General features: G+C 72.9%; 93 protein-coding genes and 1 pseudogene (2 of these 94 running past the window's edge). 56 read left to right on the top strand and 38 right to left on the bottom strand.

The genetic code is table 11. From position 1 onward, the window contains the following. Nucleotides 1-1396, top strand: partial view of an MGH1-like glycoside hydrolase domain-containing protein gene (locus tag IO40_RS0122085; RefSeq protein WP_031175977.1) — the 3' portion only. It extends 68 nt beyond the left edge of the window; 1396 of the gene's 1464 nt are visible here — the last part of the coding sequence; the start codon falls outside the window, past its left edge; it ends in the stop codon at nucleotides 1394-1396. 302 nt (nucleotides 1397-1698) lie between these two features. Here IO40_RS0122085 and IO40_RS0122080 read toward each other — a convergent pair whose 3' ends face one another. Next, a complete protein-coding gene (locus tag IO40_RS0122080; RefSeq protein WP_234315484.1) occupies nucleotides 1699-2256 on the bottom strand; it encodes a CGNR zinc finger domain-containing protein in 558 nt (185 codons plus the stop codon). Nucleotides 2257-2334: 78 nt separating this feature from the next. Between IO40_RS0122080 and IO40_RS0122075 the strand changes: the two genes are divergently transcribed. The 3 genes from IO40_RS0122075 to IO40_RS0122065 all read left to right on the top strand — a co-directional run bounded on the left by IO40_RS0122075 (nucleotide 2335) and on the right by IO40_RS0122065 (nucleotide 6090). After that, nucleotides 2335-3780 carry an MFS transporter gene (locus IO40_RS0122075; protein ID WP_031026404.1) on the top strand — a complete coding sequence of 482 codons (1446 nt, stop codon included), beginning with the start codon at nucleotides 2335-2337 and terminating at the stop codon, nucleotides 3778-3780. 51 nt (nucleotides 3781-3831) lie between these two features. Then, on the top strand, nucleotides 3832-4953 hold the full coding sequence (locus tag IO40_RS0122070; RefSeq protein ID WP_016470884.1) for an epoxide hydrolase family protein: 1122 nt from the start codon (nucleotides 3832-3834) through the stop codon (nucleotides 4951-4953). Nucleotides 4954-5157: 204 nt separating this feature from the next. Next, nucleotides 5158-6090 (top strand): FAD-dependent oxidoreductase, encoded by a 933-nt coding sequence (locus IO40_RS0122065; RefSeq protein WP_031026401.1) that lies wholly within the window; start codon nucleotides 5158-5160, stop codon nucleotides 6088-6090. Nucleotides 6091-6118: 28 nt separating this feature from the next. Here IO40_RS0122065 and IO40_RS0122060 read toward each other — a convergent pair whose 3' ends face one another. Then, on the bottom strand, nucleotides 6119-7489 hold the full coding sequence (locus tag IO40_RS0122060; RefSeq protein ID WP_016470882.1) for a M14 family metallopeptidase: 1371 nt from the start codon (nucleotides 7487-7489) through the stop codon (nucleotides 6119-6121). Between the two features lie 191 nt (nucleotides 7490-7680). Between IO40_RS0122060 and IO40_RS0122055 the strand changes: the two genes are divergently transcribed. Beyond that, entirely contained in the window at nucleotides 7681-9171 is a 1491-nt protein-coding gene (locus IO40_RS0122055; RefSeq protein WP_016470881.1) for a M1 family metallopeptidase, read from the top strand. A 160-nt stretch (nucleotides 9172-9331) separates the two neighbouring features. Here the strand turns inward: IO40_RS0122055 and IO40_RS0122050 are convergent, their stop codons facing one another. Continuing rightward, nucleotides 9332-10186: an oxygenase MpaB family protein gene (locus IO40_RS0122050; RefSeq protein ID WP_016470880.1), complete on the bottom strand. Its 855-nt coding sequence runs from the start codon at nucleotides 10184-10186 to the stop codon at nucleotides 9332-9334. A 233-nt stretch (nucleotides 10187-10419) separates the two neighbouring features. On the opposite strand from IO40_RS0122050, the gene IO40_RS0122045 reads away from it, so the two are divergent. From IO40_RS0122045 to IO40_RS0122020, 6 genes are all read left to right on the top strand, one after another. Beyond that, complete coding sequence (locus IO40_RS0122045) at nucleotides 10420-12126, top strand: sensor histidine kinase (protein WP_031175975.1); 1707 nt, start codon at nucleotides 10420-10422, stop codon at nucleotides 12124-12126. Then, nucleotides 12123-12551 (top strand): roadblock/LC7 domain-containing protein, encoded by a 429-nt coding sequence (locus IO40_RS0122040; RefSeq protein WP_016470878.1) that lies wholly within the window; start codon nucleotides 12123-12125, stop codon nucleotides 12549-12551. The genes IO40_RS0122045 and IO40_RS0122040 overlap by 4 nt, the downstream gene beginning before the upstream one ends. Beyond that, nucleotides 12548-12910 carry a DUF742 domain-containing protein gene (locus IO40_RS0122035; protein WP_016470877.1) on the top strand — a complete coding sequence of 121 codons (363 nt, stop codon included), beginning with the start codon at nucleotides 12548-12550 and terminating at the stop codon, nucleotides 12908-12910. Before IO40_RS0122040 ends, IO40_RS0122035 begins: the two co-directional genes overlap by 4 nt. Next, nucleotides 12891-13526, top strand: a complete 636-nt coding sequence (locus tag IO40_RS0122030; protein ID WP_016470876.1) for a GTP-binding protein — start codon at nucleotides 12891-12893, stop codon at nucleotides 13524-13526. Before IO40_RS0122035 ends, IO40_RS0122030 begins: the two co-directional genes overlap by 20 nt. A 71-nt stretch (nucleotides 13527-13597) precedes the next feature. Further along, nucleotides 13598-14815: a cytochrome P450 gene (locus IO40_RS0122025; RefSeq protein ID WP_234335553.1), complete on the top strand. Its 1218-nt coding sequence runs from the start codon at nucleotides 13598-13600 to the stop codon at nucleotides 14813-14815. Continuing rightward, the gene (locus tag IO40_RS0122020; protein ID WP_016470874.1) at nucleotides 14812-16083 is read left to right on the top strand and encodes a cytochrome P450 family protein; all 1272 of its coding nucleotides are present in this window, start codon (nucleotides 14812-14814) and stop codon (nucleotides 16081-16083) included. The genes IO40_RS0122025 and IO40_RS0122020 overlap by 4 nt, the downstream gene beginning before the upstream one ends. A gap of 89 nt (nucleotides 16084-16172) precedes the next feature. Here IO40_RS0122020 and IO40_RS0122015 read toward each other — a convergent pair whose 3' ends face one another. Further along, nucleotides 16173-17675, bottom strand: coding sequence for an amino acid permease (locus tag IO40_RS0122015; protein ID WP_016470873.1), 1503 nt, complete (start codon nucleotides 17673-17675; stop codon nucleotides 16173-16175). Between the two features lie 133 nt (nucleotides 17676-17808). Continuing rightward, entirely contained in the window at nucleotides 17809-19647 is a 1839-nt protein-coding gene (locus IO40_RS0122010; RefSeq protein WP_030406017.1) for an AMP-dependent synthetase/ligase, read from the bottom strand. Between the two features lie 129 nt (nucleotides 19648-19776). Between IO40_RS0122010 and IO40_RS0122005 the strand changes: the two genes are divergently transcribed. Next, nucleotides 19777-20547, top strand: coding sequence for a MerR family transcriptional regulator (locus tag IO40_RS0122005; RefSeq protein WP_016470871.1), 771 nt, complete (start codon nucleotides 19777-19779; stop codon nucleotides 20545-20547). A gap of 33 nt (nucleotides 20548-20580) precedes the next feature. Here IO40_RS0122005 and IO40_RS0122000 read toward each other — a convergent pair whose 3' ends face one another. From IO40_RS0122000 to IO40_RS0121985, 4 genes are all read right to left on the bottom strand, one after another. Then, nucleotides 20581-22764, bottom strand: a complete 2184-nt coding sequence (locus IO40_RS0122000) for a 3-hydroxyacyl-CoA dehydrogenase NAD-binding domain-containing protein (protein WP_031175973.1) — start codon at nucleotides 22762-22764, stop codon at nucleotides 20581-20583. Between the two features lie 117 nt (nucleotides 22765-22881). Further along, complete coding sequence (locus tag IO40_RS0121995; RefSeq protein ID WP_016470869.1) at nucleotides 22882-24096, bottom strand: acetyl-CoA C-acetyltransferase; 1215 nt, start codon at nucleotides 24094-24096, stop codon at nucleotides 22882-22884. A 58-nt stretch (nucleotides 24097-24154) separates the two neighbouring features. Beyond that, on the bottom strand, nucleotides 24155-25297 hold the full coding sequence (locus IO40_RS0121990) for an acyl-CoA dehydrogenase family protein (RefSeq protein ID WP_016470868.1): 1143 nt from the start codon (nucleotides 25295-25297) through the stop codon (nucleotides 24155-24157). After that, nucleotides 25294-26466, bottom strand: coding sequence for a CaiB/BaiF CoA transferase family protein (locus tag IO40_RS0121985; protein ID WP_031175972.1), 1173 nt, complete (start codon nucleotides 26464-26466; stop codon nucleotides 25294-25296). The genes IO40_RS0121990 and IO40_RS0121985 overlap by 4 nt, the downstream gene beginning before the upstream one ends. A 208-nt stretch (nucleotides 26467-26674) precedes the next feature. Between IO40_RS0121985 and IO40_RS0121980 the strand changes: the two genes are divergently transcribed. The 6 genes from IO40_RS0121980 to IO40_RS0121955 all read left to right on the top strand — a co-directional run bounded on the left by IO40_RS0121980 (nucleotide 26675) and on the right by IO40_RS0121955 (nucleotide 33940). Then, on the top strand, nucleotides 26675-27211 hold the full coding sequence (locus IO40_RS0121980; protein ID WP_016470866.1) for a DUF1203 domain-containing protein: 537 nt from the start codon (nucleotides 26675-26677) through the stop codon (nucleotides 27209-27211). Between the two features lie 507 nt (nucleotides 27212-27718). Continuing rightward, nucleotides 27719-28612 (top strand): SIS domain-containing protein, encoded by an 894-nt coding sequence (locus IO40_RS0121975; protein WP_030406012.1) that lies wholly within the window; start codon nucleotides 27719-27721, stop codon nucleotides 28610-28612. Nucleotides 28613-28831: 219 nt separating this feature from the next. Beyond that, a complete protein-coding gene (locus IO40_RS0121970; RefSeq protein ID WP_016470864.1) occupies nucleotides 28832-29704 on the top strand; it encodes a class II fructose-bisphosphate aldolase in 873 nt (290 codons plus the stop codon). Beyond that, nucleotides 29691-30506, top strand: a complete 816-nt coding sequence (locus IO40_RS0121965; protein WP_016470863.1) for a DeoR/GlpR family DNA-binding transcription regulator — start codon at nucleotides 29691-29693, stop codon at nucleotides 30504-30506. The genes IO40_RS0121970 and IO40_RS0121965 overlap by 14 nt, the downstream gene beginning before the upstream one ends. Nucleotides 30507-31180: 674 nt before the next feature. Then, entirely contained in the window at nucleotides 31181-32053 is an 873-nt protein-coding gene (locus IO40_RS0121960) for an endo alpha-1,4 polygalactosaminidase (RefSeq protein ID WP_016470861.1), read from the top strand. Between the two features lie 201 nt (nucleotides 32054-32254). Continuing rightward, entirely contained in the window at nucleotides 32255-33940 is a 1686-nt protein-coding gene (locus IO40_RS0121955; RefSeq protein ID WP_031175970.1) for a CoA transferase, read from the top strand. A 40-nt stretch (nucleotides 33941-33980) separates the two neighbouring features. On the opposite strand, the gene IO40_RS38935 is transcribed toward IO40_RS0121955, so the two are convergent. Next, a complete protein-coding gene (locus tag IO40_RS38935) occupies nucleotides 33981-34553 on the bottom strand; it encodes an LptF/LptG permease family protein (protein WP_016470859.1) in 573 nt (190 codons plus the stop codon). 76 nt (nucleotides 34554-34629) lie between these two features. Further along, nucleotides 34630-35199 (bottom strand): glycoside hydrolase family 25 protein, encoded by a 570-nt coding sequence (locus IO40_RS0121945; protein ID WP_016470858.1) that lies wholly within the window; start codon nucleotides 35197-35199, stop codon nucleotides 34630-34632. Between the two features lie 233 nt (nucleotides 35200-35432). On the opposite strand from IO40_RS0121945, the gene IO40_RS0121940 reads away from it, so the two are divergent. Then, nucleotides 35433-35858: an OsmC family peroxiredoxin gene (locus tag IO40_RS0121940; RefSeq protein ID WP_016470857.1), complete on the top strand. Its 426-nt coding sequence runs from the start codon at nucleotides 35433-35435 to the stop codon at nucleotides 35856-35858. A gap of 37 nt (nucleotides 35859-35895) precedes the next feature. After that, nucleotides 35896-36801: an Fpg/Nei family DNA glycosylase gene (locus tag IO40_RS0121935; protein ID WP_016470856.1), complete on the top strand. Its 906-nt coding sequence runs from the start codon at nucleotides 35896-35898 to the stop codon at nucleotides 36799-36801. Between the two features lie 159 nt (nucleotides 36802-36960). Here the strand turns inward: IO40_RS0121935 and fabF are convergent, their stop codons facing one another. From fabF to IO40_RS0121905, 6 genes are all read right to left on the bottom strand, one after another. Then, nucleotides 36961-38220 (bottom strand): beta-ketoacyl-ACP synthase II, encoded by a 1260-nt coding sequence (fabF, locus tag IO40_RS0121930; protein WP_016470855.1) that lies wholly within the window; start codon nucleotides 38218-38220, stop codon nucleotides 36961-36963. A 143-nt stretch (nucleotides 38221-38363) separates the two neighbouring features. Continuing rightward, the gene (locus IO40_RS0121925) at nucleotides 38364-40400 is read right to left on the bottom strand and encodes an oxidoreductase (RefSeq protein WP_016470854.1); all 2037 of its coding nucleotides are present in this window, start codon (nucleotides 40398-40400) and stop codon (nucleotides 38364-38366) included. A gap of 103 nt (nucleotides 40401-40503) precedes the next feature. Then, nucleotides 40504-41346: a 1-cyclohexenylcarbonyl-CoA reductase gene (gene chcA, locus IO40_RS0121920; protein WP_016470853.1), complete on the bottom strand. Its 843-nt coding sequence runs from the start codon at nucleotides 41344-41346 to the stop codon at nucleotides 40504-40506. Continuing rightward, nucleotides 41343-42515, bottom strand: coding sequence for an acyl-CoA dehydrogenase family protein (locus IO40_RS0121915; RefSeq protein ID WP_016470852.1), 1173 nt, complete (start codon nucleotides 42513-42515; stop codon nucleotides 41343-41345). The genes chcA and IO40_RS0121915 overlap by 4 nt, the downstream gene beginning before the upstream one ends. Beyond that, entirely contained in the window at nucleotides 42512-45538 is a 3027-nt protein-coding gene (gene aroA, locus IO40_RS0121910) for a 3-phosphoshikimate 1-carboxyvinyltransferase (protein ID WP_016470851.1), read from the bottom strand. Before aroA ends, IO40_RS0121915 begins: the two co-directional genes overlap by 4 nt. Before the next feature lie 560 nt (nucleotides 45539-46098). Beyond that, nucleotides 46099-46542, bottom strand: coding sequence for a YchJ family protein (locus IO40_RS0121905; protein WP_031026372.1), 444 nt, complete (start codon nucleotides 46540-46542; stop codon nucleotides 46099-46101). A 130-nt stretch (nucleotides 46543-46672) separates the two neighbouring features. Between IO40_RS0121905 and IO40_RS0121900 the strand changes: the two genes are divergently transcribed. Then, nucleotides 46673-48358: an L-lactate permease gene (locus IO40_RS0121900; RefSeq protein WP_031175969.1), complete on the top strand. Its 1686-nt coding sequence runs from the start codon at nucleotides 46673-46675 to the stop codon at nucleotides 48356-48358. Here the strand turns inward: IO40_RS0121900 and IO40_RS0121895 are convergent. Beyond that, entirely contained in the window at nucleotides 48355-48723 is a 369-nt protein-coding gene (locus tag IO40_RS0121895) for an antibiotic biosynthesis monooxygenase family protein (protein ID WP_033229351.1), read from the bottom strand. The two genes, IO40_RS0121900 and IO40_RS0121895, sit on opposite strands and share 4 nt — an antisense overlap. 277 nt (nucleotides 48724-49000) lie before the next feature. Here IO40_RS0121895 and IO40_RS0121890 point away from each other — a divergent pair, with 277 nt between their 5' ends. Together IO40_RS0121890 and IO40_RS0121885 are read left to right on the top strand one after the other, a co-directional pair. Then, the gene (locus IO40_RS0121890) at nucleotides 49001-49462 is read left to right on the top strand and encodes a MarR family winged helix-turn-helix transcriptional regulator (RefSeq protein ID WP_033229349.1); all 462 of its coding nucleotides are present in this window, start codon (nucleotides 49001-49003) and stop codon (nucleotides 49460-49462) included. A 45-nt stretch (nucleotides 49463-49507) separates the two neighbouring features. Continuing rightward, entirely contained in the window at nucleotides 49508-51238 is a 1731-nt protein-coding gene (locus IO40_RS0121885; protein WP_016470846.1) for an MFS transporter, read from the top strand. A 154-nt stretch (nucleotides 51239-51392) separates the two neighbouring features. On the opposite strand, the gene IO40_RS0121880 is transcribed toward IO40_RS0121885, so the two are convergent. Beyond that, nucleotides 51393-51596 carry a cold-shock protein gene (locus tag IO40_RS0121880; RefSeq protein WP_030405997.1) on the bottom strand — a complete coding sequence of 68 codons (204 nt, stop codon included), beginning with the start codon at nucleotides 51594-51596 and terminating at the stop codon, nucleotides 51393-51395. Between the two features lie 238 nt (nucleotides 51597-51834). Beyond that, nucleotides 51835-52827: a multicopper oxidase domain-containing protein gene (locus IO40_RS0121875; RefSeq protein ID WP_016470844.1), complete on the bottom strand. Its 993-nt coding sequence runs from the start codon at nucleotides 52825-52827 to the stop codon at nucleotides 51835-51837. Between the two features lie 207 nt (nucleotides 52828-53034). On the opposite strand from IO40_RS0121875, the gene IO40_RS0121870 reads away from it, so the two are divergent. Then, the gene (locus IO40_RS0121870; protein ID WP_031175968.1) at nucleotides 53035-55527 is read left to right on the top strand and encodes a ThuA domain-containing protein; all 2493 of its coding nucleotides are present in this window, start codon (nucleotides 53035-53037) and stop codon (nucleotides 55525-55527) included. Then, nucleotides 55524-57476, top strand: a complete 1953-nt coding sequence (locus IO40_RS0121865; RefSeq protein ID WP_016470842.1) for an OmpL47-type beta-barrel domain-containing protein — start codon at nucleotides 55524-55526, stop codon at nucleotides 57474-57476. The genes IO40_RS0121870 and IO40_RS0121865 overlap by 4 nt, the downstream gene beginning before the upstream one ends. Nucleotides 57477-57558: 82 nt before the next feature. Here the strand turns inward: IO40_RS0121865 and IO40_RS0121860 are convergent, their stop codons facing one another. After that, nucleotides 57559-58095 carry a TerD family protein gene (locus IO40_RS0121860; RefSeq protein ID WP_016470841.1) on the bottom strand — a complete coding sequence of 179 codons (537 nt, stop codon included), beginning with the start codon at nucleotides 58093-58095 and terminating at the stop codon, nucleotides 57559-57561. A gap of 442 nt (nucleotides 58096-58537) precedes the next feature. Between IO40_RS0121860 and IO40_RS0121855 the strand changes: the two genes are divergently transcribed. From IO40_RS0121855 to IO40_RS0121835, 5 genes are all read left to right on the top strand, one after another. Beyond that, on the top strand, nucleotides 58538-58942 hold the full coding sequence (locus tag IO40_RS0121855; protein WP_016470840.1) for a hypothetical protein: 405 nt from the start codon (nucleotides 58538-58540) through the stop codon (nucleotides 58940-58942). Further along, on the top strand, nucleotides 58942-59748 hold the full coding sequence (locus IO40_RS0121850) for a hypothetical protein (protein WP_016470839.1): 807 nt from the start codon (nucleotides 58942-58944) through the stop codon (nucleotides 59746-59748). Before IO40_RS0121855 ends, IO40_RS0121850 begins: the two co-directional genes overlap by 1 nt. 38 nt (nucleotides 59749-59786) lie before the next feature. Further along, complete coding sequence (locus tag IO40_RS33900; protein ID WP_063830985.1) at nucleotides 59787-60287, top strand: roadblock/LC7 domain-containing protein; 501 nt, start codon at nucleotides 59787-59789, stop codon at nucleotides 60285-60287. Nucleotides 60288-60425: 138 nt separating this feature from the next. Beyond that, complete coding sequence (locus IO40_RS0121840) at nucleotides 60426-60800, top strand: hypothetical protein (RefSeq protein ID WP_016470837.1); 375 nt, start codon at nucleotides 60426-60428, stop codon at nucleotides 60798-60800. A gap of 150 nt (nucleotides 60801-60950) precedes the next feature. After that, entirely contained in the window at nucleotides 60951-62207 is a 1257-nt protein-coding gene (locus tag IO40_RS0121835) for a DUF1266 domain-containing protein (RefSeq protein WP_016470836.1), read from the top strand. A gap of 16 nt (nucleotides 62208-62223) precedes the next feature. Here IO40_RS0121835 and IO40_RS0121830 read toward each other — a convergent pair whose 3' ends face one another. Next, on the bottom strand, nucleotides 62224-62631 hold the full coding sequence (locus IO40_RS0121830) for a RidA family protein (RefSeq protein WP_016470835.1): 408 nt from the start codon (nucleotides 62629-62631) through the stop codon (nucleotides 62224-62226). Between the two features lie 137 nt (nucleotides 62632-62768). Further along, nucleotides 62769-63740 carry a TIGR03557 family F420-dependent LLM class oxidoreductase gene (locus IO40_RS0121825; protein ID WP_031175967.1) on the bottom strand — a complete coding sequence of 324 codons (972 nt, stop codon included), beginning with the start codon at nucleotides 63738-63740 and terminating at the stop codon, nucleotides 62769-62771. 144 nt (nucleotides 63741-63884) lie between these two features. Between IO40_RS0121825 and IO40_RS0121820 the strand changes: the two genes are divergently transcribed. Together IO40_RS0121820 and IO40_RS0121815 are read left to right on the top strand one after the other, a co-directional pair. Then, nucleotides 63885-64820 (top strand): SDR family NAD(P)-dependent oxidoreductase, encoded by a 936-nt coding sequence (locus IO40_RS0121820; RefSeq protein ID WP_016470833.1) that lies wholly within the window; start codon nucleotides 63885-63887, stop codon nucleotides 64818-64820. Between the two features lie 59 nt (nucleotides 64821-64879). After that, entirely contained in the window at nucleotides 64880-66070 is a 1191-nt protein-coding gene (locus IO40_RS0121815; protein WP_016470832.1) for an alcohol dehydrogenase catalytic domain-containing protein, read from the top strand. 29 nt (nucleotides 66071-66099) lie between these two features. Here IO40_RS0121815 and IO40_RS0121810 read toward each other — a convergent pair whose 3' ends face one another. From IO40_RS0121810 to paaI, 3 genes are all read right to left on the bottom strand, one after another. Beyond that, a complete protein-coding gene (locus IO40_RS0121810; RefSeq protein WP_016470831.1) occupies nucleotides 66100-67677 on the bottom strand; it encodes a hypothetical protein in 1578 nt (525 codons plus the stop codon). A gap of 97 nt (nucleotides 67678-67774) precedes the next feature. After that, nucleotides 67775-69088, bottom strand: a complete 1314-nt coding sequence (paaK, locus tag IO40_RS0121805) for a phenylacetate--CoA ligase PaaK (protein WP_016470830.1) — start codon at nucleotides 69086-69088, stop codon at nucleotides 67775-67777. Then, nucleotides 69085-69477 carry a hydroxyphenylacetyl-CoA thioesterase PaaI gene (gene paaI, locus IO40_RS0121800; RefSeq protein ID WP_031175966.1) on the bottom strand — a complete coding sequence of 131 codons (393 nt, stop codon included), beginning with the start codon at nucleotides 69475-69477 and terminating at the stop codon, nucleotides 69085-69087. The genes paaK and paaI overlap by 4 nt, the downstream gene beginning before the upstream one ends. Nucleotides 69478-69716: 239 nt before the next feature. Here paaI and IO40_RS0121795 point away from each other — a divergent pair, with 239 nt between their 5' ends. From IO40_RS0121795 to IO40_RS0121785, 3 genes are all read left to right on the top strand, one after another. Then, entirely contained in the window at nucleotides 69717-70943 is a 1227-nt protein-coding gene (locus tag IO40_RS0121795) for an MFS transporter (protein ID WP_016470828.1), read from the top strand. A 55-nt stretch (nucleotides 70944-70998) separates the two neighbouring features. Continuing rightward, nucleotides 70999-71238 (top strand): hypothetical protein, encoded by a 240-nt coding sequence (locus tag IO40_RS0121790; RefSeq protein ID WP_016470827.1) that lies wholly within the window; start codon nucleotides 70999-71001, stop codon nucleotides 71236-71238. Nucleotides 71239-71618: 380 nt separating this feature from the next. Then, nucleotides 71619-72077, top strand: a complete 459-nt coding sequence (locus tag IO40_RS0121785; protein ID WP_016470826.1) for a MarR family winged helix-turn-helix transcriptional regulator — start codon at nucleotides 71619-71621, stop codon at nucleotides 72075-72077. Nucleotides 72078-72166: 89 nt separating this feature from the next. On the opposite strand, the gene IO40_RS0121780 is transcribed toward IO40_RS0121785, so the two are convergent. The 4 genes from IO40_RS0121780 to IO40_RS0121765 all read right to left on the bottom strand — a co-directional run bounded on the left by IO40_RS0121780 (nucleotide 72167) and on the right by IO40_RS0121765 (nucleotide 76601). Continuing rightward, nucleotides 72167-73573: a nucleotidyl transferase AbiEii/AbiGii toxin family protein gene (locus tag IO40_RS0121780; protein WP_016470825.1), complete on the bottom strand. Its 1407-nt coding sequence runs from the start codon at nucleotides 73571-73573 to the stop codon at nucleotides 72167-72169. Next, on the bottom strand, nucleotides 73570-74271 hold the full coding sequence (locus IO40_RS38930; RefSeq protein ID WP_041968806.1) for a hypothetical protein: 702 nt from the start codon (nucleotides 74269-74271) through the stop codon (nucleotides 73570-73572). Before IO40_RS38930 ends, IO40_RS0121780 begins: the two co-directional genes overlap by 4 nt. Nucleotides 74272-74314: 43 nt before the next feature. After that, nucleotides 74315-75073: a MerR family transcriptional regulator gene (locus tag IO40_RS0121770; RefSeq protein ID WP_016470823.1), complete on the bottom strand. Its 759-nt coding sequence runs from the start codon at nucleotides 75071-75073 to the stop codon at nucleotides 74315-74317. A gap of 184 nt (nucleotides 75074-75257) precedes the next feature. Beyond that, nucleotides 75258-76601, bottom strand: coding sequence for an MFS transporter (locus IO40_RS0121765; RefSeq protein ID WP_031175964.1), 1344 nt, complete (start codon nucleotides 76599-76601; stop codon nucleotides 75258-75260). A 467-nt stretch (nucleotides 76602-77068) separates the two neighbouring features. Between IO40_RS0121765 and IO40_RS0121760 the strand changes: the two genes are divergently transcribed. From IO40_RS0121760 to IO40_RS0121730, 7 genes are all read left to right on the top strand, one after another. Next, a complete protein-coding gene (locus IO40_RS0121760; protein ID WP_016470821.1) occupies nucleotides 77069-77572 on the top strand; it encodes a hypothetical protein in 504 nt (167 codons plus the stop codon). 21 nt (nucleotides 77573-77593) lie between these two features. Continuing rightward, nucleotides 77594-78325 carry an endonuclease V gene (locus IO40_RS0121755; protein ID WP_016470820.1) on the top strand — a complete coding sequence of 244 codons (732 nt, stop codon included), beginning with the start codon at nucleotides 77594-77596 and terminating at the stop codon, nucleotides 78323-78325. Between the two features lie 150 nt (nucleotides 78326-78475). Beyond that, nucleotides 78476-80365: a methylmalonyl-CoA mutase family protein gene (locus IO40_RS0121750; RefSeq protein WP_016470818.1), complete on the top strand. Its 1890-nt coding sequence runs from the start codon at nucleotides 78476-78478 to the stop codon at nucleotides 80363-80365. Continuing rightward, nucleotides 80362-82686, top strand: a complete 2325-nt coding sequence (scpA, locus tag IO40_RS0121745) for a methylmalonyl-CoA mutase (protein WP_031175963.1) — start codon at nucleotides 80362-80364, stop codon at nucleotides 82684-82686. Before IO40_RS0121750 ends, scpA begins: the two co-directional genes overlap by 4 nt. A gap of 4 nt (nucleotides 82687-82690) precedes the next feature. Beyond that, nucleotides 82691-83677, top strand: a complete 987-nt coding sequence (gene meaB / locus IO40_RS0121740) for a methylmalonyl Co-A mutase-associated GTPase MeaB (RefSeq protein WP_031026342.1) — start codon at nucleotides 82691-82693, stop codon at nucleotides 83675-83677. A gap of 306 nt (nucleotides 83678-83983) precedes the next feature. Beyond that, nucleotides 83984-85390, top strand: coding sequence for a GntP family permease (locus IO40_RS0121735; protein ID WP_030405980.1), 1407 nt, complete (start codon nucleotides 83984-83986; stop codon nucleotides 85388-85390). Nucleotides 85391-85668: 278 nt separating this feature from the next. Beyond that, a complete protein-coding gene (locus IO40_RS0121730) occupies nucleotides 85669-87159 on the top strand; it encodes an APC family permease (protein ID WP_030405979.1) in 1491 nt (496 codons plus the stop codon). Between the two features lie 47 nt (nucleotides 87160-87206). On the opposite strand, the gene IO40_RS0121725 is transcribed toward IO40_RS0121730, so the two are convergent. From IO40_RS0121725 to IO40_RS0121710, 4 genes are all read right to left on the bottom strand, one after another. Next, nucleotides 87207-88874, bottom strand: a complete 1668-nt coding sequence (locus tag IO40_RS0121725; protein WP_016470813.1) for an alpha/beta hydrolase — start codon at nucleotides 88872-88874, stop codon at nucleotides 87207-87209. Continuing rightward, a complete protein-coding gene (locus tag IO40_RS0121720) occupies nucleotides 88871-90193 on the bottom strand; it encodes a serine hydrolase domain-containing protein (RefSeq protein ID WP_016470812.1) in 1323 nt (440 codons plus the stop codon). Before IO40_RS0121720 ends, IO40_RS0121725 begins: the two co-directional genes overlap by 4 nt. A gap of 335 nt (nucleotides 90194-90528) precedes the next feature. Further along, entirely contained in the window at nucleotides 90529-91872 is a 1344-nt protein-coding gene (locus IO40_RS0121715) for a CapA family protein (RefSeq protein ID WP_033229345.1), read from the bottom strand. Between the two features lie 280 nt (nucleotides 91873-92152). Continuing rightward, nucleotides 92153-93346: a polyprenyl synthetase family protein gene (locus IO40_RS0121710; protein ID WP_016470810.1), complete on the bottom strand. Its 1194-nt coding sequence runs from the start codon at nucleotides 93344-93346 to the stop codon at nucleotides 92153-92155. A 370-nt stretch (nucleotides 93347-93716) separates the two neighbouring features. On the opposite strand from IO40_RS0121710, the gene ku reads away from it, so the two are divergent. The 4 genes from ku (at nucleotide 93717) to nrfD (ending at nucleotide 100325) form a co-directional block, all read left to right on the top strand. Continuing rightward, on the top strand, nucleotides 93717-94823 hold the full coding sequence (gene ku / locus IO40_RS0121705; RefSeq protein WP_016470809.1) for a non-homologous end joining protein Ku: 1107 nt from the start codon (nucleotides 93717-93719) through the stop codon (nucleotides 94821-94823). Between the two features lie 110 nt (nucleotides 94824-94933). Continuing rightward, nucleotides 94934-98200 carry a formate dehydrogenase gene (gene fdh / locus IO40_RS0121700; protein WP_016470808.1) on the top strand — a complete coding sequence of 1089 codons (3267 nt, stop codon included), beginning with the start codon at nucleotides 94934-94936 and terminating at the stop codon, nucleotides 98198-98200. Further along, nucleotides 98197-99147, top strand: coding sequence for a 4Fe-4S dicluster domain-containing protein (locus tag IO40_RS0121695; protein ID WP_031175960.1), 951 nt, complete (start codon nucleotides 98197-98199; stop codon nucleotides 99145-99147). The genes fdh and IO40_RS0121695 overlap by 4 nt, the downstream gene beginning before the upstream one ends. Next, entirely contained in the window at nucleotides 99144-100325 is a 1182-nt protein-coding gene (gene nrfD, locus IO40_RS0121690) for an NrfD/PsrC family molybdoenzyme membrane anchor subunit (protein WP_031175959.1), read from the top strand. Before IO40_RS0121695 ends, nrfD begins: the two co-directional genes overlap by 4 nt. Here nrfD and IO40_RS0121685 read toward each other — a convergent pair. From IO40_RS0121685 to IO40_RS0121675, 3 genes are all read right to left on the bottom strand, one after another. Continuing rightward, nucleotides 100286-100801, bottom strand: coding sequence for a VOC family protein (locus tag IO40_RS0121685; protein ID WP_016470805.1), 516 nt, complete (start codon nucleotides 100799-100801; stop codon nucleotides 100286-100288). The genes nrfD and IO40_RS0121685 overlap by 40 nt on opposite strands. Nucleotides 100802-101289: 488 nt before the next feature. Beyond that, a complete protein-coding gene (locus IO40_RS0121680) occupies nucleotides 101290-101715 on the bottom strand; it encodes an ATP-binding protein (protein WP_016470804.1) in 426 nt (141 codons plus the stop codon). 580 nt (nucleotides 101716-102295) lie between these two features. Further along, complete coding sequence (locus tag IO40_RS0121675) at nucleotides 102296-102571, bottom strand: Asp23/Gls24 family envelope stress response protein (protein ID WP_030405968.1); 276 nt, start codon at nucleotides 102569-102571, stop codon at nucleotides 102296-102298. Between the two features lie 1068 nt (nucleotides 102572-103639). Here IO40_RS0121675 and IO40_RS39690 point away from each other — a divergent pair. Beyond that, nucleotides 103640-103966, top strand: coding sequence for a hypothetical protein (locus IO40_RS39690; protein WP_055575291.1), 327 nt, complete (start codon nucleotides 103640-103642; stop codon nucleotides 103964-103966). 110 nt (nucleotides 103967-104076) lie between these two features. Here the strand turns inward: IO40_RS39690 and IO40_RS0121665 are convergent, their stop codons facing one another. Further along, nucleotides 104077-104613 carry an RNA polymerase sigma factor gene (locus IO40_RS0121665; protein ID WP_031026319.1) on the bottom strand — a complete coding sequence of 179 codons (537 nt, stop codon included), beginning with the start codon at nucleotides 104611-104613 and terminating at the stop codon, nucleotides 104077-104079. Nucleotides 104614-104865: 252 nt separating this feature from the next. On the opposite strand from IO40_RS0121665, the gene IO40_RS0121660 reads away from it, so the two are divergent. The 9 genes and pseudogenes from IO40_RS0121660 to narH form a co-directional block, all read left to right on the top strand. Next, entirely contained in the window at nucleotides 104866-105372 is a 507-nt protein-coding gene (locus IO40_RS0121660; RefSeq protein ID WP_016470800.1) for an Asp23/Gls24 family envelope stress response protein, read from the top strand. 66 nt (nucleotides 105373-105438) lie between these two features. Next, nucleotides 105439-105624 (top strand): hypothetical protein, encoded by a 186-nt coding sequence (locus IO40_RS0121655; protein ID WP_016470799.1) that lies wholly within the window; start codon nucleotides 105439-105441, stop codon nucleotides 105622-105624. 752 nt (nucleotides 105625-106376) lie between these two features. Next, nucleotides 106377-107087, top strand: a complete 711-nt coding sequence (locus IO40_RS0121645) for a DUF6286 domain-containing protein (RefSeq protein ID WP_051173536.1) — start codon at nucleotides 106377-106379, stop codon at nucleotides 107085-107087. Beyond that, nucleotides 107084-107671 (top strand): Asp23/Gls24 family envelope stress response protein, encoded by a 588-nt coding sequence (locus tag IO40_RS0121640; protein ID WP_016470797.1) that lies wholly within the window; start codon nucleotides 107084-107086, stop codon nucleotides 107669-107671. The genes IO40_RS0121645 and IO40_RS0121640 overlap by 4 nt, the downstream gene beginning before the upstream one ends. An 85-nt stretch (nucleotides 107672-107756) precedes the next feature. After that, nucleotides 107757-108794, top strand: a complete 1038-nt coding sequence (locus IO40_RS0121635) for a YihY/virulence factor BrkB family protein (RefSeq protein WP_016470796.1) — start codon at nucleotides 107757-107759, stop codon at nucleotides 108792-108794. A 248-nt stretch (nucleotides 108795-109042) separates the two neighbouring features. After that, nucleotides 109043-109648: an STAS domain-containing protein gene (locus IO40_RS0121630; RefSeq protein WP_016470795.1), complete on the top strand. Its 606-nt coding sequence runs from the start codon at nucleotides 109043-109045 to the stop codon at nucleotides 109646-109648. A 114-nt stretch (nucleotides 109649-109762) separates the two neighbouring features. Then, complete coding sequence (locus IO40_RS0121625) at nucleotides 109763-111067, top strand: PP2C family protein-serine/threonine phosphatase (RefSeq protein WP_016470794.1); 1305 nt, start codon at nucleotides 109763-109765, stop codon at nucleotides 111065-111067. A 193-nt stretch (nucleotides 111068-111260) separates the two neighbouring features. After that, nucleotides 111261-115005 (top strand): annotated as a pseudogene (locus IO40_RS33895) (nitrate reductase subunit alpha). Between the two features lie 41 nt (nucleotides 115006-115046). Further along, nucleotides 115047-115343: the beginning of a nitrate reductase subunit beta gene (gene narH / locus IO40_RS0121615; RefSeq protein ID WP_199789935.1), read on the top strand. It continues 1371 nt past the right edge of the window; 297 of the gene's 1668 nt are visible here — the first part of the coding sequence; it begins with the start codon at nucleotides 115047-115049; the stop codon falls past the right edge of the window.

Here is a 115343-nt window from a genome sequence, read left to right as displayed (position 1 = left end):
GCGCCGCCCCGACACCCACCGCGCCCTGCGCCGCGCCGCCGCCCGGGTGCTCGACGGCAACTGGACCGGCACCTCGACCGTCCCGTCCCGCAGCCTGTACCCGCACCAGTGGAGCTGGGATTCCGCGTTCATCGCCATCGGGCTGCGCCATCTCTCCCCCGTACGGGCACAGCGGGAACTGGAGACACTGCTGTCCGCGCAGTGGGCCGACGGGCGGGTGCCGCACATCGTCTTCAACGCGGAGGTGCCGCCGGACGCCTACTTCCCCTCCCCCTCCTTCTGGCGCTCCTCCACGGCCGGTGCGCCCTGTGGGGCGCCGGGGGCGGTGGAGACCTCCGGCATCGTGCAGCCGCCCGTCCACGCACTGGCCGCGTGGCTCGTCCACGGCGCCGACCCGGACGCCTCCGCACGGCGCGGCTTCCTGGCCCGCGTCCATCCGCGGCTGGTGGCCTGGCACCGGTATCTGGCCCGCCACCGTGACCTGGACGGCGGCGGCCTCGCCGCGGTCGTGCACCCGTGGGAACCCGGGATGGACAACAGCCCGTGCTGGGACGGGCCGCTGTCCCGGATCGCCCCCGCCGACCCCGCGACGTACCGCCGCGCGGACCTGACGCACGGGGACGCCGCCGACCGGCCCACCGACCTGGACTACGGGCGGTACGTACGGCTCGCCGCCGCGTACCGCGACCACGGCTACCGGGACGCCGCCGCGGAACACGCCTTCGCCGTCGAGGACCCCGGCTTCAACGCGCTGTACGCCGCCGCCGAGCACGCCCTCGCCCGGATCGCCGAGGCGCTGGGCCACGATCCCGGCCCCCACCGGGCGCGGGCCGCCGAACTGACCGACGCGCTGGTGCGGCGGCTGTGGTCCGAGCAGGCCGGTCAGTTCCTCGCCCGCGATCTGCGGGCCGGACCCCGGCAGTCCGGTGCGGGGCCCGCCGGCCGGCTGGTGGCCGAACGCAGCGCCGCGGGACTGCTGCCGCTCGTCGTGCCCGGTCTGCCCCGGCCGGTCGCCGACGCCCTGCTGCGCACTGTCGCCGGTGAGCATTTCGGGCTGGGCTCGGCCGTACGGCTGCTGCCCAGTTACGACCTGCGGGGCGCCGCCTTCGACCGGCGCCGCTACTGGCGCGGCCCCGCCTGGTTCAACGTCAACTGGCTGCTGGTGCGGGGCCTGTCGCGGTACGGGGAGCGGGCCCGTGCGGACGCGCTGGCCGGCGAGGTGCTGCGGGCGGCGGGCGCGACGCGGTTCGCGGAGTACCTCGACCCGTACACCGGCGAGGGGCGCGGTGCCCGTGAGTTCGGCTGGACCGCCGCCCTGACGCTCGACCTGCTCGCCGACCCGGTCGTCGGCGCGGACCCGCAGCGCGCGTCCCGCACCGGCGCGCCCGTCCCCTGACCCGCCCTCGGAGAACAGCGGAACAGCCGTCGGCGCTGGGCGCTCGACCTGGGCGCTCAGCACGGTGGTCCACTCCGCTGCCGGGGTTCGGCGCACTTCGTGTGAGCGGTGTGGCGTGGGGCCACCGTCCGCCTGGTGCCGGTGGATTCTCCGGCTGATGAGCAGGCTGCGGCGTACAGGCGGTTCGTGGAGTAGCCGACGCGCTTCTTCCATCTCGACGGCGTGGGCCGGAACTTGCCGCGGCCTCGGGGTCGTCGGTCACATTCGGACAGGCCCGGCCCGGCAGGGCCGGGTGCCGGTGCTCAACGCGGGCTGTGTCGGCTGCGGTAGGCCGCGACGCTGGCCCGGTGTGCGCAGGTCCGGGTGCAGTACTGCTTCGAGCCGTTGCGCGAGAGGTCCACGAAAGTGGCCCGGCAGGTCGGCCCGGCACATACGCCGAGACGCGCGGGACCGAGCGTGGCGATCACGGAGGCCAATGCGCTGAGCGTGATCGCGGCGAGGTGCGCCGCGCAGCGGTCGGTGTCGGCGGTCACCTCGGTCCACCAGCGGTCGTCCTCGTGGCGCAGTACCGGGGTGGCGCGGCTGCGACGCAGGCCCTCGTTGATCAGAGCCGCAGCCGCGTCGGCGTCCGCGTTCGCCCGTTCGAGCACCTCACGCACCGTCTCGCGCAACGCGCGGACTTCCGCCAGGTCGGCGCGGGTGAGACGCCGCGGACCGGTCCCTTGGTCCGCCGCCGGACGCGGAGGCCCGGCCGCGGGATGGTCGTCGAGGAAGTCCCGGAGCTGCTCCACGGTCTCCAGCGCGTCCTCTCCCTTGACCGGCTTCAGGGTGTTGGCCAGATCGACGGCCGTCTGGACCACCAATGGACTGTAATACGCGTCCCGCATTTGACGTGTCTCCTCACTGCTCCGTAGCGTTACACCCAAAGGAGCTTTCACATGTCACAAAATACCTCGCAGGGGCCGACGTCGCGGACGACCCCGCCGGGAGGTGGTCCGGCACCGGAGCGAACGGATGCCCCGGGCGGGCGCCGGCTGGGGCTGACCCTGGGAATGCTGGTGCTGCCGATGTACGTGGCACTGGGAGCGCCGTCTGTGGCCCTGCCGGCCATCGGCCGCGCACTCGCGGTGCCGTTCGGGGCCACCGCATGGATTCTCGCCGCATGGTCGCTGACCTCCGCGCTGGCGATGCCGGTCGCGGGCCGGCTGCTGGTCCGCTGGAGCCCCTTCCAGGTCCTGGTCGCCGGGGTCGTGACGCTCGCCGCGGGCTCCGCGCTCGCCGGAGCCGGGCCGGTGCTGTCCGTCGTGATCGTCGGCCGGCTGATCGGCGGCGCCGGGGCGGGCGCGACGGTGATCGCCGTCTTCGCCGCGGCCACCGCCCTTCCCGGGCGGCAACGGATCCGCGTCCTGGGACTCATCGCGGCGGCCAGCGCGACGGCGTCGGGGTGCGGGACGCTGATAGGCGGAGCGGTGACCGCATGGCTCGGGTGGCGTGCCGTGCTCGCGATCCCGGTCCTCGCGCTGCCCCTGCTGCTGGCCGCATTGCCGAGCAGGCGCGCGCCGGGGCGGAGCGGAGCCGGCGAGCGAAACGGCCCGGCCGGGCGACTCGATGTCGTCGGCGCGGCCGTGCTGTCGGTACTCGCCGGCTCCTTGATCACGTTGCTGCAGGCACACTCGGTCGGCCTGCCCGCTCCGGTCACGCTCGTCGTGGCCGCCGCCGGTGCGCTCGCCGCCGCAGGGCTGTGGTGGCGGGTGCGCAGCACACCCGACGGGTTCGTGCCCCGGCGGGTGATCGCATCCCGCGGCTTCCCGGCGGCCGGGCTCATCGGCGGGGCCGTCTTCGCCGGCTACTACGGGGTGCTGTTCCGCGCCCCGTCCCTGATCGAGCAGGCCACCGGCGGTGGCCCCCTGGAAGCCGGCGTGCTCCTGCTCCCGGCCGCCGCCTGCTCGGTGCTGGCCGGGCGGCTGGTCGGCACGTTGACCGACCGGTTCACCGGCTGGCAGATGTCGGCCGGGCTTGCGGCACTCACCGTCATCGGCGTGCTCGTGGTCGCGGTCTCCACCGGGCCGGTCCCGGTCGTCCTCGGCACGGCCTTGACCGTATGCGGGTTCGCCGGTGCCCAAGCCGTACTGGTGAACCTCGCACCGGACCTGGTCGCCGCGGACGACCGCAACACCGCGCAAGGCCTGCTCAACTTCATGAACGTCCTGGGCGGCGGGATCGGTCCGGCCGCTGTCGCGGGTCTGTCCGGCATCGTGCCGGCGCCGGTGGCCCTCGCCGTGCTCGCGGCACTCCCCCTGGCCGGACTCGTCATCAGCCTGACCCGGCGCCCTGCCGCCGGCCGCCGCCCCGCACCCGGTGCCACGCGTGGGAGCCCGCACTGACGGCCCGCCCGCACCTGATCCGACAACGCCTCCACAGTAAGGAGCCCTGCCATGTCCGCCGAGCCATTCGAGGTCAGCATCACCGAAGCCGAGATCGCGGACCTGCGTGAACGACTGCGCCGGACACGGTGGCCCGAACGCGAGCCGGTGGACGACTGGTCACAGGGGCTGCCGCTGGCGTACGCGCGGGAGCTGTGCCGCAGCTGGGCCGAGGACTACGACTTCGGGTTCGCCGAGCGGCTGAACGTGTTCCCGCAGTACCGCGACACCATCGACGGGCTGGGCATCCACTTCCTGCACGTCCGCTCGCCGGAGCCGGACGCGTTCCCGCTCGTGCTCACACACGGGTGGCCGGGCTCGGTACTCGAATTCCTGGAGGTCCTCGGCCCGCTGACCGACCCCCGCGCGCACGGCGGTGACCCGGCGGACGCGTTCCACGTGGTCGCGCCGTCGTTGCCCGGGTACGGCTGGAGCGACAAGCCGTCGACGACCGGGTGGGGCGTCACTCGCATCGCGCGCGCCTGGGACACCTTGATGGTCTCGCTGGGTTACGAACGGTACGGCGCGCAGGGCGGTGACTGGGGTTCGGCGGTGTCCGGGGCGCTGGGCGAAGTGGCGCCCGAGCGGGTCGCCGGCGTCCACCTGAACCTGGGATCCGTGGCGGCGGGCACGTTCGACGACCCGACACCCGCGGAGCTGGCGAATCTTGAGGCCGAGAAGGAGATGCGGCGCACCGGCCGGGGATACTCGGCGATCCAGGCGACCCGGCCGCAGACACTCGGCTACGCCCTCACCGACTCCCCGGCCGGGCAGGCCGCCTGGATCGCCGAGAAGTTCTGGGCGTGGACGGACAACGACGGCCACCCCGAGGACGCGTTGTCGCGGCAGACGATCCTCGACGAGATCTCGGTCTACTGGTTCACCGCGTCGGCCACGTCGTCGGCACGCCTGTACTGGGAGAGCTTCGCCGACTTCCGGGACACGGTGACCGCGCCGTCCGGGCTGTCGGTCTACCCGCGCGACATAACCCGCCCGTCGAGGCGGGAGGCCGAGCTGCGGTTCACCGACCTGCGCTGGTTCGAGGAGCTGCCGCGCGGCGGCCACTTCGCCGCGCTGGAGCAGCCGGAGTCGCTGGTCGAGCAGGTGCGTGGATTCTTCCGCCTCTTCCGCTGACTGTCCATGCCGACCCTGGGAGGCGCGCGCCCGGTTCCTGCGGCTATGTCGTTCCGACGGACTTGTTGACTGGTCGGTTGCCCGAAGCCGCACCCCGACCCTTCGTCCGGCCCCGCCGTCCGGCCGGAGGGCGGGAGCCGGCGGTGGACGGCGGCGGCCCCTGGGGGGCGGCGCGTCCGGCCGGTGGGAACGTAGTGTCGGCACATGGGTGATACACGGGACGACGAAGCCGTCGTCATAGGAGGCGGGGTCATCGGGCTGACGACCGCGGTGGTGCTGGCCGAACGGGGCACACGGGTGCGGCTGTGGAGTCCGCAGGCCCCTCACGAGACGACGTCGGCCGTCGCGGGCGGCCTCGTGTGGCCGTACCGCATCGAACCGCAGGAGCAGGCGCTCGACTGGTCGGTGCGCTCCTTCCGGCACTTCTCCTGGCTCGCGGAACAGCCGGGGACGACGGGTGTGCGGCTGGTGCGCGGCAGCATGCCGGGCGGCTCGCCGCCGCCGGAGTGGACGGCGCTCACCGGTACCCCGCCGCGCACCCCGCTTGTCGACATGCAGACGTATCTCCCCTACCTGGTGGCCCGCTTCGAAGCCGCCGGGGGACGCTGGGAGCAGCGCGCGGCCCGTTCCCTGGCGGAGGCCGCCGCCGAGGCGCCCGTCGTCGTCAACTGCGCGGGGCTCGGCGCCCGCGAACTGGTGCCGGACCCGAGCGTGCGCCCGGTGCGGGGCCAGGTCCTGGTGGTGGAGGACCCGGGCGTCGAGGAGTGGTACGTCGTCGCGACGGGCGGGGCCAGCGAGACGACGTACATCCTGCCGCAGCCCTACGGCGTGGTGCTGGGCGGCACCGCACACGACGGCGCCGAGGACCGGAGGCCGGACCCGGCGACGGCGGAGGCGATCGTGCGGCGGTGTGCCGCCGTCGATCCCCGGCTGGCGGACGCGAAGGTGCTCGAACACCGGGTCGGCCTGCGCCCGTTCCGGCCCCGCGTGCGGCTGGAGGCGGGGCGGCTGCCCGACGGCCGGGGCGGCACCGCCCTGTGCGTGCACAACTACGGCCACGGCGGTGCCGGGGTCACGGTCTCCTGGGGCTGCGCGGTGGACGCCGTCCGGCTGGTGGGCCCGGCCACCGGGGAGTGAGCCGGGCCCCCGCGGCGTCGGCCGGCGGTCAGCCGCACCGCTGAACGGGTGTGCCCGCGGTCAGGGGGAAGCGGGCACGCTCGTCGAGCAGCAGCGGCACCAGGGCGCGCTGCGACTGGCGCAGCGGCACGAAGGCGCCGTCGCCGCGCCGCTGGGCGCGGATTCCGTGCAGGTCCAGTTCGTCCCGGACGTCCGCGTACTGGGCGCCGGTCAGCCGGTAGCCGCAGGGCGGGTCCGTCAGTACCCGGTCGTCGGCGGGCGGCTCGTTGTCGGCGCCGTCCAGGTAGACGGGCCCGCGGTCGGCCAGTCCGGCCGTCCGGGCCGCGTCGGTGGCCTTCTCTATCCGGGCGCGGCGCGTGCCGGCGAAGTCGAACGCGCCCTTGAGGGCGGTGAGGTGGGAGTGGACGCGGCGCCGGTTGTTGAGCGCCTCGTCGGCCTTCTCCTCGTCGGTGAGGGGGTCGACGCGGGTCTCGGCGAGCAGGCCCACGGCGCCCTTGATACCGACGGTGTTGCGGAGTATTCGTTCCTGCCCGTCGCCGGCGACCTGCCGGACGGGCTCGCCCGTCCGCGGATCGGTCCATATGCCGTAGATGCCGGTGCTGTGGCCGCCGGACTCGGCAGCGGGCCGCGCGTACTTCTCCGACAGCGCCGTGGACTCGCGGTGCAGCCCCTCGGCCGCGTTGAGGTTGCGGGGCCACAGGGTGAGCAGGTCCTTGACGTAGTACGGCTCGTGGGCACCGTACTCGTGGAGGTCGTAGACGGTGTCGGGCCGCCAGTCGCGGGTGACGGCGGCCATCGTGCGGGCCTCCGCGGTGGTGAGGGCGAGGTGGTCGCGGTTGATGTCGACGCCGTCGGAGTTGCCCCGGGTGCCGGCCGCGCGGCCGTCGGGGTTGGCGGTGGGGACGACGAGCACGGTGGTGCGGGCGAGGAACCGCGTCGTGGCCCGGTCCCGGGCGAAGGCCAGGTCGCGGATGGTGCTCAGGCACGCTTCGCGTCCGGCGGGCTCGTCACCGTGCTGGGAGCAGATCAGCAGTACGGAGTTGCCGTGCCGTACCGCGCCGGGGCCGGCGGGGGCCGGGGCGCCGATCCTCACGAGCTGGAGGGGGCGCCCCTGTTTCGTCCGGCCGACGGTGTCGAGTGCCACACGGTGGCTGGAGCGGTCCACGGTCCGCAGGAAGTCCTGTTCCTCGGGCTGGGACGTCCAGCGTGCCCCGTGACTGCGTTCGAATCCGGTGCGCGGTTCCTGTGCCGGTGCGGGGGCCGGGGACTCGGAGCGGATGGGTGCCGGGGAGGAGGCCTGGGCGACGGGTGGGGTGGCGAGGAGGGGGACGAGGAGTGCCGCCGGGGCCAGGGCGGCGGTCTTCCACGGGAAGCGGCCGTGCCGCGCGCTTGTCACCATGTGGGGGACGGTAACGACGGGGACGGGCGGGGAGAAGGGGGCGTATGTCGTCCGTATGGCAATCGGATGACGTTAGTTGCTGTGGACATGCGGTGTGCCGCATGAGTACATACCTTCGGACGGAACGACATCCCACGCGGCACCCGAACCCGCCGGTGCCGCAGCAGGGTTGACGGAGAGTTGGAGGACTCGTGCGTCACAGACTGATCGTCCCGGGTGCGATGGTGGCGGCCTCGCTGCTGCTCGCGGTGCCGGCCTCGGCCGCCGAACCGTCCCCGGGCGCACCGGGCGTGGGCGACCCCTACTACCCGGACTACGGGAACGGCGGATACGACGTCTCCCACTACGACCTTCGGCTCACCTACCAGCCGAAGACGGACGAACTGAGCGGAACGGCGACCCTGCTGGCCACCGCGACCCAGGACCTGTCCCGCTTCAACCTCGACTTCGCACTGGACGTCAGCGAGGTGCGGGTCGACGGCAAGAAGGCCCGCTTCGCCACCTCGGGCGCACACGAGCTGAGCATCACCCCGGCCAAGCCGCTGGCCGAGGGCGAGAAGGCCACCGTCGTGGTCCGGTACAAGGGTGTGCCCTCGAAGGTGAAGGTGAACGGTTTCACCTCCTGGCTGCGCACCGAGGACGGCGGGGTCGCCGCCAACGAGCCCGAGGCCGCCTGGTGGTGGTTCCCCAGCAACGACCACCCCTCCGACAAGGCGAGCTACGACGTCAGCGTCGCCGTCCCCGACGGCACCCAGGCCATCAGCAACGGCACGCTCCAGTCGCAGCGTTCCAAGGCGGGCTGGACCCGCTACAACTGGCGGTCCCGGGCCCCGCAGGCCACCTATCTGGCCACCCTGGCCGTCGGCAGGTTCGACATCACCACCGCGAAGACCGACTCGGGACTGCCCGTCATCAACGCCTACAGCAAGGACCTGGGCGAGCACGCGGGCGCCGCGCGGGCCAGTGTGGAGCGTACGGCGGAGATCACCGAATGGCTGGAGGGCCACTTCGGCACGTACCCGTTCGACGCGGTGGGCGGCTACGTCCCCAACACGGACACCACCTACGCACTGGAGACGCAGACCCGGCCCTTCTACAGCCCGGACGACTTCGCCGACGGCTCCAACACCTCCGTCGTCGTCCACGAGATGGCCCACCAGTGGTACGGGGACAGCGTCTCGCTGAAGCGGTGGAAGGACATCTGGATCAACGAGGGCTTCGCCCGCTACAGCCAGTGGCTGTGGTCGGAGGACCAGGGCGAGGGCACCGCGCAGGAACTGGCCGACTACACCTACGCCTCGCGCCCGGCCGGCGATGCCTTCTGGAAGGTCGCACCCGGTGACCCCGGCCCGGACAACCAGTTCCACTCTGCCGTCTACGACCGCGGCGCTCTCGCTCTCCAGGCGCTGCGCAACGAGATCGGCGACAAGGACTTCTTCGCGATCCTCAAGGGCTGGCCCGCCCTGCACAAGGACGGCAACGCGACCGTGCGCGACTTCATCGGCTACGCGGAGAAGGTGTCGGGCAAGCCGCTGGCCGGCCTCTTCGACACCTGGCTGTACCAGCCCTCGAAGCCGGCGGCCGGTCCGGCGGGGAAGGGCTTCGCCGCCGAGGCCGCCCCGAAGAAGCCCGCGTCCTGGGACGAGATCCACACGGTGGACCACCCGCACCGGCACGGCTGAGCGGCCACCGCGGCGGCCCGCCCGCAGGCGGAGCGGCCCCGAAGGTCCGTGGCAGGCGGCCCGCACCCTCCGGCCCGAGGGTGCGGGCCGCCGCGCTGCCGGACCGGCGCCCCGGACGGGGCTAGCTGCGGACGGGCTGGCGCACCGCCCGGGAGGGGGTTCAGTGCCGCGCCGGGGTGCGCTGTGCGCGGGCCCGGCGCGCATACGGCAGATAGCGCAGCCGTTCGGGCAGCAGCGGGACGATGTTGGCCACCACCCGCCCCACCAGCCGCAGCCGCCTCTCCTGACGGGGTGTCCACGGCAGCCGCAGCGCCCGGCGGGCCTCCGGCGGCATCAGTCCGATCGTCATGAACCGCCGGAACCGGGCGAGTCCGGGCACCAGCAGCGGCCACAGCACCCGCAGCACCAGCCGGACCGGCCGCGGCCCGTAGGGCGGCGGCGGGATGCCGGGGTTGTAGGCGGCCAGTTCCCGGGCGACGGCCGTCGGCTCTATCGTCTCGGCCAGCATCCGGTGCCAGTAGGGCCAGAACTCCTCCGGCGTCTGCGGCATGTCGCGGTCGTGGATGCCCAGCACCCGGCCCACCTGGAGCCACTCGGCGTACAGCCGGCGCTCCTGTGCGGGCGTGTAGGGGTGGCGGTCCAGATAGCGGCGGGCGTAGCGCAGGGAGGGGAAGCCGGTGGCGTGCACCCACGCGTAGTAGGCGGGGGTGAGCGCGTGGTAGCGCTGCCCGTAGGCGTCGACGCCCTGGATCGTCTTGTGCAGCCTGCGCAGCCTGCGCCCCTCCGCGACCGCGTCCGCGCCGCCGTACACCCACAGCAGCACGCTGCGCACGGACCGTTCGCCCCGCCCCCAGGGGTCGGTGCGGAAGACGGAGTGCTGGTCGACGCCGGCGCCGACGGCGGGGTGTGCGACCTGCATGGTCAGCGCGGAGGGCAGGCTGAGCAGTACGCGGACGTCCCCGGCGACGTCCCACAGGATGCCGCCCGGCGGCGGGGGCTCCGGGTCCTTGCGCACAGTCCTCTCACCTGCCTTCACCCCTTCATGATGCCCCCCTTCGCGGGGTGCCGCTCGCCCCGGGGGGAGCAGGTCGCGGGCCAAGTGGAGGGAAAGATTCCGGGCACTTCCGAAGCGGAACACCCCATGGTTATTCCGTGATCACTAACTGACTTATATTGGTGCGACGTTGATCAGAGGGCTGCGGCTCAGCTCTCGCCTCTGCCCGGTTCCGTCCCCCTAGGACCTGATTGATGACCTCCCCCGAGATACCACCGCAGCCTGCCGCGGGCGCGCCTCGGCCGGTTGCGGGAGGCGGGACCGCCACCGGTACCGCCCTCGCCCTGCTGGTCTGCGCCGCGGTCGTCGCCGTCGCGTGGCTGGGCGCCGTCCACGCCGCCGGCGCCTCGGCCCGTACCGCCGTCGCCTGGGGCAGTGGCGCGGCGGGTGTGGTGCTGTGCGCGGCGGTCACCGTGGCCGCCCGCGCCGTGCTGACCGGCCGCCGGCTGCGCGCCGCGCTGACGGACTGCCGGGCACGGCACGCGGAACGGGACACGGCCGACGCCTACTTCGCCGACGTGGTCGTACCCGACGTCGTCGACCGGCTGCGCAACGGCGGCTCCGCGGAGACCGCGCTGGCCGAGGCCCCCTCGGTGACGAACGAGATGCAGCGCCGGGTCCTGGTCACCCTGGCGCGCGAGGTGCACAAGGGCGAGAGCATGCGGGCCGCGGCACTCTCCGCCTGCGCCAACGCGGCCGGCCGCGTGCAGGCCCTGGCCACCAGCATGGCCGCCGACCTGCGGGAGATGGAGCACCGGCACGCCGACGAGGACGTGCTGGCCGACCTGCTGCACCTGGACCACAGGACGGCGCAGACAGGCCGCATCGCCGACTCCATCGCCGTGCTCACCGGTGCCCGTTCGGGCCGCCGCTGGGCCAAGCCGATCGTCATGGAGTCGATCCTGCGCGGCGCCATGGGCCGTATCAGCGGCTACCAGCGGGTCCGGCTGCACTCGACGAGCGAGGCCGCCATCGCCGGGCACGCCGCCGAGGGCGTCATGCACGCACTGGCCGAACTGATGGACAACGCGGCGAACTTCTCGCCGCCCACCTCCGAGGTGCACGTCTACGTCGAGGAGGTCGCGGCCGGCATCGTCATCACCGTCGAGGACGGCGGTCTGGTGATGGGCGAGCTGGCGCTGCGCCGCGCCCAGCAGGCCGTCACCGGCGAACAGAGCGACCTGACCGCCCTCTCCGGCACCCGGCTCGGGCTCGCCGTGGTCGGCCGCCTGGCCCGCAAGCACGGACTGTCCGTCTCCTTCCGGCCCTCCGCGCACGGCGGCACCGGCGTGCTCATGCGCATCCCCCGCGAACTGGTCACCGAGCCGCGCGACAGGGAGCGCGTCACCGCGCCCACACCCGCCCCGCGGCCGGCCGCCGCCTCCGCGCGCGGCCGGCTGACCAGCGCCCCCGGCCTGCCGCACGACACCGCGCACACGGCCGAGCACACCCGGCAGCCCGAGGCCGAGCCGGCCGCGCGGCCGGGGAGCGGGAGCCACGAGGGGCCCGCCCGCGAGTCCGACGGCCCCAGGACCGGCGAGCGGCCCGCGGTGGCGCCGCCGCCCCAGGAGTACATCGCCAGCGGACTGCCCAAGCGGCGGCGCGGCCAGACGCTGGCGGCAGTGGCCCGGGCGACCGCCTCGCGCACCGGCACCTCCTCCGCCTCCCCCGCCTCCTCCACCGCCGCTGCATCCGGCCGCGGGGACGGTACCGCCGAGGGCCCGGCGCAGGACGACGAGACCCCCGCCCCCCGCCGCAAGCGTCCCTCCGGCGCCCGGTTCGGCGACTTCCGGAGGGCCGTACGGGGCACGGCCTCGTCCGGAGACACGGGCACCCACCCCGCTGCCCCCGCCTCCTCCCCCGACCGCTCCTCTTCCCTCTCGGAGGACGACACCGAATGATCACTGACAGCAAGCTCGACTGGCTGCTGGAGAACCTGCTGGAGCGCACTCCCGGCGCCCGGCACGCCCTCGTGCTCTCCCGGGACGGCCTCAAGCTGTGCCGCACCCCGGAGCTCTCCGTCGACCAGGCCGACCAGCTCGCCGCCATCTCGGCGGGCATCCAGAGCCTCTCGCACGGCGCCTCCGTGGAGTTCGGCGACGGCGACGGCGGCGTACGCCAGGCCATGGCGGAGTTCTACGGCGGCATCCTCTTCGTCGTGGAGGCCGGTGACGGCGCGCACCTGGCGGTCATCGCCGACGAGGACTCCGACGTGGGGCTGATCGGCCACAACATGAACGAACTGGTCGAGCAGCTCAGCGAACACCTCAGCGCCCCGCCCCGCCGGCCGGCCGCGGACGACGGGCGCGGAGACGGATCGGCATGACGCGGCCGGGCCGGGACGAGAACCCGGACCGGCTGTACACCGTGACCGGTGGACGCAGCCGTTCCGTGGCCGGGGCGGAGACGTTCGACCTGGTGACACTCGTGGTCAGTGAGAGCGCTCCGGTGCCCGGCATGCAGTCGGAGCACGCCGCGATCCTGCGGATCTGCCGTTTTCCCACGGCGGTCGTGGAACTGGCTTCCGACCTGGGACTGCCGGTGAGCGTCGTCCGCATCCTGCTGGGCGACCTGCTCGTCCAGGGGAAGATCACCGCCCGCCATCCGCGGCGGGCACAGACCGCTGACGCACTGCCCGACCCCGACATCCTGAAGCAGGTGCTCGTTGGACTCCGCAACATCTGAAGCGAACCCGGTGGCGACCGCCGACGCCTCGGCCCGTCCTCCGTTGCTCAGCACGGCCGCGCAGGGACTGAAGATCGTCATCGTCGGCGGTTTCGGTGTCGGCAAGACCACCATGGTCCGGGCGGTCAGCGACATCCGTCCGCTGAACACCGAGGAGACGATGACCCGCGCCGGCGAGGGCGTCGACGACCTGTGGGGCGTCCAGGGCAAGACGACCACGACCATCGCCTTCGACTTCGGCCGGATCAGCCTCAACGACGAGACGGTGCTGTACCTGTTCGGGGCGCCGGGGCAGGAGAGGTTCTGGTTCCTGTGGGACCGGCTCTTCGCCGGCACCCTGGGCGCCGTCGTCCTGGTGGACACCCGGCGGCTGGAGGACTGCTGGTACGCGATCGACCGGCTGGAGGCGCACGGCACCCCGTTCATCGTCGCGCGCAACGATTTCGGCGGCCCCCGGCACACCGCCGAGCAGGTGCGGGAAGCCCTCGACCTGCCCGACGACGTGCCGCTGGTCGAGTGCGACGCCCGCTCCCGCGAGTCGAGCAAGGAAGTCCTCCTCGCGCTCGTCCACCACCTGTACGACATCTCCACCGCGCGCCTGGAGAGCACCCCGTGACATCGGCTCAGCACCACACCTCGCCCTCCGCTCCGCCGCCCGGCTGCCCCGCGCACCCGTCCGACGAGGCCATGCCCCTGCTCGGGCCGCGCTTCCAGAACGACGACCGCGCCCGCCTGTACCGCGAGATGTACGAGCAGCACGGCCCGCTCGCCCCGGTCGTCCTGCCCGGCGACGTGCCCTGCTGGCTGGTGCTCGGCTACCGGGAACTGCACCAGATCAGCTCCGATCCGGTGCTCTTCAGCCGCGACTCGGGGCTGTGGAACCAGTGGCCCAACATCCCCGACGACTGGCCGCTGCTGCCGATGGTCGGCAAACAGCCGTCCATCCTCTACACCGTGGGCGAGCGGCACCAACGGCGCTCGGCGCTGGTGAGCGAGGCCCTGGCCGCCGTGGACCAGTTCGAACTGCGCGCCCACGCCGAACAGTTCGCGGACCGGCTGATCGACGAGCTGTGCGGACGCGGCTCGGCCGATCTGATCGCGGAGTACGCCAAGGTGCTGCCCGCGCTGGTGCTGGCCCGGCTCTACGGCTTCTCCGACAAGGAGGGCCACGACCTGGTGCCGAGCATCAACGATCTGGTGGACGGCGGCGAGGGCGCGCTGGCGGGCCGCGACACGGTCAAGGCGGCCATGAGCACGCTGCTGGCCTCACGGCGTACGAACCCGGCCGCCGGGGTGGCCTCCCGCATGCTGCACCACGACTTCGCCGACGGGTTCTCCTTCGAGGAGATCGTCGAGGACATGATGGTCAACATCATCGCGGGCCACCAGCCGACCGCCGACTGGATCGGCAACTCGCTGCGGCTGATGCTCACCGACGACCGGTTCGCCGCCTCCCTGTCCGGCGGGCGGCACAGCGTGGCCGAGGCCATGAACGAGGTGCTGTGGGAGGACACCCCCTGCCAGAACATCGCCGGCCGGTGGGCGACCCGCGACACCCAGATCGCCGGCCGTCACATCGCCGCCGGTGATCTGCTGATGCTCAGCTTCGCCGCGGCCAACGGCGACCCCCAGGTGCGGCCCGACCGCACGGTGTTCACCAGCGGCAACAACGCCTTCCTCTCCTTCGGGCACGGCGACCACCGCTGCCCCTACCCGGCGCAGGACATCGCCGAGGGCATCGCCCGCACCGGCATCGAGGTCCTGGTGGACCGGCTGCCCGACGTGGATCTCGCCGTCAGCCCGCAGGCCCTGGTGTGGCGGCCCTCGCCTTTCCTGCGCGGCCTGGAGTCGCTGCCGGTCCGCTTCACCCCCACACCGACGCGCACCGCCGGGGGCCTGCGGTGACCCCGTGCCCCGTCACGGGCTCGGGCGATGACCCCGGTCCCCGGCCCGGCACCGCCTCCGAGCCGATCGCCCTCGATCCGCTGGTCCGTGACCTGGCGGGCGAGGGCGCCCGGTTGCGGGCCGCCGGTCCGGTGGCCGCCGTCGAACTGCCGGGCGGAGTCCCGGTGTGGGCGGTCACCCGGCACGCGGAGGCCCGCCGGCTGCTGACCGACACCCGGCTGGTGAAGGACATCGCGCACTGGGCCGCCTGGCGGCGGGGGGAGATCCCCTCGACGTGGCCGCTGATCGGGCTGGCCGACCCCGGCCCCAGCATGCTCACCTTCGACGGGACCGAGCACCGCCGGCTGCGCTCGCTCACCGCGCAGGCCCTCACTCCCCGCCGGGTGGCCGCGATGCGTCCGCGCATCGAGGAGATCACCCGCCGGCTCCTCGACGGCCTGGCCGGGCAGGCGGACGCCGAGGGGCGTGTCGATCTCAAGGCCGCCTACGCCCATCCGCTGCCCATGGCCGTGATCGGCGAGCTGGTGGGCGTCGACACCGCGCAGATCCCGCGGCTGCGCACCCTGTACGACGGCTTCTTCAGCAGCGTCACACCCGGTGCCGAGGTGCAGGCGGTCATCGCGGAGCTGGCGGAGCTGTTCACCGCGATCGTCGCGGAGAAGCGGCGGAACCCGGGCGACGATCTGACCAGCGCATTGCTGGCCGCCGCCGAGGAGGGCGACTCGCTCAGCGACGAGGAGATCGTCGCCACCGTGCAGGTGCTGATCACGGCGGGGCACGAGACCACCATCAGCCTCATCGTCAGCGCCGTGCGGGCCCTGCTCACCCACCCGGGGCAGCTCGCCCTCGTCCGCTCCGGCGAGGTGAGCTGGGAGGCGGCGATCGAGGAGACGCTGCGCTGGGACCCGCCCGTCACGCACGTGCTCATCCGGTTCGCCACCGAGGACGTCGAGGTGGACGGCACGGTGATCCGCGAGGGCGACGCCGTGATCATCGCCTACGGTGCCATCGGCCGGGACGAGCGGCAGCACGGGCCGGACGCCGGGCACTTCGATGTGACCCGCACGCCGACGCGGCACCTCTCCTTCGGGCACGGCCCCCATGTGTGCCCGGGGGCCCCGCTGTCCCGGCTGGAGGCCCTGGTGGCGCTGCCCGCGCTCTTCGAGCGGTACCCCGCCCTGTCGCCGGCCGTCGCGCCGGAAGAGCTGCGCAACAAGCCGGCGGTCACCCAGAACGAGCTGTACGAACTGCCGGTCTTCCTGCACTGACCGACGACGTGGGGCCCCGCCCTCTCCCCGTGCGAGAGCCGGGAGGAGGGACGGGGCCCCACGTCGTCATCCGGGTGCCGTCCGCTTCGTCACTCGCGTGCCGGCTCGCCCGCGGCGGCGGCTTCCCGTTCGGCCGCCGCGGCGTTGACCCGGCCGCGCACTGCGAACCATCCGGCGACCAGCGCGACGGCGATCAGCGGAATGAGCATCACGGTGCGCCGTCCCACCTCGGGGTCGTTCCACATCAGGGCGACGACGCCGAGCAGGAAGGCGATGGTCACCCACTCGGTGACGGGCGAGAACGGCAGCCGGAACGCGGGCCGCTCGACCAGCCCGGCCTTGGCCCGGCGCACGAACACCCAGTGACAGAGCATGATCGTGCACCAGGTGCTGATGATGCCGAGCGCGGCGATGTTCAGCACGATCTCGAACGCCTTGCCGGGCACCACGTAGTTGAGGCCGACGCCGACGACGCAGACCGCGGAGGTCAGCAGGATGCCGCCGTAGGGCACCTGGCTGGAATTCATCCGGGCGGTGAACTTCGGCGCGGACCCGGCCACGGCCATGGAGCGCAGGATGCGCCCCGTGGAGTACAGCCCGGAGTTGAGGCTGGACATGGCGGCGGTCAGCACGACGAGGTTCATGATGTCGCCCGCGCCGTCCACGCCGAGCTTCGACAGGACGGTCACGAAGGGGCTCTGGCCGTCCTTGTACTGGTTCCACGGCAGCAGCAGCGCCAGCAGCACCACGGAGCCGACGTAGAAGAAGCCGACGCGCCACATGATGGCGTTGACGGCCTTGGGGACCACCTTGTGCGGCTCGGCGGTCTCGCCCGCGGTCACACCGACCAGCTCGACGCAGGAGTAGGCGAAGACGACGCCCTGCATGACGATGACGACGGGCATCAGACCCTCGGGGAAGATGCCGCCGTGGTCGGTGAGGTTGGCCAGGCCCGGGGCGGCGCCGTCCACCGGGTGCTGGGTGGCCAGCAGCACGATGCCGATGATCATGAAGATCACCAGTGCGGCCACCTTGATCACCGCGAACCAGAACTCCAGCTCGCCGAAGATCTTCACCGAGATCATGTTGATGGCCAGCACCACGGCCAGCGCGATCAGCGCGAGCACCCACTGCGGGATGTCGGTGAAGAAGCTCCAGTAGTGGGTGTAGAGGGCGATGGCGGTGATGTCCGCGATACCGGTGGTGGACCAGTTGAGGAAGTACATCCAGCCGGCGACGTAGGCGCCCTTCTCGCCGAGGAACTCCCGCGAGTAGGAGACGAAGGAGCCGGAGGAGGGCCGGTGCAGCACCAGTTCGCCCAGCGCCTTGACGACGAAGAAGGCGAAGAGGCCGCAGACGGCGTAGGCGAGGGCGAGCGCGGGGCCCGCCGAGGCGAGGCGCCCGCCGGCGCCGAGGAAGAGACCGGTTCCGATCGCCCCGCCGATGGCGATCATGTTGATGTGGCGGGCTTTGAGGTCCTTGCTGTAGCCGGTGTCACCGGCGTCCTTGGCCGTTCCGTGCGGGGAAGGCGCTGCGACCCGGTCGCCACCGCCGGGCTGGGGGGTGGCGTCCTGGACGACGTCGTTGCTCACGATTGATCCAACTCACTCTGGATAACGGGCTCTGCCGGGCCGACGGCCGCCGTGATCACGGCTGCGGACCAAGGCGTCACCTAACCCTTCAAGGGCCATCCATGCGGTGACGGAGATCACACCAGGGAACTTCTCACACCTGATCTTCGTAGAGTCCGTCGATTTCCCGCCGGTAACGAGCCGCGATCACCCGGCGGCGCAGCTTGAGCGAGGGCGTCAGCTCACCGGTCGCCGGGCTCCATTCCTGCTCCAACAGCCGGTGGCGTTTGACCTGTTCGGTGCGGTTGAGGCGGGCGTTGGCGGCGGCGACCGCGCGGTCGATCTCGGCGCGCAGTCCGGGGTGCGCGGCCAGGGTGCCGGTGTCCGCGTCCACGCCGTGACCGGCCGCCCAGGACGCAGCGGCCTCGCCGTCGAGCACCAGGAGGGCGACGAGGTAGGAGCGGCCGTCGCCGTACACCATGGCCTGCCCGATCAGCGGGTGCTCCTTGAGGATGTTCTCCACCAGCGCGGGCGAGACGTTCTTGCCGGTGGAGGTGACGATCATCTCCTTCTTGCGGTCCGTCACCCACAGGTAGCCGTCCTCGTCGACGCGGCCCAGATCGCCGGTGGCGAACCAGCCGTCGGCGTCGGTACCGGGCTCGACGGAGCCGTCGGGGCGCAGATAGCCCTCGAAGAGGGTGACGCCGCGGACCTCTATCTCGCCGTCGGGCGCCGTGCGGACCTCGGTGCCCTCCAGCGGCCGGCCCACGGAGCCCAGCCGGAAGGCGCGGGGGCCGTTGAGGGTGAGGGCCCCGCTGGTCTCGGTCAGCCCCCAGGCGTCCATGACCGGCAGGCCGAGGCCCGCGAAGAAGTCGAGCACGCCGGGCGGCAGGGGCGCGGACGCGCTGGCTGCCCACACCAGCCGGTCGAACCCCGCCCGGGCCAGTACGGGTGCGAGCACGTCGCGCCGGGCCTGTTCCCATGCGGCTTCCAGTGCGGGCGGCGGCGTGCGGCCCTCCTCCCGGCAGCGGAGGTGGGCGCGCGCGGTCCGTCCGGCCTCCTCCAGGGCTGCGCGCTGCCCGGCCGGGAGGGCGTCGAGGGCGGTGCGCAGGGCGGCGGCGCACTTCTCCCAGATGCGGGGCACGCCGAAGAACTGCGCGGGACGCAGTGCGCGGACCAGCGTGGTGACCTCGGCGGGGTCGGCGCACAGGTGCACGTGGGAGGCCCGCAGCAGGGGCAGGTAGATGCCCAGCATGCGCTCGGCTATGTGGGCGAACGGCAGGTAGCAGATGTGCGCGGCGTGGTCGGGCAGCTCGGTGACCTTGTCGAGCGCGATCCCGTTGAGGATGACGTTCCGGTGGCTGATGACCACCCCTTTGGGGTCGCCGGTGGTGCCCGAGGTGTAGACGACGGTCACCGGCTGCCCGGCCCGCACCCGGCGCCGGCTCTCCTCGACGGCGGACGTGTCCTCGGGGCGGGGCAGCCGGCTGAAGGCGGTGTGGGGGCCCACGGCGTCCTCGTCGGCCACCACGAGACGCCGCAGCCCGGTGGGCGGCGTCCCGTCCGGCCCGCCCCCCGACGGCGCCAGCAGGGGCTCCCAGCGGGCCCGCTCCTCGGCGTCGCCGACGACGGCGAGCGCGGCGCGGCTGTGCCGGGCGATGTGGGCGATCTGTTCGGGTGCCGCCGTCCGGTAGACGGAGACGGGGACGGCACCCAGATGGACGAGGGCGAGGTCGGTGAGCCAGTGCTCGGGACGGTTGCCCATCATGAGCAGCACGTGGTCGCCGGGTGCGACGCCCAGTGCCGCGAGTCCGGCGGCGACCTCGACGACACGGTGCCTGGCCTCGGACCAGGTGAGGGTGGTGGCCGTGCCGTCGGCGGCGTACCAGGTGAGGGCCGGCAGTGCGCCGTGGTCCTGTGCGTTGCGCAGCAGGAGGTCCGGAACGGTCAGCTCGGCGGGGTGCGTACCGGGGAGTCGCAGCAGTGTGGTCATCACGCCTCCGGGGTCTGGTGTCCGCCCGCCGTCCGACGGTTTCACAGGAGTGGTGAGACAGCAATACTGTTGAACGGGATCGGACGGTGCCGGCACCCCGGCGGTGCGGCGGTGAGAGGGGTGCGGCAGATGGCGCGGCAGGACGGAACGGCCCAGGAGCTCACCGACCAGCTCACCGTCGACCAGCTCGCGGCCCGCGCGGGCGTGACGGTCCGCACGATCCGCTTCTACAGCACCCGGGGCCTGCTGCCCCCGCCCACGATCGGACCCCGCCGCGTGGGCCGCTACGGTCCCGAGCACCTCTCCCGGCTGGCCCTCATAGAAGAGCTCCAGAACCAGGGCATGACGCTGGCGGCGATCGAACGCTATCTCCAGCGGCTCCCCGACGACATCAGCGCCCACGATCTGGCCATCCACCGGGCGGTGGTCGCCTCCTGGATGCCGGACACGGTGGACGAGTCGACGCGTGAGCAGCTGGAGCGACGGGTCGGGCGCCGGCTGACCGATGACGACCTCGAGCGGCTGGAGGCGATGAGCGTGCTCGGCCGTACGGACGACCCCGACGTCTTCCGGGTCGATCCGGCACTGGTGCAGCTGGGGGTGCGGCTGCTGGACGTGCCGATCTCGCAGGAGGCGATCCTGGCGGCCCGCGAGGTGATGCTGGACCACGCCCGGGCCGCGGCACGGGAGCTGAGCCGGCTGTTCAAGCAGGAGGTGTGGGAGCCCTACCGGGAGCGGGAGCCGGACGGGGAGCGGCGGGAGCGGATGAAGGCGCTGTCCGCGCATATGCAGCCCATGGTGGTGCAGGCCCTGGTGACGGCGTTCCAGCGGTCGATGAAGGAGGAGCTGCGCGAGGTCTTCCCCGGCGAGACCGCGCCGCGGCCGGGCCCCGCCGGGTGACGGCGGGGCCGGCCAGGCGGTGCGTGCGGCCGGTCAGTCGGTGAAGGTCTCGCCCGCTGCGGCCTTGCGGGCCAGCAGTCCGGGGACCGCGAACCTTTCGCCGTAGCGCTCACGCAGCTCGCCCGCGCGGGCGACGAATCCGGGCAGGCCGCCCTCGTAGCCGTTGATGTACTGGATGACGCCGCCGGTCCAGGCGGGGAAACCGATGCCCATGATGGAGCCGATGTTGGCGTCGGCGACCGTGGTGAGCACGCCTTCCTCGAACAGCCGCACGGTGTCCAGCGCCTCGGCGAAGAGCATCCGCTCCTGCATGTCCGCGAACGGGATGCGGGCCTCGCCCTGTGCGGTGAAGTGCTCGCGCAGTCCGGGCCACAGGCCGAGGCGCTTGCCGTTCTCGTCGTAGTCGTAGAAGCCCGCGCCACCGCTGCGGCCGGTGCGGCCGAACTCGTCGACCATGCGGTCCAGGACGGCGTCCGCGGGGTGCGCGGGCAGGTCCTTGCCCTCGGCGCGGAGTGCCTGCCGTGTCTCGTCCCGGATTCTGCGCGGCAGGGTGAGGGTGAGGTCGTCCATCAGGGAGAGCACCTTGGCCGGGTAGCCGGCCTGCGCGGCGGCCTGTTCGACGGTGGCCGGATCCACGCCCTCGGCCAGCAGCGCGACGCCCTCGTTGATGAAGTGGCCGATGACGCGCGAGGTGAAGAAGCCCCGCGAGTCGTTGACGACGATGGGGGTCTTGCGGATCTGGCGCACCAGGTCGAAGGCGCGGGCCAGGGCCGCCTCCCCGGTGCGCCGGCCCTTGATGATCTCCACGAGGGGCATCTTGTCGACGGGTGAGAAGAAGTGCAGCCCGATGAAGTCCTGCTGCCGCTCGACCCCTTCGGCCAGGCCGGTGATCGGCAGGGTGGAGGTGTTGGAGCACAGCAGGGCGTCCGGGGCGACGAGGTGCTGGATCTCCTGGAACACCTTGTGCTTGAGCGCCGGGTCCTCGAAGACGGCCTCGATCACCGTGTCGCAGCCGGCCACGTCCTGCGGGTCGGTGGTGGGGGTGATGCGGGCCAGCAGCGCGTCCCGCTCGGCCTCGGTGGTCCTGCCCCGCTTCAGCGCCTTGTCCAGCAGCCGGGCCGAGTACGCCTTGCCCTTGTCGGCCGCTTCCCGGGTGACGTCCTTGAGGACCACCTCGATGCCCGCCTTGGCGCACACGTACGCGATCCCGGCGCCCATCATGCCGGCGCCGAGCACGGCGACCTTGCGGGCCTTTCGCTCCTCGACACCGTCCGGCCTGCTGCGGCCGGCGTTGACGGCCTGGAGGTCGAAGAAGAACGCCTGGATCATGTTGGTGGAGATCTGGCCGCAGGCCAGCTCCACGAAGTAGCGCGACTCGATCACCTGGGCGGTCTCGAAGTCCACCTGGGAGCCTTCGACGGCCGCCGCGAGGATGTTGCGCTGCGCGGGGTAGGGGGCGCCGGCCGTCTGCTTCCGGAGGTTGGCGGGGAAGGCCGGCAGGTTCTCGGCGAACTTCGCGTCGGCCGGGGTCCCGCCGGGAATGCGGTGGCCCTTGACGTCCCAGGGCTGCTGGGAGGTGGGGTTGGCCTCGATGAAGGCGCGCGCCGCCGCGAACATCTCCTCGCGGCTGCCGACGACCTCGTGGACGAGCCCGACCTCCTTGGCCCTGGCCGGGCGGTACTGCTGTCCCTGGAGCAGCACGTTGAGCAGCGCGTCGGCGATGCCCAGCAGCCGTACCGTACGGGTGACGCCGCCGCCCGCCGGCAGCAGGCCCAGTGTGGCCTCCGGGCAGCCGATTTTGGAGCCCGGCGCATCGAGGGCGACCCGGTGGTGGCAGGCCAGCGCGATCTCCAGCCCGCCGCCGAGGGCCGCGCCGTTGAGGGCCGCGACGACGGGGACGCCGAGGGTCTCGATACGGCGCAGGTCGCGCTTGATGCGCATGCTGTTGTCGAAGACTTCCTGGGCGTTCTCGGGGCGCGCCCGGATCAGCAGCCGCAGGTCGCCGCCGGCGAAGAACGTCTTCTTGGCGGAGGTCATGATGACGCCGCGTACGTCGTCCCGTTCGGCCTCCAGCCGGTCGGCGACGGCGGTCAGCGATGCCTGGAACGCGGCGTTCATGGTGTTCGCCGACTGGTCCGGGTCGTCGAAGGTCAGCGTGACGATGCCGGCGCCGTCCTTCTCCCAGCGGATGGTCGCAGGTGCGGTGGTCTCGGGCATGGGTGGTCTCCAAGCTCGTGTCCGCCGCGGCGGCGCGCGGCCACCGCGACGAGGGGTCGGGGCGCCCCGGGGCGGGGCGGCGGGGGCGGGGTGACGGGCCGGCGCGGGCCCGCCGGGCTACAGCCGCTCCACGACGGTGGCGATCCCCATGCCGCCCCCCACGCACAGCGTGACCAGGCCGTACCGCTGGCCGGTCCGCTCCAGTTCGTCGATGCAGGTGCCCAGCAGCATCGCCCCGGTGGCGCCCAGCGGGTGGCCCATGGCGATGGCTCCCCCGTTGACGTTCACCTTCTCCAGGGGGATCTCCATGTCCTTCACGAAGCGCAGTACGACGGCGGCGAACGCCTCGTTCATCTCCGCGACGGCGATGTCGTCCACGGTCAGTCCGGCCTTGGCGAGCGCCTTGCGGCAGGCGGGCGCGGGCCCGGTCAGCATGATGGTCGGCTCGGCGCCGGAGACGGCCGCCGAGACGATCCTGGCGCGGGGGGTGAGGCCGTAGCGCTTGCCGGCCTCCTCGCTGCCGACGGCCACGAGCGCGGAACCGTCCACGATCCCGGAGGAGTTGCCCGCGTGGTGCACGTGGTCGATCTTCTCGACCCAGTGGTACTTCTGGAGCGCGACGGCGTCGAAGCCGCCCAGCTCGCCGACGGCGGCGAACGACGGCTTGAGCCCGGCCAGGGTCTCGGCGGTGGTGCCGGGCCGGATGTGCTCGTCGTGGTCGAGCACGGTCAGTCCGTTGCGGTCGCGTACGGGCACGACGGAGCGCGCGAAGCGGCCCTCCTTCCAGGCCGCGGCGGCCAGCTCCTGGGAGCGGGCCGCGTACTCGTCCACGTCGCGCCGGCTGAAGCCCTCCAGGGTGGCGATGAGGTCGGCGCCGATGCCCTGCGGCACGAAACCGGTCTCGAAGCTGGTCATGGGGTCGTTGAACCAGGCTCCCCCGTCGCTGCCCATCGGCACCCGGGACATGGACTCCACGCCGCCCGCCAGCACCAGGTCCTCCCAGCCGGAGCGGACCTTGGCCGCGGCCATGTTGACGGCCTCCAGACCGGAGGCGCAGAATCGGTTCTCCTGCACGCCCGCGACGGTGTCGGGCAAACCAGCGGCGAGGGCGGCGATCTTGGCGATGTCGGATCCCTGGTCACCGACGGGCCCCACGACACCGAGCACGATGTCGTCGATCGCCCGCGGGTCCAGGTCCGGCATGCGGCGGCGCATCTCGTCGATGAGGCCCACGACCAGATCGACGGGCTTGGTGCCGTGCAGGGCGCCGCCTGCCTTGCCGCGCCCGCGCGGGGTGCGGATCGCCTCGTACACGAACGCTTCTGAGCTCACGAGGGTGCCTTTCGTATCGGTGGAGGGGCTGTGCGGGCGGACGGGACGATGACGCGGGTCAGCCCAGCAGCGACCGGCCGACGATCTCCTTCATGATCTCGGTGGTCCCGCCGTAGATGGTCTGGATGCGGCCGTCGGTGAACGCCTTGGCCACCGGGTACTCGTTCATGTAGCCGTAGCCGCCGTGCAGTTGCAGACAGCGGTCCGCGGTGCGCTTCTGCAACTCGGTGGCCCACCACTTGGCCATCGACGCGTGCACGGCGTCCAGTTCGCCCCGCGCGTGGTCCTCGATGCAGCGGTCCAGGAAGGCCCGGGTGACGGCGCACTCGGTGGCCATCTCGGCGATCTCGAACCGGATGTGCTGGAGCCTGGCCAGCGGCCGGCCGAACGCGGTGCGCTCCTTCACGTACGCGGTGGTGGTCTCCACCAGGTGCTCGGCGGCGGCGATCCCGGCCACCGCGATGGCCATCCGCTCCTGCGCGAGGTTGGTCATCAGATGGACGAAGGCGCCGTTGCGTTCCCCCAGGAGGTTCTCCTTGGGCACCCGTACGTCGGTGAAGAACAGTTCGGCGGTGTCCTGCGCCTTCTGGCCGATCTTGTCGAGGTTCCGCCCGCGTTCGAAGCCGGCCATGCCCCGTTCGACGACCAGCAGACTGAGGCCGTGGGCGCCTCCCTCGGGCGTCGTCCTGGCCACCACGACGACGAGGTCGGCGAGGATGCCGTTGGAGATGAACGTCTTGGAGCCGTTGAGCAGCCAGTGGTCGCCCTTGTCCTCGGCGGTGGTGCGTATCCCCTGGAGGTCGGACCCGGCGCCGGGCTCGGTCATCGCGATGGCGGTGATCGTCTCGCCGGTGCAGAAGCCGGGCAGCCAGCGCCGCTTCTGCTCCTCGGTGGCCAGCGCGGTCAGATAGGGCCCGACGATGTCGTTGTGCAGCCCCAGAGCCAGCCCCGGCGCGCCCGCGCGGGTGAACTCCTCGGCCAGTACGGCGGCGTAGCGGAAATCCGGCTCGCCCCCGCCGCCGTACTCCTCGGGCACGGCGAGCCCCAGCAGCCCCTGCCGGCCGGCGGCCAGCCACGCCTCACGGGAGACGATGCCGTCCCGCTCCCACTGGGCGTAGTACGGCGCCACCTCCTTGGCGAGGAAAGTGCGCACGGTCCGCCGGAACGCCTCGTGGTCCTCGGTGAAGATCTGACGCTTCATGGTGCGGAGTGTTCTCCTTCGGGCGTGCCGCCCGCGGCCTGCGGGGCCAGGGCGGCGACGCCCCAGTCACGGGCGACCTCGGCGGTGTGGGCCCCGGGCCGGGCCGGGCCGGAGGCGACACGGGTGGGTGTCGCCGAGAACCGGGGCGCGGGGGCGGGCTGGATCAGACCGTCGTGCTCCAGATAGGTGCCGCGGGCGGCCAGATGCGGATGCGCTGGTGCCTCGGTGAGGGAGAGCACCGGCGCGACACACGCGTCGGTGTCCTGGAAGACCTCGGTCCACTCGGCGCGGGGGCGGGAGGCGAAGCGGTCGGCGATCAGCCGGCGCAGTTCCGTCCAAGCCGCCACATCGTCCCGGGGCGGGGCCTGCGCCTCGATGCCCAGCAGCCGGACGAACTCCGCGTAGAACTTGGGCTCCAGGGCGCCGACGGCCATGAACCCGCCATCCGAGGTGGCATAGGTGCCGTAGAAGGGGCAGCCGCCGTCCAGCAGGTTGGCGGCGCGCCGGTCCTGCCAGCCGCCCGCCGCGAGCAGGCCCCGGATCATCGCGGTCAGATGGCTGGTGCCGTCCACGATGGCCGCGTCCACGACCTGGCCGGCGCCCTGCGGCGTACGGGCGTGGTGCAGCGCGGCGAGGACGCCGACGACGAGGTAGAGGGAGCCGCCCGCGTAGTCGCCCAGCAGGTTGGCGGGCGCGACCGGCGGCCCCTCGGCCGGGCCGGTCATGCCGAGGGCGCCGGTGACGGCGATGTAGCCGATGTCGTGGCCCGCGCGCGGCGCGAGCGGTCCGTCCTGGCCCCAGCCGGTCATCCGGCCGTACACCAGGCGGGGGTTGCGCTCCAGGCAGACCTCCGGGCCGACGCCGAGCCGTTCGGCCACCCCGGGGCGGAAGCCCTCGATGAGCACGTCGGCACGCTCGACCAGCGCGAGGGCCGCCGCCACACCGTCCGGCGCCTTGAGGTCCAGCAGAACGGAACGCTTGTTGCGGTTGGTGATGTCGTGCTCGGGCGAAACGGTGAGACCGCCGCCGCCGGGCCGCTCGACGCGGACCACGTCGGCACCGAGGTCGGCCAGTGTCATGGCGGCGAACGGGCCCGGACCGATACCGGCCAGCTCCACGACGCGCACCCCGGCCAGTGGGCCCCGGGCCTGTTCTCGCGCTGCTCCCATCGAGCCCCCAGCACTGTGACACAACTGATGTAACACCGGTGATGCTATGGAGCGTGCGGACGTTCCACAAGACCCCGCGTCCGGCGCGCGGGCACCCCGTTCCCGAGGGACGCACCCCTGGAATCCGCCGCCACGCGGATGCCGGGCACGGACGCCACGTCCGTATCCCGCCAGCACACGGACCCACGCCCGGCGGAAGCTCGGCGACATGACGACAAAAGCCGAGACGACCTACGAGATCCGCGCCCTGTCCCCCGCCACCCTCGCCGGACTCCGCGTCCGCGACGACTCGGGAGCAGCTCCCAGGGAGCGGGTGGACACCGAGGGCGGCAGCCCGCTGCGCTGCTGTCTGGAGCGGAGCAGGCCGGGCGAGAGGATGCTGCTGGTCTCCTACGCACCGCTGCGCCGCTGGGCGCGGGAGACCGGCGCCGACCCGGGCGCCTACGACGAGGTGGGACCTGTCTTCATCCACCCCGAGGAGTGCGCAGGACCCACCGCCGGCCCGGACACCTTCCCCGAGGCCCTGCGGGGCGACCGCCGGGTGCTGCGCGCCTACTCCGCCGAGGGCCACATCCTGGGCGGCCTGCTGATCGACCGGACCCGCGAGAACGCGCCCACCATCGAGGAGGGACTGGCGCAGCTGTACGCCGACCCGCGGGTGGCGGCGGTACACGTGCGGGCCGTCGAGTTCGGCTGCTTCCACCTGGAGACCCGCCGCGCTGCGGGGCCACGGGCCGCGCACTGACCCGGGCGCCGTGGGGCCCCGCGCGGCCCTCGACCGCGTGGGAGCTCCACGGGTACGGGCGCGGCGGGCTCACTCGCCGGTCACGCCGGGTGGACGGGCGGACGGCCGGGGAGCCGTACCGATGAGGCTGGCGGGGCGGTACCGGCGGGCGGGCGGGCGGGTCGGTACGACCCAGAGCGATACGGCCCGGATCACCCCGGCCCCGGATCCCGGCCTCGGATCCCGGCCTGAAGCGGCCGGCGGGCCCGGAGCAGCAGGCGGCGGGCGGGCAGCCGGCGGGCCCGGGGCAGCCGTCAGTGGCGGAGCGCCGGCTCCCGGGCCGACCTGCCTGCCGGGACAGGAGTCGGGGGGACCTTGACCTCGGGCTACGGGGCGGGCGGGGCGGCCACCCGGGAGCGGGATGGACAGCGGCGGCCTGCTTGCGTAAAGTTGCGTGAAAGTCGAATGTTCCACGCAACTTCACGCATCGGCCGGTCGTCGGCCGAATCCCAGGAGGGGGTGCCCGACGTGGGCGAGACGTCACACATGGAGCAGGAGCTGCGCAGCCAGCCGGAGACCTGGCGGGCGGCGGCCGAGATCGGCTCCGCGGACACCCCGCTCCCGGCTGCGGGCGCCCGCGTGGCCGTGGTCGGCTGCGGAACCTCGTGGTTCATGGCGCAGTCGTACGCCGCGCTGCGCGAGCGGGCCGGACAGGGCGTGACGGACGCGTTCGCCGCCTCCGAAGCGTTCCTCGGCGAGGCCCGCGGATACGACGCGGTCGTCGCGATCACCCGTTCGGGCACCACCACGGAGGTCCTGCGGGTCCTGGAGGCCGTCAAGGGCCGCATCCCCACCGTCACCGTGCTCGGCGACCCGGACACCCCGGCGACCTCCCTCTCCGACGAGACGGTCGCACTGCCGTTCGCCGACGAGAAGTCCGTGGTGCAGACCCGTTTCGCCACCTCCGCCCTCGCCCTGTTCCGGGCGCACCTGGGCGAGGACATGGCGGCTGCCGCCGAGGACGCCCGGAAGGCGCTCGACTGCCCGCTGGAGCAGGAGTGGGTGTCCGCCGAGCAGTTCACCTTCCTGGGCACCGGCTGGACGTTCGGCCTCGCCAACGAGGCCGCGCTAAAGATGCGCGAGGCGTCCCAGAGCTGGACGGAGTCCTACCCCGCCATGGAGTACCGGCACGGCCCCATAGCGATCGCCGCGCCCGGCCGGGTCACCTGGCTGTTCGGCCAGGCGCCGGAGGGCCTGGCCGACGATGTCGCCGCGACCGGCGCCCGCTTCGTGCGGCACGACCGCGACCCGCTGGCCGATCTCGTCCTGGTGCACCGGGTCGCCCTGGAGCGGGCACGCAGCCGCGGTCTGGACCCGGACAGCCCGCGCAGCCTCACCCGTTCGGTGATGCTGGACGGCTGACCACGCGGTCCGGCGCCACGCCGCCCTTCGCCGTCCCGCCGTACCCCGTCCGGCCCCGCCACCGCCCCGCCCCACCCCGCGCTGTCGCGTCCGGCCCGGGTCGCAGCGGGGCGGGCCGGGCGGCGCTCCGGGCCCGGCTTCCGGCCCCCGCCTCCCTCTGCGGAGCCGCACCGCTCCCACCCGCCGGCTGTCGCCGGTCGTTCCCTCTGGAGTCCCCGTATGCCTCTTGTCCCCACCGGTTCGATCGTCGCCGGCGCCCACGCGGCCGGCACCGGTGCCGCCGCCTTCAACGTCATTCATCTGGAGACCGCCGAGGCGCTGGTGGCCGCCGCCGACGCCACCGGGATCCCGCTGATCCTCCAGATCAGCGAGAACTGTGTGCGCTACCACGGGAGCCTGCTGCCGCTGACGCGGGCGACGCTCGCCCTGGCGGAGGCCGCACGCGCCGATGTGTCGGTGCACCTGGACCACATCACCGACCCGGACCTGATCCGGCAGGGCGTCGCGGCCGGGGTGGGCTCCGTGATGATCGACGCCTCGACGCTGCCGTACGCGCAGAACGTGGAGACGACCGCGCGGCTGACCGCCTGGTGCCATGAGCGCGAGGTGTTCGTCGAGGCGGAGCTGGGCGAGGTCGGCGGCAAGGACGGGGTGCACGCGCCGGGTGTGCGCACCGACCCGGACGAGGCGCTCGCTTTCGTGGCGGCGACGGGCGTGGACGCGCTCGCCGTCGCCGTCGGCTCCTCGCACGCCATGCGGGAGCGCACGGCGAAGCTGGATCTGGAGCTGATTCGCACACTGCGCGACAAGCTGCCGGTGCCACTGGTGCTGCACGGTTCCTCCGGGGTGCCCGACGACGAGCTGCGGGCGGCCATCGAGGCGGGCATGACCAAGATCAACATTTCGACGCATCTCGTGTCGGTCTTCACCGGCGGCGTGCGTAAGGTACTGGAGGCCGATCCCGCGCTCATCGACTCGCGCAAGTACGTAGCCCCGGCGCGGGAGGCGGTCCGGAGCGAGGCCGCACGCCTGCTGGACCTGCTGGGGGGCGCGGGGCGGGAGAAGGAGAAGACGTCAGGTGAAGCGCCATGAGCGGATGAACGCTCTGCTGGAGCTGCTCGGCGAGCGGGGCAGTCTGGAGGTGGAGGAGGCCGCCACCGCACTGGAGGTCTCCGCCGCCACGATGCGGCGCGACATGGACGCGCTCGCCGAGCAGCAGCTCCTCACCCGTACCCGGGGCGGCGCGGTGCTCAGCGCGGTGACCTACGATCTGCCGATCCGCTACAAGCGCGGTCACCATGGGGACGCCAAGCAGTCGCTGGCCCGGTCCGCCGCCGCGATGGTGGAGCGCGGCAGTGTGGTGGGGCTGAGCGGCGGCACGACCACCACGGAGATCGCCCGCGCGCTGGCCACCCGCCCCGATCTGGCCGAGCCGGGCCCGCAGCCGCATCTGACCATCGTCACCAACGCCTTGAACATCGCGTACGAGCTGGCGGTGCGCCCGCAGATCAAGACGATGCTGACCGGCGGCGTGGCCCACTCGCGAACGTTCGAACTGACCGGGCCCTACAGCGAGTTGCTGCTGGGCGAGGTGACGGTGGACATCGCCTTCATCGGGGCGAACGGTATGGACCCCGAGACGGGGGCGACCGTCCATGACGAGGCGGAGGGCCGGATCAACCGGCTGATGGCGCAGCGGGCCGGGCGGGCCGTGGTGGTGACGGACTCCTCGAAGGTGGGGGTGCGGTGCTTCGCCCGTATCGGCGGCCCCGAGACGTTCGACACCTTCCTCACGGACAGCGGTATCGCGGACTCCGCGCGACGGGAGTTCGAGGAGCGGGGCCTGCCGACGGTGCTGGCCGAACCGGAAGCGGACGAGGAGGACGGCAGGTAGCCACCACCCCGCCCCGTTCCCGCCAGGTCTCCCCCTCCCCCGCCGACGCGTCCACGCACCCGCCGACGCGTCCACGCACCCGCCGGCGCTCCGGTCACCGCACGGCAACGGTCCGTCCGCCCCGCGCGGCCACCCCGCGCCCGGCGCCCCGGCCGCTTCGCGCCCGCCCCGGCTGGTGCGGGTGTTGACGACACGTTCGCCGGGGTCGCGGGCGAAGGTCCGTCGCACTCCCCCGGGTTCGCCTCGCGGTTCCGCGATGCGTGGACGGCCTCGCCGTTTCGGGTTCCCGGACGGCCTCGCCGCTCGACGGCTCGTGGGCCGCCTCGCCACTCCGGGTCTCGTGGACGGCTTCGGTGCGCGGCCCGCCGACACCAGGACGACCGGGGCAACCGGGGCTGTCCAGAGCGGTCCGGGGCTCCTGGCCGCCGGCTAAGACAGCTGGGACCGGAGTGACGCCCCAGCCGTCGCGCATGACCTCCTCCGGAGGCCGGCTGCTAGCGGAACTCCCTTGCGCGGCCGAGCACTTGGGCGGCGATGTCCGGAACGACGCATCGAATCGCCATTTACCCTCCCCTTGTTCGATAATGTGCTTGTTTCCCTGCGGGGCCCAGCGCCCCACGGGCAGCGCCGCCCGGCGTCCGCCCGCACCACCTGTCGCACCAGGAGCCACCCTCATGCACGCCCCCGCCTCCCCCGCATCCCGTGAGCGCCGGTCCGTCCCGGCCCGTGCCGCCGCCCTCGCACTGGCCGCCGTTCTCCTGGGGGGCTGCGCCGCGGGTGAGGACTCCGGGGACGCGGGCGAACGGGACCGCGGGAAGGCGGCCGGCGAGGTGCGGCTCCCGCCTGTGCACGCCGGGTTCGACTACCAGATCGGCGGCCCGTACTCACCGCCCGAGGGAGTGCGGGTCGTCTCCCGCGACCGCAAGGCCGAACCGGCGGCCGGCCACTACAGCGTCTGCTACGTCAACGCCTTCCAGGCCCAGCCGAACGCCCTCGAGTGGTGGGACGAGCACCACCCGCGGCTGCTGCTGCGCGACGACGAGGGCGAGCCGGTGATGGACACCGACTGGGACGAGGCGATCTTCGACACCTCCAGCGCCGGGAACCGCGCGGAACTGGCCCGTATCGTCGGCCGCTGGATCGACGGGTGCGCCGACAAGGGCTTCCAGGCCGTCGAACTCGACAACCTCGACTCCTACGAGCGCTCCGACGACCGCCTGGACCACGCCGACAACGTCGCGTTCGCCAAGCTGCTGACCCGCCGTGCGCACGACAGCGGCATGGCCGCGGGCCAGAAGAACGCGGCGGACATGGTCGGGCGGCGGAAGGCGATGGGGTTCGACTTCGCGGTGACGGAGCAGTGCGGGCAGTACAAGGAGTGCGAGCAGTACGCGAAGGCCTACGACGACCGGGTGCTGGACGTCGAGTACGACGCCAAGGGGATGGCCAACGCCTGCCGCACCTGGGGGGACCGGCTGTCGGTCGTCCGCCGCGATCTGGATGTGAAGCCCCGCGGCGAGAAGGGATACGTCTTCGCGCACTGCTGAGCGGCGCGGGAGATCCCGCCCGCACGACCGCCCGGACACCCCGGCCCGGACCCGGCGGGCCCCAGCCGCGGCTCCGTTCCCGACCCCGGCCCCGGACAACTGATCCCTTGATCACATGTTCGTCTGCCCGGCGGCCCGGCGCCGTAACCTGGGCCCGGTACCGCCCCGCCGAGCCGGGCTCCAGCACCGAAAGGTGCGAAAATGTCCGGTATGGATAAGTTTTCAGAGGCCGGGAAGCCCCCGTCGGCGCGGGGCTTCGCCGCGGGAGACACCGCGCGCGCCGGGAAGTTCGAGGTCGAGTTCGAGCCGGGCCCGGAGGCCGTCGGCGGCTCCGGAACAGCCGGCAGCGCCGGCGCCGTCACCGGGCGGACCGGCCGGCGACCGTCCGCGACCGCCCAGGCATGGGCGGCACTCGGCGGCGACCCCGCACTGCTGGGCCGCGTCACGCGGGAGCAGCGCGGCGGGCTGCTCCCCTCCGCGCTGCCCGTCCGTGAGCTGGCCTCCGCGACGGTCGCCGCCTGCTCCCTGGCGGCGGCCGAGTTCTCCTGCGTCAGGGCCCGCAGCGCCCTGCTGCCGCCCGTCCGCGTGGACGACGGCGCCGTCGCCACCGCGTTCCACAGCGACCGGCTGGTGCGCATCGACGGGCGCGCGCCGGTCACCTTCGCGCCGCTGTCCCGGTTCTGGCGTACCGCCGACGGCTGGGTGCGCACCCACGCCAACTACCCCCACCACCGGGCCCGGCTGCTGTCGGCGCTGGGCATGCCCGACCACGGACCCGCCGAGGACGAGGCGGCGGCGGGCCGGGTGGCGACCGAGCTGGCGGGCCGTCAGGCGCGCGACGTGGAGGAGGCGGTGCACGCGGAGGGCGGTCTGGCCGTGGCCGTCCGGACCGTCGAGGAGTGGACGCGGCACCCCCAGCGCGCGGCCGTCGCGCAGCTGCCGCTGGTCGAGCTGAGCCGGCTGGACGCGGCCCCCACCCCCGCCCTGGACGGACCGACGGGACCGGGCGGGCTGCGGGGCGTGCGGATCCTGGACCTGACCCGGGTGCTGGCGGGGCCGGTGGCGACGCGCACGCTCGCCCTGCTGGGCGCCGACGTGCTGCGCATCGACGCTCCGGAGCGGCCCGAGCTCCTGGACACGCACGCCGATACGGACCTGGGCAAGCGCTCCACACTGCTGGACCTGTCGAGCCGCCCGGGACAGGCCGCTTTCGAGGAACTGCTGTCCATGGCGCACGTGGTGGTGACGGGCTACCGCCCCGGGGCGCTGGACCGGTTCGGGCTGGCGCCCGAGTCGCTGATGGACCGCCGTCCGGGTCTGGTGGTGGGCCAGCTCAGCGCCTGGGGGGCGGCCGGGCCGTGGCAGCGCCGGCGCGGTTTCGACAGCCTGGTGCAGGCGGCGACCGGTATCGCCTGCCTGGAGGCGGCCGACGGCGCGGGCGGGGCGTCCAGCTCGCCCGATCTGGTGCCCGGTGCGCTGCCCGCGCAGGCACTCGACCACGGCACCGGCTATCTGCTGGCCGCCGGGCTGCTGCGCGCGCTGACCGAGCAGCGCACGGGGACGGCGGGTTCCCGGCTGGTGCGGCTGTCCCTGGCGCGGACCGCGGACTGGCTGCTGCACGAGGTGCCCGGCCGGGACGGGGAGGCGGCGGGTGACGAACCGGACGGCGAGGCGGCCGAGCAGCCGCCGTTGGACCCGGCACCGTGGCTGACGGAGGCCGAGAGTCCGCTGGGCCGCCTGCGGTACGTGCTGCCGCCGGTCGGTTTCGGCACGGCCGGCCCGGCCGCTGCCGGGCCCGGCGGCGGGACACCGGACGCCGCGTGCAGCCCCCGCGACTGGGCACGTCTGCCGGGTACGGCCGGCGGTGACAGCGCCGAGTGGATCTGACGGCCCGTACGGGCGCCCGGTCCCTCGGCGCGGCAGGGCGTCAGGGCCCGCCGGAGAAGCCGAGCAGCCACTCGCCGAACAGGACGAGGACGAAGCCGAGCCCCAGTACGGCCGTCGCCACCCGGGTTCGGCCCAGGCGGCTGAGGACGATGGCGGTGCCGGAGAGGATGAGCGCGAGACCGTAGAAGCCGACGGTCAGCACCGAGGGTGCGGAACGCAGCCGGATTGCAAGGGCTGCGGCGACGACGAGCATGACGACGGTGGAGACGGCTATGCGTATGCGCCGTGCCTGACGGGGCGTCAGCGGTGGGCGCCCGTGCTCGTCCGCATCGTTACTCGGCTGCGGGCCGGCTGTGGAGCCGGAGGGCGCGGGGTGCGGCTCCGGCCGGTCCCCGGGCCCGGACGGCTGCCGCGGCGGCGCTTGGTGCGCCGTCTTCCCGGTGTGCGCGGCATCCTGCCGCCCGCTGTCGGGCGCGGGCCCCGTCGCGGGGCGGGGGGTGGTCGTCGTCGGGACGGGCTCGCCGGTGCCGGTGGCGCGGGCGGCGTGTGCGCTGCCGCCTTCGGCCGGGCCGGCGTGGGGGGACGACGAGGAGGGCGAGTTGGCTTCCGGCATGCACGGGAGCGTATCCGGCCCCGGCACCGGGCGGGACCCTCGGCCACCCGCGGGGATCGCCGGGGCCGTGCGGGGCTCACTCCCCCTCGGCGCTCTTCTTGCGTCCGCCCGCCCAACTGCGCAGCGCCTCACGGCTGTCGAACTCGCCGAGGTTGGTGTCGATCGGGTCGCTGGTGTACTGGTGGAAACGCCAGCGGTGCTTGATGCCGGGCTCGCCGGGCTTCCCGTTGTAGTGCGCGATCCACAGACCGTCGCCCGCGAACGAGGTCTTGTCGCGGTTGAGCCAGAAGTCGCGGTTGCAGTACAGCAGGACCTTGTGCTTGGGGGCCTTGTCCTGGACGTACTTGATCCAGTCGTCCTTCTCGTCGTTGCTGACCTTGGGATCCTCCCAGTCGAGGACGAGCATGTCGCCGGGGGCCAGCTTGATCTTCGACAGGAAGTAGTCGGCCTGCTTCTTCATGCTGCCGGGCCGCACGAAGTGGTAGAAGCCGGTGACGAGGCCGGCGTCCCGCGCGGTCTTGCGCTGCGCGACCCATTTCGGGTTGGTGTACGACTTCCCCTCGGTGAGCTTGATGAAGACGAACTCGATTCCCCTGGTGCTGTAGTCCGAAGGCTGGTACGAGGAGACATCGATGCCCTTGATCATGGTTGCGTGCCACCCACTCTCTTTCTCACGCTCCGGATCTGGCTGATTACTCCTTGATACCCGCCGGGCCTCACACCGTACCGCCGCGGCGAGCGCGAAACGTAAGGGAACTGTCGCACTGGGTGAAGGTGCTGTGGCCGCCCGGCGCGTCGCCGGGCGCGCGGCGCGTGGCGAGGGCGCAGGATCGGGTACTGCGACAGACGCGAAGCACCACACGAGCCGAAAGGGGCACCATGGCCACCACACGCACCGCCCACACCGTCTGGACCGGCAATCTGGCGGCCGGCGAGGGCACCGTCACCTTCGACTCGTCCGGCATCGGCGCCTACCCGGTCTCCTGGGCGGCCCGCGCCGAGGAGCCGGGGGGCCGCACCAGCCCGGAGGAGCTGATCGCCGCGGCCCATTCGAGCTGCTTCTCCATGGCGCTCTCCAACGGTCTGGGCAACGCGGGGACCCCGCCGGCCAGGCTGTCGACGAAGGCCGCCGTCGACTTCCAGCCGGGCACCGGCATCACCGGCATCCATCTGACCGTGGAGGGCGAGGTGCCCGGCATCGACCAGGCGACGTTCGCCGCGGCAGCCGCCGAGGCCGCGCGGAACTGCCCGGTGAGCCAGGCGCTGAAGGCCACCCCGATCACCCACGAGGCCAAGCTGGTCTGAGCCCTCCCGGCTCGGACCACGGCTGGAGGTCGTCGCCATGCCGGAACTGCCCGAGGTCGAGGCGCTGAAGGACTTCCTGGCCGAGCGGCTGCCCGGCCGCACCGTCCGCCGGATGCTGCCGGTGGCGGTCAACGTGCTCAAGACGTACGACCCGCCGCCGCAGGCACTGGAGGGCGCCGTCTTCAGCGGGGTGGCACGGCACGGGAAGTTCCTCGATCTGATGACGGCCGGGCCCGGCGGCGCACCGGACGAGGGCCCGCATCTGGTCGTCCACCTGGCCAGGGCCGGGTGGCTGCGGTGGCAGGACACGCTGCCCGCCACGCCCCCGCGCCCCGGCAAGGGGCCGCTCGCGCTGCGGGTGGAGCTGAGCCCGCAGCCGGACGCGGACGGGCCCGGCCCGGGATTCGACCTCACGGAGGCGGGCACCCAGAAGCGGCTGGCGGTGTACGTCGTGCGCCAGGTGACGGATGTCCCCGGCATCGCCCGGCTGGGCCCCGACCCCCTCTCCCCCGGCTTCGGGCGTGACACCCTGGCGGGCCTGCTGGCGGGCCGGCGCCGGCAGGTGAAGGGGCTGCTGCGGGACCAGTCGGTCGTCTCCGGCATCGGCAACGCATACTCGGACGAGATCCTGCACGCCGCGAAGATGTCCCCGTTCAAACTGGCGGCCGAGCTGTCCGAGGAGGAGATCACCGGGCTGTACGCCGCACTGCGCGACACTCTCGGCGGCGCGGTCGAGCGGGCGCGGGGGCTGTCCGCCGCCGAGCTGAAGGCGGGCAAGCGGATGGGGATGCGGGTGCACGGCCGCGCGGGCGAGCCGTGCCCGGTGTGCGGGGACACCGTCCGTCAGGTCTCCTTCCGCGACTCGGCGCTGGACTACTGCCCCACCTGCCAGACGGGGGGCAAGCCCCTCGCCGACCGCCGGCTGTCGCGCCTGCTGAAGTGAGCCCTCCGCCTGGGCCGCCCCCGCCCCGGCTCACCGCCGGCTGGGCCCCGGCCGGTCCGGCCCTGACGGCCAGGACGCCGGGGCCCCGGCCGGTCCGGCGGGTGAGGGCGGGGCCGTGTAAGGGGCGACGGGCCTCCCCCCGTGGCCCGGGAGCCGGGTTCAGTCCCGCGGTGCGCCCAGGACGGCGACCACGTTCTGGCCGCCGAAGCCGAAGGCGTTGACCAGGGCCGTGGTGACATCGGCCTTCCGCGCGGTGTGCGGCACGTAGTCCAGGTCGCACTCGGGGTCGGGCGTGTCCAGGTTGACCGTCGGGGGCACCGCGCCGTCGCGCATGGCCAGCGCGGTGACCATCGCCGAGAGCGCCCCAGCCGCGCCGATCATGTGCCCCACCATCGACTTGGGGGAGCTGACCAGCAGCCGGTCGGCGGCCTCGCCGAAGACCGACCGCAGCGCGCGGGACTCCAGCCGGTCGTTGATGCGGGTGGCCGTCCCGTGCGCGCACACGTAGTCCACCTCGTCGGGGCCGGTGTGCGCCGCCGCCAGTGCCCGCCGCATCGCCGTCTCGGCGTGCTCGCCCGACGGGTGGGGGGCGCTCACGTGGAACGCGTCCGAGGTGAGCGCCCCACCGCGGATCTCCATGTAGGGCCGGGCGCCGCGGGCCGCCGCGTGCTCGGCGGACTCGACGACGAGGACGACGGCGCCCTCCCCGAAGACGAAACCGTCGCGCTCGGCGTCGAACGGCCGGCTGGCGCGCTCGGGCGCGTCGTTGCGGGTGGAGAGCGCTCCCATGTTGCTCAGCCCGGTGAACATCACGGGGGTGATCGCCGCGTCGGTGCCGCCCGCCACCACCACGTCGGCGTCGCCCGCGAGGATGGTGCGGCGGGCTTCCAGCAGGGCGTGGATGCCGCTGGCGCAGGCCAGTGCCGAGGCGTTCACCGGTCCGTGCGCGCCCAGGTCGATGGCGACCTCGCAGGCGGGCATGTTGGGGATGACGGAGGAGACGAAGTACGGGCTGACCTTGCGCGGGTCGTCGTGGCGCTGGTCGGTCGCCGCCTCGATGCCGGGGAAGCCGGCCACGGCGTTGTTGATCTGCACGCCGATCCGGGCGTCGGGGTCGCCGTCCACGGCGAGGCCCGCGTCGTGGACGGCTTCGCGGGCGGCGACGACGGCGTACTGCGAGAAGCGTTCGGAGCGGCGCAGCCGCTTGCGGTCGAAGTGGTCCTCGGCGGCGAAGTTCTTCACCTCGGCGGCGATGCGGGTGGGGAAGTCGCGGGCGTCGAACCGGGAGATCTCGGCGATGCCGGATCTGCCGGCGAGCAGCGCCTGCCAGCTGCTCTCCCGGTCGTTGCCGACGGGGGTGAGCGCGCCGATGCCGGTGACGACGACGCGGGTGGATGCGGTGCTGTCGGGTCGGGACACGTTGCTGCTTTCGTCGTGGTTGCGGTGTGTGGGGGCCGTACCTCGCCCCGCTCTTCCCGGGGGGACGCCGGGAGAGGGACCGCCGCGGTGCGGCGGGGGCGGGGCCGAGGGTGCCCCCGCGGGGGCCGGGCTCCCGCGTGCGGTCAGCGGGCGGCCAGGCGGTGTGCGGCGCGCAGGGCTTCGCCGGTGGCGCGGACGGCGTTGACACCGTTCGCGTCGCGCGCGCCGCCGACGGCCTCGAACGGCACCCCGGCGGCCCGCAGCGCCGGCACCACGGACCGTTCCCTCTCCTGCCCGGCGGCGAAGACGAGGGTGTCGGCCGGGATCAGCCGCTCGCGGTCCTCGGCGTCCCGCACCACGAGCCCTTCGCGGGTGACTTCCTGGTACGTGACGCCGGTGACCGTCTCCACGCCGTGCGCGCGGAGGGCGGAGAGCACCACCCAGCGGGTGCTGGCCGAGGTGCCGGAGCCGATGCGGCTGCCGCGCCGTACGAGGGTGAGCCGGTGCCGGGCGGGCGGGGTGGCCGGCGGCGGGCTGTCGCGCAGCCCGTGCGCGGCGAAGAACCGTTCGGGGTCGGTGGGGCCGGGGTCGCCCGTCAGCAGGTGGGCGAGGTCCATGGCGATGCCTCCGCCGCCGACGAGGACGACACGTTCGCCGAGGCTCTCGGGCCGGGCGAAGGCTTCTGGATAGGTGAGGGTGGGCAGGAGGGTCCAGCCGGGGATGTCGGGCAGCCGGGGCTGCACACCGGTGGCCAGGACGGCTCCGTCGAAGCGGCTCAGGAGCGCGGTGTCGCCGAGCCCGAGACGCCGTGCGAGGTGGACGCGCACGCCGAGCCGGTCGAGTTCGGCGGTGTAGTAGCGGACGGTGGCGCCGAAGTCCTCCTTGCCGGGGACCTGCCGGGCGAGCCGGAACTGGCCGCCCGGTTCGCGCTCGGCCTCGAAGAGTTCGACGTGGTGGCCGAGCGCGGCCAGGGCGCGGGCCGCTTCGAGTCCGGCGGGGCCGCCGCCGATGACGGCGTAGCTGCGGCGGCCGGCCGGGCCGACGGGCTCCTCGGGGAACTCGCCCTCGTGTCCGGCCCGGGGGTTGACCAGGCAGGAGACGCGTTCGCTGCCGAAGGAGCGGTCGATGCACGCCTCGTTGCAGGCGAGGCAGACGTTGACGAGGTGGCCGGCTCCGGCGCGCTCCTTGCCGACCAGATCGGGGTCGGCAAGGAAGGGCCGGGCCATGGAGACGTGGTCGATGCCGCCGCCGCTCAGCAGTTCCTCGGCCTGGTCGAGGCGGTTGACGCGGTTGGAGGCGATGACGGGCAGGTCGGGGTGGCCCGCGGCGCACAGGGCCTTCTTGACGGCTTCGGCGTGCCCGGCCCAGGTGCCGGGCGGCACGGCCGACTGGACGGTGGGGATGCGCGACTCGTGCCAGCCGACGCCGACGTTGACCGCGGCGACACCGCCGTCGGCCAGGGCGACGGCGAAGGCGTCGGTCTCCTCCTGCGTGCTGCTGCCGGGCATCAGATCGGCGCCGGAGATGCGGAAGAGGACGGGGTAGTCCTCGCCGGCGGCTTCCCGCACGGCGCGCAGCACTTCGAGGGGGAAGCGGCGGCGGCGTGCGGCGTCGCCGCCCCAGGCGTCGGTGCGCAGATTGGTCAGGGGCGAGAGGAACTGGTTGAGCAGATAGCCCTCGGAGGCCATCACCTCGACGGCGTCGAAGCCCAGTTCCCGGGCGGTGGCCGCGCCGCGGGCGAAGTCGTCGAGGGTGGCGCGGATCTCCTGGTCGGTCAGTTCCCTGGGGGTGGTGCGGGCGAAGCGGCTGGGGACGGCCGAGGGGGCGACCGGCGTCAGCCCGGTGCCGGACAGCAGCGCGTACCGGCCGGCGTGGAAGAGCTGGAGGGCGATCTTGCCGCCGGCCTCGTGCACGGCGGCGGCGGCGCGGCGCAGCGCCGGATGGTGGGCGGGGTCGTTGATGTGGCTGTAGCCGGGGCCGCCGGCGGCGACGGGGCTGACGGCCGAGCCGCCGGTGACGATGAGGCCGGCTCCGCCGCGTGCCCGTGCGGCGTAGAAGGCGGCCAGGGCCGCGCCGCCGTCACCGAGGGTCTCCAGGTTGAGGTGCATCGCGCCCATGACGAGGCGGTTCGCGACGTGGAGCGAGCCGATCGCGCCGGGCCGCAGTACGTGGGTGAACACGCGCGGAACTCCTGGGTGTTGTCGTGTCCGGGCCGCGCCGGGCGCCCGCCGGAGGGGGTGAGCGGGCGCCCGACGGGCCGTCATCGGGGCCGTCGGTGGCCGGTCAGGCGTCGCGCCGGGGGCGCGGCGGGAGTGCCAGTTCGTCTCCCGCGTCGGCGAAGAACGGCGGTGCGACGGCGCTGAGACCGCCGTCCACGACGAGCGTCTGGCCGGTGATGTACTCCGATTCGGGCGCCAGCAGGAAGGCCAGCACGTCGGCGACCTCCCGCACGGTGCCCGGCCGGCCCTTGGGGATGCGGTCGAGCACGGTGCGCATGTCGGGCATGCCGGGGACGTTGTAGAAGAACTCCAGCGAGTCGGAGTCGATCAGACCGCCGTTGACGGCGTTGACGTTGATGCCGTACGGCGCGAACTCCAGGGCCATGTAGCGCACCCACGCCTCGATGGCGGCCTTCATTCCGCCGAGCGTGGCGTAGGTGGGGTAGGCGCGGATGGAGCCGTAGGAGGAGAGGGTGACGATCCGGCCGCCGTTGTCCATGAGTTTGACGGCTTCCTGCGCACCGAGCACGAAGGGGCGCAGGTTCATGGCGTAGGAGCGGTCGAGGTGGTGCGGCTTGAGGTCGACGATGTTCTTGAAGGCGCTGGCGGCGGCGTTGGAGACGAACCAGTCCAGCCGTCCGCAGCGCCGGGCGACCTCGTCGAACAGCGCGGTGACGCCCTCGGGGGTCTCCACGTCGGCCTGGACGGCGAAGCCGCTGCCGCCGAGCGCTTCGATGTCGGCGACGGTCTTCTCGGCCAGGTCGGCGTTCTTCTTGTAGTTGACCGCGATGGTGGCCCGGTCGCGGCGGGCCAGGGTGAGGGCCAGCTCACGGCCGATGCCGCGGGAGGCGCCGGTGATCAGTGCGACCTTGCGGCCGTGTGCGGGGGTGTCCGGGGTGTCGGTCATCGGTTCCCTCCCTGGGTGTGCCGCCGCAGCAGCTCGCGGAAGACGACGGTCTTCTGGATCTCGTTGGTGCCCTCTTCGAACCGCTGGGCACGGGCGTCGCGGTAGACGCGTTCGATGGGGCTGGTCCGCCAGTACCCGAGTCCGCCGTGCACCTGGAGCGCGTTGTCGGTGACGCGGGTCAGCATGGAGACGGCCGTCATCTTGGCCATGGAGGAGAGCATGGACGCGTCGTCGCCGCCCTCCTCGAAGGCGCGGGCGGCGTGCAGCACCAGTTGCTTGGCGGCCTCGATGTCCGCGGCGTTCTCGGCGAGCATGAACTGCACCGCCTGCCGCTTGCTGAGCTTCTTGCCGAAGGTGACGCGGCTCTCGGCGTAGTCGAGGGCCAGCTCCTGGGCGCGCTGGGCCAGCCCGACGCAGCTCATGCCCACGGAGATGCGGGAGGGGGTGAGGAAGCCGCCGAGTGCGACCTCCAGGCCCTCGCCCTCCTTGCCGAGCCGGTTGGCGACGGGCACGGGGGTGCGCTCGAAACGGATGGTGGCGTGGTCGGTGCCCACCACACCCATCGTCTGGGAGGTGTCCTCGACGTGGACGCCCTCGGCGTGGCGGGGCACCAGCAGCGAGACGGTGCCCTCATGGCCCGTGGTGCCCTCGACCCGTGCGGCGAGCAGGTAGTAGTCGCAGCGCACCCCGAACGTGATCAGGTGCTTGTCGCCGGTCAGGTAGTAGGTGTCGCCCTCGCGGACCACGGAGGTGGTGATGTCGGCACCGGTGCCGTTGCCGGGCTCGGTGAGCGTGAAAGCGATCTTGATGTCGCCCTCGATGGCGGGCAGCACGAACTTCTTGCGCTGCTCCTCGGTGGCGAAGGGGTCCATGGCACGCCAGATGCCGTTGACCACGTGCACGATCATGCGGATGGAGCCGTGGGAGCGGGAGAAGATCTCCATCAGTCCCATCCACTGGGTGAAGGACAGCCCGTGCCCGCCGTAGGAGCGGGGGGCGGCCATCCTCAGGAAGCCCTGTTCCCGCAGCTCGGCCCAGAGTTCTTCGGGCACCTGCCCGGTGGTCTCGATGCGCTGGGCCCACTCCTCGCCCGGTCCGGTCACCCATGCGGTGACCTTCTGGCGCAGCCGCTCGTACTGTGCCGGGCCGACGCCCTGCTGCTCACTCACTTGTCCGCTCCTTCTCCGCGCTGGGGGCGCAGGCCGCGTGCCCGCTCCCGCAGCACGAACTTCTGGATCTTTCCGACTTCGTTGCGGGGCAACGCGTCCGCGACGATCTCCAGCCGCTCGGGCCAGTACTGCTTGGCGACCTGGTGGGAGTCGAGGTACTTCTGCATCTCCTCGAAGCCGAGTCCGGCGCCCTCGGGTTCGAGAACGACGAAGGCGCAGGCGCGTTCTCCCAGCCGCTCGTCGGGCATGGCGACGATCGCCACATCGGCCACGGCGGGGTGGTCGTACAGCAGTTGTTCCACCTCGGCGACGGGGATCTTCTCGCCGCCCCGGTTGATGACGTCCTTGACCCGGCCGGTGATGCGCAGGAAGCCGGAGGCGTCGATGGTGGCCAGGTCGCCGGTGCGGTACCAGCCGTCGTCGGTGAACGCGTCGGCGGTCAGGTCGGGGCGCTCCAGGTAGCCGTCGAAGATGGTGGGGGTGAGGATCTCGAAGTTGCCCTCGGTGCCGGGCGGCAGTTCGGCCCCGGCGTCGTCCCGCACCCTGATCCGTACGCCGGCCAGTACGCGGCCGTCGGTGCCCCAGCGCTGGGCGGGTTCGTCGCCGGGGGCGGCGAGCGCGGCCAGGCAGGTCTCGGTGGAGCCGAAGGCGCCCAGCACGGTGGTGCCCAGTACCCGGCCGGCGCGCTCGGCGAGGCCGCGCGGCACGGTGGCGCCGGTGGCGACGAAGATCCGCAGGTCCTGGGGGGCGCGTTCGCCGTCCTCGACGGCGCGCACCAGGTCCATCAGGAAGGGCGTGGCGGCCTGGACGAAGGTGGCGCGGTGCTCGCGCAGGGAGCGCAGCGCGAGGGAGGCGTTCCACTCGGCCTGCACGATCTGCGGGACGCCCAGGACGAGCGCGAGCCACATGCCGTAGAGGAACCCGGTCTGGTGGGCCAGCGGGGAGGGGATCCAGATGGTGTCGGCGCCGGTCAGGCCCAGATGGCGGATCTCCATGGAGACGGCGCGGGTGAGCGATTCGGAGCGCTGGAGGACCCCCTTGGGCTCACCGGTGGTGCCGGAGGTGAACAGGAGTTGGGTGAGGTCCTGGGGGCTGGGCACGCGCGCGGCGAGGGCGTCGTCGTCGCGGGGGGTGGCGGCGAGTGCGGCTTCCCAGTCGTGCCAGGTGACGGTGCCCGCGGACGCGGCGGCGTCGGGCAGGCCGGCCGGGCCCTCGGTGGCCGGGAGGACGACGACGTGTTCGAGCTTGCCGGTGTCGGTGGTGCCTTCCGCGACGAGCGCGGCGATCTCGGCGGCGTGCCGCCGGCCGCGGAACTCGTCGGGCAGCAGCAGTACGCGGGCGCCGGAGCGGCGCAGCATGAAGGCGGCTTCCCGCTCGCGGAAGATCGGCATGATGGGGCAGCACAGGGCCCGCACCCGCAGGCAGGCCAGGGCGATGGCGGTGAACTCCCAGCGGTTGGGGAGCTGGAAGGCGACGGCCTCGCCGGGCTGGACGCCCAGCCGCAGCAGCAGGCCGGCGATGTGTTCGCTGCGCTCGTGCAGTTGGCGCCAGGTGAGGGTGGTGCTGCCGTTGCTGCGGACGTCCACCAGCGCGGTGCCGTCGGGGTCGGCGGCGGCGCGCCGGGCGACGAGGCCGGGCAGGGTGTGGCGGGCCGCCTCGTCGGGGCGGGACACGTCCGGTTCGGTACGGGAGGGCTGCGGGGTGCGGCCCTCGGCGCGTCTGCCGCCTTCGACGGTCATGGGGATGCCCAGGGTGTTCATCGCTTCCAGGAAGGTCGGATAGGAGATCCGGTAGGCATTGGGGTAGGTGAGGGTGGTGCAGCCGCTGGCGCGGGAGGCGGCGACCGCCAGGGACATCAGTACCCGGTGGTCGTTGAAGGACGACAGCTTGGCGCCCACGAGCCGCTGGGTGCCGCCGTTGACCCGCAACGTCTCGCCGGTCAGTTCGAGTTCGCCGCCCATGGCATTGAGCTGGAGCATGGCGGCGGCCCGGTCGGACTCCTTGAGCCGGGTGTGGGCGACGTTGTGGAAGACGGTCTCGCCCTGGGCGAAGGTGCCGAGGGTGGAGAGGATGGGCAGCATGTCGGGCACGTCACGGCAGTCGACCTCGATGCCCTTGAGGTCCACCCCGTCGTGCCGGATGCGTACGCCGTCGCCGTCCGCGTCGAGTTCCATGGGGATGCCCATGGCCTGGGCCAGGTCCAGGAAGTGCGCTTCGGGGTGGTCGGCGGGCCCGCCGTGGAGCTTGTGCATGCCGCGCAGCAGTACGTCGGAGGGGTGGAGCGCGGCGGCGGCGATGCCGAAGGCGGCGGAGCCGATGTCGGGCGGGAGGGTCAGATCGGTGGGCGTGGCCCGCTGTCCGCCCTCGATCTCGAAGCGCCGCCAGTCCTCGGAGACGGTCACGGCGAGGCCGAACTGCCGCATCATGGCGACGGTCAGCTCCAGGTAGGGCTGTTCGTTCAGTTCGCCCTCGACCTCGATGACGCTGGGCCCGGTGGCGAAGGGGGCGAGCAGGATGAGCCCGGAGATCCACTGGGAGAGGGTGCCGGCGATGCGGACGTGACCGCCGGTGGGGCGCTTGGCCGTCACATGGACGGGCGGGCAGCCGTCGGCCGACTCCAGTTCGACGCCCATGGTGCGCAGCGCGTCCAGCAACGGGGAGACGGGGCGGCGTTTGAAGTACTTCTGTCCGGTGACGGCGACGGACCGTTCGGCGAGCGAGGCCAGTCCGATCATGAAGTACAGCGTGGTGCCGGAGCTGCCGGCGGAGACGGAGGAGCGGCGCGGCCGGTAGGGGCCGCCGTGGACGACGAAGGAGTCGCCGTCCACGTCGATGCGGGTGCCGAGGCCCCGCAGGAGTTGCACGGTGTACTGCACGTGCCGGGCGTCCGAGAGGCCGCGGATGACGCTGGTGCCTTCTGCGAGGGAGGCCAGGATCAGGGCGCGGTGCGCGTGGTACTTGGAGTTGGGGACGAGGACCTCGCCGGTCAGCGGCTGGCGGGTTCCTTTGACAAGAAGGTGCATATGGTGCGCTTCCCATACCCGTTGTGTCACGGCACGTCGGACGTGCCCTGGGCGTTGAAGGACGGTGCGTTTCGTACCTCTACGACAAGTGGGGCGTTCTGCTGCCGCGACGATCTTGACGATCGCTTCCTCGGTACGCGTGGAGCCGTGCCGGTCGACGTCCCGACCAGCACCTCACGGAGTAACGGGGCGCGCTCGGAAGCGGAGTGCGCCGGCGGGCGCGCCGCCGTGGGCGCGCAGCACGGACCGGCCCGCCGCACAAGGCCGCCCGGGAGGGCGGCGTGCGGGGGTTCGTCGCAGTGTCGCGGAGTGTCGGACGCCCGCGTCGTGGGGCGTCAGGTACCCAAACGTGTGAAGCGGTGCGGGGATGATGAAGTGAGAGCCCTCATCCGAGGGGACCCGCTGTGGCTGCTGTCGCGGCACGTGGTCGTGGCAGGAGCCCCATGACGGGCTTCCCGGATGACGAGCTCGCCGTGTGCGTGCTCGATCATGCCCTCCGGTATATCAGGTGTATGCGACACCTAAGCAGCCGCCCCCCGGTCCGGTGGCCTGAAACTCCGTCAGGCCACGGCGCCGTCGAGGTAGCTCCAGGCGCCGTCCACCCGCACGAAACGGCTCCGTTCCTCCTGCGTACCGCGCTCACCGGCGGCCGTGACCCAGTGGGCACGGAACGTCACCGTGCCCTCGCCGTGGAAGGCACTGCCGCCCGACGTGTCGAGGATCTCCAGCCCGGTCCACCGCGGACCGTCCGCCGGATCGAGCCGCGCGGGCCGGGTGGCGGGGTGCCAGGTGCCCAGCAGGTAGGCCGCATCCCCGACCGCGAACGCGCTGTAGCGGGACCGCATCAGCTCCTCGGCCGTCGCGGGCAGCGCCTCGCCCCGGTGGAAGCGCCCGCAGCACGCCGCGTAGGCGCCACCGCCGCACGGGCAGGGCGCCCCGGCATCGGGTCGGCGGGACAGATCGGCGGGGCGGCGCCCGCGCCGGGCGCTCTTGCGTCGGGACATGGCCCCATCATGCCGGACCTCTGATCGCGCCCGACCCCTGGACAGGGCGCCGCCCGGCAACCAGCCTTGCCGGGCGATCAGTTCGCCCTCGGGTCCCCGCGAGGGCGCCGTCGAGGTGAGGGGTGTGTCCATGTACCGGCCCGATCTGTCGCCCGTCGCCGACAGTCTCGCCCTGTCCGCACTGGTGGGAGCCGCTCCCCTGCTCACCCTCTTCGTGCTCCTGGGCGGTCTGCGGCTGAAGGCCCACTGGGCGGGGCTCGCCGCGCTGGCCGTCTCCGTGGTGGTGGCGGTGTGGGCCTACGGCATGCCGGCGGACCTGGCGCTGCTCGCGGGCGCCGAGGGCGCGGCCTTCGGGCTGTTCCCGATCATGTGGATCGTGCTGGCCGCGCTGTGGGTGCACCAGTTGACCGTCGTCAGCGGCCGGTTCGCGGATCTGCGCCGTGCCTTCCGGCTCGTCGGCGACGATCCGCGGGTGCAGGCGCTCATCATCGCCTTCTGTTTCGGTGCCCTGCTGGAGGCGCTGGCCGGTTTCGGCGCCCCGGTGGCGATCACCGGGGTGATGCTGATGTCGCTGGGCTTCTCCCCGGTGCGGGCCGCGGTGACGGTGCTGGTGGCCAACACCGCGCCGGTGGCGTTCGGTGCCATCGCGACGCCGATCATCACGGCGGGCAGCCTCACCGGTATCGACCCCGAGCGGATCGGCGCGTACGTAGGCCGGCAGACACCGCTGCTCGCGCTGTTCGTGCCGCTGCTGCTGGTGGTGCTGGTGGACGGGGTACGCGGCCTGCGGCAGACCTGGCCGGTGGCGCTGGTGTGCGGCGGCGCGTTCGCGGTCGCGCAGTTCGTGAGCGCGAACTGGATCTCGGTCGAGCTGACCGACATCATCGCCTCGCTGGTGGCGCTGGCGACCGTCGTCGCCTTCCTCCGCGTCTGGCAGCCCCGAGAGGGGGAGCGCGTACGGGAGGACCTGCGGCGCGCGGCCGAGCGGGAGCGCCGGGAGACGGGTGCGGCACGCCCCGGCGAACCGGCGCCGGAGGCCGCGTCGCCGGCGGACGGGGCGGAGCCGGTCACCACTCCCCGGATCCTGGCGGCCTTCACCCCTTATCTGATCATCATCGCCGTCTTCTCCGTCGCGAAACTGTGGGCCCCCGCCGAGCGGTTCCTCGCCGCCCGCGAGGTGTCGGTGCGCTGGCCGGGACTGGACGGGCAGGTGCTGACGGCAGCCGGGGAGCGGTCCGGCACGACCGTCTACGCCCTCCCCTGGCTCTCCTCCCCCGGCTCGCTCCTGGTGCTGTGCGGGGTACTGGTGGCCGTCGCCCACCGGGTACGGCCCGCCGACGCCGTACGGGAGTTCGGCCGCACGGTGCTCACCCTGCGCTGGGCACTGCTGACCGTCGCCTCGGTCCTGGCACTCGCCTACGTGATGAACCTCTCGGGCCAGACCATCACGATCGGTACCTGGATCGCGGGCGCGGGCGCGGCGTTCGCCTTCCTCTCGCCGCTGCTGGGCTGGCTGGGCACGGCCGTGACCGGCTCCGACACCTCGGCCAACGCGCTGTTCGCGACCCTCCAGCAGACCGCGGCCGGCAGGGCCGGACTCGACCCGATCCTGCTGGTCGCCGCGAACACCTCGGGCGGGGTGGTGGGAAAGATGATCAGCCCGCAGAACCTGACGATCGCGGCGACGGCCGTCGGCCTCCTCGGCAAGGAGGCCGTGCTCTTCCGCAAGGCCATCGCCTGGAGCCTCGGACTGCTGCTGGCGATCTGCCTGCTGGTGCTGCTCCAGTCCCACGCGCCGGCGTGGATGCTGCCCTAGACCTGCGCTTCCGTCGCCGCGGAGAACTCCACGGCGACGTCGTACAGCGCCGGGCTGGCGGTGATCGGTGTGCGTGCGTCGTCGCGGGCGGCGCGGGTGCGGTCCTGGAACTCCTGGTCCGCGGTGGCCGCCTCCCACGCCTCCTGGCTCTCCCAGTGGGCGACGTTGACCAGTTGGTAGCGGGTCTGCGACGAACGGGCCCGGTGCAGCCGGGAGTCGATGAAGCCCGGCTTGTCGCGCATGAGCGCGGCGCGCTTCTCCCACTGGGAGACGAACGCGTCGACGTGACCGGCGTCGATCTCGAAGACGTTGATGAACGTGACGGGTGAACCGTCCGCGCCCGCCTGGCGGTTGCTCGTGGCCATGGTGAACTCCTTTTGCGGAAGGCCCGGTCCGCACGGTGCCGAGACCGGGAACGGCGGCGCCCCTGTCCGTACGGGCCGGCCGTGGCACCGATCATGGCCGGTTCACCTGACATCCGCTGTCATTTTTGCTCGGACAACGGCGCGAAGCGCGGTGCCGCGCCCAGGACGATGGCATGTGAACCGGCCTGCGGAGCAAGCGAGTCCCGCCGTGGAACCGGAGCACCCTTCTTACGGCGACCGGATTGTTTCCAGGTACACGTAGATGTATAACGGGCTTATGCATGTACAGGGCAAGGACACCGGCTCCGTCGCGGACGTGTCGCCCGACGAGCTGATGACCGCCGTGGAGCGGATCGTCCGCCACATACGGCACAGCGCCACCGCGGGCGGCCTGAGCACCGCGGCGTCCTCCGCACTGGGCCGGCTGGGCCGCGAGGGTCCCCAGCGGCTGTCCGAGCTCGCCCGGGCCGAGGGTGTCTCCCAGCCGAACATGACCCAGCTCGTGACCCGCATGGAACGCGCTGACCTGGTACGGCGCACCGCCGACCGCAGCGACGGGCGGGGCGTGCTGGTGGAGGCCACCGGCACCGGCCTGGACCTGTTCCGCCGGCGCCGCGCCGAGCGGACCCGGGCCCTGCGGGAGCTGCTCGCGGAGCTGTCCGGGCCGGAGCGGCAGGCGGTGGGGGTCGCGCTGCCCGCGCTGGCCCGCGCGATCCACGACCGCCAGGCGCGTTCCTGACCCTGTGCACCCCCATTCGTCCCAACTGCTCGGAAGAGAACGCACATGAGTGCCTCGCACGAGGAACACGGGAGGGCCGCGAGCCCGTTCAAGCAGCCGAAGGCCGTGTGGGCGGTCGCCTTCGCCTGCGTCATCTCCTTCATGGGCATCGGCCTGGTGGACCCGATCCTGCCCGCCCTGGCCGAGAGTCTGCACGCCTCCCCCAGCCAGGTCTCCCTGCTGTTCAGCAGCTATCTGATCGTCACGGCCGTCGCCATGCTCGTCGTGGGCTGGGTCTCCAGCCGGCTGGGGGCCAAACGCACGCTCGTCATCGGTCTCGCCGTCATCGTCGTCTTCGCCGCCGCGGCCGGGGCCACGGACTCCATCAACGGCATCGTCGGCTTCCGCGCCGGCTGGGGGCTCGGCAACGCCCTGTTCATCGCCACCTCACTGGCCGTCATCGTGGCCTCCGCCAGCGGCGGCTTCGGCGGCGCGATCATCCTCTACGAGACGGCGCTGGGCCTCGGTATCGCCGTAGGTCCTCTGCTGGGCGGAGAACTGGGCGCCATCAGCTGGCGCGGCCCGTTCTTCGGGGTGGCCGTCCTCATGGCCATAGCCCTGGCCGCCACACTTGCCTTCGTCCCCGACTCCCCCAAACCGGCCCGCCCCACCTCACCCGTCGCCCCGCTGAAGGCGCTGCGCCACCGCGGGCTGCTGACCATGGGCATCATGGCGCTGCTGTACAACTGGGGCTTCTTCACCATGCTGGGCTACGCCCCGTACCCGATGAAGCTGAGCGCCCACGAACTGGGGCTGGTCTTCACGGGCTGGGGGCTGCTGGTGGCCCTCTTCAGCGTCCTGTTCGCACCGCGGCTCCAGGCCCGCTTCGGCACCGCCCCCGTGCTGTACGCGAACCTCTTCTGTCTGGGCGTGGTGATGGCGGTCATCGCCGCCGGGGTGGCCACGCCGACGGTGGTCATCGTGGCCGTCATCGTCAGCGGCGCCTTCATCGGCATCAACAACACGCTCACCACCCAGGCGGTCATGCTGGTCTCCCCAGTCGAGCGGCCGGTGGCCTCCTCCGCGTACGGCTTCCTGCGGTTCATCGGCGGCGGTCTGGCCCCGTACGTCGCGGGGAAGCTCGCCGACGCGACGGACCTGGGCGTGCCCTTCTACGTCGGCGCCGGCGCCTTCCTGCTCGCCATCCCGGTGCTGGCCAGCGGCCATGGGCTGGTCAGCGCGGCCGAGCAGCACACCGGCGAGGGCGAGACCGTCACACCCGGGCTGGTCCCGGTGGGGCCGGCCCCGGCGGGCGGGGAGCCGCCGCTCATCGTGGCGGTGGGCGCCGGCGGCAATGCCGCCGAGATCGTGGACGCGGCGGCCCGGCTCGCCCAGGACGCGGACAGCCCGCTGGAGGTCGTCCATGTGCAGCTGACGGCCGTGGTGGAGGAGCAGGCCGTCGAGACGGAGACGGAGGAGAGCGCCAGGGCGGCGGTCACCGCGCACCTGGACCGGCTCGCGGCCCGGGGCGTGCCGGCCACCGGCCAGGTCCTCACCGGCGTCGGCGACCGGGCCGCCGCCGGCCGCGTCCTGGCGCGGCACGCCGCCGAGGTGGGGGCCCGCACCGTGGCGGTGGGCCGAGCCGTTCGCGGCTCCGTCACCCAGTTCGGGGAGGGCAGTCTGACCACGGCTCTCACCCATGCCGCGGCCTGCACGGTCGTCCTCATCGACCCGGACAGTACGCACCGGCCGCTGACGGCCGCGGCTCTGGCCGAGCTGCGGGGCAGCGGCGCCTGAGCCCGCGCGGGGGTCCCTCCCTGCCCCTGGGTTCCGGCGGCCCTCCGGCCGCCGGAGGACCGCCGTCCGGAAACGGCACTGGGGCCGCGCACCGGTCGGTGCGGGCCCCAGTGGCTGCTCCCCCGCCCGGAGGCGAGGGAGCGGGGTCGAGCGGTCAGGCGGGGGTGATGTTCTCCGCCTGCGGGCCCTTCTGGCCCTGGGTGACGTCGAAGTTGACCTTCTGGCCTTCGTGGAGCTCACGGAAGCCCTGGGCCGCGATGTTCGAGTAGTGGGCGAAGACGTCGGCGCCGCCGCCGTCCTGCTCGATGAACCCGAAGCCCTTTTCCGAGTTGAACCACTTCACAGTGCCGGATGCCATCTTCTTCTCCTTCAGGGTGGCTGGGAGCCGCACACCTCGTGCGCTCCGCGTCGCCGTCATGACCCCCATCCAGAAAAGCTCCGGATAAACAGAACGCGCCCAAGCTACGAAGCTCAGGCGCGCACAAGTCATGGGTACCAAAACTGCAACGAGTCCACAGTACCACCCGGAGCCCCGGATGGCACAGGGATCGTCGGGAGAGGCTGCGGGATGGCCGGGGGCGGGCCCGCACGGGGCGTCAGTGGTGGTCGCCGTGGCCGGGGACGGTGCCGTCGGGTTTGGCGATCAGCAGCAGGCCGGCCATGCCCATGTCGGAGTGGCTCTGGACGTGGCAGTGGTACATCCAGGCGCCGGCGCCCACCCCTTCCCCGGCGATCACCTGGAAGCCGAAGGAGTCGGCCGGCCCGGTGATCTTGTTGTCGATGACCCGGCTGGTGTCCTCGGGGCCCTCCAGCAGCCCGGTGCGGTTGTCCGCCCAGCGGTGACCGTGCATGTGGAAGGTGTGGTAGTACTCACCGTGCGTGATCATGATGATCTCGATGCGGTCGCCCACCGTGGCCTTGAAGTCCGGGCCCTTGGCCAGGTTGTTGGTGGTCATGTCGTTGAAGACGATGGTGAACTGCCGGTCGGGGTCGGGCAGGATGTCGCCCTCGCGGCGCACGACGACGGGCCCGTACAGGCCGCCTCGGATGCCTCCGGTGCCGTGTTCGGTGCCGACCACGTGGTCGTGGTAGTGCCAGTAGCCGGCGCTTCCGGGGCGCCAGGTGCCGTCCTTGCGGCGACCCGGGGCGTGGGTGCGCCAGGTGTAGGTGCGCTTGCCGCCCGGCTCGACGTGGCTCTTGTTCATCCTGGTGCCGTCGTTGGCGATGTCGTAGTCCACGCCGTGCGGGTGGAGGCTGGCGGCCACGTCCATCGTGTTCTCGAACTCGATGTGGAGGGTGTCCCCCTCGACCAGTTCGATGAGTGGCCCGGGGATGGTGGCCTTGCCCTTCTCCAGCCCGTAGCCCATCTGACCGTCGGAGAGCTTTTCCGCGTACATCTTGATGCGGCGCACCTGACCGCCCTTGCCCGCGCGGCGCACCTGGCCGGTGGCGGCCGGTGCCGCCGCCTGCGCGGGTCCGGCGGTCGCGGCCAGTGCGCTGCCGCCGACGGCGGCGACGGCGCCGCCCGCGAGCAGGCGTCTGCTGAAGGTGCGGCGGGTGTGGGTGGTGGCGTCAGGGTTTCCGGTCATCGTTCTCGATCTCCCCCGGGCGAGTGGCCAATGGAGCGTGGATCGGGCCGAGTTGAGCGGATCAGCTGGGGGGACGGTAGCGCCGCGCCGGGAGTTTATCCACACCCGGGACAAAGTTCGTCGAGTTGTGGTCATAGCTCTTGGCGAAGCATCGAAAGGGGTCTAGCTTCTGCCACGTTTCTGTGACCGAAGAGGGGTGGACAACCCATGCGGCACCAACCACACCCAAAACGGGCGAGACCCCGGCGGAGAAGGATCGCCGCACTGCTGACGGGCGCACTCGCCGCCGGTCTGCTGGGCGGGCCCGCACTGGCCGGGCCGCCGCCCGACACGCCCGTGCCGAAGCTCGCACTGCCCAGCCCCCCGGGCGGGGAGGACGTACGCGTCCTGGTCTTCCACGGCGCGACCGGCGAGGAGTCCCCCACCGTCGACGCCGCCATCGAGGCCATCGAGACGATCGGCCGGCAGGGTCCGGCCCAGGAGCAGTTCACCATCCGGGCCACCGACGATCCTGCGGTCTTCACCAACGCCAAGCGGCTGGGCCGCTTCAACGCAGTGGTCTTCCTCACCGGTGACGGCGATGTGCTCGACCCCGAGCAGGAGGCCGGGCTGGAGAGCTTCATGGAGGCGGGCGGCGGCTTCCTGGGCATCCACGACGCGGCCCGCGCGGAGCCGTACTCGGACTGGTTCACCGGACTGATCGGCGCCCGCCCCGCCGAGCACAGCCCTGCCAAGGCGCAGCGGGCCGTGGTGGAGGTCGGCGACCGGCAGCACCCGGCGACCAAGGAGCTGCCCGTCGAGTGGAAACGCCTGGACAAGTGGCTCAACTGGGAGAAGAACCCGTCCGGTGCGGTGCACACCGTGGCGCGGGTGCGCACCAACAGCTATGAGCCCGGCCCGGACGCCGGCGGCTGGGACCACCCCGTCTCGTGGTGCCGGGACTACGACGGGGGACGGTCGTTCTACACCGCCATGGGCGGCACCGCGGCAAGCTACCAGGAGACCGACTTCCGCACCCATCTGCGCGGCGCCCTGATGTGGACGACCCGGCTGGCGCGTGCCGACTGCCAGGCCGCAATCTCCGCGAACTACAAGGCCGAACGGCTGACCGCGCCCAACCAGCCGGGCAAGGCCGACCAGATCGGCGAGCCGCACGGGCTGGTCACGGCGCCGGACGGCCGCGTCTTCTACATCGGCCGGGGCGGCGCCGACGCCTCCCAGCCGGTGGTCACCGACTGGGACGACCCGGACATCGGCAAGGGCAAGGGCCAGGTGCACATCTGGGACCCGGAGACCGAGAAGGTCACCCTCGCGGGAGAGCTGACGGTCTTCGGGAACAAGGGCGGCGGCGAGGAGCTGGTCAAGAACGAGGAGGGGCTGCTCGGCATCGAGCTGGACCCCGGCTTCGAGGACAACGGCTGGGTCTATCTGCACTACACGCCGCACAGCGAGATCAACCGTGAGACGCACATGGCCGAGCGCCGCGTCTCCCGGTTCACCCTGGATCAGAAGACCGACAAGCTGGACATGGGATCGGAGAAGGTGCTGCTCTCCTGGCCCGTGCAGATCCACAGCTGCTGCCACGCGGGCGGCGGGATGGCGTGGGACTCCAAGGAGAATCTGTACATCGCCACGGGCGACAACAACTCCTCGCAGTTCAGCGACGGTTACTCGGGCAACAACCCGGAGCCGGACTTCAAGGGCGTCTCGTTCGCTGACGCGCGCCGCACCGCGGGCAACACCAACAACCTCAACGGGAAGATCCTGCGCATCCACCCGGAGGACGACGGGACCTACACCATTCCCGAGGGCAATCTGTTCACCGGCAAGGAACCCGACGAGGGCGGCGGCAAGACGCGCGGCGAGATCTATGTGATGGGGGTGCGCAACCCCGCCCGGATCGCCGTGGACAAGGAGACCGACACCCTGTACGCGGGGTGGGTCGGGCCCGACGCCACCGAACCGAGCCCCACCTGGGGTCCGGCCAAGTACGACACGTTCGCGAAGATCACCAGCGCGGGCAACCAGGGCTGGCCGTACTGCATGGGCAACAAACAGCCCTACCGCGACCGCAATCTGCCCGACCCGAGCAAGCCGCTGGGCTGGTACGACTGCGACCATCTGCGCAACGAGTCGCCGAACAACGACGGACTGGTGAACATCCCGCCCGCGCGGCCCAACAACATCTGGTACTCGCCGCAGGGCGGCGGTCCGGACTTCCCGCGCAACGCCGACGGTGTCCCCAGCTACAAGAAGGCCGAGCAGAAGCTCACCCTGCCCTGGCTCAAGGGCGGCGGGCAGGCCGCGATGAACGGCCCGGTCTACCGCTACGACGCCGGCAGCGGGGCGAAGGGCAAGTGGCCTTCCTACTGGAACGGCAAGTGGTTCGTGGGCGATCTGTACGACGGTGAACAGCCGCGGCACGCCCTGGTGATGCCCGACGGCGACAAGACGGGCGCGCTGCCGGCCCACGCGGAGAGCCTGGACGGCATCGTCCCGGTCGGCGAGGGCGGCATCCGCAACCTCATGGACTGGAAGTTCGGGCCCGACGGGGCGCTGTACGTCCTGGACTACGGGCGCGGCTTCTTCACCTCCGACGACAAGTCGGCACTGTGGCGCGTCACCTACAAGGGCGGCGAGCCCACCCCGCTGCCCGGGGACATGGCCGAGCCGGCGCTGCGGAAGGGAGCGGGCCGATGAGCGCCCGGGACGGACGAGCGCGCCGGGAGGGGCGCCGACTGGTGACCGCCGTGCTGGCGGCGCTGTTGATGGTGCTCGGGCTGACCTCCGCCACGGCGTGGGGGAAGGCTGGGCCGGCGCCGTCCGCGCGGGAGGCGCCGCAGGCCGAGCAGGTGCTGACCTGGACGGCCGACGACGACATGACCAAGTACGCCTCGGCGCCGGCCACGGCCGTGGCGGGCAAGGCGACGATCGTCTTCGAGAACAGCGCGGCCACCGGCAACACCTCCGGCATGGCACACACCCTCACCTTCGTCACCTCCGACCCGGACTACAACCAGGACGTGAACCTCAACATCCTCGCCTCGCCGGGCGACGCGAAGGGCGGCAAGCACACCGCCGAGGTGACGCTGACCCCGGGCACCTACAAGTACCACTGCACCATTCCGGGCCACCAGCAGATGCAGGGCACGCTCGTGGTGACGGGCGGCGACCCGGGTGAGGACACCACCCCGCCCGAGACCTCCGCGACGGTGGAGGGCGACAAGGACGCCGACGGCAACTATCTGGGCACCGCGACGGTCACCGTGACCGCCTCGGACGCCGGCTCGGGTGTGGCCGCCATCGAGTACGCCCTGGACGACGGTCCGTTCCAGCCGTACACGGCGCCGGTGACCGTCACCGACGAGGGGGAGCACACCGTCCGCTACCGCGCCGAGGACAAGGCGGGGAACGCGGCCGGGGAGAAGTCGGTGAGCTTCACCGTCGTCCGGCCGCCGGAGGGGGACACCACCCCGCCGGTCGTGGAGGGCAAGGCCGAGGGCAGGAAGAACGCGGACGGCCACTTCCTCGGCAAGGCCACCGTCACCCTGACCGCGACGGACGAGAAGTCCGGTGTGGACAGGACCGAGTACGCACTGGACGGCGGCCCCTACCTGGCCTACACCGAGCCGCTCGTCGTGGACCGGGCCGGATACCACGCGGTCGTCTACCGGGCGACGGACAAGGAGGGGAACACCTCGGAGCCCAAGAAGCTGTCCTTCCGGATCGTCGCGGGCGGCGGGGTGCCCTCGCCCGACTGCCCCGAGTACGACGAGCGGGAGACCGTCATCGTCGGCACCATCGACACCGGTGTCCCCAACCGGATGACGAAGCGGCGCTGCACCGTCAACGAGCTGATCGAGGACGAGCGGGAGTGGACCTCGCAGGCCCTCTTCCTCAAGCATGTGCGCGGCGTGACCGAACAGTTGGTCACCGAGGGCGTGCTGGTGCCCCGCGAGCAGAAGCTGATCAACCGGGCCGCCAAGCGCTCCGGGATCGGCACCCCGGGCCAGAACACCGGGTACCGCGACCTGTTCGACGGCAGCGAGGAGTCCTTCGCCGCCTGGGAGCAGGTGGGCGGCGGCCGGTTCGGGCTCGCCGACGACGCCACCATGACCAGCGACAAGAGCGTCGACGGCATGGGGATGCTGTGGTATCCGCAGCGCCGGTACGGGGACTTCTCGCTGAAGCTCCAGTTCCGCGACGACGCCGCCGGTGACGGCCGGACCAACAGCGGGGTGTTCGTCCGCTTCCCCGATGTGCACGACCACCCGGAGGAGTCCCGCCCGGAGTGGGTGGCCATCAAGTACGGCCACGAGATCCAGATACTGGACCGCCCGGACGGCGACATCTACAAGACGGGTTCCGTCTACGGGTTCGACCGGGTGGGTCTGGCCGGTGCGGGCGTCACCCCGAAGGGCACCTGGAACGACTACGAGATCCGGGTGATCGGTCAGCACTACGAGATCTACCGCAACGGCACGCTCATCAACGAGTTCGAGAACGACCGCGGCCAGATCTTCGACCCGCCGCGTGACGACGACCCGGGCACCGACGGGCGCCGTTACGCCTCGGGCTACGTGGGCCTCCAGGTGCACAGCGCCCAGGACGCGGTCTCGTTCCGCAACATCCGCATCAAGGAGCTGTGACGGCTCCGCACCCGCGGTGCGGACACGCGTGCGGGGTGGTGCCGGCGGTCGCGCCGGTACCACCCCGCACGTACCCCGGCCGTCAGGAACCCTGCTGGGCCGCGCCCATGTGCGAGGGGAACTCCTCCGGCGTGCCGTCGAAACCGCGCAGCACGACCTTGTGGTGCCACTCCCCCGTCTCGCCGCGTACGAACTCCGCGACCGTGGCCGCGGTGGAGCCCGCCACGCCGGTGAGGTCCGTGGCCGACAGTTCCTCGTAGCCCTCCCGGATGCGCACCGCCGTGTTGGGCACCTGGGCGAACGTCTTGCGGCCCTCGCCCTGCTGGACGGCCACACCGACGACGACGCGCACATACGTGTCGGCCAGCCGCTCCAGCTCCAGGGTCATCACCTCGTCGGAGCCGAAGCCCTGGCCGGTCTTGCTGTCCCGGTTGAGGGTGATGGTGCCGTCCGGGGAGCGGCTGTCGAAGTGGACGAGGTAGGCGGGCTCGCCGTAGGGGGCCTCGGCGGTGTAGGTGGCGGCCACGAGGTCGAGGTCGTGGTCCGGCTCGCCCATGGGACTCGGGTCCCATTTGAGCGTGACCTCCACCTTGCCGAGTCCTTTGCTGAGACCGCTCACCTGCGCACCCTCCCCGTCCCGTCCTGGCGTTCTGCCCCGCACGCCGCCGCGCGGGGTGAAACCGCTGCGGCGGAGCGGGAGTTCCATCTTGCCACGGGCGGCGCCGCCGGATCAGTTCTCTTCCGGCCCCTTCGGGGGAGGAATGGGGGCGGGGCGGGAAGCGGGGCGAGCAGAGGCGGGGCGGGAAGCGAGCGGGGCCGTGAGGGGGCCGCGCCGGGCCGGGCCGCGCCGTGTCACTCGGAACCCGATACGGCCATTTCCGTGCGCGGAGCGGTCAACTCCGAAAGCAGAACGGTCACTTCACGATCCCTCCTGGCATGTTCCCGAGGAATGTGCCCGAACGAACGCGCCCTGGCACACAGATGCGTAGCGTCGGCTTCACCGTCCGTGGCCGGGCGGTGTGCACCGGGGTGGTCTGCCGTGCCGGGGAGGGGAGTTCAGTGTGCCCGGGATCGACGAGAGTCTGCTGGAGGCGATGCGCCTGCCGGGCGCCCGGAGCGCCGCGGTGGTCGACTGGGTCAGCGGTCTGGCGCTCGGCGTCGCCGGGGAGGCACCCGGCGGGGACCACGAGGCGGCGGCCTGCGAGACGGCGGAACTGGCCAGAATGGTCGCCGAGTACCGCTCCTTCGGTCCCCTCACCACCGCCCGCGGCCCGGACGGGAGCACCGCGGTCCCGCCCGTCGAGGACATCATCACGACCAACGCCGACAGCTACCACCTGCTGCGATTCGTGACCGGAGCCCTGGACGGCAGCTTCTTCCTCCATCTGTGGCTCGCCCGCGACGAGGGCAACCTCGCGCTGGCCCGGATGCGGCTGGCCCGGATAGCCGATCGGATGGTGCTGTGATGCCGTGCGCGACCCCCGCGCCCGCCCATGCGCCCTCGATGCTGCACCGGCTGGCCGCCGAGCACGCCACCGGCGCCTACACCCGGGCGGGCGGCACCCTCTTCCTCGTCGAGGGGCGGATCGTGCACGCCGAGAGCCCGGCCGCGCCCGGACTGGAGGCCCTTCTTTCGTGCGGCACCGGCCCGCACCGGGGCGGAGGGCGGCAACCGCGCACGCGGACGGGAAGCGACAGCGGCTCCGCCGGGCATCCTGCCGGGGCCGGGCCGCGGGTGCCCGGCGGGGTGCTGGAGCTGTGCGCGAGTGTGGCGCTGCACGACGCGGCGTTCTTCGTCCTCGCACCCGGTGGCGGGCCGGGGCGGTTCCGGCGGGGAGTGCGCCCCTGGCCGCACGTCACCGGGTGCGTGACGGCGGCGGCCCTGGAGCGGGAGGCCGTGCGCCGCCGTACGTTCCTGGACCGGATCTGGCCCGACGGCCGGCTCGACGCGCTCCCTCCCGTACCGGCCCGGTCCGTCTCCCCCGCGGACCGGGCGGCCGGCCCGCCGGCGCCCGTGCCGGGGCGCCGGCGGGCGGTACTCGAGCTGGCCGACGGGGTGCGGACCGCCTCCGACATCGCACGGGAGCTGCGCCGCCCCGCGTTCCACACGCTGGTGGACGTGCGCCGGCTGGCGGCGGCCGGGCTGCTCGTTCCCGCTCCCCCGCCGCCCGTCCGGGCGGGCCCTGCCCGGGCGCAGCCGGTGCCCGGCGAGTTCCCGGACCCGGACGTCTCCCTGCTGCGCAGGCTCAGGGACGCCCTGGAGGCGTGGTGATCAGCAGGTTCCGACAGCGCTCCGGAAGGAGGGTGCTCATGACGGCCGAGGCCCGGGTGGCGGCGGAGCTGCGCCGCGTCAGGGTGCGGGTGCCGCAGGCGGAGGCGGTGCTGGCGGCGACCGTGGACGGTTTCGTGCTGGCACAGGACAGCGGCCCGTCCCCGAGGGGCGGACCGCCGGAGGCCGAGCCGCTGGCCGCGCTGACGGCCGCCGCGCTCGGACTGGCGTTCCGCATGAACGAGGCGACCGGCCGGGGCGCCTTCCGGGAGTTGCTGGTCCACGGCGAACTGGGCTACGTCGCGACGTACGCGGCGGGCCCGGCCGCGGTGCTCACCCTGCTCGCGGACGAGCGGATCAACGTGGGCCGGCTGCATCTGGAGGGGCGCCGCACCGCGGCGCGGATCGGCGAACTGGTCGCCGGAGCGCAGCGGCAGCCCGCGCCGCCCGGCCCCGGGGGCCCGCAACCCGCCGCTCCGCCGCCTCCCGAGGGGCACCGCCCGCCCCTGGAACGCCGCCGCGGGCCCTTCCCCGCACCGTGACGGACCACAGCGGCGCACCGCGCCATCCCGTACCGGCGCCTGCGCGCCCCGTACGACGCCCGCCCCGCCGGCAGGACGCCGCATCCGCAAGACGCCCTATCCGCAAGACGCGTATACGAGGAAGGACTGAGCGCCACCATGTCGAACACCGAGGCTTCCCTCAAGGAAGCGATGAGCAGCATCGACGGCACGATCGGGGTCGCCCTGGTCGACTACACCAGCGGCATGGCGCTGGGCACGCTCGGCGGGGGAAAGGACTTCGACCTGGAGGTCGCCGCCGCCGGGAACACGGACGTCGTACGGGCCAAGCTGCGCACGATGGAGCACCTGGGGCTGGACGACCAGATCGAGGACATCCTGATCACCCTGGGGTCCCAGTACCACCTGATACGGCTGTTGCGGGGCAAGAGCGGCAACGGTCTGTTCCTCTACATCGCGCTGGACGCGGGCAAGGCCAATCTGGCCATGGCCCGGCATCAGTTGCGCCGCATCGAGGGGATGCTGGAGGTGTGAGGCGCACCCGGCGCCGGGCCGCGCGTACCGGTCCGTGGCGCGCGTACCCGGCGTCGGGCCGTGCGCGGCCGGGCGGTAGCGTGAGCCGCTCGATCACGGCATGGGTTCCCGGCGTCGCCGCGGGGCCGGAACGGGGCACGAGGGCGCACGGTGTACACGGTTGGTGAGCAGGACGACCACGAGGACATCTTTCCCGTCGTCGAGCACGAGGGCGGCCACTGGCAGGCCCCGGCCGAACTGGAGCGCCGGCTCCACAAGCTGGTCGAGGTGGACGAGACCTACACGTATCTGCGCCATCTGGCGCGGCACGGGCTCTACCATCCGATGCCGGTCGAGCGGACCTCACCGGATCCGGCCGAACGCGTGCCCCACACCAGTCAGGTGACGGGCTCCGACGGGGTGACCCGCACCGTCATGCAGGTCTACACGGACGGCATGCTGACGCGCCCGCACCCTTATGTGGTCTTCGAGTTCGTGACGCTCGGCTCGCTGGCGCGGATCGTGCCGCCCGAGGTGGACGTGCTGGTCGTCAACGCGGCGACGCCGTGCCAGCTGCTGTTGCAGGTGGACGACGAGGAGCGCGAGGTGTGGGCCGATCTGCACGAGGAGCTCTTCGATCCGGACGCCCTCACGGACCGGCTGGTCACCCGGTACACGGGGGCGCCGGAGACCGGGCCGCTGCTGCACGGTCTGGCCTGCGGCGCCCACCTGTGCTACGCCAACGGCGACCCGTGGAACACCCTCGACTGGCACGGCGCCGGATACAGCCACGAGGTGGAACGCCTGGCCGACAGCTGGGATGTGACCGGCCGTCAGGAGTGGCTGGAGACCCAGCAGCGGCTGCTGGAGTGCGAGGTCAGCCCGTGGTACTGGGACTTCGTACTGGGGGCCCGGCTCGCACTCGTCAAGGCGCACGGCACGAGCAGCACCCGGGTGGACGCCGGACTGTGGCGCGACAGTGTGGAATCGACGCTGCGCCGCGTCGTGGAGGTCCCTGACGAGGCGCAGTTCGCGTCGTTCGTGGCGGACATGCGCCAACTGGTCGGCACGGTGCTGCGGTACGAGGCCCGCTTCCGCGCCGACGGTCTGCTGGGGGAGGACGAGGTGGTCCGCACGGTGGCTGCCTGGGACCTGGGCCGGGCCTCCAAGATGGCCCGCTGGGGGCGGGGCGCGCGGTACGCGACGCGGGCGGAGATGAACGACGCGCTGGTGCGGGTGAGCGCGGGCGTGCGCAACGCCTACTCCTCCTGGGCTCAGTTCTCGGCCGCGTACGTGCTGGGCCGCTGCCTCCACTTCGACGAGGAGCGGTTCGGCGACTGGTACACGTCCGTACGGGAGGCGCACCACGCGTTGCTGCGCGCGCCCGGCAGCCCGTGGCGTACGGTGCCGTTCCGGCTGCCGGGCTGAGCGCGGGGCTCCCGGATCAGTCGAGGACGGCCGCGACCGCCTCGATCTCGACGAGTTGGCCGGTGTAGCCCAGGACGGTGACGCCCATCAGGGTGCTGGGGACGTCGTGGTCGCCCACCGCGTCGCGGTAGACCTGCCAGGCGGCCACCAGGTCCTCCTGCCGTGCGGAGGCCACCAGCACCCGGGTGCTGATGAGGTCCTCCAGGCCGGCGCCGGCTTCCTTCAGGGCGGTGCGCAGGTTCTCCACCGCGCGGCGGGCCTGCCCCGCGTAGTCGCCCAGGGGCGCGACCTCCCCCTCGGGGGTGAGCGGGCAGGCGCCGGCGAGGAAGACCAGGCGGGCCTCGGCGGGTGCCGTGGCCGCGTAGGCGTACTCGGCGATGTCGGACAGGGCGGTGGAGCGGATGAGGGTGACGGCACGCGGCATGATGCTCCTCGGACACTGGTGCGAACGGTCAGGGCAGCCCAGCCGACGGCCGCGTCCCTCGCAACCGGTTTTCCGGGCTCCCCGCCGCCCGCGGGCCGTCAGCCTGCCGCGGGCCGCCGTCCACCGCCGGCAGGTGTTCAGCCGCCCGTGGGTCCGAGCTGCCTGAGCCGGCCGAGCAGTTCGGCCTCGCAGAAGTCGAAGAAGCCGCGCGGGTTTGGTCCGGCGTTCATCAGGACGAGACGGTCGTAGCCGGCGTCGGCGAAGGGCCGGGCCACTTCCAGATACCGGGCGGGATCGTTTCCGCAGGCGAAGCGCCCGCGGATGTCCTCTTCGCGGACCTGCGCGGTGGCGGCCTCGAAGTTGACCGGATTGGGCAGCTCGCTCATCACCTTCCAGCCGCTGAGGGCCCACCTGAAGTAGGTGAGGGCGGAGCGGACCGCCTCCTTCTCGTCGGCCGCGTAGGACATGGGGACCTCCGCGTAGCCGGGCCCGGTGCCGCCCGCCTGGCGGTAGTGGCGGACGATCTCGGGTTTCTCCTCGGTGGCGAAGAGGGCGTCGCCCAGTTCTGCGGCGATCCTCGCGGAGGCGGCTCCGCTCGCGGCGACCGCGATCAGCGGCTGTTCGGGCGGCAGGTCGAAGACGCGGGCGTCCTCGAGCCGCAGGTACTTGCCCCCGTAGGAGCGGTAGCCGCCCTGCCACAGCAGCCGGATGATCTCCAGGGCCTCGCGGAACATGGTGTGGCGTTCGGAGACGGCGGGCCAGCCGCGGCCGATCACGTGTTCGTTCAGCCGTTCGCCGGAACCGACACCGAGCACGAAGCGGCCCTCGGAGACGAGCGCCACGGTGGCGGCGGCCTGGGCGACGATCGCGGGGTGGTAGCGCATGCTGGGGCAGGTCACGCCGGTGACCAGCCCGATGCGTTCGGTCTTGGCGGCGATGGCGCCCAGCACGCTCCAGGTGAAGGCCGAGTGGCCCTGGTCGTCGAGCCACGGGTGGTAGTGGTCGCTCATCTCGACGAAGTCGAATCCGGCGGCCTCCGCGGCGACGGCCTGCCGGATCAGTTCCTGCGGTCCGTACTGCTCGGTCGCGAGCTTGTAGCCGATCTGCATGTGTGCTGCTCCTTGGTCGCTCTCCTTGCGCGGGTACCTCGGTTTCCTTTCGCACATTCGCACCGGGAGGCTGTCCGGGGCGGGTGTGACACGGCGGATGCGGGGAACCGCCGTGGGACGACACCCCCGTGAAGGAGGCCGGTGATGGACGCACTCTCGGATCTGTCGGTGCTGGTGACAGGCGGTTCCCGCGGACTGGGACTGCTGCTGGCCCGGCAGTGCGTGGAGCGGCGCTGCGACGTCACCGTCGTGGCCAGGGACGCGGCCGAGCTGGAGCACGCCGTGGAGCTGCTGCGCCGCAGGACACGGGAGAACACGGTCACCGGGCGCGTGTGCGACGTCACCGACCGGGCGGCGGTGCACGAGGTGATCGAGCGCACCGCGGCCGACCAGCACGGGCTGGACGTGGTGCTGGCGAACGCCGGGAACATCCAGGTGGGGCCGGCCGAGGAGTCGGGGACGGAGGCGTTCCGCAGCGCCATGGAGACGATGTTCTTCGGTGCGCTGCACACCTCGATGGAGGCGCTGCCGCATCTGCGGGAGAGCCCGGCGGGCGGCCGGCTGGGCCTGATCGGCTCGATCGGCGGGCTGCTGCCGGTACCCCATCTGGTGCCGTACTCGTGCGCGAAGTCGGCGGTCGCCGCGCTGGCCGAGGGGCTGCACGCCGAGCAGGCCGAGCACGGGGTGACCGTCACGGCGGTGCATCCGGGACTGATGCGGACCGGCTCGCACCGGCAGGTGGAGCTGTCCGGCGACCAGGGCCGGGAGTTCGCCTGGTTCGCGACGCTGGCCGGGCTGCCGGGCCTGTCGATGGACGCGCTGCGGGCGGCCGAGCGCATCATCCGCGCGCTGGAGCGGCGCCGCACCCGGGTGGTGCTCACCCCCGCGGCACAACTGGGCGCCAAGGCGTACGGCGTGGCACCGACGCTGGTGACCCGCACCAACGACCTGGTGGCGCGGCTGATGCCGGACCCCAAGCAGTCCGGCCGCGAGGGCCGGTCCCGGTGGCAGTCGGCGGTCAGCGCGCTCAACGACCGTGCGGCCCGCCGCCTCAACCAGACGAGCGGCCAGCCGGGCTGAGCCGTCCCCCGCCCACCGGGAGCCGGCCGACCGTGCACGGACGACGCGAGGAGAGGTTCATGAGGGCCCTGACCTACCAAGGCAAGCGCAATGTGACGGTGGAGACCGTGCCCGACCCGGAGATCTCCGAGCCGGACGATGTGGTGGTACGCGTGACCACGAGCGGGATCTGCGGTTCCGACCTGCACCTGTACGAGGTGCTGGGCCCGTTCCTGGACCAGGGGGACGTGCTGGGCCACGAGGCGATGGGCGTGGTCGAGGAGGTCGGCCCGGAGGTGGAGTCGGTCTCCGCCGGCGACCGGGTGGTGGTGCCGTTCAACGTGAGCTGCGGCACCTGCTGGATGTGCCGGCAGGGCCTCCACTCGCAGTGCGAGACCACGCAGGTGGAGGAGTGGGGCAGCGGCGCCGCGCTGTTCGGCTACAGCAAGCTGTACGGGCAGGTGCCGGGCGGGCAGGCGGAGTTCGTGCGGGTGCCGTTCGGCAACCACTTGCCGATCAAGGTCCCGGACGGGCCGCCGGACGAGCGGTTCGTGTACCTGTCGGACGTGCTGCCCACCGCCTGGCAGGCGGTCGCCTACGCGGACATCCCGCAGGGCGGCACGGTGACCGTGCTCGGTCTGGGGCCGATCGGTGACATGTGCTGCCGTATCGCGCTGCACCGCGGCGCCTCCCAGGTGATCGGCGTGGACCTGGTCCCCGAGCGGCTGGAGCGGGCCGCCGCGCGCGGGGTGCACACCCTCGACCTGCGGGAGCACCAGGACATCGGCGCTGCGGTACGGGAGCTGACGCACGGACGGGGCACGGACGCGGCGATCGACGCGGTCGGCATGGAGGCGCACGGCGCGCCGGTGGCCAAGGCCGCCCACCAGGCGGTGGGGCTGCTGCCGGAGACGCTGGGCCAGAAGCTGATGCAGCGGGCCGGGGTGGACCGGCTGGCGGCGCTGAACGCGGCGTTCGACGTGGTACGGCGCGGTGGCACCGTGTCCCTGTCGGGCGTCTACGGCGGTTCGGCAGATCCGCTGCCGATGCTCAAGCTGTTCGACAAGCAGATCCAGTTGCGCATGGGACAGGCGAACGTGCACCGCTGGGTGGACGACATCCTGCCGCTGCTGACCGACGAGGACCCGCTGGGCGTCGATCATTTCGCGACGCACTCGCTGCCGCTGGAGAAGGGACCGGAGGCGTACGGCACCTTCCAGCGCAAGCAGGACGGCATGGTCAAGGCGGTGCTCAAACCGACGGCGGCCTGAGCCGCCGGGCCGGGAGCGCCCGGGCCCCGTCACCCCCACCGGGCCAGCAGGGCGCCGCAGTAGGTGTCCACGCCCATCACCGGGGGCGGCGGGGCCGCCGGCTGGACGGCGAGGACGAGCGCGGCCAGCTCGGGCGACCAGGCGCGCAGCGGCAGCCAGGCGGCCACGTGGGCCTGTTCGCGGTCGGTGCCGGGCCGGCCGTCGCCGCTCACGTCGTGCCGCATGCGGGGCCGCTGCCCGGGGTCTCCGCCGAGCGGGCCCTGACCGGCGACGACGTGCCGGGTGAAGGTCGTGGCCACCGCCCGCAGGTCGCTGTCGGTGAAGACCGGCGGCACCGTGCCGGGCGGCTGGCAGTGGTACAGGTGCAGGAAGTCGAGGTCGATGAGGGCGTGCGTGACGTCCTCGGGCGCGGTGACGGGCGCGTACGAGGGGCGCACGCCGGAGCCGTCGGTGGCGGGTGAGCCGGTGGCCGTCCAGCCGTTGTGGACGCGGCCGAAGGCGGGCCAGTACGGCCATACGGCGGCGCCGTCCCGCCGGGCGAGGTCGGCCTTGAGCGAGCGGGCCATGGCGGCGGCACGCTCGGCGTACTCCTCCTCGCCGGTGAGGGCGGCCAGGTGGACGAGGGTGCGGCCCATGGCCAGGAACTCATTGGTGGGCAGTTCCGCCCCGGCGAAGGAGACGGGCTCGTCCGGCAGCCAGCGGTAGCAGCCGCGCCGGTCCGCGACGGGCTGCCACTGGTGGTCGTGCGCGGCTACGGCCCGTCGGACCGCGTCCAGATAGCCGTCGAGGCGGGCCCGTACGGCGGGCGGCACGGCGCGGGACCGCCCGGTGCGGGCGAGCCGCACCAGCCCCGCGATCGGGTAGGCGATCATCCCGGTCTGGGCGGCGAGTGCGACGCGGGCGGGCTGCACGGAGTACTCCCCCGCACGGACCCGGCGCGGCGCAGGTGACCGCAAGGGCGACGGCCCCTGCGCACCGTCCCGCGCGAGCAGCCGCCCGGTCACGGCGGTGCGCTGGTCGTACGCCTCGTACAGCACCCGGTCGGCGCGCCGCGGGTCGGCCGGGTCGAGGCTGAGCCCCTCCACCGTGCAGGCGGGGCGCCCCTTGCCGGTGACGGTGAGGGTGAACCGGTCGCCGCCGTCCTCGGGAGCGACGGTCACCACGGCGTCCACGGCACGCGGCGGGCAGACGGTCACCTCCAGGGCGACGGCGCCGCTCTCGTCGGGCACGGCGGCGGTCGCGGCGGTGAACTTGCCCGCCGTGGACCACACGGGTGCGCTGCGGCCCCGGTGGTCGCGGCTGCCGCGCTCGTCGTCGCGCGCGGCCAGCACCCGGTCCACGATGCCCGCCAGCCGGCCGGCGTAGACGGGGTTCCCGGTGCGCTCGGCCATCAGCAGATAGCCCTGCATCCGCCAGGAGGTGCCCCAGCCGATGACCCCGTTCTCGTTGTCGCCGGGCACGCCGAACGTGTCCGAGTCCTTGGTCAGCTCGTGCTCGACGTGGTGGAAGTAGCGGGCACCGAACCGGTGGCCCCGGGTACGGGTGGGCAGGGGGAGCGACCACGGGGCGCGGGGGCGAGGGCGGCTACGCCCTGAGATCAGCGTCATACCGGCAGTAAAACCGACATCCCCGGCAGCCGCCCGCCGGGCGGCTCCCACCGGGGGCCGCCCACTGCCGCACGGGGACACCGCGCCGGGGAAGCGGTCAGGCCGGGGCCGTCTCCGGTGCCGTCCGCAGGTCGCGGATGCGGCGGAACTTGCCCGCCGACCGCTCGACGGTCCCCGGATCGACCACCCTGGCCTCCACCGTCACCCCTATGCCGTCCTTGACGCCGCGCGCCAGAGCCGCCTCGGCCGCCTCCCGCTGGGCACGGGAGGTACCTGGCCGCGCCTCCACGAGGACGCACAGATGGTCGGTGCGGCCCCGCCGGGTGAGCTGGAGCTGGAAGTGCGGGGCGACGGCGGGCAGCGCCAGCACGATCTCCTCTATCTGGCTGGGGAAGACGTTGACGCCCCGCAGGATGATCATGTCGTCGCTGCGGCCGGTGATCTTCTCGATGCGGCGGAACGCGGGCCGCGCCGTACCCGGCAGCAGCCGCGTCAGATCCCGGGTGCGGTACCGCACGACGGGCAGCGCCTCCTTCGTCAGCGTCGTCAGCACCAGCTCGCCGCGCTCCCCCGGCTCGGCCAGGGGCCGCTCCCCCAGCGGGTCCACGATCTCCGGATAGACGTGGTCCTCCCACACGTGCAGCCCGTCCTTGGTCTCCACGCACTCCTGTGCCACCCCGGGGCCCATCACCTCCGACAGCCCGTAGATGTCCACCGCGTGCAGGTCGAAGCGGTCCTCGATCTCCCGCCGCATCGCCTCCGTCCACGGCTCCGCGCCGAAGATCCCCACCCGCAGCGAGGTGCCGCGCGGATCGATGCCCTGCCGCTCGAACTCGTCCAGCAGCGTGAGCATGTACGTCGGCGTCACCATGATGATGTCCGGCCGGAAGTCCTGGATGAGCTGCACCTGCCGCGCGGTCATCCCGCTGGACGCCGGGATGACGGTGCACCCCGCGCGCTCGGCCCCGTAGTGCGCCCCGAGCCCGCCCGTGAACAGGCCGTAGCCGTAGGAGATGTGCACCTTGTCGCCGGGCCGGCCGCCCGCCGCGCGGATGCAGCGCGCCACCAGCTGAGCCCAGGTGTCCAGATCCCGCTGGGTGTAGCCGACCACCGTGGGGCGCCCCGTCGAACCGCTCGACGCGTGGATGCGCCGCACGTCCTCCATCGGGACGCCGAACATCCCGTACGGGTACGTGTCGCGCAGGTCCGCCTTCGTCGTGAACGGGAAGCGCGCCAGGTCGGCGAGGGTCCGGCAGTCCTCGGGCCGCACTCCGGCCGTGTCGAACTTCCTGCGGTACAGCTCCACGTCCTCGTAGGCGTGCCGCAATGTGGCGCGCAGCCGCTCCAGTTGGAGCGCCCGCAGCTCCTCGCGGTCCAGCCGCTCCCCCGCGTCCGCGAGTCCGCCCCTCATGCCGTCGCCTCCGTCCCCTTGACGGGCGTCGCCGTGCGGCTGCGCCCCCGGAACTCCGCGATCACCTGCTCGCCGCGCAGCACCGTCACGTCGTAGAGACCGCTGCGCCCGTGCCGGACGCGTTCTCGCGCGACGGCCCGCAGCTCGTCGCCCTCCCAGGCGGGCGCCACGAAGGTGATGTCCGCACCCGCCGCGACCGTCACCGGACCGTGGCTGTTGCACGCGCAGGCGAACGCGGTGTCCGCGAGGAGGAACACATAGCCGCCGTGCGCGGTGCCGTGGCCGTTGACCATCTCGCCGGTCACCGTCATCCGGACTTCGGCGAATCCGTCGCCCTCGTCGACCAGTCCGATCCCCAGCCCGGCCGAGGCCCTGTCGGCCTCCAGCATCGCCTCCACGGGTCCGTTCCCCACGTGTGACCTCCCCGTCCGTGCCGACCGACCATTCGGTGCGGCCAGTTACGCAGCGGGACGGCAGCACTGTCAAGAGACGTGCACGCACACGAGAGGCCGCTTGCCGGTGTGAGCCCGCCCACATCCTGAACCATTCGATCCAAGATATCTTGTACCGAACGATTCAAGATGCTTACCGTGACGACCAGTGGTTCCCGCACCCGAAAGGCCACAAGGTGATCGACAACGTCGCGACGGCCGCCCGCACACCAGCGGCCCCACCCGCCGAGGGACGCCGGCCACGCGCCGGGTTCTGGCTCACAGCCGCGGTGTACATGCTGGTCATGCTGGGCGGGACGCTCCCCGTTCCGCTCTACGCGTTCTGGGCCCCGCAGATGGGCTTCGGCCCCTTCACCACCACACTGGTCTTCGCCGTCTACGCCTTGGGGACCGTGCTCGCCCTGATGGTCTTCGCCTCGCTGTCCGACCGCGCGGGCCGCCGCCCCCTCCTGGCCGCCGCACTCCTGGCCGCAGCCGCGAGCACGGTGCTGTTCCTCGTCGCCCACGACGTCACAACCCTGCTGGCAGCGCGGTTCCTCTGCGGTCTGAGCACGGGCGTCTTCACCGCCACGGCGACCGCCGCCCTGGGGGAACTGGCCGGCCCCGGACACACCCGGCGTGCGTCGACCGTCGCCGCGGTGGCGAACATGGGCGGACTGGGACTGGGCACCGTCGCCGCGGGCCTGTTCGCGCAGTACGGGACGGACCCCACGCACCTGGTGTTCCAGGTCTACCTCGCCGGCCTCGTCCCGGCACTCGTGGCCCTCGTCATCACCCCGGAGACCGTCGAGCACCGGCAGCGCCCCGCACTGTCCGTGCGCCGCCCCACCGTTCCCGGCCGGCGGCCGGCACGGGCCGAGTTCCTGCGCGCGGCCACGGCCGTTCTCGCCGCCTTCGCGGTCAGCGGACTGTTCTCCTCGCTGGTGCCCTCCTTCCTCCGCGAACAGTTGCACGTCCACAACGTCGCCGCTGTCGGCGCGCAGGTCGGACTGTTGTTCGTGGTCGCCCTGATCGCCCAGGTGGCCGCACCGCAACGGTGGACCTCCGGGCGCTGGCCGGCCCCGGGCTTCCTCATCGCGGGCGTCGCGGTGTTCGAGGCCGGACTGTGGATGCGGTCACTGCCCGCGTTCGCCGCCGGAACGGTGCTGGCGGGGGCGGGCATCGGCCTGGCCTTCCGCCGCGGCATCCAGGTCACCCAGCGGCTCGCGGACCCGCACCACCGAGCGGACCTGCTGTCCACGTACTTCCTGGCCGCCTACACCGGCACCATCGTGCCCACGCTGGCCCTCGGGGTTCTCAGCCAGGCCCTCGACCAGGATCTCGCGACCCTGATCCTCGCCGTCGCCGTCGTGGCCACCACCTTGGCCGCCGCGCTGAACCGCCCCGCCCGCGCCCCTGCCTGAGCGCGCACCGTCACGAGGCACCATCGCGCAGAACCAGCAGCGCAAGAGCCGACGGATGTCCGTCCCCGTCCTGACGGCAGACGGAGAGGAGCACGTCGTCGGCGCGACGATGGAACTGGCCGCCGGCCATGTGGAGAGCCTCGTCCTTGCCGGGTGCGGCCACCACCCCGCCGAGGAGACCCCGGAGGCGATGCCGGCGGCGCTGACCGCCTTCCTGGCCCCCTACCGCGACGGGCGGGGGACATCCGGCGCCTTCTCGGCACGGGGTGCCCGAGCCGGGGCGGCCACGGACTGACGCCGGCGCCCACCGGCCCTACGGGCGGCGGCTCTGCCCCGAGGCAGCCGGGCGCACCGGTTCCCCGCGGCGCACGCGGCGGTCCCGGGGCCTGGCGAGGAGCCGGGCCGCGCCGCCCGCTGCCTGCGGCGGCGCCCGTGACATCTCCGGGGTGCGGCCCCGGGGGACAGCGGCGGGGCACCCGGCGGGACGGCGTCGGCGTGCCGTCCGTGCGCCCGGTGGGCACTGTGCCACCTCGCAGGCGCGTGCACAGGCTGCCGGGACCGGCCGCCCGTGTCGGCGCGGGCCCGGGTCCGGCGGGGCCGGCCGGTAGCCTGGCGGGCAGCCCCCGGGCGTCCCGCGACCGGCCCGGGCCCGAGCCCGAACGCACCGAGGAACCGATGGACCACAGCCGCCGCAATCTGCCCCAGCTCCTCGGCGAGGGGCGGCGCTGGTTCGAGGAGGCGCTGCTCGCGGCGCTGGCGGCGGCCGGTGCGGTACCGGTCTCGCCGACGCAGGCGCAGCTGTTCTCCGTGCTGGACGAGGAGGGCACCACCGTCGCCGAGCTGGCGCGCCGCATGGGCGTCACCCGGCAGACCGCCCACCAGGCGGTGCACGGGCTGGTCGCGGCCGGGCTGCTGGAGCAGACCCCCGATCCGGCCTCCGCGCGGCAGCGGCTGATCCGCCGTACCGCGGAGGGCACGCGGGTGCACGCCCGGGCCGAAGAGGTGCTGGCCGCGTTGGAGGAGCGGCTCGCCGAGCGGATCGGTGCCGAGGCGGTCGCCGCGCTACGGGCGGCGCTGGAGACCCCGTGGGGGCCTCCTCCGGCTCCGGACGGCGGCCAGGGACCGGCCGGCTGAGTCCGCGCGGCCCCGGCGTCATCTTCCGCAAGCCGCCCGGTGGCCTGCGGGTTCCTCGGTGGAGTTCCGCACCGCGGCGGGCCCCGCGTTCAGTCCCCGCGCAGCCACTCGGCGGCCCGCGTCAGGTCCGGGGCGGGCCAGCCCTCCCGGCGCCAGGGCCGCTCCGGGTCCGGATCCGGCCGGAAGGCGGCCAGTGCCGAGCACACCTCTTCCAGGGTGTGTCCGGCGGGGCCCAGCAGCTGGCGGGCGACGACCAGTGCGGAGCCCGGCGGTACGTGGGAGCGGTGCAGCCGCTGGAGCACGGCGGGCAGGCCGCCGGCCGCGAAGGCGGCATGTGACTCCGCCACCAGCGGGGCGAGCCAGCGTGCGCTGAGCCGGTAGCGGACGGACTCGCCGCTGCCGTCGTCCTTTGGCGCGAACGTGGGCGCCAGACCGGCGTCCAGCCTCTCCAGCCACTCGGCCGGGGGCCCGTCCGGGGCCGTGGCCGCCGGGCCGGTGATGTGCGGATGGTCCTTGGCGAACTCCCGCCACTCCGCCTGGGCCGCCGCATGGCGGATCACCCCGGCCAGCACCGGGTTGCGGTCGAAGTACCCGTACTCGACGTCACGGAAGACGGCGCGGAGCAGATCGAACGACAGGGTGAAGGACGGGTCCTCGGCCAGCAGCACCGCGTCGTAGAAGTCCTTGCCCTCCGGGTACATGTCGTTGGCCAGCCACAGCACCTTCCACGCCAGGGACAGCTCACGGGTGGCGGCCCGCAGCGTCAGCGGTCCGCCGGGCACACCGTCGGGACGCGGCACCCGGGTGGGGGCGGCGGGCGCCGGCAGGGCCTCCCCGAAGACGAAGTCCAGCTGCACCGTGCCGCCGGGCAGCCCCTCCGCGTTCCACGGAACGACCAAGCGGCGGCCCGGCACCCTGTCGTAGGTCCAGATCTCGTCGCGGGCCGCGCCCCGCGCGTCCAGCAGGACCGGCCCGCCGGCACGGGCGGAGTGCTCCTCGGCGGCGCGCGCCAGCTCCTCCAGCATCCGTTCGGTCCGCGGATCGGCAAGCTGCCAGGTCACCGGCTCCACCACGAAGTCGAGGTCCCCCGGCTCCCGCGCGGCGTCCCCGTACCAGGCGCGCAGCAGCACACTGCCGCGCAGCACCAGGTGCGGTGCCCACGGCGAGTCCGCGACGGCGGCCAGCACGTGGTCCAGCGCCCTGCGGCGGGCCGCGTACCAGCGGGTGCCCGCCTGAGCGTCGGCGAACTCCGGTTCACCGAGCCGCATGGCCCTGGTGTGGTGCTGCACGGACGGGTCGAACACCGGCCGCTGCACCACCGCCTCCCCGCCCGCCACCGGACGCAGCGTGGGCGGCAGTTCCAGCCCCCTGCGGGTGGCCTCGTCGGGCTGTTCCTGGGGGACGGTCTCGTCGGCGGGCCAGGGGCCGAAGGAAAATCTGCGCCACTCCGGCCCGGGGCGCTGTCCGCCGGGCTCCTCGGCGGCCGTGCCGCTCACCGCCGCTCCCCCTCCCCCGCCACCGCACCGGGAAGCCACCCGGCGTCCAGCGCCTCGGCGCTGTCGTACACGACGAACTCCCGCTCCACGGCGAGGATGTCGTGGGGCAGCTCGGACAGCGCGGCCAGCAGCGCCGCCAGCCGGTGTCCCGCGGTCGCGCCGCCCACCTCGCGGCAGCGCTGGGTGACGAACCGTTCCTGTTGCCCGTCCCGTCTGACGCGGCGCGCATTGCGGGACAGATGCGCGGCGTGCCGCGTCGCCGCCCGGGCCAGTGCGCGGGGCACGCCACCGGGCGGCAGGAGCAGTTTGACGTGGTGCTCGAAGTAGCGGGAGGGGCCGAGCAGCATGCCCTCGCGGTCGCTGCGGGGCACGCCCCGCGCCCATGGCGCCGCCTCCACCTTCGTCCGCACCACCGGGCAGCCCAGGGCGGCCAGTTCGCCTGCCGCCGCCCCGGCCGCGTCGCACGCCGCCGCGGACGTGCCCTCCACGGCGAGCGTCACCATCGGCTGCACGGGGGTGCGGCCCCGGTCGAGCACGATGTGCGCGTACTTCCAGGAACGTTCCGCCGCGTAGGCGGCGAGCGCGCCGGAGGGCACGGCCGGACAGTCGGGGGCGACGGTCAGATGGATCTCGAACTCGCCCGAGAAGGACGGCCCGGTGCCTGCCGCCGGGACGGTTCCCGACGACGGCGTGGACAAGGGTGCGGATGCTGCTGCGGATTCGGGCACGGGTGCGATGCTCTCAGGCGCCGGTGCCCGGCCCGGGGCCGGTGCCGGGCCCGTACTCGCGCAGATACGCGTGCAACTGGCCCGCGCCCTCCAGCATGGCCCTCGTGGTGGCCGTCAGCTCCTCCTCGCGCCGGGCCAGTGCCGCCCGCAGGGCCTCCGTACTGCCCGTCCGCCTCAGTCCGTCGAGGACCGGACGGATCTGAGGCAGCGGGTAGCGGCTCTGCCGCAGCAGCGCGACCAGTCGCGCGTCGCGGATCTCGGCGGGCCCGAACCGGCGGTATCCGGTGTCCGGCTCCCGGCGCGGGACCAGCAGCCCGGCGGCCTCCCACACCCGCAGCGCGGAGGGGCGCACCCCCAACTGGTGTGCGAGTTCACCGATCCGCAAGGTGGTGCGGGGCCGGGCCGTCTCCTCGGGCGCCTGCCGGGCCACGGCGGTCAGTGCCTCGCTCGCGGCCCGGAGGGAGCACCGCTGCTGGTGCTGTGCGGCGTGCCCCTCGTCGACCAGGGCGAGCACCTGGGTCACATCGCCCTCGTGCAGGGCCCGCATCATCCGCTGGGCCGCCACCAGTCCGAACCCGGGGACGAGACAGCGGTAGAGCAGCAGGGCGGCGCGGTGGCGGGGCGTGAAGGTGCGGTAGCCGGACTCGGTGCGGGCGGCCGGCGGAAGGACGCCCGCCTCCTCGTAGTTGCGCACCTGCTGGGTGGAGATCCCGGCGGCCCGCGCCAGGTCGACGGAGCGCAGCCGCCCGCCCCGTGCGCTGTCGCTCCCCATCCGCCGCCGTCCCCTTCCCTGACCGGTTCCTGACCGGACAGCCGGTGTCCGTGCAGCCCGCAAAGGATAGGTCACGGGCGCGGGACGGACGCGCCTCGCGTGGGCGGGCTCCCTCCCGGCCGGGCCAGGAGGGAGCCCGTCGCAGGGGAGGGCTGCGGCCGGCCGCAGCCCTCCTGCCACGGGTTCACCCCAGTGTTTCCTCGGGCACCGCCAGGGGCGGTGCGGAGATCCGCCAGGCGACGAGGCAGGCCGCGGCCAGTCCGGCGACGGCCAGCACGCTGCTGGTCAGGAACGGGTCGGTGCCGACGGCGGGGGCGAAGCCGATGCCGACGTAGAGCGTGACGCCGGTGGATCCGCCCAGTTGGTCGGCGGCCCGCTGGACGCCGGAGGCGATACCGGCGTCGTCACCGGTCACTCCCGTCACCGCGATGTACTGGAGTCCGACGATCCCGAAGCCCATCCCGGCGGCGACGAGGACCATGGCCGGGATCATCGCCCACCCCGCGGCGCCGACACGGGTGACCAGTGCGATGGCCGCCATCGCCAGCGCGGTGAAGCCGATCCCGGCCAGGACGCAGGCACGGGCGCCCCACCGCCCCAGCAGCCGGGGCACCAGCACCGACGCCAGGATCAGGGACACCGCCAGGGGCAGCATCGTCAGCCCGGCCCGGAGCGGGCTCGCCCCCAACCGGTCCTGCAAGTAGTAGGTGAACAGCAGGAACGAGGTGGACAGCGCGGCGCTCAGCAAGGCCGTGGCCAGGTTGGCCAGGACACGCGGCCGGTGGGAGAAGAACCGCAGCGGCACGAGCGGGCTGCGGGAGCGGCGCTCGGCCCTGACGAACAGGACACCGGCCGCCACCGCACCCGCCAGCGCCACCGGCGGCAGCCACGGCAGTGCCGTCTCCGCCTCGCCCGCCTCGACGACCCCGAGGGTGAACAGCAGCGGAGCCGCGACCAGCAGAAGGGAGCCGGGCAGGTCCAACGTGGCGGGGACGGCGGGCCGTTCCGCGGGGACGAGGAGGAACACCGCGCCGAGCACCACCACGATGAACGGGACGGACACCAGGAAGATCCAGCGCCAGCCGAGCAGTTCGGTGATGACCCCGGACAGTACGAAGCCGACGACGAGTCCGCAGCTGGCGACGGCCGCCCACACGCTCAGTGCCCGTGACCTGCGCGGCCCTTCCGGGAACAGCAGCACGATCACCGCCATCGCCGCCGGCAGCGCGACCGCCTCACCGGCGCCCTGCAACAGCCGGGCCGCCACCAGCAGGGCGAACGAGGGTGCGAGCCCCGCCAGCAGGGAGGCGGCGCCGAAGAGGGCCGTGCCCAGCAGCAGGATGCGCCGCCTGCCGAGTACGTCACCCAGCCGGCCGCCGAGCATCAGCAGCCCGCCGCCGGTGATCGTGTAGCCGACCACGACCCAGGTCAGGGCGTGCCCGTCGACGCCGAAGCCGGCGCCGATCGAGGGCAGTGCGACGTTGACCACGGTCACGTCGACCGCGATGAAGAACTGCAGCATGGCCATGCAGCACAGCACCAGCCACGCGCGCACGGGAGACGGTCCGTCTCCGCGTGAGAGGGAAACACCTGAAAACACCGTGTGCTCCGTTGCTCAGAAGAAGTTCCGAGCAGCACGAACGTGCCGCTCCGGTTCCAGCACGAAGCGGCGAAACGTTCAACAGGAGTGAGACGAACGCCCCGCCGCTAGCGGAGCGTCCTCGTCACCGCGGCACAAGCCGCGCACGAAGCACCGGACATGCCGCCCAGGGTAGCCCAGCCCCGGTGTCCCCGTCCGCCTCCGCTACGACCGGTGCGGGCGGCGGCATCGGCAACAGGGCGGATTCGCGGGGCGCGTCGGCGCACTGGCGTATCCCGGCACCCCGCGGAAGGCGGACGATGCGGTCACCGGCCCGGTCCGGGCAGCGGATGTCACAGAGCCGCAGTCGGCGAAGTACGAGACGACGAGACGAACGAGAAGAGCGAGGTGTGGGCATGCTCCGCAGGACGACCCGTACGATCCGCACCACCGTGGCGGCGGTCTGCGCCGCCGGCGCCCTGGCGCTCACCGCGGCCCCCGCCCAGGCGACGGCCTCCCCGCCGGTGACCCGCGCCGACGCCCCGCCCGCGGCCGGGACGTCCGGCTCCTTCGCGGCGCACACCGCGGCCGTCGCGGACCGGCACACCGGTCCCGAGATCCACCGTTTCCTGCGCTGGTTCTACGGGCAGCACGGCCCCGACGAGCAGCAGCGCGAGCACTTCGTCTCGGATCTCCTCAAACGCAAGCAGGCCGAGAACCCGGGTTACGACGTGCTGCTGTGCGCCCAGAACACTCCGCGGCGCATCGATGTCGGGCCGGTCACCGTCGCCCAGTCGGCCGGTGTCGGCTGGGCCACGGTGACCGCGCACTGGAGCGACGGCACCACCAGCGCGTTCACCGCCTACGTCGCCCTAGACTCGCACCCGATCGAACTGCACGACGTCGTGTGCGGGCAGTGAGGCACGAGCAGGGAGCAACGGGTGGGGACGGACACCGGGGCGCACGGAACCGGCCGCGGGGAGCCGCAAGGACGGGCCCTCACCGGGCATGACTGGCCCACCACCGAGGCGGAGGCGGTCGCCGTCCAGGAACGCGTCCGCGCCGCCGCCGACACGATGGGCCCGGGCCCGGCCCCCGAGGAGGTCCGCACCGTCGCCGGGGTGGACGTCGCCTACGCGGACGACGGCACGCTGGTGGCCGCCGCCGTCGTGCTGGAGACGGCCGGTCTCACCGTGGTGGAGGAGTCCGTGCACGCCGGCCGCGCCCAGTTCCCCTACGTCCCCGGGCTCCTCGCCTTCCGCGAACTGCCGTCCGTCATGGCCGCGCTCGACGGCCTCGCCCACCGGCCGGACGTGCTGGTGTGCGACGGCTACGGCATCGCCCACCCGCGCCGCGCCGGACTCGCCGTCCACCTCGGCGTGTTGACCGGCATTCCCTGCTACGGCGTGGCCAAGACACCCTTCCTCTTCGACTATGAACAGCCCGGCTTCGATCGCGGCGCCACCTCCCCGCTGACCATCGACGGCGAACAGGTGGGCTGCGCGCTGCGCACCCAGGACGGCGTCAAACCGGTGTTCGTCTCCGTCGGCAGCGGCATCGGCCTGCCGCACGCCACCGCCCTCACCCTCCGGCTGGCCCCCGCCTACCGCCAGCCGGAGACCACCCGCAGGGCCGACCGGCTGGGCCGCGCCCGGCTCGCCTCGCTCACCTGACCCGGCCCCTGGCCCCGCCCGGCCGCGCCACCGCGCCCGTTCGCCACCGGGTGGCGGACCGCGTCCATCCGGGCTCCTTCACGGAGGGAGAGTGCAAGGTCACACTCGTGCCCCCTGCTACTCGCCGGTCGCCTCACCTAATCTGCGGCCATGACGGTCCCGCCTGAAGAAGGGCTCTCCCTCGCTCAGGACTTTCCGGACGCCACGTACGACCAGTGGCAGCAGCTCGTCGCCGGGGTCCTGCGCAAGACGGGAGCGACGGTCCCGGACGACTCCGGACCCGAGTCCGCCCTCACCACGACGCTCGCCGACGGCATCAGGGTGCAGCCCCTCTACACCCGCGAGGACGGGCACGGCCCCGAGGGGCTGCCCGGCTTCCCGCCCTTCACGCGGGGCTCCCGCCCCGAGGGCAACGCGGCCCGCGGCTGGGACGTACGCCAGCGGCACACCCGGCCCGACGCCGCCGGCACCCGCGAGGCGGTGCTCGCCGACCTGGAGAACGGTGTCACCTCGCTGTGGCTGACGGTGGGCGCCCACGGACTGCCCGCCGACGAACTGGAAGCCGCCCTCGAAGGCGTCTACCTGGACCTGGCGCCCGTCGTGCTGGAACCCGGCGCGGAGCTGGGAGCGGCCACCGCCCAACTGCTGCGGCTGCGCGGCCGGCTGGAGAGCGCACCCGCCGACGGCAGTGTGCTGGGCGCCGACCCGCTGGGCCTCGCGGCGCGCACCGGCGCGCACGACACGGCGGCGGGGCTGCGCCAGGAAGCCGCCTCGCTGGCGGTGCGCTGCGACGCCGGCCATGCGGGCCTGCGCACCTACGTGGTCGACACGCTCCCCTACCACGAGGCCGGCGGCTCGCCCGCCCGCGAGTTGGGCTACGCCCTGGCGACCGGGGTCGCCTATCTGCGGGACATGACGGCGGCGGGGCTGCCGGTGGCGGCGGCCTGCGGCCAGCTGGAGTTCCGGTACGCCGCCACGGCCGACCAGTTCACCACCATCGCCGCGCTGCGCGCCGCCCGCCGGCTGTGGGCGCGGGTGGTGGAGGCGTGCGGCGCACCCGCGCGGGCGGGCGCCCAGCGGCAGCACGCGGTGACCTCACCGGTGATGATGACGCGCCGCGACCCGTGGGTGAACATGCTGCGCACGACCGTCGCCACCCTCGCCGCCGGGGTCGGCGGCGCCGACGCCGTCACCGTCCTGCCCTTCGACGACGCGCTGGGCCTGCCCGACGCCTTCGCCCGGCGCATCGCCCGCAACACCTCCTCCATCCTGCTGGAGGAGTCCCACCTGGCCGGCGTCATCGACCCGGCCGGCGGCTCCTGGTACGTAGAGGCGCTCACCGACGAGCTGGCCCGCACCGCCTGGGAGCACTTCCAGCGGATCGAGGCGGCCGGCGGCATGGCGGCGGCGCTCCGCGACGGGCTGGTGGCCGAGCAGTTGCGCGAGAGCTGGGCGGAGCGCAGCAGCGCGCTGGCCCACCGCCGCGAACCGGTCACCGGTGTCAGCGAGTTCCCGCTGCTCGACGAGCGCCCGGTGGAACGCGAGCCGGCTCCCGAGCAGCCCGGCGGCGGGCTGCCGCGGGTGAGGCGGGACGACGCCTACGAGGCCCTGCGGGCCCGCTCGGACCGGCATCTGGCCGCGACCGGTGCACGCCCCAAGCTGTTCCTGGCCGCCCTGGGGCCGGCCGCCGCCCACACCGCGCGGGTCTCCTTCGTCGCCAACCTCGCCCAGGCCGGCGGCATCCAGCCGGTGCACGACCCGGTCACGGTGGACGCCGGCACCGTGGCGCGGGCGTTCGGCGACAGCGGGGCCACCGTGGCCTGTCTGTGCTCCAGCGACGCCGTCTACGCCGAGGAGGCCGCCGCGACGGCCGCCGCCCTCAAGGAGGCAGGTGCCCGCCGGGTGCTGCTCGCGGGCCGGCCGGACGCGGAGGCGCGTACGGCGTATCTGGCCGCCGGTATCGACGAGTTCGTCCACGCGGGCGGCGACGCGGTCGCCGCCCTCACCTCCCTCCTCGACCGCATGGGGGTCGACGCATGAGCCAGCAGCCGACAGCCGGCGCCGGAGGCGGTGCCGTCCCGGACTTCACCACCGTGAGCTGGGAGTCCGCGCACAGCGGCACCGGTGCAGCGGCCGACCAGTGGCGCGAGGCGGTCAAGGAACGCACCGGGCACAGCGTCGAGGATCTGGCCTGGCACACCCCCGAGGGCATCGCCGTCAAACCCCTCTACACGGCCGAGGACCTGGCCGGCCTCGACTTCCTGGGCACCTATCCGGGCATCGCCCCGTATCTGCGGGGCCCCTACCCGACGATGTACGTCAACCAGCCGTGGACGATCCGCCAGTACGCGGGTTTCTCCACCGCCGAGGAGTCCAACGCCTTCTACCGCCGTAACCTGGCCGCCGGGCAGAAGGGCCTGTCCGTCGCCTTCGACCTGCCCACCCACCGCGGCTACGACAGCGACCACCCGAGGGTGACGGGCGATGTGGGCATGGCGGGCGTGGCGATCGACTCGCTCTACGACATGCGCCAGCTCTTCGACGGCATCCCGCTCGACAGGATGACCGTCTCCATGACGATGAACGGCGCCGTGCTGCCGGTGCTGGCGCTCTACATCGTCGCCGCCGAGGAGCAGGGTGTGCCGCCGCAGAAGCTGGCGGGGACCATACAGAACGACATCCTCAAGGAGTTCATGGTCCGCAACACCTACATCTACCCGCCGCAGCCCTCCATGCGGATCATCTCGGACATCTTCGCCTACACCTCGCAGAAGATGCCGCGCTACAACTCCATCTCCATCTCCGGTTACCACATCCAGGAGGCCGGTGCCACGGCCGATCTGGAGCTCGCCTACACGCTGGCGGACGGGGTGGAGTACCTGCGCGCCGGGCTGGACGCGGGCATGGACGTGGACGCCTTCGCACCCAGGCTGTCGTTCTTCTGGGCGATCGGCATGAACTTCTTCATGGAGATCGCCAAGCTGCGGGCGGCCCGGCTGCTGTGGGCGAAGCTGGTGAAGCGGTTCGACCCGAAGAATCCCAAGTCGCTGTCGCTGCGCACCCACTCGCAGACCTCCGGCTGGTCGCTGACCGCGCAGGACGTCTTCAACAACGTCACCCGTACGTGTGTGGAGGCGATGGCCGCCACCCAGGGGCACACCCAGTCGCTGCACACCAACGCCCTGGATGAGGCACTGGCGCTGCCCACCGACTTCTCCGCCCGCATCGCCCGCAACACCCAGTTGCTGCTCCAGCAGGAGTCGGGCACCTGCCGGGTGATCGACCCGTGGGGCGGCAGCGCGTACGTGGAGCGGCTGACCCACGATCTGGCACACCGCGCCTGGCAGCACATCGAGGAGGTGGAGGCGGCGGGCGGTATGGCCAAGGCCATCGACGCGGGCATCCCCAAGCTGCGCGTGGAGGAGGCCGCGGCCCGCACCCAGGCCCGTATCGACTCGGGGCGCCAGCCGGTCATCGGCGTCAACAAGTACCGGGCGCTGGGCGACGAGCGGATCGACGTGCTCAAGGTGGACAACTCCGCGGTGCGCGCGCAGCAGATCGAGAAGCTGCACAGGCTGCGCGCCGAACGCGACGAGACGGCCTGCCGGGCCGCGCTGGACGCGCTCACCCGCGCCGCCGGTGCAGCGCCGGGGCCCGGTCTGGAGAACAACCTGCTGGCACTGGCCGTGGACGCGGCCCGCGCCATGGCCACCGTCGGCGAGATCTCCGACGCCCTGGAGAAGGTCTTCGGGCGGCACGCGGGCCAGATCCGTACGATCTCGGGTGTCTATCGCGAGGAGGCAGGAGTGTCGTCGTCCCTGGCCCGCACCCGGGAGTTGGTGGACGCCTTCGCCGAGGCGGAGGGCCGCAGGCCGCGGCTGCTGGTGGCCAAGATGGGGCAGGACGGCCACGACCGCGGCCAGAAGGTGATCGCCACCGCCTTCGCCGACCTGGGCTTCGACGTGGACGTCGGCCCGCTCTTCCAGACCCCCGCCGAGGTGGCACGGCAGGCGGTGGAGGCGGACGCGCACATCGTGGGCGTCTCCTCGCTGGCCGCCGGGCACCTGACCCTCGTCCCCGCGCTGCGGGACGAGCTGGCGGCGGCCGGGCGGGACGACATCATGATCGTGGTCGGGGGCGTCATCCCCCCGGCGGACGTGGAGCCGCTGCACGAAGCCGGGGCGACCGCCGTCTTCCCCCCGGGGACCGTCATCCCCGACGCCGCCCACGACCTGCTGCGCAAGCTGGCCGCCGCCCTCGGGCACGACGACCTCGCCGAGGCCGCCGGGAAGGACGGTGCGGCAGGGGACACCGACAGCGGTGGCGCGACCGCCGGGGGCGGCACGGAGGGTGAGGGCTGAGCCGGTGCCGCGCACCATCGACATCGACAGCTACGTCAAGGGCGTCCTGGAGGGCTCCCGCGCCCACATCGCCCGCGCCATCACCCTGGTCGAGTCCCGCCGGGCCGACCACCGGGAGCTGGCGCAGCAGATGCTCACCGCACTGCTGCCCCACGCGGGCGGCGCCCGGCGGGTGGGCATCAGCGGCGTGCCCGGGGTGGGCAAATCCACCTTCATCGACGCGCTGGGCACCCTGCTGACCGCCCGCGGACACCGGGTCGCCGTGCTGGCCGTCGATCCGTCCTCCAGCCGCACGGGCGGCTCCATCCTGGGTGACAAGACCCGCATGGAGCGGCTGGCCGTCAACCCGGACGCGTTCGTGCGGCCCTCCCCCACCGCGGGCACGCTCGGCGGGGTGGCGAAGGCGACCCGGGAGACGATGGTCGTCATGGAGGCGGCCGGGTACGACGTGGTGCTCGTCGAGACGGTCGGCGTCGGCCAGTCCGAGGCCACCGTCGCCCAGATGGTGGACTCCTTCCTGCTGCTCACCCTGGCCCGCACCGGGGACCAGCTCCAGGGCATCAAGAAGGGCGTGCTGGAGCTGGCCGACGTGCTGGCCGTCAACAAGGCCGACGGCCCGCACGAGAGGGACGCCCGCTCCGCCGCCCGTGAACTGGCCGGTGCCCTGCGGCTGATGCGTACGGCGGACGCCGCCTGGACCCCGCCCGTCCTCACGTGCAGCGGGCGCGAGGGCAGCGGTCTGGAGGAGGTGTGGGAGCGCCTGGAGCGGCACCGCGCGCTGCTGGAGTCCAGCGGGGAGCTGGCCGCCAAACGCCGCGACCAGCAGGTCGAGTGGGTCTGGTCGATGGTCCGTGACGAACTGCTCGGCCGGCTGGAGCAGCACCCCGAGGTGCGGCGGCTGGCGCCGCTGCTGGAGGAGCGGGTCCGTACCGGCTCCCTGACGGCGACCCGCGCGGCCCAGCGCATCGTGGAGGCGTTCGGCCTGAGCTGAACCGCCGGGGGCGCGAAGGCGCTCCCGGCGCACGACGCGGGCGCGGGCCGTGCGCCGACAGCGCGCGCCGTGCGGGAGACGCGGGGCGAGAGCGTCGTTCCCGTGCGCAAGTTTCAACCCCGGCTGCATCCCACGTTGGAGCGGGACCCGCCCGCCTGCCGACAGTGTGCGATTTTCCCTGGGCATGTCGCAGCGAGACACGGATTCCGCTCACGACGTGCCGCGTTGACGAGCCCCGGCTTCCAACGAATCGGTTCCCGAAGGGATTCGGACGCACTTCCGGAAGGCTCACCAGGAGAACAGCGGATGGGAAACGCGGCCCCCCTCGTGCACACGGCCGTCGCCATCGCGGCGGTCGTCGTGCTGATCCTCAAGTTCGGCGTGAATCCGGCGCTCGCCCTCGTGCTGGGCGCCGTCTACCTCGGCATCGCCTGCGGCCTCGATCCCGCCCACACCCTGGAGGTCGTCAACCGGGGCTTCGGCGATCTGATGGCCAAGGTCGGGCTGCTCATCGTGCTCGGCGTCCTGCTCGGCACCCTGCTGTCCGCACTCGGCGCCATCGACAAACTCATGGCCCTGCTGCTGCGCAGACTCGGCCCCAAGCTGCTGCCGTACTCGTTCGCCGTCCTGATGGGCACCGTCCTCCAGTTCATCTTCACCGACGTCCTGCTGATGGTGACCGCCCCGCTGGCCCGCACACTCGGGCCGCGGATCGGACGGTACGGCGTGGCCCGGATGGCGGCGGCGATGGCCCTCGGCCTGGAAGTGGGCGTCGCGCTGTCCGTCCCCGGCATCGGCACCCTGGCACTGGCCGGTCTGCTCCACGTCCCGCTCGGCATCATGCTGCTGTACGGGTTCCCGCTGGCCGCCGTGACGATCGTGCTCACCCTGCTGCTCTTCAGCGCCCTGGCCCGGCACGGTTTCTGGGACCCGGAGCGGGACGAGAGGCCGGCGGCGGCCGACCGGTCCGGCGCCGTGCGCAGGCACACGGCCGGGAACAGACCCGGCACGCCCGTCAAGGGCGCCCTCGCCCGGGTGGGCGGCGCGGCCATGTGGCAGCCGGCGAACCCGCCGCCCCTCGCGCTGTCCCTCTCGCCTCTGCTGATCGCCCTGCTGATGATGGCGACGGGCGCCGTCGCCCAGGCCGCCGAATGGCGCTCCCCTCTCGTGACCTTCCTCGGCCACCCGGTCGCGGGGCTCCTCACCGGACTGATCTGCGCCTGCCTGATCGCGCGGCGCCGCCTGCCCGAGGGCGCGGTCGGCGAGGTCTTCGGCGAGAGCTACCGTGCGAGCGGCCAGGTTCTCGTGCTGCGCGGCGTCGGCGGGTCGCTCGCCGCGGTCGTGGGCGCCGTGGGCCTGGGCGGCATCATCGAGGACAGCGTCGGCCAGGACCCCTGGGCCCCGCTGGCACTCGTGTGGGCGCTGGCCGCCGTACTGCACATCGCCATCGGCTCGGTGATCACCGCGGCCATCACCGCCGCCGGTGTGCTGGCTCCGGTGGCGCCCGAACTGGACGTGCAGCCGGTGCTGGTGGCCCTGGCGGCGGGCGCCGGCTCGCTGTTCGCCATCCACGCCACCAGCAACACCTTCTGGCTGCTCCAGAGCCTGCTGGGCCAGACCCCCAGAGGTGCCCTCAAAACGGTCACCGTGACCGTCTCCGCCGCCTCCCTGATCGCCTTGGGTCTCATCCACGTACTGAGTCTGGTGGTCTGAGCGCGGCGTGCGGGCCGCGAAAACCTCCGATCCGCGGCTGCGATTTCCTCATGCGGCGTTTTCCTTACCGTAACGGCATGTTGACCGTCGGGAACCTGCGGAAAGCCCGCCGACAGCCACGGATTTCGTGGAAGAGAGGTCTTGACTGCTCCGCGCTTCAACAGCTTGTATGCGCTGACCGGAGCGAAGCTCCGCCCCCGCTCATTCCTCACCGCACCGCGGTGTCCCCCGGAGGCGATACCCCTCCCCGCCAGCACACGCAGGACGAACGGAACCGCATGACCGAGACGTTCGAAGACACCAGCAGGCCCCGGCTCACACGCTCCATCGGCGTCGTGGGCGGCACCCTCCTCACCCTCTCCTGTCTGACCCCGGCCTCCTCACTCTTCGTGATCGTGCCGGACTCCTTCGGCGCCCTCGGCACCGGCACGGCCCTCACCCTCGCCGTCGCCGCCCTGCTGTGCGTCGCCGTCGCCTTCACCTACTCCGAACTCGGCACCCTCGTCCCGAGTTCCGGCGGTGAATACGCCATGGTCGGCACCCTGATGGGCAGGCTCGCCGGCTGGCTCGTCTTCGTCCTGTCCCTCATCGTCGTGATGATCGTGCCGCCGATCATCGCCCTGGGCACCGCGGACTACCTCGCGCCCGTCGTCGATCTCGACCCCCGGTTCGCCGCCGCCGCGGTCATGCTGCTGTCCACCGCCATGGGTCTGCTGGACCTGCGCGCCAACGCCTGGATCACCGGCATCTTCCTCGCGCTGGAGGTGGTGGGCGCCGGCATCGTCGCCTTCCTCGGCTTCACCCACACCCAGCGCCCGGCCTCCGTGCTCCTCCACCCCGTCATGGACGGCGGCCAGGGCCACACCGACCCGGTCACGGCCGGTCTGATCGTCACCGGGCTCGCCACCGCGCTCTTCATCCTCCAGGGCTTCACCACCGCCGTGTACCTGGCCGAGGAGATGGAGAACCCCCGCCGCACCGTCTCCCGGACCGTGCTGTGGACCCTGGGCATCGGCTTCACCATCGTCTTCGTCCCCGTCGTGGCGATCACCCTGGGCGCCCCGGACCTGCACTCCCTGGCCGGCGGCGACATCGCCGGCATGGTGCAGCAGTGGAGCAACTCGACCGTGGGGACGTTCATCAGCCTCTGCATCGCGCTGGCCATCGTCAACGCCGCGATCGTCATGGTCATCCAGAACTCCCGCGTCGTCTTCGCCTCCGCCCGCGACGCCGCCTGGCCCACCCCCGTCAACCGCGCCTTCTCCCGGCTCGGCGCGCGCTTCGGCTCCCCCTGGGTCGCCACCCTGGTCGTCGGCGTACCGGGCGCCGTTCTGTGCTTCGTCAACCTCGACGTCCTCAACGAGGTGACCGGGGTCGCCGTCGCCGGGATGTACGTCTTCGTCGCGCTGGGTGCCCTGGCGGCGCGCCGCGAGAACTTCAAGCACCGGGCCGCCTGGCGGATGCCGCTGTGGCCGGTGCTGCCCGCACTGCTGATCGCCGCCCTGCTGTGGGTGCTGTGGCAGCAGAGCGCCGAGAGCCTGCTGATCACCGGCGGGATCGTCCTCGTCGCCGCCGTCTACTGGGCCTGCTACCTGCGGCCCCGCCAGGAGACCCACTGGGTCATCTCCGTCCCCGAGGAGGACGTGGCCGCCTCCGTGCCGGCCACGCCCCCCGCCCCGGCGGGCGACGGCCACCGGACGGACGGCGAGCAGGGCGACGACCGGAACGACGGCCGGGGCGACGGGCACGACGCTCTCCAGCCCGTCTGAGCCCGGCGCGCCCCACCCGTCGCCCCTGCCTGCGGCGCCTCGGCGGCTCAGTGCCTCAGCGCGCCGGCCCCTGCCTTCCCGCCGCTCTCGCTCTTCCGCTCTTGGCCGTCCTTCGCGCAGGTCACGTCACCGCCCGGCAGCTTGCCCGTGCTCAGGTAGGCGTTGACCTGCGTGTAGACGCAGCGGTTGGGATACAGCCCGTAGACGCCGTGCACCCGTGCCTTGAGGGTGACGAGGCGCGACCGGGGCATCTTGCGGTGCAGCTCCTGCCCGTTGGCGTACGAGGTGCGCGTGTCACCGGTGGACTGCACGATCAGCCCCGGCACGTCGTTCCCCCCGGTGACCGGCGGCTCCAGCGGCTTCGCGGGCCAGAAGGCGCACGGGTGCACCCCGTTGAACAGCGGGCCGTAGAACGGGGCCTTCGCGCGGCTGCGCTCCACGTTGCCGCGGTACCAGGACAGCTCGCGCGGGACCGCGCGGTCGGCGCACATCAACGCCATCTGGAGGGAGTTCTGCACCTCCGTCTCGTCGTCGGGCGGGCCCAGCGCCGCGGCCAGGAACTCCGTGGGCCGCACCGGACGTCCCAGCGACGCCTCGTGCAGCACCTTGACCGTCTCGGCCACCCGTGCGAACTCCCGGTCGTCGTACATGATCATCGCCAGCACGGGCGCCACCTGCTGGCCGTCCACCGTGTACTCGCCCACCGCGAACGGCTCACGCGCGGCCTGCCGGGAGATCCCCTCGACCGTCGCACGCACCTTGCGCGGTGTGTCCCCCAGGCCGTACGTCGCGTCCCGCTCGGCCGCCCACGCCGCCCACGCGTCCAGGAACTCCTCGTTCGCGGCGGTCGCGTCCCGGAAGGCGTTCACGTACGTGCGGGCCGGGTCCAGGGCGCTGTCCAGCAGCAGCCGGTCCACCCGCCGGGGGAACATCTTGGCGTAGACGGCGCCCAGATACGTGCCGTAGGAGACGCCGAAGTAGGAGGTGCGGCGCTCGCCGAGGACGGCGCGGAGCAGGTCCATGTCCCGCGCGGTGTTGCGGGTGGTGAAGTGCCGCAGGTACGGCACCTTCTCGCCGTACGTCTTCTGGCAGCTGCGCACCAGTTCCTTCTCGTACCCGGCCTGGGCGCGGAAGCCCGCCGCGTCGTACCCGGCCGAACGCAGCCAGTGGCCCTTCGTTCCGCAGCGCACCGCACTGCTGCGGCCCACCCCGCGCGGGTCCATGCCGATCAGGTCGAAGCGGGCCGCCAGCTTCTCGCCCATGGCCGGCTCGTCCAGCAACGGCATGTCGAGGGTGACACCGCCGGGCCCGCCGGAGTTGTGCATCAGCAGACCGATGCGGTGCTCGGTGTCCTTCGCCTTGATCCGGGAGAACCCGATGGTGAGGGTGCGCCCCTGGGGCTTGCGGTAGTCGAGCGGCACCCGGATGGTCGCGCACCGCGCACCGGCTGCGTCCAGCCCCTCGTGGCCGCACTTTTGCCACCGGGGGCGCTGGTGGACGAAACGGCTCAGGTCCCCGCGCACACCGGCGACCGGCCCGGCCTTTTGTGCCGCGTCCCGGTCCGCGTCCGCCCGGCCCCGCACGGGCCCGTCCGCCTGCCCCGGTCCGTCCGCCTGTGCGGGCACCTGGGTGCCCGCGAACACTGCTGCGACCGCCAGTGCTGCCACCGCCAGGCGCCGCCCGGCCGACGTGGTGCTCCCGCTGCCGTTCCTCACCGCTCCCCCTCCCCGGCCGGCCTGCCGTGCGGCAGCCGCCTGAATATCCGTTCGACCGTGTCGACCACGGCCTGCGAGCCGTCCTGGCGGGGCGACACCTCGTTGACGGCGACCAGCACGGCCCTGCCGTCGTCGGTCATCCCCCCGCGCGTCCTGGTGCCCTCCACGGTGCCGCCGTGCCCCCAGTAGCCCGTCGCCCCCACGACGCCGCTCAGCGGATAGCGGGCCAGACCGAGCCCGTAGACGGCACCGCGCGCGATGTCGCACGGGACGCCGTCCTTCATCCGGGCCAGCGGGCCGGACGGCAGCAGCCGCCCGGACAGCAGACCGCGCAGGAACACCGTCAGATCCGCTCCCGTGGACACCAGCGCACCGGCCGCGCCGATGACCGAGGTGTTGACGAAGGTGACCGGCCGGTGCCCGCCGTCGGCCGTCCGCCGGTAGGCGCTCGGATGCGGGCCTCGCAGCCGCTGTTCCGGCCAGCGCGGCCAGTAGGTGTGCTCCAGACCGAGCCGGGCGGTCACCCGGCGGCGCACCTCCTGCTCGCAGGAGCGGCCGGTGACCCGCTCGACGACCATGCCGAGCAGGATGTAGCCCAGGTTGCAGTACTCCCAGCGGGCACCGGGCGCGAAGCGCGGCGGCTGCCGCAGGGAGATCTCCGCCACCTGTTCGGGCCGGTGGTACCCGGGCGTGTGCTCGCTCAGGCTCTCCGGCAGCTCCGGCAACCCGCTGGTGTGCTGGAGCAGATGGCGGACGCGCACCCGGCGGCTGCCGTCGGTCTCCGGCAGCACCCCGGGCAGATACCGGGCGACGGGGGCCTCCAGCTCGATCCGCCCGGCGGCGGCGAGTTGCAGCACGACCGTGGCGACGAACATCTTGGTGTTGCTGGCGACCCGTAACCGCGCCCGGTGCGGGAACGGGCGCCCCGTCGCCAGATCACCCGCCCCGGCCGTCACCTCGGTCACCCGGCCCCGCGCGTCGGTGATGACCGCCTGCGCGCCGGGCAGCCCCTGCTCCGCCACCAGCCGGGACAGCTCCCGGCGCACCCCCTGCGCCCAGTGCGGGGCCGGGGCGGTCCTTCCGGTGCCGGCCGTCGCGGCACCCGCCGCTTCGGCGCCGGCGGCGTGGGCTGTCCCGGCGGGCCCGCCCGCCAGTCCCGTACCGGCCAGCAGCGTGGCCGCGCCCAGCCCGGCCCCGCCGCGGGTGAACGCCCGCCGGCCGAGGGCGGGTCCGGGCCGGTCCCGGGATCGAGGCCGCTCATCGGGCCGGCGGGAGAAGGACGTGGCTGCGCGTGGCGATTGCGCGGAAGATCTCGTCATGCGGCCATGCTCCCGGCGGGCGCGCACCGCCCGCCATGGTGCCAGCACGAGACCGGCCAACCAGCCCGCTACCGTCCGATGGTGGTGACAGCACCCTTGCGCCGGGCGGCAGTCGGGGCTCACGGGTCGTTGTCGGCGCACGTCGCACGTCGCCGGTACCGAGCGGGGGAAGAACACCGTGCGGGCTTCCCGGGGCTCCCGCCCGGCCCGATGTGTCCCCGCGGCGGTGCGCGCCCCCGCACGGCGTCGGGGCACCAGAGGTGGCAGGCGTGGTGCGGGGTGTGACGCGTCCTGCACCACCGGGCCGGTGCCCACCGGGGAGCGCCCCGGGCAGGTCAGGGCATCATGCGCAGGCCGTCCTTCTGCGCGCCCCTGCTGAAGACGGTCTCGCGGATGTGCGCGTACGCGTGGTCCTGCTCCGGGTCGCCCGCACCGCGGCTGCTCTTCGAGGCGAGATTGACGAGGGTGTGCCGGGGCGAGGTCTGCATCATGAACGGGGTGAAGCCCGCCTTGTCGACGGTCCATTCCCCGTTGCCGCCGTCCTTGGGCGGGGAGAAGTGGAAGCGGGCGGCGGTGCCCATGGAGCCGCGGGGGTCGTTCATCTTGCCGGCGATCTGGTCGCCCATGCCGTAGACGACCCAGGTGCCGTTGACCTTCTCGTACGCCTGCGGCACGTGCGCGTGGGTGCCCAGGATCAGATCGATGTCCTTGCGGCCGTGCGAACGGGACGCGGTCAGTTTGCGGGCGGCGGAACGCTGGAGTTCGTCCGGTTCCTGCTGCCATTCGGTGCCCCAGTGCATGCTGACCACCACCACGTCGGCGCCCGCACGCCGGGCGGCGCGGGCGTCACGGATGATGCGCTCCGGCTCGATGAGGTTGACGAGCCAGGGTTTGTCCTCGGGGAGGGAGATGCCGTTGGTGCCGTAGGTGTAGGCGAGCTGGGCGACCTTGGCACCGCCCGCCCGCAGCACGGCGGGCTGCTTGCGCTCCCGGGCCGACCGTGCGGACCCGACATGGGCGAGGCCCGCCTCGTCCATGGCGTCGAGAGTACGGCGGACACCGTCCGTACTGTCGTCGAGCGTGTGGTTGGACCCCGTGGAGCACGAGTCGTACCCGGTCTCCTTGACCGAACGCGCCAGTTGCGGCGGCGTCTTGAACAGCGGGTACCCGGAGAACGGCCCGTCCTTGGGGCCGTACACGGTCTCCATGTGGCAGATCGCCAGGTCGGCGCCGCGCACCATCGGCTTCGCCGCCTCGATCATGCGGCCGAACTCGTATCCGGAGCCGTCCGCGTCCGCGCGCGCCTGCCGGATGATCGAGTCGTGCACGAGCAGGTCGCCGGTCGCGACGAGGGAGAAGCCGCGCCCGGCCGGCTGCACCCGCTTGTGCGCGGCCTTCTCACCGCTGCCGCGGGCGACGTCCTGGTCGGCGGCGGAACGGGGACCGTCCGTCACCGTCCCGCACCCGGCGACGCCGCCCAGCAGCGCGGCGAGACCGAGCGCGGCGGCGGCACGGCGCACGGCGCGGCCGGGGCGGTCACCGCCGGCCCGGGAGCCCGTGCGGTCAGCTGTGGGGAGGCGCAGGCGGATGCGGGTGCGGGGTCGCGAGGGGCGGGGCCCGGTGTCGCGCCCGGGATGGCGCTCCGGGCGGCTGTCGTCTGGGGGAACGGTTGTGCGCATGCGTGCTCCTGCGGGACGAGCCAGTCATATAAGTGCGATAAACGCACTGGATGACGAACCGTCCCCCAGCACCTACGGCGACACGGCTCCCCGCGGCCATCCGGCCCACACAATGCACCCGATCAGGCTTTCGACACCCCGCCCGCACCACCTCCCCACCAACCGTCACTCTCGACACCCAGCAGCGCGCCCCACCCGCCCGGAGCGGGTACGGGGGCGGAACCGGGGCCGCGAGGAGCGAGGGCGTCCGGGGCCGGGCACCCCCGCGACAGACCGCAGCTCAACCGCCGCCGGAGACCGCGTGGCGGAACAGTGCCCGGAGCGCGGCGTGCGAGGCCGGCGGCAGGGCGGCCTTGTCCAACTGGGTGAGGGCCTCCGTCAGCTGCCAGGCGGAGATCTCGCGCGCGGCGGCCCGGCCCCCCGCGTTCTCGATCAACGCCGCCAGCTCGTCCGGAGGCGGCGGACAGGCGGGCCCGCCGCCCAGGGACTCGGCGAGGGTGCGGGCGGCCGGGTTGCCCGCGCGCAGGGCGGCGATCAGCGGCAGACTGGGGCCGCCCTCCCGCAGTCCGCTCATCACGGGCCGCCCGCTCAGTGCCGTACCCGACCACAGATCCTCGATGTCGCGGGCCGCCTGGGCAGCTATGCCCAGGTGGTGACCGGCCCGGGTCAGGGTCTCCACGACCCGTTCGTCCGCTCCGCCCAGCAGTGCCCCGCCGGCCAGCGCGCACTCCAGCAGGGAACTGCTGCGGGCCGCCGCGACCGCGGCGTACTCCTCCATGCTGATGCCTTCCGGCGCTCTGCGGCGCAGGGCGAGCTCCGCGGAACGGCCGCCGACGAGCCGGGAGGTGGTACGGGTGAGCAGACGCAGCATCGCGGCGTGGTCCGGCCGGGGGCCGGCGGGCTCGGCGGAAACGGTGCCGAACGGTTCGGCGAGCGGCCGGGAGGGCGCACCGGGGTGCGCCCTCCCGTTCACGGCCGCGGGCGCACCGTTCTCCCCGGCCGGCTCCGCGGGCAGCAGGCAGCGGCTGGCCGCCCCCAGTAACGCGTCGCCCGCGAGAACGGCCCAGCCGGTGCCGTAGACCGCCCACACGGCGGACCGGCCCCGGCGCAGCGCCTCACCGTCCATCACGTCGTCGTGCAGGGTCGCCCAGTTGTGCACCAGTTCCACGGCCGCGGCCCCCGGCAGTGCCGCGGCCGTGGAGTTCTCCGGGCCGCCGCCGTCCCGGCCGCTCTCGCCGGCGCCCGCCGCGTACAGGGCGAGCGCCGCGCGGAGCAGCGGTTCGGGGGTGACACCGTAGGTGGGGCTGCCGTTCGGCTGCGTCCATCCGAAGTGGTAGCCGCAGACGCGGCGGAGTTCGGGCTGGAGGCCGCCGACGGCCTCGCGCAGCAGTGGCTCGGTCCGCTCGTGTGCGTACGAGAGCAGGGACGGGGCGGCGGGCAGGCCGGGGACGTCGGAGAGCTCATGAGTCGTCATACCGGAACGCCTTCTCCTTTCTCCGAGCCGGGCGCCGCTTGCTGCGGACCGGACGCCGCCAGGCGGACGCGAAGCGTGTGGGAACGGTGTGCTCTCAGTAATCGGCTTTCCCTTCCCACGGCCCGGTGACTCCCGCTCGGCCCCACCGGTGCGAAGCACGCGGGGCGCAGGGGGCGGCAAGGCGGAGCGGCGCGTGCGAACTGAGGGGTGTGAGGCGCCGGGGGCGTGAAACCCGGGGCACACGGACGCACGGCCCCGGATGCGACGGCGTGCGCCAGGGGTGAGAGTGAGAGCGCGCTCGTCCCACGGGCGGAGGGGCGCACAGCGGCCCGGGTCGGCGAACCCGGATCACGAAGGGGCAGGAGCAGCGATGGCACGCCCGGTCTGGAGCGGAGTGATCACCTTCGGGCTGGTCACGGTCCCGGTGCGGATGTACTCCGCCACCGAGGACCACACGACCCACTTCCACCAGTTGCAGCGCGGCACCGACGACCGGGTGCGCAACAAGAGGGTCAACGAACGCACCGGCAAGGACGTCGGCTACGACGACATCGTCAAGGGCTACGAGATCTCCGACGGCGAGTACGTCACCGTCGAGCCGGAGGAGCTCCAGGACATCGCGCCCGGCAAGTCGCAGGTGATCGACGTCAGCGGTTTCGTGGCGGCGGACGAGGTCGATCCCGTCCACTACGTACGCGCCTACTACCTCTCCCCCGGCGGCGAGCAGTACCACAAGCCCTACGAGCTGCTGCGCGCGGCGCTCGCCACCACCGGCAGGACCGGTATCGCCACCTTCGTGATGCACAGCAAGGAGTACCTGGTCGCGCTCCGCGCCGGCGAGGACGTGCTGGCGCTGCACACCCTGCACTGGGCGGACGAGATCCGCGACCCCCGCGAGGAACTGCCCGAGCTGCCGGAACACGAACGGACGGGCAGCCGGGAGCTGAGGACGGCGCAGCAGCTCGTCGAGAGCATGAGCACCACCTTCCGCCCGCAGGACTACCACGACACCTACGAGGAGCGGGTACGGGCCCTGATCGAGGCGAAGGCCAAGGGCGAGCGGATCACCCCCGAGGAGGGCCCGCCGGAGGCCACCAACGTCGTGGATCTGAGCGAAGCCCTCAACCGCAGCATCGAGCGGGCCCGCGCACGCGGCGGCGGCCGAGGGGGCGGCACAGCGCGGCGGGGCGGCACCGGGCGGAGCGGTGCCCGAAGCGGCTCGCGGGGTGCCGGCCGCAGCGGCGCGGGGGGCGGCTCGCGGGGCGGCTCGCGCGCCGGCAGCCGGGAACGCCCGCGGGAGGGCCGCCGCAAGAGCGCGCCGAAGAAGACCTCCGCCGGCCGCGGCGGCCCGCCCCTGGAGGAGCTGAGCAAGGACGAGCTGTACCGGCGCGCCACCGACCGCGGCGTCAAGGGCCGCTCCCGGATGACGCGAGAACAACTGGCCGAGGCGCTGGGCGCCTCCAAGAAGGCCGCCTGAACGGCGGGAACGGCAGCACGGACAGAGCCGACGAAGCGAGCGGGACGAAAAACGGAACCCTCACAGCCGCGGTCCCCGGTGGGAGCGAGGCGGGGCCGAAAGGACACGGGATGGGCGTACGCACATGGATCAAGGACTGGCCCGTCTACCGGCAGCTCACCCAGGGGGACGATCCCACCGGCAGAGGCGCCGCCGCCTCGTCCGCGCACACACGCACACTGCGCCCCCGCACCAGCACGGCCGACCGGGTCGTCAAATCGGTGTGCCCGTACTGCGCTGTCGGCTGCGGCCAGCAGGTGTACGTCAAGGACGAGAAGGTCGTACAGATCGAGGGTGACCCCGACTCGCCCGTCAGCAGGGGCAGGCTCTGCCCCAAAGGGGCGGCCACCCTTCAGCTGACCACCGGTGAGGCACGCCGCCACGAAGTGCTCTACCGCCGCCCCTACGGCACCGAATGGGAACGGCTCGACCTGGACACCGCCATGGACATGGTGGCCGACCGGGTCATCCGCACCCGTCGCCAGACCTGGGAGGCGGAGCGGGACGGCGTCCGCGTCAACCGCACCCTGGGGCTGGCCGCACTGGGCGGCGCCGCCCTCGACAACGAGGAGAACTACCTCATCAAGAAGCTGTTCACGGCGCTGGGCGTGGTGCAGATCGAGAACCAGGCCCGCGTCTGCCACAGCTCCACCGTCGCCGGGCTCGGCACCTCCTTCGGGCGGGGCGGCGCCACCACCTTCCTCCAGGACCTCCAGCACGCCGACTGCATCGTCATCGAGGGCTCCAACTTCGCCGAGGCACACCCGGTCGGCTTCCAGTGGGTGATGGAGGCCAAGGCGCGGGGCGCCACCGTCATCCACGTCGACCCGCGCTTCACCCGGACGAGTGCCCTCGCCGATCTGCACGTGCCGATCCGGGCCGGCACCGACATCGCCTTCCTCGGCGGCATCATCAACCACGTCCTCAGCAACGACGCGTACTTCCACGACTACGTCGTCGACTACACCAACGCCTCCACCATCGTCGGCGACGAGTTCCGCGACACCGAGGACCTGGCCGGCGTCTTCTCCGGCCTCAACGAGGAAACCGGCCACTACGACATCGCCAGCTGGCAGTACGAGGGCGACACGGTGCAGGCCGCCTCCGGACAGCGGGACGCCCTCTTCCAGGAACGCAGCCGGCAGGGCCGTTCCGTCGCCAGCGCGGGCGGCTCCGAATCGCACGGCTCCGGCGGCGCCCCCGTCTCCGGCCACCGCCGGCACGACCGCACCCTGCAACACCCGCGCTGCGTCTTCCAGCTGCTCAAACGGCACTACGCGCGCTATACCCCGGAGATGGTCGAGGAGACCTGCGGCATCCCCCGCGAAACGTTCCTGGGGGTGTGCCGGACGCTGGTGGAGAACTCCGGGCGCGAGCGCACCACCGCCTTCGCCTACGCCGTCGGCTGGACGCAGCACACCGTCGGCGCCCAGTACATCCGCGCCGCGTGCATGCTCCAGCTGCTGCTGGGCAACATCGGCCGGCCCGGCGGCGGCATCCAGGCGCTCCGCGGACACGCCAGCATCCAGGGCTCCAGCGACATCCCCACCCTCTTCAACCTGCTGCCCGGCTACATCCCCATGCCGCACGCCCACAAGGACGAAGGGCTGGACGCCTTCGTCGAGGCCATGCGCACCGACAAGGGCTACTGGGGCAACATGCGCGCCTACCTCGTCAGCCTGCTCAAGGCGTACTGGGGCGAGGCGGCCACCGCCGAGAACGACTACTGCTTCGACCGGCTGCCCCGGCTGACCGGCTCGCACAGCACCTACGACACGGTGCTCGCCCAGCTCGACGGCACCTGCAAGGGCTACTTCCTGCTGGGCGAGAACCCCGCCGTCGGCTCGGCCAACGCCAAGATGCAGCGGGTGGGCATGGCCAACCTCGAATGGCTGGTGGTCCGCGACTTCTCCCTCATCGAATCCGCCACCTGGTGGAAGGACGGCCCCGAGACGGAGACCGGCGAACTGCGCACCGAGGAGAACGGCACCGAGGTGTTCTTCTTCCCCGCCGCCTCGCACACCGAGAAAGCCGGCTCCTTCACCAACACCAACCGCATGCTCCAGTGGCACTACCCGGCCAAGGAACCCGACGGCGACGCCCGCAGCGACCTGTGGTTCATGTACCACCTCGGCCGGCGCATCCGGGAGAAGCTGAGCGGATCCACCGACCCCGTCGACCGTCCCGTACTCGACCTGACGTGGGACTACCCGGTCGACGGCCCGCTCCAGGAGCCCGTCGCCGACGCCGTCCTCGCCGAGATCAACGGCCGCCACGCCGACGGCAGCCCGCTCAGCCGCTACCAGGAACTGCGCGACGACGGCTCCACCTCCTGCGGCTGCTGGATCTACTGCGGCGTCTACAAGGACGGCGTCAACCAGGCGGCCCGCAAGAAACCCCACACCCAGCAGGACTGGATCGCCGCCGAATGGGCCTGGTCCTGGCCGTCCAACCGGCGCATCCTCTACAACCGCGCCTCCGCCGACCCCGACGGCGCGCCCTGGAGCCCCCGCAAGGCCCTGGTGTGGTGGGACGCCGGCCAGGGCCGCTGGGAGGGCTACGACGTCCCCGACTTCATCGCGGACCGGCCGCCCTCCTACCGGCCCGCACCGGACGCCACCGGCCCCGACGCCCTCTCCGGCATCGATCCGTTCATCATGCAGGGCGACGGCAAGGGCTGGCTGTACGCCCCGGCCGGACTGATGGACGGCCCCCTGCCCACCCACTACGAGCCGCAGGACTCCCCCGTCCACAACCCGCTCCACCCCGGCCAGCAGCGCAGTCCCGTACGCGAGACCCATCCGCACCCGGCCAACGCCTACCACCCCAGCGGCCGGGAGCGCGGCGCCGGCGTCTACCCGTACGTGGTCACCACCTACCGGCTCACCGAACACTTCACCGCGGGCGGGATGAGCCGCTGGTCGCCGTACCTGTCCGAGCTCCAGCCGGAGTTCTTCTGCGAGGTCTCACCGCAGCTGGCCGCCGAACGCGGCCTCGAACACACCGGCTGGGCCACCGTCGTCACCGCCCGCGGCGCCGTGGAGGCCCGCGTACTGGTGACGGAACGGATGCGGCCCCTGCGGGTGGGCGGCCGGGACATCCACCAGATCGGGCTCCCCTACCACTGGGGCCGCAACGGCTACGCCCGCGGGGACTCGGCCAACGAACTCACCTCGATGGCCCTGGACCCCAACGTGCACATCCAGGAGGTCAAAGCGCTCACCGCCGACATCCGGCCGGGCCGCCGCCCCCGGGGCCCCGCCCTGCTGGCCCTGCTGGAGGAGTACCGGGAGCGGGCCGGCGTGACCGCACACACCGGAACGGAGGTACGGGGATGACCACGGAAACCCGGCCGGACGCCCGGCCCTCCCCCGCCGGCGCCACCGGCACCCGCGAGGTGACGGCCACCGAGGAACGCGTCGGCTTCTTCACCGACACCTCCGTGTGCATCGGCTGCAAGGCGTGCGAAGTGGCGTGCAAGGAATGGAACGCCATCCCGGAAGACGGCATGGAACTGACCGGGATGAGCTACGACAACAGCCAGGGACTCGGCGCCTCCACCTGGCGGCACGTCGCCTTCATCGAACAGAGCAAACCCGTGGTGCCCAAGGTCCCGCACAGCACCGACGCCGACGACGGCCCCGACGTCTTCGCGCTGGCCGCCCAGGGCTCCGGCTCCTCCGAGCTGCGCTGGCTGATGTCCTCCGACGTGTGCAAGCACTGCACCCACGCCGCCTGCCTCGACGTGTGCCCGACGGGCTCCCTCTTCCGCACCGAGTTCGGCACGGTCGTGGTGCAGGAGGACATCTGCAACGGCTGCGGCTACTGCGTACCCGCCTGCCCCTACGGCGTCATCGAACAGCGCCCCGACGACGGACGCGCCTTCAAGTGCACGCTGTGCTACGACCGGCTCGGCGCGGGACAGACCCCCGCCTGCGCGAAGGCGTGCCCCACCGAGTCCATCCAGTTCGGCCCCCTCGACGAACTGCGCGAACGGGCCGCCGCCCGCGTCGAGGAACTGCACCGCGCCGGCGTCCCCGACGCCCGCCTGTACGGCCACGACCCCGACGACGGCGTCGGCGGCGACGGTGCCTTCTTCCTGCTGCTGGACGAGCCGGAGGTCTACGGCCTGCCGCCCGACCCGGTGGTGACCACCCGCGACCTGCCCGCCATGTGGAAACACGCGGGCGCCGCCGCGCTGACCCTGCTCGGCGGCATCGCCGCCGCGTTCGCCGCCGGCCGCACCCCCGGCCACCACCGCCCGGGAAGGAGCCTCCCCCGATGACCGAACCCCCACACGACGACAACGACCGCCCGCGGGACGGGGAGCGCGGCGGGCCGCCGTACGAGGAGCGCGGCGGGCCCCGGAACGAGGAGCGCGGCGGGCCGCCGAAGGACGAACACGGCGGGCCGCAGCGCGGCGCACACGGCGGGCCGCCGCGCGACGAGCAGAGAGATGGCGGGCGCCACGCACGCCGGGACGGTGGACGCAGGCGGCGCAAGCGGCGCGGCGAACAGACCGTCGTCCCGGAACCGGAGTTCACCTCCTACTACGGCAAGCCCATCCTCAACACCCCCGGCTGGAAACCCCTCAACATCGGCGGCTACTTCTTCCTCGGCGGGCTCGCCGGCGCCGGGTCGGTGCTGGCCGCCGGCGCCCGGCTGACGGGACGGCCGGTGACAGCCCGCGCCATGAAGATCTCCGCCACCGTCTCCATCGCCGGCTCGGCCGCCGCCCTCATCCACGACCTGGGCCGGCCCGCCCGGTTCGGCAACATGCTGCGCGTCCTCAAGCCCACCTCGCCGATGAGCGTCGGCTCCTGGCTGCTGGCCGCCTACGGCCCGCTCAGCGGGATCGCCGCCGCCTCCGACGTCACGGGCCTGCTGCCCCGGACCGGCGACGCCGCCACCTGCGGTGCCGCGCTGCTGGGGCCAGCCGTGGCGACCTACACCGCCGTCCTGGCCGCCGACACCGCCGTACCGGCCTGGCACGACGGCTACCGCGAGCTCCCGTTCGTCTTCGCGGGCTCGGCCACGGCTGCCGCCGCCGGTACCGCGCTGATGACCGGACCGCTGCGGGAGAACAGCCCGGCGCGGTACGCCGCACTGTTCGGCACCGCGCTGGAGACCGCCGCCCGGCACCGGATGGAATCCCGGCTCGGCATGGTCGCCGAGACCTACCGCACCGGAACGGCCGGACGGCTCATGCGTTCCGCCGAGGCACTCACCGTCGGCGGAGCGCTGACCGCCGCAGTCGCCGGTGGCCGCAGCCGGCTGCTGGCCGCGGTCAGCGGTGCCGCCCTGGTCGCCGGTTCCGTGTGCACCCGCCTGGGCGTTTTCCATGCGGGGCGTGCCGCGATGGCCGACCCGAAGTACACCGTGGTACCGCAGCGGGAGCGACTGCGTGCCCGGGAGGAGGCGGCCTACGGCCGCCAGCGGCGCAGCGACGTGGCCCCCTCGTAAGGCTGGGGGTCGGGGTAGGCGAGCAGTTCCAGGGTGCTGCCCCAGGGGGTGCGGCAGTAGACGAACCGGTTACGGGGCCCGGCCTCGGGCCCTGGCAGCGGCTGCGGCTCGCCCAGCACCGTGCCGCCGGCCTCCCGCACCGCAGCGCAGGCCGCCGGCAGGTCCTCCGTGTAGCAGGCCAGGTGCTGCCAGCCGACGTCGTGGGGTCGGGCGGCGTCCCGTCGCCCGGTCCCCCGGAACTCGAACAGCTCCAGCCCCGGTCCGTGCGGGAGCCGCAGCATGCGCACGGCGAGCTGTTCCGTACCGGGCGGCACGCCCAGCCGTCGTTCGGTCTCCGCACCGCTCCTGGGACCGGCCTCTCTGGGCAAGGTGTCGTACAGCGTCTCGGCGCCCAGAGCGTGGGAGAAGAACTCCGTCGCCGCCTCGATGTCGGGAACCGTCACCCCGACGTGGTCGATTCCGCGCACCGCGTGCATCCGTGGTCCTCCCTCCACAGGGCGCCCGCCTCTCCTCGGACGCGGCCGGTTCCCAGCATCACCCGGAAGCGGAGGGTCCGCATACGGCACCGCTGGCCGCACGAAGACCCGCCGGCACTTGCTGCGACCGTCACCATCCACCGCGAACACGAACCGTGGGACGCAACGCCGGCCGGCCGTGAACGCGAACCGCACGAGAATCCCGGAACACTCACGAACGCGGCCTCTCGGCGAGCGGGCCGTCTTCGAGCGGGGACGCCTGGGGACGCGGACCGCCTGGGGTGACGACGCGGACCGCCTGGGGACGCGGACCGTACCGGGACACGGACAGTGCAGGAACACAGACCGTACGGGACAGAGATCGTGCAGGAACACGGACCTATGCAGGAATGCACCCCGCGCCGGATTGCGCACCGCGCCGGATTGCGCACCGTGTCGGACTGCGTACCGTGTCGGACTGCGCACCCTCGGGAACTACGGGAAAAGCTTCACAGCGGAATACCCGCGTAGATGATCTTTCCGTTGTTGCGGCGCAGTCTGATGGTGATGTCCCGCGCCAGGTGTCGGATGATGGGCCAGCCGAACCCGCCGCCTTCTCCTTCCTCGAAAGTCTGCGGAGCACGTTCCCTGGGAAGCGCGGAACTGGAATCCCCGACTTCGACCAGCAGAGTGTCGTGCAGGGAACTGAGGCGGAAGTCGGTGACCCCATTGCCGTACCGCAGCGCATTGGTCACCAACTCGGAGACCACCAACAGGACCGTCTCGGTCGTTTCCGGAGTGGGCGCGGGCGAGAGAGTGGCAAGGAACCCCCGAGTCAGCTGACGCGCCTGAAAGCTGCTGGTCACACAGGTGGTGTGGGTGCTGACCGGGGGAAGGTCCTCCTCCTCGTCGTGCAAGGCTGTTGCCTGATCCATACGTTGTCTCCCGTCTCCGCAGGGCCGATGCCGCTGAAAGCAGACCCGCGAATGTGGGGGTCTTTCCTCTCCCGGTGAGGCCCTACGCGGGCGCGTATTGCCTCGCCGTCCGCCGTAGGGTGCCCCGTGTGAACGCTCCGGCGGACGCAGGGTCAGTTACCCGGCGTCTCGGTCTTCATGCATCTCCTCACATCCGTAACGGGGCTCAGCCGATTCCGGAGCCGATGCCCCTCACATGAACAGGGGTTTCTCCGAGGGAATCGGCAACCAAGGAGCGCATCGCACGAGTGCCGTCCAAAGCCCGGTGGCCGCGCCGGGCCATCAGATGTACCTCCGCCGTCCATGGCGTACCGGGGCGGACCCGCGCACCCGCCCCAGGGCCTGGCGGACGGCGGCGCCGGACGGCGGCGCCGGACGGCGGCGCCGGACGACCCTCCACGGCGGACGCCGACGCCACGCGCCCGACCGGATCGGCCCCGGTCTCAGGAAAACCACCCCGGCACCCGAACGACCACCCCAGCACCCGGCCGACCGCCGCCGTGGCGGCCGGCGCCCCTCTCCTCCCGTTCGCCCTGCGCCATCAGCCGTCCCCTTCGCCACCGCGCCGCCGCGCCGGGGCGTCCTCCGCGCCCGCGCCGGAGACCGCACCGCGGACCGTTCCGGCCGACCGCGGCCGGGCCGTCCAGACGCCGTCGTCCTCGCTGGTCCAGATATCCGTGATCCGGATGTCGATGGTTTCCACCTCCAGCCCCAGCTCTCCGTCGACCGCGGCACGGACCCGTTCCCGTACCTCGTCGGCGACCTCGCGCAGCGGGACGGGAGCCGAGACGGCCACCTCCAGCTCGACGACCGCCACGCCACGCCGGTGCCCCGAACCCCGCGCCGGCCCCGAGCCCGTCTCTGCTTCCCGACCCGCCCCTGGCGCCGAAGGCGACCCGAGCACCGAGCCTCGGCGGGTCGCTGCATCGAGCCCGAGCGCCGAACCTGGCTCGGGTACCGAACCCTGCTCGGATGCCGAACGCGGCTCGGTTGCTGCACCGGGTCGTGCCGCCGGGCCGGGTTCTGGTGCGGAGCCCGGTCCGGGTGCCGGGCCCACCCCGGGCGCCAGGTCCGGTCCTTGCACGCAGCCCGGTTCCGATACCGAGCCTTGTTCTCGTGCGTAACCCCCTTCCAAGTCCGAGCCCGCCCCGGGCGCCGAGCCCGGTCCTTGCGCGCAGCCCCGTTCCAGTCCCGAGCCCGGTTCTCGCGCGCAACCCGGCTCCGGTGCCGGGTCCGCCCCAGGCGCCGAACCCAGTCCTCGGACACAGCCCGGTTCCGGTCCCGAGTCCGGTCCCCGTGCGCAGCCCGGTTCCAGTCCCGAACCCGGTCCCCGTGCGCAGCCCGGCTCCGGTCCCGAGTCCGGTCCCAGTGCGCAGCCCGGCTCCGGTCCCGAGTCCGGTCCCAGTGCGCAGCCCGGCTCCGGTCCCGAACCCGGCCCCCGTGCGCAGCCCGGCTCCGGTCCCGAACCCGGCCCCCGTACACAGCCCGGCTCCGGTCCCGAACCCGGCCCCCGTACACAGCCCGGCTCCGGTCCCGAGTCCACCCCAGGCGCCGAGCCCGGTCCTTGCGCGCAGCCCGCCCCGGGCCCCGAGCGCGATGCTCGCGCGCAGTCCTGCTCCGGTGCCGAGCCTGCCCTGGGCGCCGACTCCGCTCCCGCTTCCGGATCCGGTCCTGGTACCGAACCTTGCTGCGATCCGGTACCCGGGCGGGTAGCAGCCGCGCCCGACCCCGCACTCCGCGCCGCGGCAGACCCCGGTCCCGGCACCGCGGGTCCGGTCCACTCCGGCAGGGGTCCGATACGGCAGGAGCCTGCATACACACCGTGGAGGCCGTCCACCGCCGCCCGGACGGTCCTGGCCACCGCCGTCTCAGTCATCCAGAGGTCGTGCCGGCCCCCCAGCGGCAGCGGACGGCCGGGCCGCAACTCCATCCGCACCACATCCATGACCCGCTCGGTCAGTCCGCCGACGTCCCAGGCCCCCTCGGCCGCATCGTCGGCCTCCGCGGCCAGGACGTCCCGCACCGCTTCCCCCAGCAGCCCGAGTTCGGCGCGGGCGGCGGAGCAGTGCGGGCACTGGGACAGATGCACGTCACCGCCTCCCTCGTCCGCGGCGTCCCAGACATCCGAGAGCAGCAGTCCGCACGGCAGCCGCTCGTCGTCCCCCTCGTCCTCCCTCCTGTGCACAACTGCACCTTTCTCACCCATGACTGAGGCGGCCTGCGCCGGGATCGTCCCGCCGGGCCCCCCGGGCAGCCCGCCCCGGCCGGTCACGGGGGTAGTCTCCGGGCCGTCCATGGGGCGGTTCCCCTGCGTCTCGTCGTTTATCGCCATGCTCCCATCGCCTCCGTCAGACAGCGCCGTGCACGGAAGACACGGCCCCGGACCGCCTCCGGCCGGATTCCGACCATTTCCCCGATCTCCTCATGGGACAGCCCGTCCATTTCCTTGAGCACCCAGCACACGCGCTGCTCGGGCGACAGCCGTGCCAGGGCCTCGAACAGTGCCTTGGCCGCCGCCTGCGACTCGGCCGACCTCTCCGGCGAGACCAAGTGCTCGGGAGCGGCCGGTTCCGGAATGCTGTCGAGCCCTGCGACGGGCCGTCGGGCCCGCAGCACGTTGAGACAGCGGTTGCTCACGATGCGGTACATCCACGTCCCGAACTCGGCCTGCTGCCGGAACTCGGGCAGTTTTCGCCATGCGCTCACCAAGGATTCCTGCACGGCGTCCTCGGCTTCCGCCCGGCTGCCGAGCAGCCGTGTCGCGAGCCGCAGCAGCGCGGGCGCATAACGACGCACGAGGACCTCGAAGGCCTCGTCATCGCCCTCCCTCGCCCGCACCGCCAGCAGCGCGTCGCGCACGGTGTCCTCCGCGCCCTCCGCGTCCGCTGGCGGCCTCTTCTTCTCATCCCCCGGCAACGGCGGCTCCTTCCCTTCGCCTCCGCAGGTTCGACACACCACCCCCCGCTCGCGTTACGCGGCTTCGCCTTCCGAACTGCCCGAAATTTCTTTGCGGGATCCGCGTAACGGATCCGGTGGGGATGTGTCGGAAGCAGTGGAGGCGCGTGTCGGCACTGCGGACACGCAGGACCCGAGCCCATCGAGGAGGCCACGATGACGGCACCGCAGAACACCGCAACGCCCGCGCATAAGAAGGGGAATGAGGCCGGGACGCCCGACACCACGCTCGGCACCACGACGGTCGGCGACGGCGGCCGGGGCCCGAAGGAACCGGCGCCCGACCGCGGCAGGACGACCATCGCGGACGTGGTGGTGGTCAAGATCGCCGGTATGGCCGCCCGGGAGATCCCCGGCGTCTGGGACATGGGTGGCGGCTTCTCCCGCACCCTCGGCGCCGTCCGCGACCGAGTGCCCGGTGGCCGCCCCAACGTGGGCCGCGGCGTGAAGGTCGAGGTGGGGGAACGTCAGACGGCCATAGATCTCGACCTGGTACTGGAGTACGGCGTCCCGATCATGGACGTGGCCCGTGACGTGAGGGAGAACGTGATCTCCGCGGTGGAGCGCATCACCGGTCTGGAGGTCGTCGAAGTCAACGTGGCGATCAACGACATCCATCTGCCGGACGAAGAGGACTCCGGCCCCGACACCCGCGTGGAATGACCGGCCCGGCTCCGGGAGGGGACGGGAGCGGTGACGAGAACGCACGACGACGCGAGGAGGGACAGGGTGAACACAGCGTTGGTCGGTCTGATGGTGGGCATGGCCCTGGCATTCGCCGCTTGGTTCGGCGGCTTCGGGGCGTTCCTACTGGTGGCAGCGCTGGGGACGATCGGGTTCGCGGTCGGCCGGATGGTGGACGGTGGCCTCGACTGGCGGGAGGTCCTGCGGGGAGCCGACCGGAGGCGACGGTGACCGGCCCGGGCCACAGGGGAGCCACCCTCATCGCTGACCGCGCAATCCGGCGGATCGCCCAGCGTGCCGCCACCGAGGCGCTGGCGCCCGGAAAAGTAGAGGTTGTGGACGCCTCCGCCTCTGTCGAGGGCGGACGCGCCCACCTGTCTGTCAGCGTGGCCCTGCCCTACCCCACAGCCCTGGAGGAGACCGGCGCCCGGGTCCGCCGGCATGTGAGCGAACGAACCTCCCAGTTGACCGGTCTTCCGGTGGCCGAGGCGGATCTAAGGATCAGCCGCCTGGTACGCCACCCGTCCCCCGCCCGGCCTACCGCACGCTCCACCACGGAGCCCGAGGACACCACCGGCCCCGTGGCGACCGTGGGCCCCCACCGGCCCGGGGAAGCCACAGGCTCCGACCGGTCCACGGATACCCCGAACGCCGACAGCTCCGGGAACGCCGCGAACCCCTTGCCCCCTCCGAAGGCCCCGCTCCCTTCGAACGCCCCGCCGCACTCTGCGAACACTCCGAACTCCATGGATTCCGCCGACACCGCGAACATCGCAGACGCCGCGCATCCCACCAGCGCTGCGAACGCCACACCTGCCCCACCGACCCCTACCAGCACCACAAAGAACCCCGCGAACTGCGCTGTCGGCACCACGGAGACCCCGGGCTCCGCGAACTCCCCAGACGCAGCAAGCACCTCCGCAGGAAAGGCCCCTCCCCACAACGGGGAATCATGGCGACCCTGGTCGCGGCGGAGACTGCCGGTGGCGGCCCTGGCGCTGCTGGGTGCCATGGGCGGCGCCGTGCTGCTGGCGGACGTGGTGTCCGTGCACGCCGGCTCCCACTCCCCGGCTTCCTGGCGGATGGAGCTGGTCTCGTGGCTGTCCCGCCACGGGCCAGGGGATCCGGTCGTGGTGGCCGGCGGAGCGACGGCCACCGTGGTGTCGCTGTGGCTGCTGTGGCTGGCCTGCACGCCGGGGCGGCGGAGCCTGCTGCCGGCCCTGCCCCCGGACGGGAGCACGCGAGTCGTACTGGAGCGGACCGCGGTGGCCGCACTGGTGCGGGACGCCGCCGTCGGCATCGAGGGCGTAAGCCGTGTCGTGGTCCGCTGCGGCAGGCGGCGCCTCCGGGTCAGGGCCCGGATCGCCTTCGGTGAGCCCTCGGGGGCGGATGAGGCGATACTCGCTGCGGCGCAGGAGGCACTGCGCGGTTGTGGGCCGTCCCGCCCGCCGCAACTGCGGGTCACCGTCCGGCCCGAGCCCCACTGGCGCCCGCCCGGGGACACCCCCGCCCCGGGCGGGTCCCTTTCACTGCCCCAGACCACGCCCGTCGCCCGGCAGGGCGGCGAACGCACCACGGCGGCAAGAGAGCGCGCAGAAGAGACCGGTCACCTGCCGGAGGTGACGCGGTCTGACGCGGAGCCGGTGCCCGGGGGGCCGGGACCGTTCGGCCGGGAAGGAGGAGATGACCTATGAGCCCGCACCATGTCGTGAACCGGACACTGCTGGCGCTGTGCGGTGCCGTGCTGCTGGCAGGAGGTCTTCTCGGTGTGAGTTCCTGGTCCGTGGTGGCGGAGCGGCTGCCTTCCTGGTGGCCGTCCGCCCAACCGGGTTCCGTGCTGCTGGACCGGGCCGGCCTCGGCGAACTGCGGCACGAGGGCTGGTGGACGCCGGTGGTCATCGCCGGGGCCGCCACGGTGCTGCTGGCCTCGCTGCTGGTGCTGTGGTCCCAGGCGGCGGCCGGACGGGCGGGGCCGGCTCTGCTCACGCTCGCCCGTCCGGACGTCACCATCCGGACCCGTGCTCTGGCGGATGCGCTGACCCGTGACGTGTGCGCACTGCCCTCGGTGGCCGACGGCCGGGTGCGGGTCCGGGGCGGTCCGGAGGAGTTGCGGGCGCGGATACGTCTGCGTCTGGAACCCGGCGCGGAGCCGCGCGCGGTGCTGCGGCAGCTCTCGGAGGAGACGCTCGCCGAGGCGCGCGCCTCGGTGGCGCCGCGCCGGGTGCGGGCGGAAGTCCGGGTGAGCGTACGCTCACACCGCGCGCGTCGCGCCCTGTGACGAGCGGCGGTGCTCGCGACCCCGGGCCCGACGGCAGGCGAGTGCCCGACGCGTGACACACCGTCCGGCTGGCGAGGAAGGACATATGGCAAGGCCCCAGGCGCTCCCCGAGGGGAAAGCAGCACAGCCCCCTCCCGACTGGCGGGCCGCGCTGCGGCGGACACCGGTGTCGATGTGGAACGACGATGTGTCGGACTGGGCCGCCGCCCTCACCTACTACGCGATGCTGGCGCTCCTGCCGGCGCTGCTGGTGACCGTCTCGCTGATCGGGCTGGTGAGTCCGGCGGCCACGGACGCGTTGATCGAGCACATCACCGCCTGGGCGCCGGCGCAGGCGGGGCAATCGCTGCACCATGCCCTGCGGGACATGGCGGACCAGCGGTCGGCGGCCCTGACCGTGGTGGTCGTGGGGTGTGTCAGCGCGCTGTGGTCGGCCTCCAGTTATCTGGCGGTCTTCCGGCGGGCACTGCATGCGATGTATGCGGTGGAGGACCGGCGGCCGGTACTGCGCAGGGCGCACCGGATCGTGCTGACGGCGTCGGCGGCGCTGGGGCTGCTGATGGCCAGTGTGCTGGTGCTCACGCTGTCCGGCTCGTTGGCGCAGATGGTCGGTGTGCGGCTGGGGCTGGCCGGCGCGGGTGCCCTTGCCTGGCAGTTGCTCAGGTGGCCGGTGCTGCTGTGTCTGGTGACGCTGCTGGTCGTCGTGGTGTTCCGCACGGGTCCGGCGACTCCGGCGGCGCGGCGGCACCGGCTGGCGGGCGGGGTGCTGGCGGCGTTGCTGTGGCTGGTGTCGTCGGCGGGCTTCACGCTGTATGCGTCCTTGAGCACCTACAGCAGGCTCTACGGTTCACTGGCCGGTGTCGTGGTGTTCCTGATCTGGCTGTGGCTGTCCAACCTCTCCTTGCTGGCCGGTGCGCAGTTCGCGGCGGAACTGACGGGGCGGCACGGGGTGCGGACGGCCCGTCGTCCGACGGGCCCGCGGCGCGGGCCGGACGACGGGGTCACGGCCGGTGCGGAAGGAGGGCCGGTGGACACCGCCGGGACGCCGTCGCACGGCGTCCCGGGGACGTACGATCACGGTGAAGGAGAACGTATGCGTGAAGCGGCGCCGCGCGGGGGCTGAGGCGGAGCTGCCCGGTCCGGCCGCGGTCCAGGGAAGTGAGCGGTGCCGACGGGCCCGTCCCGGGTGGCGGCGGTCGCGCTCGGCGGGGGCGGGGAAGCCTGTGACCAGAGGTGTCCGTGCCGGATATGCCGGGTACCGCACTGGAAAGAATGTTCGAATAATGGGGTTTGGGATACTCGGAGGCCGTGGGTCCGTCACGGGGAACGGACACGCAGAGCACCGGCACTCTGCCGGGGGACGGAGGCGGAGTGAGGTCGCGGGAGAACGACCGTCTGACCATCACCCCGATCACCGTCAAGGACGAGTGCGCGGTGATCCGGTTCAGCGGGGAGTTGGACCGGGCGTCCGAGGAGTTCTATCTGGACCGTATCGGCGCCGTGGTGGCGACGGGCTACCGTCATCTCGTCCTGGACGTCACGGCCCTGGTTTTCTGCGACTCGCGGGGGTTGAACTGTCTGCTCGCCCTGCGGTGGCTGCTGCATCGGCGGGAGGGCAGCCTGCTGCTGGCCTGTGTGGGACGGCGACTCGCCGCGGTCCTGGCCCTCACCGGCAGCACCGAGGTGCTGCCGGTCTTCTCCAGTGTGAGTGAGGCACTGCGCACCCTGCCCCCTGAGCAGCGACCGGAGTGGCCGCCCACCGGCAGTGTCGAGACGGGCATCCCGCTGCACAGCCCCGAACCGTTGGAGACCTCCTGGCAGCGGGACACCAACCCGCATCTGCCGCCACCCCCCAAGGGCCTGGATACCAAGGGGACAGGCGCCAGGGGCCTGGCAGCCGACAGCATGAACCGCAAGGGCAAGGGGACCAAGGGCCGGGGCGGCGCCGGCCCCGGCCAAGCGCAGCGCGACCCGTAGCCCGCCGACTCATCGCGGCGGCACGCGGTGTCGCAGCGGGCGTGGAGGCGGGCACGAGTGAGGATGGAGGGTCGGATCTCACACTGTCGGAGCACCGCACCACAAGGAACGGCCATGAAACAGCAGCACAGGACGGTGAAGCAGCCGCGACCTGCCGCGCTGCCGGTACGGGACGCCGTGGAGCGGCGGCCGAAGTCGCTGTCCAACCGGGCGTTCCTCGCGTGGATCCTCGGCCTGACGATGCTGGTGCTTGCGCTGAGCCTGGTGGCCGGGTCGGAGACGCGGCTGGTCGGACTGCTCATTTTCCTGCCCGCCATTGCCGCCAGTCTGGGCACTGTGCGGCAGACGCAGATCGCCTCTGCCTGGGCGACGGTGGCGGTGGCGGTGTCGGTCGCGCGGTCGCCGGGTTACCACCTCGACGACGGGCTGACCCTGGCGCTGACGCTGGTCTTCGCCGGGCTGGCCGTGTACGGCAGCCGCTGGCGCATCGCGCGGGACTCCGAGCTGGTGCGGCTGCGTTCGACGGCGGCCGTCATCCAGCAGCACATCCTGCATCCGTTGCCGGAGCTGACGTCGCAGGTGCGGGTGGACGGTGTCTTCGAGCCGCTCCAGGAGGACAAGCTCTTCGGCGGTGACATCTACGACGTGGCCGCCACCCGCTACGGCACACGGGTGCTGATCGGTGACGTGCAGGGCAAGGGGCTGTCGGCGGTGGGGGTGGCGTTCGCCGTGCTGGGCGGTTTCCGGGAGGCGGCGCACCGGGAGCCGACGCTGAGCGGGCTGGTGGAGGCGCTGGAGCGGTCGGTGGTCCGGCACAACGCGTACGCCCGTCACGCGGGTGAGCAGGAGCGGTTCGTCACGGCTCTGGTCGTCGCGGTGGATCCGCTGGACAGCGGTACGGCACAGGCCGTCAACTGCGGGCATCTTCCGCCCTATCTGGTGCGGGACGGCGGCCCGCCGCAGCGGCTTCGCCTGGAGGACACCGGGGTGCCGCTGGGGCTGGCGTCGCTGGTGGACGAGGAGCGGTCGGCGCAGACCTTCCGGTTTCCGCCGGATTCCACTCTGCTGCTGTACACGGACGGGCTCTCGGAGGCACGGGACGGCGACGGACTCTTCTATCCGCTGGCCGACCGGCTCGCCGCTCTCGTGGCGAAGATCGGCGCGCCGGAGCCGGAGGCAGGCGGTACGGCGGACGCGGGCGGAACGGCGGGGGCGGCGCCGGACGGCGGGGGCCGGGAGGCCGGTGGCGGCGGGGCCGCCGCCCCGGCGAGCGGCGCCCCGGTGCTGGGGCTGGCGCAGGCACTGCGCGACGACGTCCGTGCGTTCACTCATCCGTATCAGCAGGACGATCTCGCGATTCTCACCCTCGAACGGCGCCCGGCGTACGCCGACGGATCGGCAGATCCGAACACCGGGTGAACCCACGGTAGGGGAAGCCGACAATAACGGCAAAGCCGACGGAAAACTCGGTATAGCGTTGGCCAACTAACCCGTAATGCCAGCGTGTTCCACAGGAACGCGCGGGACGCTGTGGTCCGAGCGGGGGAGTTCCGGATCGCGGAAGGGCGTCCGCCGTGTCACCCACGAGCGGAGCCCAGAAGGGTTGGTTCCCATGCGACGCCTCACAGCGCGTCAGAAAGCGGAGAGGGCCGCGATGACGGCCGCCGACCGGCTCCTCGCGGCAGGCACGGCACTCCGGCGCACGGACACCACACCGGACCTGCGCGCCGCCTACCGTCCCGACCAGCGGGTCAACGACGAGCCGTACCGGGAGCGCTGGGCCCACGACAAGGTGGTGCGCTCCACCCACGGGGTCAACTGCACCGGTTCGTGCTCGTGGAAGGTCTACGTCAAGGACGGACTGATCACCTGGGAGACGCAGCAGACCGATTACCCCTCGGTCGGGCCCGACCGGCCCGAGTACGAGCCGCGCGGATGTCCGCGGGGCGCGTCGTTCTCCTGGTACACCTACTCGCCCCCCCGGGTCCGCTACCCGCACGCCCGCGGGGTGCTGGTGGAGATGTACCGCGAGGCGCGGGCGCGGCTGGGCGACCCGGTCGCCGCCTGGGCGGAGATCACCGGCGATCCCGGACGCCGCCGGCGTTACCAGGCCGCGCGTGGCAAGGGCGGACTGGTGCGGATCGGCTGGGACGAGGCCCTGGAGATCGCCGCGGCGGCGCATGTGCACACTCTCGTCGCCCACGGCCCGGACCGGATCGCGGGCTTCTCCCCCATCCCGGCGATGTCGATGGCCTCGCACGCGGTCGGAGCCCGTTTCATGTCGCTGATCGGCGCCCCGATGCTCTCCTTCTACGACTGGTACGCGGATCTGCCGATCGCCTCGCCGCAGGTCTTCGGCGACCAGACGGACGTGCCCGAATCGGGTGACTGGTGGGACGCGGCGTATCTGATGCTGTGGGGCTCGAACGTGCCGGTGACCCGGACTCCCGACGCGCACTGGATGACGGAGGCCCGCTACCGGGGACAGAAGGTGGTCGTCGTCTCCCCGGACTACTCGGACGCGGCGAAGTTCGCCGACGAGTGGCTGCATCCGCACCCGGGGACGGACGGGGCGGTCGCGATGGCCATGGGCCACGTGGTGCTGACGGAGTTCTTCGTGCGCCGCCAAGTGCCCTGCTTCACCGACTACGTGAAACGCTTCACCGATCTGCCGTTCCTCGTGGAGATGGAGCCCGGGGATGACGGCGGCCACGTGCCGGGCGCGTTCGTGACGGCCGCGGATCTCGCGCCCGGGGGTGATGCCGCCGACCGGTGGCGGCCCCTGCTGCTGGACGGCCGTACCGGTGCCCCGGTGGTGCCCAACGGGACGCTGGGAGAGCGCTGGTCCCCACAGGGCGAGGGGCGCTGGAACCTCGACCTGGGAGACGTGGACCCCCTGCTGAGCCTCTACGCGGACGGCTGCCGGACGGTGGAGACGGTGCTGCCCCGTTTCGAGAGCACGCACGGCGACGCGGACGGGGCGCCCGGGGACGCAGCGGCCCCGGTGGGCACCGTCCGCCGTTCGGTGCCGGTGACAACCGTCGCGGGCCGCACCGTCACCACCGTCTACGACCTGCTGCTGGCCCGCTACGGCGTGCACCGTCCCGGGCTGCCCGGCCAGTGGCCGGCGGGCTACGACGACGCGGAGGAGCCGTGTACGCCCGCCTGGCAGGAGCGTCTGACGTCCGTGCCGGCCGGCGCGGTGGTGCGCGCGGCACGCGAGTTCGCCACCACGGCGGAGAAGACACGGGGCCGCTGCATGATCGTGATGGGCGCGGGCACCAACCACTGGTTCCACTCCGACACCATCTACCGCTCGTTCCTGGCGCTGCTGGCCCTCACCGGCTGCCAGGGCGTCAACGGCGGCGGCTGGGCGCACTACGTCGGGCAGGAGAAGGTACGCCCCTACGCCGGCTGGCAGCAGATGCAGACGGCCGCCGACTGGGTGCGGCCCTCCCGGCAGATGGCGGGCACCCCCTACTGGTTCCTCCACACCGACCAGTGGCGGTACGAGAGCTTCCGCGCGGACGCGCTGACCGCACCGACCGCGCGCGGGCTGTTCACCGGTCTGCACACCGTGGACCTGGTGGCACAGTCGGCACGAAGGGGCTGGATGCCCTCCTACCCCACGTTCTCGGAGAACCCGCTGGAGCTGGGGCGGCGGGTGCGGGAGAGCGGGGCCGACCCGGGGGCCTGGGTCGCCTCCCGGCTGGCCGACGGCTCGCTGCGCTTCGCCTGCGAGGACCCGGACGCGCCCGCCAACTGGCCCCGGGTGCTGACAGTGTGGCGGGCGAACCTGATCGGCTCGTCGGCGAAGGGCAACGAGTTCTTCCTGCGGCATCTGCTGGGCGCGAGCGACAACGCCGCGGCCGACGAGGCACCGCCGGGGCGCAGGCCGCGCGAGGTGACCTGGCGTCCCGAGGCGCCGCGGGGCAAATTGGACCTGCTGCTTGCGCTGGACTTCCGGATGACGTCCACGACGCTCTACGCGGACCTCGTGCTGCCGGCCGCCACCTGGTACGAGAAGCACGATCTGTCCAGCACGGACATGCACCCCTATGTGCATGCCTTCTCCCCGGCGATCAGCCCGCCCTGGCAGGCCAGGACCGATTTTGAGATCTTCCACGGGCTGGCGGCCCGCGTCGGTGAACTGGCCGAGGGCCGCCTCGGCGTCGCCCACGATCTGGTGGCCACCGCCCTCCAGCACGACACCCCGGGCGAGACAGCGCAGCCGTCGCGCGGGGCTCCGCCCGGACCGGACGGTGCCGCGTCACCGGCCGGCGCGCACGAGCTGCCCGAATTCACCGTGGTGGAGCGTGACTACACCGCTATCGCCCGCAAACTCGCCGCCCTGGGGCCGCTGACGGAACGCGAGGGCATGACCGTACGGGGTGTCACCGTGCGCCCGGAGGCGGAGTGCCGCTGGCTGGCGGACCGCTGCGGCACCGCCCGGGACGGGGTGGCCGCGGGACGTCCGCTGCTGGACACGGATGTGAAGCTGTGCGAGGCGATCCTGGCGCTCTCCGGCACCACCAACGGACGGCTGGCCGCCCAGGGGCTGGAGGCGCTCGCCAGGCGGTGCGGCCCCGGCAGCGGGCTGGAGGACCTGGCCGCATCGGTGGCCGAGCGGCGTGTGGTCTTCTCCGACACCCAGACCCGTCCCGTCCAGGTGGGCACCAGTTTCGAATGGTCGGGCAAGGAGGCCCCGGACCGCCGCTACTCCCCCTTCACGGTCAACACCGAGCACCGCAAGCCCTGGCACACCCTCACCGGACGCCAGCACTTCTACCTGGACCACGCGTGGATGGCCGAACTGGGTGAGCAGCTCCCGGTCTACCGTCCCCCGCTGGACCTGGCGGCACTGGGCGAGCACACCGACCGCGCGGACGGCGGCTCCCGTTCGGTGACCGTGCGCTATCTCACCCCGCACTCGAAGTGGTCGATCCACTCCGAGTACCAGGAGAACCTGCTGATGCAGACGCTGGCGCGCGGCGGACCGGTCGTCTGGCTGTCGGTCGAGGACGCCGAGGCGATCGGCGTGGCCGACAACGACTGGATCGAAGCGGTCAACGGCAACGGCGTCGTGGCGGCCCGTGCCGTGGTCTCGCACCGGATGCCGCGCGGCACGGTGTTCATGTACCACGTGCAGGAGCGTCTGGTGAACGTCCCCAAGTCCCAGACGACGGGCCGCCGGGGCGGGGTCCACAACGCGCTGACGAAGCTCCTGATCAAGCCGACCCATCTGATCGGTGGTCACGCCCAGTTGTCCTTCGCGCCCAACTACTACGGGCCGACCGGCAACCAGCGTGACGCCGTCACCGTCATCCGCTCGCCGCACCCAGCCCGTGGAGTTCTGACCGTCATGAGGAAGAAGACCCTCCGCTCCGGCAACTCCCGGATGGCGGGCGCCCCCGCAGGCCGGGTCATGGCGCAGGTCGCCATGGTGATGAACCTCGACAAGTGCATCGGCTGCCACACCTGTTCGGTCACCTGCAAGCAGACCTGGACGAACCGGCCCGGCACCGAGTACGCGTGGTTCAACAACGTGGAGACCCGTCCCGGCCAGGGATACCCCCGCGGCCACGAGGACCAGGACAGGTGGAAGGGCGGCTGGCGGCTGTCGCACGGCCGGCTGGTGCCGCGCACCGGAGGCCGCGCCCGCAGGCTGGCCCGGCTCTTCGCCAACCCGGAGCTG

Source organism: Streptomyces albus subsp. albus (assembly GCF_000725885.1).
Lineage (GTDB): Bacteria > Actinomycetota > Actinomycetes > Streptomycetales > Streptomycetaceae > Streptomyces > Streptomyces albus.
The sequence above is the reverse complement of the archived record's forward strand: the minus strand, read 5'-3'. Positions and strand labels throughout refer to the sequence as shown.

Bases quoted from the DNA above. Each gene is read 5' to 3' on its own strand.
- IO40_RS0122075 (WP_031026404.1), top strand. From the start codon at position 2,335: ATGTCACAAAATACCTCGCAGGGGCCGACGTCGCGGACGACCCCGCCG.
- IO40_RS0122070 (WP_016470884.1), top strand. From the start codon at position 3,832: ATGTCCGCCGAGCCATTCGAGGTCAGCATCACCGAAGCCGAGATCGCG.
- IO40_RS0122065 (WP_031026401.1), top strand. From the start codon at position 5,158: ATGGGTGATACACGGGACGACGAAGCCGTCGTCATAGGAGGCGGGGTC.
- IO40_RS0122060 (WP_016470882.1), bottom strand. From the start codon at position 7,489: ATGGTGACAAGCGCGCGGCACGGCCGCTTCCCGTGGAAGACCGCCGCC.
- IO40_RS0122045 (WP_031175975.1), top strand. From the start codon at position 10,420: ATGACCTCCCCCGAGATACCACCGCAGCCTGCCGCGGGCGCGCCTCGG.
- IO40_RS0122040 (WP_016470878.1), top strand. From the start codon at position 12,123: ATGATCACTGACAGCAAGCTCGACTGGCTGCTGGAGAACCTGCTGGAG.
- IO40_RS0122035 (WP_016470877.1), top strand. From the start codon at position 12,548: ATGACGCGGCCGGGCCGGGACGAGAACCCGGACCGGCTGTACACCGTG.
- IO40_RS0122025 (WP_234335553.1), top strand. From the start codon at position 13,598: ATGCCCCTGCTCGGGCCGCGCTTCCAGAACGACGACCGCGCCCGCCTG.
- IO40_RS0122010 (WP_030406017.1), bottom strand. From the start codon at position 19,647: ATGACCACACTGCTGCGACTCCCCGGTACGCACCCCGCCGAGCTGACC.
- IO40_RS0122005 (WP_016470871.1), top strand. From the start codon at position 19,777: ATGGCGCGGCAGGACGGAACGGCCCAGGAGCTCACCGACCAGCTCACC.
- IO40_RS0122000 (WP_031175973.1), bottom strand. From the start codon at position 22,764: ATGCCCGAGACCACCGCACCTGCGACCATCCGCTGGGAGAAGGACGGC.
- IO40_RS0121990 (WP_016470868.1), bottom strand. From the start codon at position 25,297: ATGAAGCGTCAGATCTTCACCGAGGACCACGAGGCGTTCCGGCGGACC.
- IO40_RS0121985 (WP_031175972.1), bottom strand. From the start codon at position 26,466: ATGGGAGCAGCGCGAGAACAGGCCCGGGGCCCACTGGCCGGGGTGCGC.
- IO40_RS0121980 (WP_016470866.1), top strand. From the start codon at position 26,675: ATGACGACAAAAGCCGAGACGACCTACGAGATCCGCGCCCTGTCCCCC.
- IO40_RS0121970 (WP_016470864.1), top strand. From the start codon at position 28,832: ATGCCTCTTGTCCCCACCGGTTCGATCGTCGCCGGCGCCCACGCGGCC.
- IO40_RS0121960 (WP_016470861.1), top strand. From the start codon at position 31,181: ATGCACGCCCCCGCCTCCCCCGCATCCCGTGAGCGCCGGTCCGTCCCG.
- IO40_RS0121955 (WP_031175970.1), top strand. From the start codon at position 32,255: ATGTCCGGTATGGATAAGTTTTCAGAGGCCGGGAAGCCCCCGTCGGCG.
- IO40_RS38935 (WP_016470859.1), bottom strand. From the start codon at position 34,553: ATGCCGGAAGCCAACTCGCCCTCCTCGTCGTCCCCCCACGCCGGCCCG.
- IO40_RS0121945 (WP_016470858.1), bottom strand. From the start codon at position 35,199: ATGATCAAGGGCATCGATGTCTCCTCGTACCAGCCTTCGGACTACAGC.
- IO40_RS0121940 (WP_016470857.1), top strand. From the start codon at position 35,433: ATGGCCACCACACGCACCGCCCACACCGTCTGGACCGGCAATCTGGCG.
- IO40_RS0121935 (WP_016470856.1), top strand. From the start codon at position 35,896: ATGCCGGAACTGCCCGAGGTCGAGGCGCTGAAGGACTTCCTGGCCGAG.
- chcA (WP_016470853.1), bottom strand. From the start codon at position 41,346: ATGACCGACACCCCGGACACCCCCGCACACGGCCGCAAGGTCGCACTG.
- aroA (WP_016470851.1), bottom strand. From the start codon at position 45,538: ATGCACCTTCTTGTCAAAGGAACCCGCCAGCCGCTGACCGGCGAGGTC.
- IO40_RS0121905 (WP_031026372.1), bottom strand. From the start codon at position 46,542: ATGTCCCGACGCAAGAGCGCCCGGCGCGGGCGCCGCCCCGCCGATCTG.
- IO40_RS0121900 (WP_031175969.1), top strand. From the start codon at position 46,673: ATGTACCGGCCCGATCTGTCGCCCGTCGCCGACAGTCTCGCCCTGTCC.
- IO40_RS0121895 (WP_033229351.1), bottom strand. From the start codon at position 48,723: ATGGCCACGAGCAACCGCCAGGCGGGCGCGGACGGTTCACCCGTCACG.
- IO40_RS0121890 (WP_033229349.1), top strand. From the start codon at position 49,001: ATGCATGTACAGGGCAAGGACACCGGCTCCGTCGCGGACGTGTCGCCC.
- IO40_RS0121885 (WP_016470846.1), top strand. From the start codon at position 49,508: ATGAGTGCCTCGCACGAGGAACACGGGAGGGCCGCGAGCCCGTTCAAG.
- IO40_RS0121880 (WP_030405997.1), bottom strand. From the start codon at position 51,596: ATGGCATCCGGCACTGTGAAGTGGTTCAACTCGGAAAAGGGCTTCGGG.
- IO40_RS0121875 (WP_016470844.1), bottom strand. From the start codon at position 52,827: ATGACCGGAAACCCTGACGCCACCACCCACACCCGCCGCACCTTCAGC.
- IO40_RS0121870 (WP_031175968.1), top strand. From the start codon at position 53,035: ATGCGGCACCAACCACACCCAAAACGGGCGAGACCCCGGCGGAGAAGG.
- IO40_RS0121865 (WP_016470842.1), top strand. From the start codon at position 55,524: ATGAGCGCCCGGGACGGACGAGCGCGCCGGGAGGGGCGCCGACTGGTG.
- IO40_RS0121850 (WP_016470839.1), top strand. From the start codon at position 58,942: ATGCCGTGCGCGACCCCCGCGCCCGCCCATGCGCCCTCGATGCTGCAC.
- IO40_RS33900 (WP_063830985.1), top strand. From the start codon at position 59,787: ATGACGGCCGAGGCCCGGGTGGCGGCGGAGCTGCGCCGCGTCAGGGTG.
- IO40_RS0121840 (WP_016470837.1), top strand. From the start codon at position 60,426: ATGTCGAACACCGAGGCTTCCCTCAAGGAAGCGATGAGCAGCATCGAC.
- IO40_RS0121830 (WP_016470835.1), bottom strand. From the start codon at position 62,631: ATGCCGCGTGCCGTCACCCTCATCCGCTCCACCGCCCTGTCCGACATC.
- IO40_RS0121825 (WP_031175967.1), bottom strand. From the start codon at position 63,740: ATGCAGATCGGCTACAAGCTCGCGACCGAGCAGTACGGACCGCAGGAA.
- IO40_RS0121820 (WP_016470833.1), top strand. From the start codon at position 63,885: ATGGACGCACTCTCGGATCTGTCGGTGCTGGTGACAGGCGGTTCCCGC.
- IO40_RS0121815 (WP_016470832.1), top strand. From the start codon at position 64,880: ATGAGGGCCCTGACCTACCAAGGCAAGCGCAATGTGACGGTGGAGACC.
- IO40_RS0121810 (WP_016470831.1), bottom strand. From the start codon at position 67,677: ATGACGCTGATCTCAGGGCGTAGCCGCCCTCGCCCCCGCGCCCCGTGG.
- paaK (WP_016470830.1), bottom strand. From the start codon at position 69,088: ATGAGGGGCGGACTCGCGGACGCGGGGGAGCGGCTGGACCGCGAGGAG.
- paaI (WP_031175966.1), bottom strand. From the start codon at position 69,477: ATGCTGGAGGCCGACAGGGCCTCGGCCGGGCTGGGGATCGGACTGGTC.
- IO40_RS0121790 (WP_016470827.1), top strand. From the start codon at position 70,999: ATGTCCGTCCCCGTCCTGACGGCAGACGGAGAGGAGCACGTCGTCGGC.
- IO40_RS0121785 (WP_016470826.1), top strand. From the start codon at position 71,619: ATGGACCACAGCCGCCGCAATCTGCCCCAGCTCCTCGGCGAGGGGCGG.
- IO40_RS0121770 (WP_016470823.1), bottom strand. From the start codon at position 75,073: ATGGGGAGCGACAGCGCACGGGGCGGGCGGCTGCGCTCCGTCGACCTG.
- IO40_RS0121765 (WP_031175964.1), bottom strand. From the start codon at position 76,601: ATGGCCATGCTGCAGTTCTTCATCGCGGTCGACGTGACCGTGGTCAAC.
- IO40_RS0121760 (WP_016470821.1), top strand. From the start codon at position 77,069: ATGCTCCGCAGGACGACCCGTACGATCCGCACCACCGTGGCGGCGGTC.
- IO40_RS0121750 (WP_016470818.1), top strand. From the start codon at position 78,476: ATGACGGTCCCGCCTGAAGAAGGGCTCTCCCTCGCTCAGGACTTTCCG.
- scpA (WP_031175963.1), top strand. From the start codon at position 80,362: ATGAGCCAGCAGCCGACAGCCGGCGCCGGAGGCGGTGCCGTCCCGGAC.
- IO40_RS0121735 (WP_030405980.1), top strand. From the start codon at position 83,984: ATGGGAAACGCGGCCCCCCTCGTGCACACGGCCGTCGCCATCGCGGCG.
- IO40_RS0121730 (WP_030405979.1), top strand. From the start codon at position 85,669: ATGACCGAGACGTTCGAAGACACCAGCAGGCCCCGGCTCACACGCTCC.
- IO40_RS0121720 (WP_016470812.1), bottom strand. From the start codon at position 90,193: ATGACGAGATCTTCCGCGCAATCGCCACGCGCAGCCACGTCCTTCTCC.
- IO40_RS0121715 (WP_033229345.1), bottom strand. From the start codon at position 91,872: ATGCGCACAACCGTTCCCCCAGACGACAGCCGCCCGGAGCGCCATCCC.
- IO40_RS0121710 (WP_016470810.1), bottom strand. From the start codon at position 93,346: ATGACGACTCATGAGCTCTCCGACGTCCCCGGCCTGCCCGCCGCCCCG.
- ku (WP_016470809.1), top strand. From the start codon at position 93,717: ATGGCACGCCCGGTCTGGAGCGGAGTGATCACCTTCGGGCTGGTCACG.
- fdh (WP_016470808.1), top strand. From the start codon at position 94,934: ATGGGCGTACGCACATGGATCAAGGACTGGCCCGTCTACCGGCAGCTC.
- IO40_RS0121695 (WP_031175960.1), top strand. From the start codon at position 98,197: ATGACCACGGAAACCCGGCCGGACGCCCGGCCCTCCCCCGCCGGCGCC.
- nrfD (WP_031175959.1), top strand. From the start codon at position 99,144: ATGACCGAACCCCCACACGACGACAACGACCGCCCGCGGGACGGGGAG.
- IO40_RS0121685 (WP_016470805.1), bottom strand. From the start codon at position 100,801: ATGCACGCGGTGCGCGGAATCGACCACGTCGGGGTGACGGTTCCCGAC.
- IO40_RS0121680 (WP_016470804.1), bottom strand. From the start codon at position 101,715: ATGGATCAGGCAACAGCCTTGCACGACGAGGAGGAGGACCTTCCCCCG.
- IO40_RS0121660 (WP_016470800.1), top strand. From the start codon at position 104,866: ATGACGGCACCGCAGAACACCGCAACGCCCGCGCATAAGAAGGGGAAT.
- IO40_RS0121640 (WP_016470797.1), top strand. From the start codon at position 107,084: ATGAGCCCGCACCATGTCGTGAACCGGACACTGCTGGCGCTGTGCGGT.
- IO40_RS0121635 (WP_016470796.1), top strand. From the start codon at position 107,757: ATGGCAAGGCCCCAGGCGCTCCCCGAGGGGAAAGCAGCACAGCCCCCT.
- IO40_RS0121625 (WP_016470794.1), top strand. From the start codon at position 109,763: ATGAAACAGCAGCACAGGACGGTGAAGCAGCCGCGACCTGCCGCGCTG.